The 113,049-nt window shown below is 64.6% G+C and carries 99 protein-coding genes (2 of these 99 only partly in view); 40 read left to right on the top strand and 59 right to left on the bottom strand.

What is annotated here, in order from left to right:
- From ACWKWX_RS00760 to rplU, 5 genes are all read right to left on the bottom strand, one after another.
- Positions 1-137, bottom strand: partial view of a CreA family protein gene (locus ACWKWX_RS00760; protein ID WP_483826814.1) — the 5' end (the start) only. The gene continues 328 nt to the left of window position 1, outside the view; 137 of the gene's 465 nt are visible here — the first part of the coding sequence; the start codon lies at positions 135-137; the stop codon falls past the left edge of the window.
- Positions 138-146: 9 nt separating this feature from the next.
- The gene (gene proB / locus ACWKWX_RS00755; RefSeq protein ID WP_416426962.1) at positions 147-1,265 is read right to left on the bottom strand and encodes a glutamate 5-kinase; all 1,119 of its coding nucleotides are present in this window, start codon (positions 1,263-1,265) and stop codon (positions 147-149) included.
- Positions 1,266-1,402: 137 nt separating this feature from the next.
- Positions 1,403-2,626, bottom strand: a complete 1,224-nt coding sequence (gene cgtA / locus ACWKWX_RS00750) for an Obg family GTPase CgtA (protein WP_416426963.1) — start codon at positions 2,624-2,626, stop codon at positions 1,403-1,405.
- A 185-nt stretch (positions 2,627-2,811) separates the two neighbouring features.
- A complete protein-coding gene (rpmA, locus tag ACWKWX_RS00745; RefSeq protein ID WP_003281574.1) occupies positions 2,812-3,069 on the bottom strand; it encodes a 50S ribosomal protein L27 in 258 nt (85 codons plus the stop codon).
- Between the two features lie 34 nt (positions 3,070-3,103).
- On the bottom strand, positions 3,104-3,418 hold the full coding sequence (gene rplU / locus ACWKWX_RS00740) for a 50S ribosomal protein L21 (protein ID WP_007950961.1): 315 nt from the start codon (positions 3,416-3,418) through the stop codon (positions 3,104-3,106).
- 239 nt (positions 3,419-3,657) lie between these two features.
- Between rplU and ACWKWX_RS00735 the strand changes: the two genes are divergently transcribed.
- The 3 genes from ACWKWX_RS00735 to ACWKWX_RS00725 all read left to right on the top strand — a co-directional run bounded on the left by ACWKWX_RS00735 (position 3,658) and on the right by ACWKWX_RS00725 (position 5,509).
- Positions 3,658-4,626: a polyprenyl synthetase family protein gene (locus ACWKWX_RS00735; RefSeq protein ID WP_416426964.1), complete on the top strand. Its 969-nt coding sequence runs from the start codon at positions 3,658-3,660 to the stop codon at positions 4,624-4,626.
- Positions 4,627-4,785: 159 nt separating this feature from the next.
- Positions 4,786-5,127: a zinc ribbon domain-containing protein YjdM gene (locus tag ACWKWX_RS00730; RefSeq protein WP_483826813.1), complete on the top strand. Its 342-nt coding sequence runs from the start codon at positions 4,786-4,788 to the stop codon at positions 5,125-5,127.
- 139 nt (positions 5,128-5,266) lie between these two features.
- Complete coding sequence (locus ACWKWX_RS00725; protein ID WP_158153825.1) at positions 5,267-5,509, top strand: PA4570 family protein; 243 nt, start codon at positions 5,267-5,269, stop codon at positions 5,507-5,509.
- Between the two features lie 102 nt (positions 5,510-5,611).
- Here ACWKWX_RS00725 and bamJ read toward each other — a convergent pair whose 3' ends face one another.
- The 5 genes from bamJ to ACWKWX_RS00700 all read right to left on the bottom strand — a co-directional run bounded on the left by bamJ (position 5,612) and on the right by ACWKWX_RS00700 (position 10,317).
- Positions 5,612-6,229: a BamJ family beta-barrel-assembly machinery protein gene (bamJ, locus tag ACWKWX_RS00720; RefSeq protein ID WP_416426966.1), complete on the bottom strand. Its 618-nt coding sequence runs from the start codon at positions 6,227-6,229 to the stop codon at positions 5,612-5,614.
- A gap of 122 nt (positions 6,230-6,351) precedes the next feature.
- Positions 6,352-6,657 carry a DUF6482 family protein gene (locus ACWKWX_RS00715; protein ID WP_416426967.1) on the bottom strand — a complete coding sequence of 102 codons (306 nt, stop codon included), beginning with the start codon at positions 6,655-6,657 and terminating at the stop codon, positions 6,352-6,354.
- A gap of 103 nt (positions 6,658-6,760) precedes the next feature.
- Positions 6,761-7,249, bottom strand: coding sequence for a TIGR00645 family protein (locus tag ACWKWX_RS00710; protein ID WP_027981200.1), 489 nt, complete (start codon positions 7,247-7,249; stop codon positions 6,761-6,763).
- Between the two features lie 146 nt (positions 7,250-7,395).
- Positions 7,396-7,716 (bottom strand): PA4575 family protein, encoded by a 321-nt coding sequence (locus ACWKWX_RS00705; RefSeq protein ID WP_416426968.1) that lies wholly within the window; start codon positions 7,714-7,716, stop codon positions 7,396-7,398.
- Between the two features lie 162 nt (positions 7,717-7,878).
- Positions 7,879-10,317 carry a Lon protease family protein gene (locus tag ACWKWX_RS00700; RefSeq protein ID WP_416426969.1) on the bottom strand — a complete coding sequence of 813 codons (2,439 nt, stop codon included), beginning with the start codon at positions 10,315-10,317 and terminating at the stop codon, positions 7,879-7,881.
- Positions 10,318-10,567: 250 nt separating this feature from the next.
- On the opposite strand from ACWKWX_RS00700, the gene ACWKWX_RS00695 reads away from it, so the two are divergent.
- From ACWKWX_RS00695 to ACWKWX_RS00685, 3 genes are all read left to right on the top strand, one after another.
- Positions 10,568-11,056 (top strand): DUF3015 domain-containing protein, encoded by a 489-nt coding sequence (locus ACWKWX_RS00695; RefSeq protein ID WP_416426970.1) that lies wholly within the window; start codon positions 10,568-10,570, stop codon positions 11,054-11,056.
- Positions 11,057-11,137: 81 nt separating this feature from the next.
- Positions 11,138-12,991, top strand: a complete 1,854-nt coding sequence (locus ACWKWX_RS00690) for an Lnb N-terminal periplasmic domain-containing protein (protein WP_483826812.1) — start codon at positions 11,138-11,140, stop codon at positions 12,989-12,991.
- Positions 12,992-13,115: 124 nt separating this feature from the next.
- Complete coding sequence (locus ACWKWX_RS00685) at positions 13,116-13,466, top strand: hypothetical protein (protein WP_416426972.1); 351 nt, start codon at positions 13,116-13,118, stop codon at positions 13,464-13,466.
- Positions 13,467-13,629: 163 nt separating this feature from the next.
- Here the strand turns inward: ACWKWX_RS00685 and ettA are convergent, their stop codons facing one another.
- A complete protein-coding gene (gene ettA / locus ACWKWX_RS00680; protein ID WP_416426973.1) occupies positions 13,630-15,294 on the bottom strand; it encodes an energy-dependent translational throttle protein EttA in 1,665 nt (554 codons plus the stop codon).
- Positions 15,295-15,539: 245 nt separating this feature from the next.
- Between ettA and ACWKWX_RS00675 the strand changes: the two genes are divergently transcribed.
- Both ACWKWX_RS00675 and glyA read left to right on the top strand, forming a co-directional pair.
- Positions 15,540-19,373 (top strand): sensor domain-containing protein, encoded by a 3,834-nt coding sequence (locus ACWKWX_RS00675; protein ID WP_476301131.1) that lies wholly within the window; start codon positions 15,540-15,542, stop codon positions 19,371-19,373.
- 190 nt (positions 19,374-19,563) lie between these two features.
- The gene (glyA, locus tag ACWKWX_RS00670) at positions 19,564-20,817 is read left to right on the top strand and encodes a serine hydroxymethyltransferase (RefSeq protein ID WP_416426975.1); all 1,254 of its coding nucleotides are present in this window, start codon (positions 19,564-19,566) and stop codon (positions 20,815-20,817) included.
- Positions 20,818-20,993: 176 nt separating this feature from the next.
- On the opposite strand, the gene ACWKWX_RS00665 is transcribed toward glyA, so the two are convergent.
- The 4 genes from ACWKWX_RS00665 to ACWKWX_RS00650 form a co-directional block, all read right to left on the bottom strand.
- Positions 20,994-22,217 carry a phospholipase D-like domain-containing protein gene (locus ACWKWX_RS00665; protein ID WP_483826811.1) on the bottom strand — a complete coding sequence of 408 codons (1,224 nt, stop codon included), beginning with the start codon at positions 22,215-22,217 and terminating at the stop codon, positions 20,994-20,996.
- Between the two features lie 63 nt (positions 22,218-22,280).
- Positions 22,281-23,243 carry a GTPase gene (yjiA, locus tag ACWKWX_RS00660; protein ID WP_483826810.1) on the bottom strand — a complete coding sequence of 321 codons (963 nt, stop codon included), beginning with the start codon at positions 23,241-23,243 and terminating at the stop codon, positions 22,281-22,283.
- Positions 23,244-23,378: 135 nt separating this feature from the next.
- Positions 23,379-23,576 carry a YbdD/YjiX family protein gene (locus ACWKWX_RS00655; RefSeq protein WP_416426978.1) on the bottom strand — a complete coding sequence of 66 codons (198 nt, stop codon included), beginning with the start codon at positions 23,574-23,576 and terminating at the stop codon, positions 23,379-23,381.
- Between the two features lie 18 nt (positions 23,577-23,594).
- On the bottom strand, positions 23,595-25,661 hold the full coding sequence (locus ACWKWX_RS00650; RefSeq protein ID WP_416426979.1) for a carbon starvation CstA family protein: 2,067 nt from the start codon (positions 25,659-25,661) through the stop codon (positions 23,595-23,597).
- A 218-nt stretch (positions 25,662-25,879) separates the two neighbouring features.
- Here ACWKWX_RS00650 and ACWKWX_RS00645 point away from each other — a divergent pair, with 218 nt between their 5' ends.
- Together ACWKWX_RS00645 and ACWKWX_RS00640 are read left to right on the top strand one after the other, a co-directional pair.
- Positions 25,880-26,329 carry a methyltransferase family protein gene (locus ACWKWX_RS00645; RefSeq protein WP_483826809.1) on the top strand — a complete coding sequence of 150 codons (450 nt, stop codon included), beginning with the start codon at positions 25,880-25,882 and terminating at the stop codon, positions 26,327-26,329.
- 42 nt (positions 26,330-26,371) lie between these two features.
- The gene (locus ACWKWX_RS00640; protein WP_416426981.1) at positions 26,372-26,740 is read left to right on the top strand and encodes a PilZ domain-containing protein; all 369 of its coding nucleotides are present in this window, start codon (positions 26,372-26,374) and stop codon (positions 26,738-26,740) included.
- Between the two features lie 171 nt (positions 26,741-26,911).
- Here ACWKWX_RS00640 and ACWKWX_RS00635 read toward each other — a convergent pair whose 3' ends face one another.
- Positions 26,912-27,289 carry a hypothetical protein gene (locus ACWKWX_RS00635; RefSeq protein ID WP_483826808.1) on the bottom strand — a complete coding sequence of 126 codons (378 nt, stop codon included), beginning with the start codon at positions 27,287-27,289 and terminating at the stop codon, positions 26,912-26,914.
- A 220-nt stretch (positions 27,290-27,509) separates the two neighbouring features.
- On the opposite strand from ACWKWX_RS00635, the gene ACWKWX_RS00630 reads away from it, so the two are divergent.
- From ACWKWX_RS00630 to ACWKWX_RS00620, 3 genes are all read left to right on the top strand, one after another.
- On the top strand, positions 27,510-28,085 hold the full coding sequence (locus tag ACWKWX_RS00630) for an RNA 2'-phosphotransferase (RefSeq protein ID WP_483826807.1): 576 nt from the start codon (positions 27,510-27,512) through the stop codon (positions 28,083-28,085).
- A 257-nt stretch (positions 28,086-28,342) separates the two neighbouring features.
- Entirely contained in the window at positions 28,343-28,633 is a 291-nt protein-coding gene (locus ACWKWX_RS00625) for a BrnT family toxin (protein WP_483826806.1), read from the top strand.
- Positions 28,611-28,919 carry a BrnA antitoxin family protein gene (locus ACWKWX_RS00620; protein WP_483826805.1) on the top strand — a complete coding sequence of 103 codons (309 nt, stop codon included), beginning with the start codon at positions 28,611-28,613 and terminating at the stop codon, positions 28,917-28,919. Before ACWKWX_RS00625 ends, ACWKWX_RS00620 begins: the two co-directional genes overlap by 23 nt.
- Positions 28,920-29,220: 301 nt before the next feature.
- On the opposite strand, the gene ACWKWX_RS00615 is transcribed toward ACWKWX_RS00620, so the two are convergent.
- The 8 genes from ACWKWX_RS00615 to radA all read right to left on the bottom strand — a co-directional run bounded on the left by ACWKWX_RS00615 (position 29,221) and on the right by radA (position 45,840).
- Positions 29,221-29,532, bottom strand: a complete 312-nt coding sequence (locus ACWKWX_RS00615; RefSeq protein WP_483826804.1) for a DUF3077 domain-containing protein — start codon at positions 29,530-29,532, stop codon at positions 29,221-29,223.
- 637 nt (positions 29,533-30,169) lie between these two features.
- Positions 30,170-30,652, bottom strand: coding sequence for a pentapeptide repeat-containing protein (locus ACWKWX_RS00610; RefSeq protein WP_483826803.1), 483 nt, complete (start codon positions 30,650-30,652; stop codon positions 30,170-30,172).
- A 166-nt stretch (positions 30,653-30,818) separates the two neighbouring features.
- Positions 30,819-31,355, bottom strand: a complete 537-nt coding sequence (locus tag ACWKWX_RS00605) for a hypothetical protein (protein ID WP_483826802.1) — start codon at positions 31,353-31,355, stop codon at positions 30,819-30,821.
- 89 nt (positions 31,356-31,444) lie between these two features.
- Complete coding sequence (locus tag ACWKWX_RS00600) at positions 31,445-31,711, bottom strand: barstar family protein (RefSeq protein WP_483826950.1); 267 nt, start codon at positions 31,709-31,711, stop codon at positions 31,445-31,447.
- Positions 31,712-32,337: 626 nt separating this feature from the next.
- The gene (locus tag ACWKWX_RS00595; protein WP_483826801.1) at positions 32,338-32,796 is read right to left on the bottom strand and encodes an SMI1/KNR4 family protein; all 459 of its coding nucleotides are present in this window, start codon (positions 32,794-32,796) and stop codon (positions 32,338-32,340) included.
- A gap of 4 nt (positions 32,797-32,800) precedes the next feature.
- Entirely contained in the window at positions 32,801-42,409 is a 9,609-nt protein-coding gene (locus ACWKWX_RS00590; RefSeq protein ID WP_483826800.1) for a two-partner secretion domain-containing protein, read from the bottom strand.
- A 24-nt stretch (positions 42,410-42,433) separates the two neighbouring features.
- Positions 42,434-44,146 carry a ShlB/FhaC/HecB family hemolysin secretion/activation protein gene (locus tag ACWKWX_RS00585; protein WP_483826799.1) on the bottom strand — a complete coding sequence of 571 codons (1,713 nt, stop codon included), beginning with the start codon at positions 44,144-44,146 and terminating at the stop codon, positions 42,434-42,436.
- A 326-nt stretch (positions 44,147-44,472) separates the two neighbouring features.
- On the bottom strand, positions 44,473-45,840 hold the full coding sequence (radA, locus tag ACWKWX_RS00580; RefSeq protein ID WP_483826798.1) for a DNA repair protein RadA: 1,368 nt from the start codon (positions 45,838-45,840) through the stop codon (positions 44,473-44,475).
- 165 nt (positions 45,841-46,005) lie between these two features.
- On the opposite strand from radA, the gene mscL reads away from it, so the two are divergent.
- A complete protein-coding gene (gene mscL, locus ACWKWX_RS00575) occupies positions 46,006-46,419 on the top strand; it encodes a large-conductance mechanosensitive channel protein MscL (protein ID WP_416426990.1) in 414 nt (137 codons plus the stop codon).
- Positions 46,420-46,467: 48 nt separating this feature from the next.
- Here mscL and ACWKWX_RS00570 read toward each other — a convergent pair whose 3' ends face one another.
- The gene (locus ACWKWX_RS00570; protein ID WP_483826797.1) at positions 46,468-47,244 is read right to left on the bottom strand and encodes a ferredoxin--NADP reductase; all 777 of its coding nucleotides are present in this window, start codon (positions 47,242-47,244) and stop codon (positions 46,468-46,470) included.
- 207 nt (positions 47,245-47,451) lie between these two features.
- Between ACWKWX_RS00570 and ACWKWX_RS00565 the strand changes: the two genes are divergently transcribed.
- Both ACWKWX_RS00565 and ACWKWX_RS00560 read left to right on the top strand, forming a co-directional pair.
- Positions 47,452-48,153: an autoinducer binding domain-containing protein gene (locus ACWKWX_RS00565; protein WP_483826796.1), complete on the top strand. Its 702-nt coding sequence runs from the start codon at positions 47,452-47,454 to the stop codon at positions 48,151-48,153.
- Between the two features lie 135 nt (positions 48,154-48,288).
- Positions 48,289-49,413, top strand: coding sequence for a methyltransferase (locus ACWKWX_RS00560; protein WP_483826795.1), 1,125 nt, complete (start codon positions 48,289-48,291; stop codon positions 49,411-49,413).
- 107 nt (positions 49,414-49,520) lie between these two features.
- Here the strand turns inward: ACWKWX_RS00560 and ACWKWX_RS00555 are convergent, their stop codons facing one another.
- The 3 genes from ACWKWX_RS00555 to ACWKWX_RS00545 form a co-directional block, all read right to left on the bottom strand.
- Positions 49,521-49,682 carry a DUF2474 domain-containing protein gene (locus ACWKWX_RS00555; RefSeq protein ID WP_416426994.1) on the bottom strand — a complete coding sequence of 54 codons (162 nt, stop codon included), beginning with the start codon at positions 49,680-49,682 and terminating at the stop codon, positions 49,521-49,523.
- A 104-nt stretch (positions 49,683-49,786) separates the two neighbouring features.
- Positions 49,787-50,794 (bottom strand): cytochrome d ubiquinol oxidase subunit II, encoded by a 1,008-nt coding sequence (cydB, locus tag ACWKWX_RS00550; RefSeq protein WP_416426995.1) that lies wholly within the window; start codon positions 50,792-50,794, stop codon positions 49,787-49,789.
- A 3-nt stretch (positions 50,795-50,797) separates the two neighbouring features.
- Entirely contained in the window at positions 50,798-52,237 is a 1,440-nt protein-coding gene (locus ACWKWX_RS00545; RefSeq protein WP_416426996.1) for a cytochrome ubiquinol oxidase subunit I, read from the bottom strand.
- 392 nt (positions 52,238-52,629) lie between these two features.
- Between ACWKWX_RS00545 and ACWKWX_RS00540 the strand changes: the two genes are divergently transcribed.
- The 3 genes from ACWKWX_RS00540 (at position 52,630) to trmA (ending at position 56,399) form a co-directional block, all read left to right on the top strand.
- Entirely contained in the window at positions 52,630-53,862 is a 1,233-nt protein-coding gene (locus tag ACWKWX_RS00540) for an MFS transporter (protein ID WP_473004543.1), read from the top strand.
- A 159-nt stretch (positions 53,863-54,021) separates the two neighbouring features.
- Positions 54,022-55,317 (top strand): NCS2 family permease, encoded by a 1,296-nt coding sequence (locus ACWKWX_RS00535; protein WP_416426998.1) that lies wholly within the window; start codon positions 54,022-54,024, stop codon positions 55,315-55,317.
- Positions 55,314-56,399, top strand: coding sequence for a tRNA (uridine(54)-C5)-methyltransferase TrmA (gene trmA, locus ACWKWX_RS00530; RefSeq protein ID WP_416426999.1), 1,086 nt, complete (start codon positions 55,314-55,316; stop codon positions 56,397-56,399). The genes ACWKWX_RS00535 and trmA overlap by 4 nt, the downstream gene beginning before the upstream one ends.
- 78 nt (positions 56,400-56,477) lie before the next feature.
- Here trmA and ACWKWX_RS00525 read toward each other — a convergent pair whose 3' ends face one another.
- The 3 genes from ACWKWX_RS00525 to ACWKWX_RS00515 form a co-directional block, all read right to left on the bottom strand.
- Positions 56,478-58,328, bottom strand: coding sequence for an amidohydrolase (locus tag ACWKWX_RS00525; protein ID WP_416427000.1), 1,851 nt, complete (start codon positions 58,326-58,328; stop codon positions 56,478-56,480).
- Between the two features lie 34 nt (positions 58,329-58,362).
- Complete coding sequence (locus ACWKWX_RS00520; protein ID WP_483826794.1) at positions 58,363-58,929, bottom strand: antibiotic biosynthesis monooxygenase; 567 nt, start codon at positions 58,927-58,929, stop codon at positions 58,363-58,365.
- Positions 58,930-58,993: 64 nt separating this feature from the next.
- The gene (locus tag ACWKWX_RS00515) at positions 58,994-59,638 is read right to left on the bottom strand and encodes a hydrolase (protein WP_416427002.1); all 645 of its coding nucleotides are present in this window, start codon (positions 59,636-59,638) and stop codon (positions 58,994-58,996) included.
- Between the two features lie 162 nt (positions 59,639-59,800).
- On the opposite strand from ACWKWX_RS00515, the gene ACWKWX_RS00510 reads away from it, so the two are divergent.
- Positions 59,801-60,694, top strand: a complete 894-nt coding sequence (locus ACWKWX_RS00510; RefSeq protein WP_416427003.1) for a LysR family transcriptional regulator — start codon at positions 59,801-59,803, stop codon at positions 60,692-60,694.
- Between the two features lie 89 nt (positions 60,695-60,783).
- Here the strand turns inward: ACWKWX_RS00510 and ACWKWX_RS00505 are convergent, their stop codons facing one another.
- The 8 genes from ACWKWX_RS00505 to ACWKWX_RS00470 all read right to left on the bottom strand — a co-directional run bounded on the left by ACWKWX_RS00505 (position 60,784) and on the right by ACWKWX_RS00470 (position 70,158).
- The gene (locus ACWKWX_RS00505) at positions 60,784-62,091 is read right to left on the bottom strand and encodes a TolC family outer membrane protein (RefSeq protein WP_483826793.1); all 1,308 of its coding nucleotides are present in this window, start codon (positions 62,089-62,091) and stop codon (positions 60,784-60,786) included.
- On the bottom strand, positions 62,091-63,350 hold the full coding sequence (locus ACWKWX_RS00500) for an HlyD family type I secretion periplasmic adaptor subunit (protein ID WP_483826792.1): 1,260 nt from the start codon (positions 63,348-63,350) through the stop codon (positions 62,091-62,093). The genes ACWKWX_RS00505 and ACWKWX_RS00500 overlap by 1 nt, the downstream gene beginning before the upstream one ends.
- Entirely contained in the window at positions 63,347-65,023 is a 1,677-nt protein-coding gene (locus ACWKWX_RS00495) for a type I secretion system permease/ATPase (RefSeq protein WP_483826791.1), read from the bottom strand. The genes ACWKWX_RS00500 and ACWKWX_RS00495 overlap by 4 nt, the downstream gene beginning before the upstream one ends.
- Before the next feature lie 177 nt (positions 65,024-65,200).
- On the bottom strand, positions 65,201-65,812 hold the full coding sequence (locus ACWKWX_RS00490) for a heme acquisition protein HasA (RefSeq protein WP_483826790.1): 612 nt from the start codon (positions 65,810-65,812) through the stop codon (positions 65,201-65,203).
- A 51-nt stretch (positions 65,813-65,863) separates the two neighbouring features.
- Complete coding sequence (locus tag ACWKWX_RS00485) at positions 65,864-66,493, bottom strand: heme acquisition protein HasA (protein ID WP_483826789.1); 630 nt, start codon at positions 66,491-66,493, stop codon at positions 65,864-65,866.
- 80 nt (positions 66,494-66,573) lie between these two features.
- Positions 66,574-69,291 carry a TonB-dependent receptor gene (locus ACWKWX_RS00480; protein WP_483826788.1) on the bottom strand — a complete coding sequence of 906 codons (2,718 nt, stop codon included), beginning with the start codon at positions 69,289-69,291 and terminating at the stop codon, positions 66,574-66,576.
- Positions 69,292-69,397: 106 nt separating this feature from the next.
- Positions 69,398-69,586, bottom strand: coding sequence for a FecR/PupR family sigma factor regulator (locus tag ACWKWX_RS00475; RefSeq protein WP_483826787.1), 189 nt, complete (start codon positions 69,584-69,586; stop codon positions 69,398-69,400).
- A gap of 77 nt (positions 69,587-69,663) precedes the next feature.
- Entirely contained in the window at positions 69,664-70,158 is a 495-nt protein-coding gene (locus ACWKWX_RS00470) for an RNA polymerase sigma factor (RefSeq protein WP_476298755.1), read from the bottom strand.
- 210 nt (positions 70,159-70,368) lie between these two features.
- Here ACWKWX_RS00470 and aroQ point away from each other — a divergent pair, with 210 nt between their 5' ends.
- The gene (gene aroQ, locus ACWKWX_RS00465; protein ID WP_416427011.1) at positions 70,369-70,815 is read left to right on the top strand and encodes a type II 3-dehydroquinate dehydratase; all 447 of its coding nucleotides are present in this window, start codon (positions 70,369-70,371) and stop codon (positions 70,813-70,815) included.
- A gap of 5 nt (positions 70,816-70,820) precedes the next feature.
- Positions 70,821-71,675, top strand: a complete 855-nt coding sequence (locus ACWKWX_RS00460) for a shikimate dehydrogenase (protein ID WP_416427012.1) — start codon at positions 70,821-70,823, stop codon at positions 71,673-71,675.
- A 67-nt stretch (positions 71,676-71,742) separates the two neighbouring features.
- Here the strand turns inward: ACWKWX_RS00460 and ACWKWX_RS00455 are convergent, their stop codons facing one another.
- Positions 71,743-72,510: an IclR family transcriptional regulator domain-containing protein gene (locus tag ACWKWX_RS00455; protein ID WP_476298758.1), complete on the bottom strand. Its 768-nt coding sequence runs from the start codon at positions 72,508-72,510 to the stop codon at positions 71,743-71,745.
- Positions 72,511-72,660: 150 nt separating this feature from the next.
- Here ACWKWX_RS00455 and ACWKWX_RS00450 point away from each other — a divergent pair, with 150 nt between their 5' ends.
- From ACWKWX_RS00450 to ACWKWX_RS00435, 4 genes are read left to right on the top strand one after another with little or no spacing between them, the layout of a single operon-like run.
- Positions 72,661-73,470, top strand: coding sequence for a shikimate dehydrogenase family protein (locus tag ACWKWX_RS00450; protein ID WP_416427014.1), 810 nt, complete (start codon positions 72,661-72,663; stop codon positions 73,468-73,470).
- 10 nt (positions 73,471-73,480) lie between these two features.
- Positions 73,481-75,202 (top strand): FAD-dependent oxidoreductase, encoded by a 1,722-nt coding sequence (locus tag ACWKWX_RS00445; protein WP_416427015.1) that lies wholly within the window; start codon positions 73,481-73,483, stop codon positions 75,200-75,202.
- A 2-nt stretch (positions 75,203-75,204) separates the two neighbouring features.
- The gene (locus ACWKWX_RS00440; protein WP_473004558.1) at positions 75,205-75,525 is read left to right on the top strand and encodes an NIPSNAP family protein; all 321 of its coding nucleotides are present in this window, start codon (positions 75,205-75,207) and stop codon (positions 75,523-75,525) included.
- A 10-nt stretch (positions 75,526-75,535) separates the two neighbouring features.
- A complete protein-coding gene (locus ACWKWX_RS00435; protein WP_483826786.1) occupies positions 75,536-77,263 on the top strand; it encodes an FAD-dependent oxidoreductase in 1,728 nt (575 codons plus the stop codon).
- Here ACWKWX_RS00435 and ACWKWX_RS00430 read toward each other — a convergent pair.
- Both ACWKWX_RS00430 and quiC read right to left on the bottom strand, forming a co-directional pair.
- Complete coding sequence (locus ACWKWX_RS00430) at positions 77,190-77,861, bottom strand: TetR/AcrR family transcriptional regulator (protein WP_416427018.1); 672 nt, start codon at positions 77,859-77,861, stop codon at positions 77,190-77,192. The genes ACWKWX_RS00435 and ACWKWX_RS00430 overlap by 74 nt on opposite strands.
- Before the next feature lie 111 nt (positions 77,862-77,972).
- Complete coding sequence (gene quiC / locus ACWKWX_RS00425; RefSeq protein WP_483826785.1) at positions 77,973-79,883, bottom strand: 3-dehydroshikimate dehydratase QuiC; 1,911 nt, start codon at positions 79,881-79,883, stop codon at positions 77,973-77,975.
- 350 nt (positions 79,884-80,233) lie between these two features.
- Between quiC and ACWKWX_RS00420 the strand changes: the two genes are divergently transcribed.
- Complete coding sequence (locus ACWKWX_RS00420) at positions 80,234-81,550, top strand: MFS transporter (RefSeq protein WP_483826784.1); 1,317 nt, start codon at positions 80,234-80,236, stop codon at positions 81,548-81,550.
- Between the two features lie 133 nt (positions 81,551-81,683).
- Here ACWKWX_RS00420 and ACWKWX_RS00415 read toward each other — a convergent pair whose 3' ends face one another.
- Positions 81,684-82,460: an IclR family transcriptional regulator gene (locus tag ACWKWX_RS00415; protein WP_473004561.1), complete on the bottom strand. Its 777-nt coding sequence runs from the start codon at positions 82,458-82,460 to the stop codon at positions 81,684-81,686.
- 188 nt (positions 82,461-82,648) lie between these two features.
- Between ACWKWX_RS00415 and ACWKWX_RS00410 the strand changes: the two genes are divergently transcribed.
- Positions 82,649-83,470, top strand: a complete 822-nt coding sequence (locus ACWKWX_RS00410) for an aldo/keto reductase (RefSeq protein WP_473004562.1) — start codon at positions 82,649-82,651, stop codon at positions 83,468-83,470.
- Positions 83,471-83,544: 74 nt separating this feature from the next.
- On the opposite strand, the gene pcaG is transcribed toward ACWKWX_RS00410, so the two are convergent.
- Both pcaG and pcaH read right to left on the bottom strand, forming a co-directional pair.
- A complete protein-coding gene (gene pcaG / locus ACWKWX_RS00405; RefSeq protein ID WP_416427023.1) occupies positions 83,545-84,150 on the bottom strand; it encodes a protocatechuate 3,4-dioxygenase subunit alpha in 606 nt (201 codons plus the stop codon).
- 13 nt (positions 84,151-84,163) lie between these two features.
- Positions 84,164-84,883 (bottom strand): protocatechuate 3,4-dioxygenase subunit beta, encoded by a 720-nt coding sequence (pcaH, locus tag ACWKWX_RS00400; RefSeq protein WP_027981145.1) that lies wholly within the window; start codon positions 84,881-84,883, stop codon positions 84,164-84,166.
- Between the two features lie 146 nt (positions 84,884-85,029).
- Between pcaH and ypfJ the strand changes: the two genes are divergently transcribed.
- Positions 85,030-85,929: a KPN_02809 family neutral zinc metallopeptidase gene (gene ypfJ, locus ACWKWX_RS00395; RefSeq protein WP_483826783.1), complete on the top strand. Its 900-nt coding sequence runs from the start codon at positions 85,030-85,032 to the stop codon at positions 85,927-85,929.
- Here the strand turns inward: ypfJ and ACWKWX_RS00390 are convergent, their stop codons facing one another.
- The 4 genes from ACWKWX_RS00390 to ACWKWX_RS00375 form a co-directional block, all read right to left on the bottom strand.
- Entirely contained in the window at positions 85,930-87,216 is a 1,287-nt protein-coding gene (locus ACWKWX_RS00390; protein ID WP_416427025.1) for a carbohydrate porin, read from the bottom strand.
- Positions 87,217-87,538: 322 nt separating this feature from the next.
- Complete coding sequence (locus ACWKWX_RS00385; protein ID WP_483826782.1) at positions 87,539-88,126, bottom strand: HAD family hydrolase; 588 nt, start codon at positions 88,124-88,126, stop codon at positions 87,539-87,541.
- Complete coding sequence (gene tesB / locus ACWKWX_RS00380) at positions 88,123-88,992, bottom strand: acyl-CoA thioesterase II (protein ID WP_483826781.1); 870 nt, start codon at positions 88,990-88,992, stop codon at positions 88,123-88,125. The genes ACWKWX_RS00385 and tesB overlap by 4 nt, the downstream gene beginning before the upstream one ends.
- 99 nt (positions 88,993-89,091) lie before the next feature.
- Positions 89,092-89,661 carry a GNAT family N-acetyltransferase gene (locus ACWKWX_RS00375; RefSeq protein ID WP_473004565.1) on the bottom strand — a complete coding sequence of 190 codons (570 nt, stop codon included), beginning with the start codon at positions 89,659-89,661 and terminating at the stop codon, positions 89,092-89,094.
- 79 nt (positions 89,662-89,740) lie between these two features.
- On the opposite strand from ACWKWX_RS00375, the gene ACWKWX_RS00370 reads away from it, so the two are divergent.
- Positions 89,741-90,658, top strand: coding sequence for a histone deacetylase family protein (locus tag ACWKWX_RS00370; RefSeq protein WP_416427029.1), 918 nt, complete (start codon positions 89,741-89,743; stop codon positions 90,656-90,658).
- A 151-nt stretch (positions 90,659-90,809) separates the two neighbouring features.
- A complete protein-coding gene (locus ACWKWX_RS00365) occupies positions 90,810-92,057 on the top strand; it encodes a TIGR03862 family flavoprotein (RefSeq protein ID WP_483826780.1) in 1,248 nt (415 codons plus the stop codon).
- Between the two features lie 98 nt (positions 92,058-92,155).
- On the opposite strand, the gene rhlE1 is transcribed toward ACWKWX_RS00365, so the two are convergent.
- The 4 genes from rhlE1 to ACWKWX_RS00345 all read right to left on the bottom strand — a co-directional run bounded on the left by rhlE1 (position 92,156) and on the right by ACWKWX_RS00345 (position 95,524).
- A complete protein-coding gene (gene rhlE1 / locus ACWKWX_RS00360; protein ID WP_476298781.1) occupies positions 92,156-93,493 on the bottom strand; it encodes an RNA helicase RhlE1 in 1,338 nt (445 codons plus the stop codon).
- Positions 93,494-93,568: 75 nt separating this feature from the next.
- Positions 93,569-94,177, bottom strand: coding sequence for a 3'-5' exonuclease (locus tag ACWKWX_RS00355; RefSeq protein ID WP_416427032.1), 609 nt, complete (start codon positions 94,175-94,177; stop codon positions 93,569-93,571).
- A gap of 16 nt (positions 94,178-94,193) precedes the next feature.
- A complete protein-coding gene (locus ACWKWX_RS00350) occupies positions 94,194-94,673 on the bottom strand; it encodes a LabA-like NYN domain-containing protein (RefSeq protein WP_416427033.1) in 480 nt (159 codons plus the stop codon).
- Positions 94,674-94,801: 128 nt separating this feature from the next.
- On the bottom strand, positions 94,802-95,524 hold the full coding sequence (locus ACWKWX_RS00345) for a DUF2076 domain-containing protein (protein WP_483826779.1): 723 nt from the start codon (positions 95,522-95,524) through the stop codon (positions 94,802-94,804).
- Between the two features lie 200 nt (positions 95,525-95,724).
- Between ACWKWX_RS00345 and ACWKWX_RS00340 the strand changes: the two genes are divergently transcribed.
- The gene (locus ACWKWX_RS00340) at positions 95,725-96,384 is read left to right on the top strand and encodes a YciC family protein (RefSeq protein ID WP_473004569.1); all 660 of its coding nucleotides are present in this window, start codon (positions 95,725-95,727) and stop codon (positions 96,382-96,384) included.
- A 63-nt stretch (positions 96,385-96,447) separates the two neighbouring features.
- Positions 96,448-97,536, top strand: coding sequence for an endonuclease/exonuclease/phosphatase family protein (locus tag ACWKWX_RS00335; RefSeq protein ID WP_483826778.1), 1,089 nt, complete (start codon positions 96,448-96,450; stop codon positions 97,534-97,536).
- An 84-nt stretch (positions 97,537-97,620) separates the two neighbouring features.
- On the opposite strand, the gene hrpB is transcribed toward ACWKWX_RS00335, so the two are convergent.
- Positions 97,621-100,146 carry an ATP-dependent helicase HrpB gene (gene hrpB / locus ACWKWX_RS00330; RefSeq protein WP_483826777.1) on the bottom strand — a complete coding sequence of 842 codons (2,526 nt, stop codon included), beginning with the start codon at positions 100,144-100,146 and terminating at the stop codon, positions 97,621-97,623.
- 108 nt (positions 100,147-100,254) lie between these two features.
- Between hrpB and ACWKWX_RS00325 the strand changes: the two genes are divergently transcribed.
- Positions 100,255-100,674 carry a polyribonucleotide nucleotidyltransferase gene (locus tag ACWKWX_RS00325; RefSeq protein ID WP_416427038.1) on the top strand — a complete coding sequence of 140 codons (420 nt, stop codon included), beginning with the start codon at positions 100,255-100,257 and terminating at the stop codon, positions 100,672-100,674.
- A 12-nt stretch (positions 100,675-100,686) separates the two neighbouring features.
- Positions 100,687-101,601 (top strand): cation diffusion facilitator family transporter, encoded by a 915-nt coding sequence (locus ACWKWX_RS00320; protein WP_416427039.1) that lies wholly within the window; start codon positions 100,687-100,689, stop codon positions 101,599-101,601.
- Here the strand turns inward: ACWKWX_RS00320 and ACWKWX_RS00315 are convergent.
- Complete coding sequence (locus tag ACWKWX_RS00315; protein ID WP_483826776.1) at positions 101,586-102,671, bottom strand: DUF6515 family protein; 1,086 nt, start codon at positions 102,669-102,671, stop codon at positions 101,586-101,588. The genes ACWKWX_RS00320 and ACWKWX_RS00315 overlap by 16 nt on opposite strands.
- A 455-nt stretch (positions 102,672-103,126) precedes the next feature.
- Between ACWKWX_RS00315 and ACWKWX_RS00310 the strand changes: the two genes are divergently transcribed.
- Entirely contained in the window at positions 103,127-103,606 is a 480-nt protein-coding gene (locus ACWKWX_RS00310) for an Lrp/AsnC family transcriptional regulator (RefSeq protein WP_416427041.1), read from the top strand.
- A gap of 12 nt (positions 103,607-103,618) precedes the next feature.
- Positions 103,619-103,822 (top strand): DUF2788 domain-containing protein, encoded by a 204-nt coding sequence (locus tag ACWKWX_RS00305; RefSeq protein ID WP_416427042.1) that lies wholly within the window; start codon positions 103,619-103,621, stop codon positions 103,820-103,822.
- 34 nt (positions 103,823-103,856) lie between these two features.
- Here ACWKWX_RS00305 and ACWKWX_RS00300 read toward each other — a convergent pair whose 3' ends face one another.
- The 4 genes from ACWKWX_RS00300 to ACWKWX_RS00285 all read right to left on the bottom strand — a co-directional run bounded on the left by ACWKWX_RS00300 (position 103,857) and on the right by ACWKWX_RS00285 (position 110,318).
- On the bottom strand, positions 103,857-104,426 hold the full coding sequence (locus tag ACWKWX_RS00300; protein ID WP_416427473.1) for a pseudouridine synthase: 570 nt from the start codon (positions 104,424-104,426) through the stop codon (positions 103,857-103,859).
- Between the two features lie 139 nt (positions 104,427-104,565).
- The gene (amn, locus tag ACWKWX_RS00295; RefSeq protein WP_416427043.1) at positions 104,566-106,038 is read right to left on the bottom strand and encodes an AMP nucleosidase; all 1,473 of its coding nucleotides are present in this window, start codon (positions 106,036-106,038) and stop codon (positions 104,566-104,568) included.
- Between the two features lie 165 nt (positions 106,039-106,203).
- The gene (locus ACWKWX_RS00290; RefSeq protein WP_416427044.1) at positions 106,204-107,853 is read right to left on the bottom strand and encodes an acyl-CoA dehydrogenase family protein; all 1,650 of its coding nucleotides are present in this window, start codon (positions 107,851-107,853) and stop codon (positions 106,204-106,206) included.
- Between the two features lie 71 nt (positions 107,854-107,924).
- Positions 107,925-110,318 carry a hybrid sensor histidine kinase/response regulator gene (locus ACWKWX_RS00285; protein ID WP_473004601.1) on the bottom strand — a complete coding sequence of 798 codons (2,394 nt, stop codon included), beginning with the start codon at positions 110,316-110,318 and terminating at the stop codon, positions 107,925-107,927.
- Positions 110,319-110,581: 263 nt separating this feature from the next.
- Between ACWKWX_RS00285 and ACWKWX_RS00280 the strand changes: the two genes are divergently transcribed.
- The 3 genes in view from ACWKWX_RS00280 to hemL are tightly spaced (at most 24 nt apart) and all read left to right on the top strand, a layout consistent with a single transcriptional unit that may run on beyond the window.
- Positions 110,582-111,379 carry a hydroxymethylpyrimidine/phosphomethylpyrimidine kinase gene (locus ACWKWX_RS00280; RefSeq protein ID WP_416427046.1) on the top strand — a complete coding sequence of 266 codons (798 nt, stop codon included), beginning with the start codon at positions 110,582-110,584 and terminating at the stop codon, positions 111,377-111,379.
- A gap of 24 nt (positions 111,380-111,403) precedes the next feature.
- Entirely contained in the window at positions 111,404-112,030 is a 627-nt protein-coding gene (gene thiE, locus ACWKWX_RS00275; RefSeq protein ID WP_416427047.1) for a thiamine phosphate synthase, read from the top strand.
- A gap of 17 nt (positions 112,031-112,047) precedes the next feature.
- Positions 112,048-113,049: the 5' portion of a glutamate-1-semialdehyde 2,1-aminomutase gene (hemL, locus tag ACWKWX_RS00270; protein ID WP_416427048.1), read on the top strand. It continues 282 nt past the right edge of the window; 1,002 of the gene's 1,284 nt are visible here — the first part of the coding sequence; the start codon lies at positions 112,048-112,050; the stop codon falls past the right edge of the window.

Here is a 113,049-nt window from a genome sequence, read left to right as displayed (position 1 = left end):
TCAAAGGCCTCGACGACGATACGGTCGTTGGGGCCCACGAACTTGAACACCGTCGACACCTGGCCAATTTCCTCGGCCGAGACAAACAACGGCAATGCCAGCAGCAGCCCGACCGCCGCCTTGTTGATCACGCGCATGAGTATTCCTCAGACCAGGATGAGATTGTCGCGGTGCACCAGCTCCGGCTCGGCGATGTAGCCCAGCAGGCGCTCGATGACCTCGGAGGACTGGCCGATGATCTTCTGCGCCTCGGCAGCGCTGTAGTTGGCCAGGCCGCGGGCGACTTCACGCCCGTCGGGCGCCAGGCACACCACCATCTCGCCACGACGGAAACCACCCTGCACACCCTTGACGCCCACCGGCAGCAGGCTCTTGTGACCTTCCAGCAGGGCCTGCACGGCACCGGCGTCCAGGGTCAGGGTGCCGCGCGTCTGCAGGTGGCCAGCCAGCCACTGCTTGCGCGCCGCCAGCATGCCGCGCTCGGGCGACAGCAGGGTGCCCAGGCGCTCGCCGGCCTTGAGACGGTCCAGCACGCGCTCCAGGCGCCCACCGACGATAATGGTATGGGCACCGGAACGGGCAGCCAGGCGCGCGGCGCGCAGCTTGGTCTGCATGCCGCCACGCCCCAGCGCACCACCGGTACCACCGGCCACCGCGTCCAGCGCCGGGTCATCGGCACGGGCTTCGTAGATCAGCTGGGCATCGGGGTTGTTGCGCGGGTCGGCGTCGAACATGCCGTCACGGTCGGTGAGGATCACCAGCAGGTCAGCCTCCACCAGGTTGGCCACTAGGGCCGCCAGGGTGTCGTTGTCGCCGAAACGGATCTCGTCGGTGACCACTGTGTCGTTTTCGTTGATGACCGGGATCACCCCCAGCTGCACCAGGGTGCGCAGGGTGCTACGGGCGTTCAGGTAGCGCTTGCGGTCGGACAGGTCGTCGTGGGTCAGCAGGATCTGCGCCGTGTGCCGCCCATGCTCGGCAAAGCTCGACTCCCAGGCCTGCACCAGGCCCATCTGGCCGATGGCAGCCGCCGCCTGCAGCTCGTGCATGCCACTGGGTCGCTTGGCCCAGCCCAGGCGGCTCATGCCGGCCGCTACCGCGCCCGACGACACCAGCACCAGCTCCACACCAGCCTCGTGCAACGCCACCATCTGCTCAACCCAGACGCCCATGGCGGCACGGTCCAGACCCTTGCCGTCAGCTGTCAGCAACGCGCTGCCGATTTTCACGACCCAGCGCTGCGCACCCGTCACCTTGCTCCGCATGTTCTTCCAACCTATGCCCGGGAGAATTAATTCGTAGAAACCAAAACGCCGCTCCCTGGGGAGCGGCGCTGTAGTCTACTACGGTCTTGCGAGGTACACACCGTGGCCGCTGCCGCCAGGCTGCGGCCACAGGCGTATCAGTCGCGCACGTAGATGATTTCCGGACCGTCTTCAGCGTCCTCTTCATCCCAGAAGCTGTCGTCCTCGCCAATGTCGTGGACGCTCTTCACGCCGCTGCGGCGCAGGGCACGGGCATCGTCCAGGGCTTGCAGCTGGGCACGCGCCTCGTCTTCGATGCGCTGGTCCAGGTCACGCAGCTCTTCGGCGTAGGCCGGGTCGTTGGCCAGGCGGTCGGCACGGTCTTCCAGGTAGCGCATCAGGTCGCGAGTCAGGCGCTCGGTCCCTTCCTTGGCGATAGCCGAGATCACGTAGACCGGACCTTCCCACTGCAGGCGCTCGACGATTTCCTTGACCCGCGCCTCGTGCTCCTCTTCCAGGATCTGGTCGCACTTGTTCAGCACCAGCCAGCGCTCGCGCTCGGTCAGCGACGGGCTGAACTTGGTCAGCTCGTTGACGATGACTTCAGCGGCATCGGCCGGGCTGGTTTCGTCCAGCGGCGCCATGTCGACCAGGTGCAGCAGCACGCGGGTACGCGCCAGGTGCTTGAGGAAGCGGATACCCAGGCCCGCGCCGTCGGAGGCACCTTCGATCAGGCCGGGAATGTCGGCGATGACGAAGCTCTTCCAGCGGTCGACGCTGACCACGCCCAGGTTCGGCACCAGGGTGGTGAACGGGTAGTCGGCGACTTTCGGCTTGGCGGCCGATACCGAGCGAATGAAGGTGCTCTTGCCGGCGTTCGGCAGGCCCAGCAGGCCGACGTCGGCCAGCACTTTCATTTCCAGCTTCAGGTCACGCTGCTCGCCCGGCTTGCCTGGCGTGGTCTGGCGTGGCGCACGGTTGGTGCTGGACTTGAAACGGGTGTTACCCAGGCCGTGCCAGCCGCCATGGGCAACCAGCAGGCGCTGGCCGGCCTTGACCAGGTCACCGATGATTTCCTGGGTGGCCGCGTCAATCACGGTGGTGCCGACCGGCACGCGCAGCTCCAGGTCTTCACCCTTCTTGCCGGTGCAGTCGGTGCTGCCGCCGTTCGAACCGCGCTCGGCGTCGAAGTGACGGGTGTAGCGGTAGTCCACCAGGGTGTTCAGGTTTTCGTCGGCGATCATGTAGATCGAGCCGCCGTCACCACCATCACCACCGTTGGGGCCACCGTTCTCAATGAACTTTTCCCGGCGGAAGCTCATGCAGCCATTGCCGCCGTCGCCTGCTTTTACCCGGATGGATACTTCATCAACAAATTTCATGAAAAACGCCTCTCGCCTTACGGACGAGCCAAAAAAAGCAAAGACATAAGGCTCTTGCAAAAATGAGCGCGGCGGACCCCATCAACGATACTCGCGCCAGCGGCCCATGCAAACCTTTGCAAGAGACTCACCCCACAAACGAAAAAGCCCCGTCGCGAGACAGGGCTTTCCAAGCGAACTCGCGATTAGGCCGCGACTACGCTCACGTAACGACGACCGAAGGCGCCTTTTACTTCGAACTTGATCACGCCTTCGACTTTAGCGAACAGAGTGTGATCTTTACCCATGCCAACGCCGTAGCCAGCGTGGAATTGGGTGCCGCGCTGACGCACGATGATGTTGCCTGCTTTGATAGCCTGGCCGCCATACATCTTCACGCCAAGGCGTTTGGCTTCTGAGTCGCGACCGTTACGGGTACTACCACCAGCTTTTTTGTGTGCCATGAGTCAATTCTCCTAGTGAGGAATTAGGCTGAAATTAAGCCTGAATACCGGTGATTTTGATCTCGGTGTACCACTGGCGGTGGCCCATGCGCTTCATGTGGTGCTTACGACGACGGAACTTGATGATACGAACCTTGTCGTGACGACCTTGGGAGATCACTTCAGCAACAACGGTAGCGCCAGCAACAACTGGTGCGCCGATGTTGACGTCGTCGCCATTGGCGACCAGCAGAACGCGATCAAAGGTAACGGATTCGCCAGTGGCGACTTCCAGCTTCTCGATCTTCAGGTACTCACCCGGGGCGACTTTGTACTGCTTGCCACCGGTAACAATTACTGCGTAAGACATGGTATTTCTCCGATAATCCTGCTCACCCAGCTCTTTATAAGTAGAGTGTCGGCTGGCATGGCTGCATGGGGTGGAACGACCCAAATGCAATTGCGTAAGGCAGGTGCTGCCCAGGAAGTTCAGGGTGCGCGATTGTACGCAAGCCCCGCCCGCCTTGCAATAGGCCGTCCATCGCGCCTTGACAGGGCCGGACCTGAGACCTAGCATGCCGCGCAACCCTTCTGGAGCACCTGTCGCTGATGCAACCCCAAGCTTTCTACCGCGCGGTGGCGGACGATTTCAACGCCGTCGACGTCATCATCAAGAAGCAACTGACTTCGCGCGTACCGCTGGTGTCGAAAATCGGTGACTACATCACGTCGGCCGGGGGCAAGCGCCTGCGTCCTTTATTGGTGCTGTTGTGCGGCAAGGCCCTGGGGCGCGAAGGCGACCAGTTGCGCCTGCTGGCGGCCACCATCGAATTCCTGCACACCGCCACCCTGCTGCACGACGACGTGGTCGACATGTCCGGCATGCGCCGTGGCCGTTCCACCGCCAACGCCATGTGGGGCAACGCCCCCAGCGTGCTGGTAGGCGACTTCCTGTACTCGCGTTCGTTCGAGATGATGGTCGAGCTGGGCTCGATGCCGGTCATGCGCATCCTGTCCCAGGCCACGCGCGTCATCGCCGAGGGCGAGGTGCTGCAATTATCCAAGGTTCGCGACGCCAGCACCACCGAAGAAGTGTATATGGAAGTTATTCGCGGCAAGACCGCGATGCTCTTCGAAGCGTCCACCCACAGCGCCGCGGCCCTGGCCGAAGCCACGCCAGAGCAGGCCGAGGCGCTGCGCACCTTCGGCGACCACCTGGGCGTGGCTTTCCAACTGGTCGACGACCTGCTGGACTACAAGGGCGACGCCGAGACCTTGGGCAAGAACGTCGGTGACGACCTGGCCGAGGGCAAGCCGACCCTGCCGCTGATCTACACCATGCGCGAAGGCACCGCCGAGCAGGCTGCCCTGGTGCGTCGTGCCATCCAGAAAGGTGGCATCGAAGACCTGGAAAGCATCCGCGCCGCCGTGGAAAGCTCCGGCGCCCTGGCCTACACCGCCAACCTGGCCCGCGACTACGTGAAGCGCGCCATTGCCTGCCTTGATGTGCTGCCGCCCAGCGAATACCGCGACGCGCTGGTCGAGCTGAGCGAGTTCGCCGTAGCTCGTACGCACTGATACCGCGTCGCTCCATTCGCGGGCTTCGCCCGCTCCTACAGGACCGCGTTGCCCTGTTGGAGCAGGCCAGGCCCGCGAATGTATCCCCCGCAGATCCCCCGCCGGATTAAAAACCCTATACAATGCGCGCCTTTATTTTGCCCGCACCGAGGATCCCGCGTGAGCACTCTGCCTGCCTGCCCCAAATGCAACTCCGAATACACCTACGAGGACGGCACCCAGCTGGTGTGCCCGGAATGCGCCCACGAGTGGTCGGCCAGCGGTGAAACCGAGGCGGCTGGCGATGACGCGGTGAAGAAGGACGCGGTAGGCAACGTGCTGCAGGACGGCGACACCATCACCGTGATCAAGGACCTCAAGGTCAAGGGCACTTCGCTGGTGGTCAAGGTCGGCACCAAGGTGAAGAACATCCGCCTGTGCGACGGCGATCACGACATCGACTGCAAGATCGACGGCATCGGCCCGATGAAGCTGAAGTCCGAATTCGTCCGCAAGGTCTGAGCCGACGAATAGTTGCGAGGCTGCCCGCTGCGGCCTCCGCCCACCTCCCCCGCCCCGCCGCGAAAAAATTGACGCGATAGATCCTTGCTATTCTTTGAATAAGAATTATTCTCATTGAACGCTTTCAAGGAGAATCATCATGACCTATCTCATCGACGCCTGGCTGGACCGGCCACACCCTTACCTGCGCATCCTCCATCGGGAGACGGGCGAAGTGTGTGCGGTGCTGGAAGAAGAAGCGCTGGACGAACTGCGCGACCAGGGTGACCTGGACCTGTCGGGCCTGAGTTCCAGCGAGCCGATCGTGCTCAAGGAGCTGGTGCGCAACCTGTTTCTGTTCTGCTATGCCCGAGCGTTGCGCCCGGTAAGCAGCCTGCATTGAACCGCAACCCCGTAGCAGCTGCCGCAGGCTGCGTCCGCCACCACCACGGATCCGTGGCGCCTGGGACGCGGCCTGGTGGCCGCTGCTACGGGTGAGTAGTGCTTACAGTACGTCCAGCAGCTCTACGTCGAACACCAGCACGCTGTGCGGCGGGATGCTGCCAACGCCCTGGGCACCGTAGGCCAGTTCGCTTGGCACGTACAGGCGCCATTTGCTGCCGGCGTTCATCAGTTGCAGCGCCTCGGTCCAGCCTGCGATCACGCCGCTGACCGGGAATTCGGCCGGCTGGCCACGCTCGTAGGAGCTGTCGAACACGGTGCCGTCGATCAGGGTGCCGTGGTAGTGGGTGCGCACGCTGTCATCGCGCGAAGGCTTGGCGCCTTCACCGGCGGTCAGCACTTCGAACTGCAGGCCCGAAGCCAGGGTGGTGATGCCGTCGCGCTTGGCGTTTTCAGCCAGGAACGCCAGGCCAGCGCCAGCGGCCGCTTCGGCCTTGGCAGCCGCTTCGGCTTGCATCACTTCACGAATGACCTTGAAGCTGGCAGACAGGTCTTCCTGGCTGACGCGGCTTGGCAGGCCGTTGAAGGCGTCGGTCAGGCCGGCCAGGATGGCGTCCAGGCTGACACCCGGCGGAGGGTTGTCGCGCAGCTGGTCACCCAGCTGACGGCCAATGCCGTAGCTGACGCGGGTTTCGTCGGTGGACAGGTTTACTTCGGACATCTTCGTGCTCCGCTGCAGGGCCCGGCAGCGGGCAACCATGACGTCGCCTGCCTCCCCGGGCCCAAACCAAAAGGGCAAGCAGACTAGCACACTGAAGTGGCCAGTCCAGCCTGCCCGGGCCGTCAGTGGCGGGAGCGGAAGGAGATGGGCACGCGCAGGTCTTCCTCGGCGCTGTCGCCCAGGCCGCACATCTCGTCGTGCACCGAGCCGTGCACCAGGTGGAACGGCATGGCCGGCAGGGTCTGCAGCAGGTCGCGGGCATGCTCCACCGAGCGCAGGTGCAAGGCGTGGCCGGTGGCGTCGTTGAGCGGGTGGGACTTGCCGTGCATGCGGGCTTCAAGCAGGTAGATGCCGCCTTCGAGCGAGATCAGGTTGAGCTCGTCGATCATGCCGGCATTGGCGTGGGTGGTCAGTTCCTGAAAATTCATGACTGCACCTCAGGTAATTCGAATGGATGTCACCGCTCATTTTTCGTACAGCGGCGCACAAAGCACAAGGCGGCCGCCACGCCGCCCGTCCGATAGCTGTCGGTCAGTGCTTGGTGATCTTGTCCAGGTAACCCATGGCGAACGCGGACACCACGAAGGTCATGTGGATGATCACGTACCACATCAGGTATTGCGGCTCGATGTTGCGCGCGTCCATGAACATGCGCAGCAGGTGGATCGAGGAAATGGCGACGATGGACGCGGCCACCTTCATCTTCAGCGAACTGGAGTCCATCTTGCCCAGCCAGCTGAGCTTCTCCTCGCCTTCGTCGACGTCCAGCTGCGAGACGAAGTTCTCGTAGCCCGAGAGCATCACCATCACCAGCAGGCCACCCACCAGCGCCATGTCGATCATCGACAGCAGCACCAGGATCAGGTCTGCCTCGCCCATGGAGAACACGTTGGGGATGACGTGGAAGACCTCCTGGAAGAACTTCAGGGCCAGCGCCAGCAGCCCCAGGGACAAGCCCACGTAGATCGGCGCCAGCAACCAGCGCGAGGCGTACATGGTTTTTTCGATAAAGCGTTCCATTGAAAACTGCACCTGGGCGGTAAAATCGGGACGCGATTATACCTGCCAAGTGCCCACTCTTGTGGGAGCTGGCTTGCCAGCGAGTTTTTGAAGGCCCTCAAAAACTCGCTGGCAAGCCAGCTCCCACAAATTTCCCACCGCGACATTCAAGACGAACAGCGGTGACAGCGCTCGCCGTTGATCTTGCGCAGCTGCGCCTGCAAGTGCAGCGACCAGATCTGCGGGTCACCCGCCACCTGGTAGCCGTGCAGCGTCAGGCTGTCGACGATGGCCTCCATCACCGACTCGGCCACGGTGGGGCCGGGGAAAGGCCCCTGGGACTTGATGGCGGAGGGTTGTTCGCCGGCCATGCCAGCGGCAAAAAGCAGTGTCCACATCCCGGTATCACCGGCCAGTGGGCGTATGCTGCACTCGATTCGGGTCACCAGACCCAGGCATTGGCGAGTAAGGCTGAGGTTGCGCGGCATGGCGTCGCTCCTCAATAAAGCTTTTGCTTCAACCTTCAAGGGAAGGCTGTTTCAATCCTGCGACCCGTGGCTATCCATGCCCTGAGGATAGAAGAAAACCTGGGCTGGCAATGTGCGACTGCGCAGTCAGGCGCCGAATGGTCATCCGGCGCCCTCCCCGCCTCAGGCTGGCTTGACCTGGGCCAGTTCGGCCTCGGCGTGCTCCTTCTCGGCTTCCTTGAGGTCTTCCTCGCTGATCATCTCGGCAATTTCCCGCAGGCGCTCCACCACCCGCGCGTTGACGCTGCCCTCGGGGAACTCGCCGTTGGCGTCCGGCGAACCGGCGTCCTCGCCCACCAGCAGGCTCAGGGCCTCGTCGGCCTGGCGCACGGCGTAGACGTGGAACTGCCCGGCACGCACGGCCTGCAGCACCTTCTCGTCGAGCATCAGGGTGGCGACGTTGGCGTGAGGGATGATGGCCCCCTGCTCGCCGGTGAGGCCGCGGGCCTCGCACAGGCGGAAGAAGCCTTCGATTTTCTCGTTGACCCCGCCCACCGCCTGCACTTCACCGAACTGGTTGATGGAGCCGGTGATCGCGAAGCATTGCTTGAGCGGCGTGCGCGACAGCGCCGAGATCAGCGTGCAGGCCTCGCCCAGCGAGGCGCTGTCGCCGTCGACGTAGCCGTAGGACTGCTCCAGCGCAATGCTGGCCGAGATCGCCAGGGGGAATTCCTGGGCGTAGCGGCTGCCCAGGTAACCGGTGAGGATCATCACCCCCTTGGAGTGGATCGGCTGGCCCAGGTTGACCTCGCGCTCGATGTCGACGATGCCGCTGCCGCCCGGGTACACCGTGGCGGAGATGCGCGCCGGCACGCCGAACGCCGAGTCACCGACCTCCAGCACCGTCAGGCCGTTGCACTTGCCCACGGCGGCGCCGTCGGTGTCGATCAGGATGATGCCCGCCAGCATGTCGTCGAGGATGCGCGCCGACACCCGTCCGGTACGCGTGGCCTTGGCCTTCAGCGCGCGGTCGATGTGGCCGGCGTCGGTCATCTCGTCATTGGCCAGGTGGCGAATGAAGTCCGCCTCGCTGACCAGCTGGAACAGGTCGCCGATGCGCGCCGACAAGCGCCCCTGGTGCTCGGCCAGGCGCGCGCTGTAGGTGGCCAGGCGCGCCACGGCGTCGGCGGTCAACGGTGCCATGCCCTCTTCCGAGGTGCGGGTCTTGAGCAGCTGGGCGAACTGCTCCAGGCTCTCGTCGACCATGGGAATGTCTTCGTCGAAGTCCACCAGCACCCGGAACATCTCCTGGAAGTCCGGGTCGGCGTCCTGCAGCGCGTAGTACAACTGGCGCGAGCCGATGATGATGACCTTGACCTGCAAGGGGATCATCTGCGGCGTCAGGGTGACGGTGGCCAGGCGGCCGTACTCGCCCAGCGGCGATTCCATCTTCAGCTTGCGCGACTGCAGGGCGCGCTTCAGGGCGTCCCACACGAAAGGCTCGCCGAGCATTTTCTCGGCTTCCAGAATCAGGAAACCGCCATTGGCGCGGTGCAAGGCACCCGGGCGCAGCTGCCGGTAGGTGGTGTACAGCGCGCCCTGGTCGGTGCTGTATTCAATGCGGCCGAACAGGTTGTCGTAGGTAGGGTGCGGCTCGAACACCACCGGCGCGCCGCCATTGCCCGGGTGGCCGACCACCAGGCTGGGGGCGTATTGCTCTTCGAGCAGCTTGCGCGCCTGGGCGTCGGTCTTGCTGTCGTCCACCAGTTGCTCGACCACGGTCTTGAGCAGGTACACCTGCATGGCCTGCAGGTAGGCGCACACCGCGGCGTTCTCGGCGTACTTCTCCGACAACGGCGACAGCAGCGGCTGCAGGGCCAGGGTGATGGTTTCCTCATTCAGCTGGCGCAGCTGGTTGCCCGACTCGCGCTTCCACTGGGGCAGGCTGGCCAGCTCCTCGTTGAGGCGCTCTTCGAGGTCGGAAATGTCCGAATGGAAACGCTCGCGGTCGGCTTCGGGCAGCTGGGCAAACTCGGCCTCGTCCAGCGCCTTGCCGTCGAGCATGGGCGTGAAGGCGATGTTGCTGCTGTCACGGTACAGGGCCACGTCCTTCTCCAGCGACAGGCGCTCGATCACGTCCAGGGCGCGGTCATAACGCTGGTTGAAGGCGCGGTCGATGCCGCTCTTCTTCTGCTGGTAGGAAGGGTGTTCGAACACCGCCGGGAAGGTCGACAGCAGGTTGTCGATCAGCCCGCCGATGTCGGCGATGAAGGCGCTGGCGGTGCCAGGCGGCAGTTCCAGGGCGCGCGGCTCGCGCGGCTCGTCGAAATTGTTGACGTACACCCAGTCCGGCGGGGTCTGCAGGCGCTTGCCTTCGGCCTTCAGGTAGCGTTTGACGAACGAGAAGCGGCCGGTGCCCGGCTCGCCCATGACGAATACGTTGTAGCCGGGGCGGGGCATGGCCACGCCGAATTGCAGCGCCTCCACGGCGCGTTCCTGGCCAAGCACACCGCGAAAGGGCTCCAGATCATTGGTGGTGGAGAAGCTGAACTGTTCAGCGGAAAACGGACGGGTCAGCGCTTCTGGCGCAAGACGCAAGCTGGCAGCAACAGGATCAGGCATCGGGCATCCTTACTTCGGCGGGGCAGATGACGGCATTCTGGCGCCGATAAGCGCCAGCCTGCAAGCGACATGCGCGGTGGATGCGGACGCGGCCTTGCGGCCGCTGCTACGGGGATGGGTGTAAGGCTCAAAAGGCAGTTTTTCAGTTGAACTGTGAATCCCCGCCTAAACTCCAACCTGCGTCCTGGAGCCGTGCCGTCCCAGGCAGTCCTGAACCTTAAGTTTTGCACCTTCAAAAGAGAACAAAGCTATGAAACGGATTCTTCTGGGTACGCTCTTCACTGTTGTCTCGCTGAACGCCATGGCCCAGGCCCCTGGCGGCCCGGACTGCGGTTGGGGGAACATGCTGTTCCAAGGCCAGCGCGGCACCCCCGCCCACTTCCTGGCATCCACCACCAACGGCACCTCGGGCAACGCCACCTTCGGCATGACCTCGGGCACCAACGGCTGCTCCACCAACGCCGCGCTCACCTACGGTGGCAAGTCGTGGATCGCCATGAATGGCATGATGAATGAACTGTCCGAGGACATGGCCAAGGGCCAGGGCGAAGCCCTGACCACCTACGCCGTGGTACTGGGCGTGGCGCCACAGGACCGCGCCTACTTCGAATCCGTCACCCACCAGCACTTCCAGGACATCTTCACCACCGCCAACGTCACCGCCGACGATGTCCACGCCAACACCCTGCACGTGCTGAAAAACGACCCTCGCCTGGCCAAGTACGCAACCGAGGCCTAAGCTCGAACCGCCCGCCCTTCGGGGCGGGATTTCCACGCCACTGCGGCACGCCTTTTCGTCCATCTGACTTAGTTGCCAAAGATGCTCAAACGCCTTGCTTACCTGGCGCTCTGTGTCTGCGCCCCGCTGCATGCCGCACCTCACGTGGATCCATCCCGCATCACCGCCCTGGCAGCCGACCCGTACTGGCTCGCCCTGGGGCACTACACCCCGGCCAAACTGGGCGGCTGGCGCAGCTACGTCGATGACAGGCGCTTCTTCCTGGCCGCCGACGGCGCCCACCACCCGGACCAGGAACTGGCGGCCACGGTCGCGGCGCTGTACGCCCCCGCCAGCCTGGGCAACCAACAGGCCCAGTGCGTGTTTCCCGCGCGCACCCGCTGGTTGCGGCAACAGCTGGACCTGCACGATTTGCCGACGCCCGAGTGCGGCGATTTCCAGCAGTGGTACAAGGAGATCTCCCCGCACCACACCGTGCTGGTGTTCCCGGCGGCCTACCTCAACAGCCCCTCGTCCATGTTCGGCCACACCCTGCTGCGCATCGACCAGGCCGAAGCCAGGCAGGACAAGACCGCGCTGCTGAGCTCGGCGATCAACTTCGGCGCCTACATCGAGGGCAACGACAACAGCATCCTCTACGCCTGGAAGGGCCTGGCGGGCGGCTACCCGGGCATGTTCTCGCTGGTGCCCTACCAGCAGAAACTGGCCGAATACCGCAGCCTGGAGAACCGCGACCTGTGGGAGTACCACCTGGACCTGACGCCCGAGGAAACCGGACGCATGGTGGAGCACGTGTGGGAGCTCAAGCAGATCCGCTTCGACTATTTCTTCTTCGACGAAAACTGCTCGTACCGCCTGCTGGAGCTGCTGCAAGTGGCGCGCCCCAGCCTGCAGCTGACCGGGCAATTCCCGCTGACGGCGATCCCCACCGACACGGTGAAGGCGGTGAAGCAGGCGGGCATCGTCGGCGAGATCGATTACCGGCCTTCCCGCGAACGGGAGCTGCTGGCCCGTGCCAAGCCCCTGGATGCCGATGAGCAACAGTGGGTGCTGAAGGTGGCCGCCGACACCGGGCAGCTGCAGAACCCCGCCTACAGCGCCTTGCCGGCCCCGCGCCGGGCGCTGATCCAGGACGCCGCCTACCGCCTCGAGCGCTACCGCGCCACCGCCCAGGAGCGCGACCCGGCCAGCGCCCAGCGCAGCTTCCAGCTGCTGCGCGCCATCAGCCAGAACCCGCCGCCGGAGCTGCAGGTAGAGCGCCCCGGCCTGCCGGAAGACGGCCACGACTCGCGTACCTGGCAGGTGGCTGCGGGCAACCGCGACGGCAAGAACTTCGCCGAGTATGGCCTGCGCATGGCCTACCACGACCTCAACGACAACAGCGAGGGCTTCCCCCTGGGCGCGCAGATCGAGATCCTCAACACCAGGCTGCGCCAATACGAGGGCAACCGCTGGCAGTTGCAGCGCCTGGACCTGGCCACCATCCGTTCAATGACCCCGCGCAACGAGCTGCTGCAGCCCTTGTCCTGGCAGGTGACCGGCGGCCTGGAACGGGTGCTGGGCAAGCACGGCAGCGAGACCCTGGTCAGCCACGTCAACGGCGGCGCCGGCGGCACCTGGCAACTGGGCGAACACACCCTGGCGTTCGCCCTGGGCACCGCGCGGCTCGAACACAACAACGACTTCTCGGCCATGCTCTCCCCCGCCGCCGGCTTCGACAGCGGCCTGCTGTGGCGCAACCGCCTGGGTAACCTGCGCCTGGAGGCCCAGGGCGATTACTTCCTCAACGGCGAGGTACGCCGCACCCTGAGCCTCAACCAGCAGTGGGAGCTGTCCCGCAACCTGGGCCTGCGCCTCAGCGCCCAGCGCGACTTCAGCGAGCTTGCAGGGCCACGCAACGAGGTGATGCTGGAGCTCAAGTGGTACCACTACTGACAATTCCATCACACGGCGTTGACGGGGCGGCAACCAAATCGAACCTAGACTTGACTCACGGGTCCACCGTTTGACCGTCGCAGTTTCCAGGCGGGAGCGGTGGGCATGAAACGGGAGTCGGATCATGTGGCGCTGTGTGGTGGTTTTGATGGTGGTGGCGCTGGCGGGATGCCAGTCCACCCATGAGCAAATGGTCAGCCAAGGGTACCCGCCGGGTTACGCCGACGGGTTCAAGGATGGCTGCGGCAGTGGCCGGGAAGCGGCAGGCGTCAACGGCTTCTTCCGCAAGGACGTGCCGCGCTACCTCAACGAGAAGGTCTACGCCACCGGCTGGGACGACGGCTTCAGGCAATGCCAGGCCAGCGCCAGCGCGCAGCCGGACCAGAGCGACTGGAGCGTGCAGCACGGCGACGACCGCGAGCGGGCGTGGCAGCAGCAGAAAACCCAGGGCGAAGGCCGCGCGTACCACCCTTGATTGCTGCCGACCAACAAATGCGTAGCCGCTGCCGCCAGGCTGCGCTGGCCAGCGTGAACCCTGAAGATTTCCAGCGAGGCATAGGGCCAGCGCAGCCTGCGGCAGCGGCTACGCGTTTGCGGTACGGCCCATAAAAAACGGGGCCCGAAGGCCCCGTTTCTGTTTACGCCAGTTTCTTGTGGCGTACCCGGTGCGGCTGGGCCGCTGCGTCGCCGAGGCGCTTCTTGCGGTCGGCTTCGTATTCGGTGTAGTTGCCTTCGAAGAACACTGCCTGCGAATCATCCTCGTACGCCAGGATGTGGGTCGCCACGCGGTCCAGGAACCACCGATCGTGAGAGATCACAATGGCGGCGCCAGGGAAGTCCAGCAGCGCTTCTTCCAGCGAACGCAGGGTTTCCACGTCGAGGTCGTTGGATGGTTCGTCGAGCAGCAGGACGTTGCCGCCCTCTTTCAAGGTCAGGGCCAGGTGCAGGCGGCCACGCTCACCACCGGACAGGTCCTTGACGAACTTCTGCTGGTCGCCGCCCTTGAAGTTGAAACGGCCAACGTAGGTGCGCGACGGGATCTCGTAGTTGCCGATGCGGATGTTGTCCGAACCGTCGGAGATCTGCTGGAACACGGTCTTGCTGCCGTCCAGGTCGTCGCGGCTCTGGTCCACGCAGGCCAGCTGCACGGTTTCACCGATCTCGATGCTGCCCGAGTCCGGTTGTTCCTTGCCCATCAGCATGCGGAACAGGGTCGACTTACCGGCACCGTTGCCGCCGATCACGCCGACGATGGCGCCCTTGGGCATGGCGAACGACAGGTTGTCGATCAGCACACGGTCGCCATAGCCCTTGGTGACGTTCTTGAACTCGATGACCTTGTCACCCAGGCGCGGACCGGCCGGGATGTAGATCTCGTTGGTTTCCGAACGCTTCTGGAATTCCTGCGACTGCATTTCCTCGAAGCGCTGCAGACGAGCCTTGGATTTCGACTGGCGGGCCTTGGCGCCCTTGCGCACCCACTCCAGCTCTTCCTTCATGGCCTTTTCATGGGCCGACTGCTGCTTGGATTCCTGGGCCAGACGGTCGGACTTGGCTTCCAGCCAACCCGAGTAGTTGCCCTCGTAAGGAATGCCGGCGCCGCGGTCCAGTTCCAGGATCCAGCCTGCCACGTTGTCCAGGAAGTAACGGTCGTGCGTGATCGCTACCACGGTGCCCGGGAAGTCGTGCAGGAAGTGCTCCAGCCAGGCTACCGAGTCGGCGTCCAGGTGGTTGGTCGGTTCGTCGAGCAGCAGCATGTCAGGGGCCGACAGCAGCAGGCGGCACAGGGCCACGCGGCGCTTTTCACCACCCGACAGGTGTTCTACCTTGGCGTCCCAGGCCGGCAGGCGCAGGGCATCGGCCGCCACTTCCAGCTGGCGCTCCAGGTTGTGGCCGTCGCTGGCCTGGAGGATGGCCTCGAGCTTGGCCTGTTCGGCAGCCAGTTTGTCGAAATCGGCATCCGGATCGGCGTAGGCGGCATACACTTCATCGAGGCGCGCCTGGGCGTCCTTGATGACGCTGACCGCTTCTTCCACCACTTCACGCACGGTCTTGGCCGGGTCAAGTTGTGGCTCCTGCGGCAGATAACCCACGTTGAGCTCGGGCATCGGGCGGGCTTCACCGTCGAATTCCTTGTCGACGCCGGCCATGATTTTCAGCAGGGTGGATTTACCCGAGCCGTTGAGGCCCAGCACGCCGATCTTGGCGCCAGGGAAGAACGACAAGGAAATGTTTTTGAGAATTTCCCGCTTCGGCGGCACAACTTTGCTCAGCCGATGCATGGTGTAGACGTATTGAGCCATGAGAAACCTGGTGACAGTAGACAGATGAAGAATCCGCGAGATGGTCAAAGCTACCGGAATGCGCGAGACAGGGCAAACGACCTGCAAGCACTGGTGGCACATGGCCATAAAACAAGGCATGCTAGCCGCCCTTCGGGCGTCCGGCTTATAGTGCGCGCAGTTTATGGCCAGGGGGCCCTTTGCAGCGGGCTGCAAGCCCTGTTGCCAGCCACTTGCCACAGCCAGCCAGACCGCAGGATCACAGTTTGACCAACCTCAACCAGCCGTCATCCCTGCGCTCCCCGATCAACGCGACCGGCGAGCCGACGCGCGGCACCTTAAAAAGCGCCCTGGCCCTGCTGGCCTTGCTGCTGCTGACCTTGCTGGTGTGGCAACTGCTGGACCAATTCAAGCACAGCGTCGCCGACCAACGGCAGCGTACCCTGGACTACACCACCGTGCTGGGCGAGCACCTGGGGCTGAACATGGCCCTCAAGGGCCAGCAGGCCCTGTACCGCGCCACCAGCGGCGATGCGCAGACGCCCCAGGGCGTGCAGGCGCTGCTGCAGGCGCACCTGCCGGCCCTGCAAAGCGTGGCCCGGCTCGACAGCCAGGGCAACGTGCTGGCCGACAACGGCCATGCCGCCGCCGGCTACGACCTGCCCAGCCTGGTGAAGCGCAGTCTGGGCGAGAGCTTCCACTTCAGCCAGAGCCCCGACGCCCATCAGGTATACCTGCTGCTCAGCGCCAGCGAGCGCCCCGGCGAAGGCTACTGGCTGCTGCGCCTGGACGCCTCAATCTATTCCATCCTCACCCACCGCGTGGACCCCACTGCCCCGCCGCGCTGGCTGCTGGAAAGCCGCGAGCCGGCGCTGGTGCTGCAACGCGACCCGGCCAGCAGCGAGACCGGCCTGGCCCTGAGCGCCCGCGAGCAGGCCCAGAGCGTCACCAGCGTGCCGCTGGCCAACACCGACTGGCAACTGCGCACGCTGTTCGACGAACACGACGCCGAGCTGCAACTGCTGCCCGCTCTGATCGGCAAGTTCCTGCTGCTGGGCGCCTGCTCGCTGCTGCCGCTGCTGGCGCTGTTCAACCTGCGTCGTCGCCAGCGCCAGCTGCATGAAGACCGCCGCCGCTACCAGGACATCTTCGAGGGCACCGGCGTGGCGCTGTGCGTGCTCGACCTGTGCGCCCTGCAAGACTTCCTCGCCGCCAACGGCATCGCCACCCCCGCCGAGCTGGACACCTGGCTGGCGGCCCAGCCGGCCCGCCGCGAGGCGCTGATGCAGCAACTGCGCATCACCGAAGTCAACCAGATGGCCCTGGGCCTGCTCAACGTCGAAGACAGCCAGGGTGCCTGGCAGCGCCTGTTCGGCAGCGACCGGCTGGACAACGCCAGCGTGGGCCGCCAACTGCTGGACACCCTGTTGGGCGAGCAGCGCGAGCTGGAAACCGAAATTCGCATCAACGACCGCCTGGGCCAGCACCAGTACCTGTGGCTGACCCTGCGCCTGCCCCACGCCAGCGGCGACCACGGCTCGGTGATCCTCAGCATCAACGACGTCACCAGCCGCAAGAGCGTCGAGCTGTCGCTGGTGGAGCGCGAAGGCTTCTGGTCGGACGTGGTGCGCACCGTGCCCGACCACCTGTACGTGCAGGACGTGTTGAGCCAGCGCATGATCTATAGCAACCACCACCTGGGCCAGACCCTGGGCTTCAACAAGGCCGAGCTGGTGCAGATGGGCGAATACTTCTGGGAGATCCTGCTGCACCCCGAAGACGCCGGCGACTACCAGCGCATGCGCCTGGCCCGGCGCCAGGACGCCGACCTGCAGCTGCTGCAGTGCCAACTGCGGTTCAAGCACAAGGACGGCCGCTGGCTGCGCTTCGACATCCGCGAACAGGCCCTGGCCCGCGATAGCGAAGGCCGCGCCACGCGCATCATCGGCGTGGCCAAGGACGTCACCGAACAGATCGAGGCCAGCGAGTCCCTGCGTGACAGCGAGCAGCGCTACCGCATGCTGGCCGAAAGCATCAGCGACGTGATCTTCTCCACCGACAGCCAGCTGGCGCTCAACTACGTCAGCCCCTCGGTGCAGGCAGTGCTGGGCTACGACGTGAAGTGGGTGTTCGACAACGGCTGGCAGTCGACCATCGCCAACCCGCAGCAACTGACCGGCATCTACCAGCTGATCGAACGGGTCAGCAAGGTGCTGGACCAACCGGATGAATTGGCCGCCCTGCGCAACCAGCTGACCACCCAGCTGTTCGTGCTCGACTGCCTGCGCGGCGATGGCCGCAAGATCCCCATCGAGCTGCGCCTGGTGCTGGTGTGGGACGACCACGGCACCTTCGAGGGCATCCTCGGCGTGGCCCGCGACATCAGCCAGCAACGCCGCGCCGAGAAAGACCTGCGCATGGCCGCCACGGTATTCGAGCACTCCACCTCAGCCATCCTCATCACCGACCCGGCCGGTTACATCGTGCAGGCCAACGAGGCGTTCAGCCGCGTCAGCGGCTATGAAGTAGCGCAGGTGCTTGACCAACTGCCTACCATGCTCACCGTCGACCAGGAGCAACAGGCGCACCTGAGCTACGTGATCAAGCAGCTGCACACCCGCGGCACCTGGGAAGGCGAGGTGTGGCTCAAGCGCCGCAGTGGCGAACATTACCCGGCCTGGGTGGGCATCACCGCGGTGTTCGACGACGAAGGCGACCTGGCCAGTTACGTGTGCTTCTTCAGCGACATCAGCGAGCGCAAGGCCAGCGAACAGCGCATCCATCGCCTGGCCTATTACGACGCCCTCACTCACCTACCCAACCGCACGCTGTTCCAGGACCGCCTGCACACCGCGCTGCAGCAGGCCGAGCGGCAGAAGTCGTGGGTGGTGCTGATGTTCCTCGACCTCGACCGTTTCAAGCCGATCAACGACTCCCTGGGCCACGCCGCCGGCGACCGCATGCTCAAGGAAATGGCCACGCGCCTGCTGGCCTGCGTGGACGACGAAGACACCGTGGCGCGCATGGGCGGCGACGAGTTCACCCTGCTGCTGCAACCGCGGGCCACCCGCGAGGCGGCGCTGAACCGCGCCATCCACGTGGCCGAGCAGATTCTCACCAGCCTGGTGACGCCGTTCGTGCTGGAGAACCGCGAGTTCTTCGTCACCGCCAGTATCGGCATCGCCCTCAGCCCGCAGGACGGCAGCGAGCTGAGCCAGCTGATGAAGAACGCCGACACGGCCATGTACCACGCCAAGGAACGCGGCAAGAACAACTTCCAGTTCTACCAGGCCGACATGAACGCCAGCGCCCTGGAGCGCCTGGAGTTGGAAAGCGACCTGCGCCACGCCCTGGAGCAGAAAGAATTCGTGCTCTACTACCAGCCGCAGTTCAGCGGCGACGGCAAGCGCCTGACCGGCGCCGAGGCGCTGCTGCGCTGGCGCCACCCACGCCGCGGCCTGGTGCCGCCGGGCGACTTCATCCCGGTGCTCGAAGAGCTGGGCCTGGTGGTGGACGTCGGCGACTGGGTGCTGACCGAGGCCTGCCGCCAGCTGCGCGCCTGGCACCAGGCCAAGGTGCGCGTGCCCAAGGTGTCGGTGAACATCTCGGCACGGCAGTTCTCCGACGGCCAACTGGGCACGCGCATCGCCAACATCCTCAAGGAAACCGGGCTGCCGCCGGCCTGCCTGGAGCTGGAACTGACCGAAAGTATCCTGATGCGCGAAGTCAACGAAGCCATGCAGATCCTCGACAGCCTGAAGTTCCTGGGCCTGAGCATCGCGGTGGACGACTTCGGCACCGGCTACTCGTCGCTCAACTACCTCAAGCAGTTCCCCATCGACGTGCTGAAGATCGACCGCACCTTCGTCGACGGCCTGCCCGAGGGCGAGCAGGACGCGCAGATCGCCCGCGCCATCATCGCCATGGCCCACAGCCTGAACCTGGCGGTGATCGCCGAGGGCGTGGAAACCCACGAGCAGCTGGACTTCCTGCGCGAGCATGGCTGCGACGAGGTGCAGGGCTACCTGTTCGGCCGGCCCATGCAGGCCAGCCGCTTCGAGGCGCAGTTCAGCAACGACGCCCTATTCATGTTCGACTGAACAGTGTGGGAGCTGGCTTGCCAGCGAGCTTGTGGAGCCCCCAAAGAACTCGCTGGCAAGCCAGCTCCCACAGAAGCGTCATGAACACCACTCGTCAAGGCAATGACTGCCTTTCATATGCCAGATAAAACGCGATGGGGTAGAATGCGCGCCTGATCACCTTTTTCCAGCACGATCCTTGAGGACCGCCATGTTCAGCCGTGATTTGACCCTTGCCAAGTTCGACGCCGATCTCTTTGCCGCCATGGAGCAAGAAGCTCAGCGCCAGGAAGAGCACATCGAGCTGATCGCCTCGGAGAACTACACCAGCCCAGCCGTCATGGAAGCCCAAGGCTCGGTGCTGACCAACAAGTACGCCGAAGGCTACCCAGGCAAGCGCTACTACGGCGGTTGCGAGTACGTCGACGTGGTTGAGCAACTGGCCATCGACCGTGCCAAGCAGCTGTTCGGCGCCGACTACGCCAACGTCCAGCCGCACGCTGGCTCCCAGGCCAACGCCGCCGTCTACCTGGCCCTGCTGCAGGCCGGCGACACCATCCTGGGCATGAGCCTGGCCCACGGCGGTCACCTGACCCACGGCGCCAGCGTTTCCTCGTCGGGCAAGCTGTACAACGCGGTCCAGTACGGCATCGACGCCAACGGCCTGATCGACTACGACGAAGTCGAGCGCCTGGCCGTCGAGCACAAGCCGAAGATGGTCGTGGCCGGTTTCTCCGCCTACTCGCAAGTGCTGGACTTCGCCCGCTTCCGCGAAATCGCCGACAAGGTAGGTGCCTACCTGTTCGTCGACATGGCTCACGTGGCCGGTCTGGTCGCCGCTGGCGTCTACCCCAACCCTGTGCCGTTCGCCGACGTGGTCACCACCACTACCCACAAGACCCTGCGCGGTCCACGTGGCGGCCTGATCCTGGCGCGCGCCAACGCAGACATCGAGAAGAAGCTGAACTCCGCCGTGTTCCCAGGCGCCCAGGGCGGCCCGCTGGAGCACGTCATCGCCGCCAAGGCCGTGTGCTTCAAGGAAGCGCTGCAGCCTGAGTTCAAGGCCTACCAGCAACAAGTGGTGAAGAACGCCCAGGCCATGGCCGGCGTGTTCATCGAGCGCGGCTTCGACGTGGTGTCGGGCGGTACTCAGAACCACCTGTTCCTGCTGTCCCTGATCAAGCAGGAAATCTCTGGCAAAGACGCCGACGCCGCCCTGGGCAAGGCGTTCATCACCGTGAACAAGAACTCGGTGCCGAACGACCCACGCTCCCCGTTCGTCACCTCGGGCCTGCGCTTCGGCACCCCGGCCGTGACCACTCGCGGCTTCAAGGAAGCAGAGTGCAAGGAACTGGCCGGCTGGATCTGCGACATCCTGGCGGACCTGAACAACGAAGCGGTGATCGACGCCGTTCGCGAGAAGGTCAAGGCCATCTGCGCCAAGCTGCCGGTCTACGGCAACTGATAGCAGTACCCTGACGCAAAAAAAACCGGCTCATCGAGCCGGTTTTTTTATGCCCGCACAACCCGTAGCAGCGGCCAGAGGCCGCGTCCAGGGCGCCAGACGCAGCCTTCGGCAGCTGCTACGGGGGACCGGCCAAAGGCCGCGTCCAGGGCGCCGGACGCAGCCTGCGGCAGCTGCTACGGGGTGCCGGGGTGGGGGGTTGGGTAGGTTTTGTCCAGTTGCAGCGGGTGCGCGTAGGGGCTATCCCACAGTTGGGCATGCAGCTGGCCTACGCGCGTGGCCATGGCTGGGTTGCGCATCACCACCTCCAGGTTGCGCGACTTGTCCATGTAGCCGCCCAGCCAGTTGCTGGTGCCCACCCAGGCCACCTGGCCGTCGATTTCCATGGTCTTGCTGTGGGTCACCCGCGCGTAGGGGATGAAGCCCGTGGGCGCCTCGGGAATGGTGACGATGCGCACCTGCACGTTAGGCAGCACCGCCAGGCTTTTCAGATAGTCCAACTCTGGCTCGGCAGTGTTCCAGTCGGACACCATCAGCTTCACCAGCACGCCGCGGGCTGCCGCAGCGCGCAGGGCGTTGTCGATGACCGGGTAGTAAGGGCGGGTGTGGTCGGGCCCGTAGGACAGCGGCGCATAGTCCAGCAGTTGCACGCGCACCTCATGTTTGGCCTCGGCCAGCAGCTGCGGCAGCTCCTGTTCCGAGTCGCCCACACCCGGCGGGTTGAAGCGCGCCGGGCTGGCCACCAGGTAATTGCCGGTGCGTAGCGCAGGTGCGCCCGAGGCCGGCTGCGGCACCGGCTGGTGCTGGCTGAGGGCCTGCTCGGCGGCCCAGTCCTGGTTGAAGATGGCCTGCACCTGGGCGGCCATCTGCGCCTCGCTGATCAACACGCCGGTCTCGTGGATATGCTCCATCGAACGCCAATCGAAATTCTGGCTGCCGACGAAGGCCTGCTTGCCGTCCACCACCATGAACTTGGCGTGGATGATGCCGTTGCCGGTCAGCTGCGCGTAGGGCAGCACGGCGAAGCTCAGGTTGGGGATGGCCCGCAGCCGCGCCAGGGTGGCCGGGTCGGAGAGCTTCTGGCCCTTGTCTTCCAGCAGGAAGCGGATCTTCACCCCGCGCTCGCCAGCGGCCTGCAGGTGCTTGATCACCTGCTCCATCACCGAACCTGAGTGGTCCACGGCGTAGAACTGTTCGATGTCGATGCTCTGGCGGGCGTTGTCGAACAGCTGCATCCACACCGGCCCCGGCGCGCGCAGGTCGGGGGTTTGCAGGGTGGTGGCCAGCGGCACCGTGTGCACCAGCTCGAAGCCGGGAATGCTGAAATCGGCGCGTGCCGCCGGCAGTGCCAGCAACAGGGCAAGGGCCAACCATGGCCGTGGGGTATGGCGTGAACGCATCGGTGCTCCGCTGTCAGGGGGTGGGCAGGGGCGCCACGCTAACAGCGAAACATGACCGATCGGTTAAGCCTGCAACGCGGCAAAGCCGGCGCGGATCTTTTCTTCGGGCAGGTCGTCGGCGATGAACACCATCACGCTCTCGCGCGCCTCCCCAGGGGCCCACTCGGTGTCCCAGTCGAAGCCGTACAGTTTGAGCACGCCCTGGAACACCAGGCGGCGGTCTTCGCCGGCGATGTTCAGCACGCCCTTGTAGCGCAGCAGCTGGCGGCCATGGTCTTCCAGCAGCTGGTTCATGAAGTCGCTGAGGCGGTCGATGTCCAGCGGTTGGTCGGTGCGCAGCACCAGGCTGCTGATGCGGTCCAGGCTGCCGGCGGCCACCACCGGGCGCAGATTGAGGCTGGCGTTGAGGTTGAAGCCGCGCACGTCCAGCAGCTCGGCCAGGTCGATCTCGCCGTGCTGCACCACGCGCACCGGGGCGCGGCGGTTGATGCGGGTCAGGCGCTGGCTCAGGGCCTCGAAGGCCTGGGCGCTGACCAGGTCGGTCTTGCTCACCAGCAGGCGGTCGGCAAAGCCCACTTGGGCCTGGGCGATGGTCTGCGCCAGATGCACGTCGGCGTTGCCGGCGTCCACCAGGGTGATGATGCCGTCGAGGATGTAGCGCTCGCGCAGTTCCTCGTCGATGAAAAAGGTCTGCGCCACAGGCGCGGGGTCGGCCAGGCCGGTGCACTCGATCACCAGGCGGTCGAAGGCCAGCTCGCCGCTGTCCAGGCGTTCCAGCAGCAGGAACAGCGCCTTGGTCAGGTCGGTGTGGATGGTGCAGCAGACGCAGCCGTTGGCCAGGGTCATGACCTGCACCGGGGCGTCGCCCAGCAGTTGGGTGTCAATGCCGGCGTCGCTGAATTCGTTCTCGATGACGGCTATTTTCAGGCCGTGCTCGGCCTTGAGCAGGTGGCGCAGCAAGGTGGTCTTGCCGGCGCCCAGGAAGCCGCTGAGGATGGTGACGGGAATGGGGGAAGACAAATGCATACTCCAAGGTAAACCCCGTAGCAGCTGCCGCCAGGCTGCGTCACAGGCGCCGCACATAGCAGACGCAGCCTGCGGCAGCTGCTACGGGGGTGTCACAAAAAAACATGCCCCCAGCAAGTGGGGGCATGGGTCAAATCAACAACACTTCGGCCCGCCCTTGCCACCGTAGCGGGCCTCCTGGCGTTCGCGGAAGAACGCCTCGTAGTCCATCACCGGCTTGTCCGGGTGCTTGGCCTGCATGTGCGCTACGTAGTTGTCGTAGTCGGGCATGCCCACCATCAGGCGCGCGGCCTGCCCCAGGTATTTGCCCAGCCGGCTCAGGTCATTGAACATGTCTGCCTACCTCGTTCATCACGCGTCCGGGACCGCCTGGAAAGGCGATTCCTTGTCGGTGCGCTCGGTCTTGCCCCAGGCCGCGATACCGACCTTGATGGCATAGAACAGGATCGCGAACACCACGAACAGGAACAGCCCGGTCAGCGCCGCGTTGGTGTACGCGTTGAAGATCACGTGCTGCATCTGGTTGATGTCCTTGGCCGGGGCAACGATCTGCCCGGCGTCCAGCGCCGCGCTGTACTTCTTCGCCAGGGCCAGGAAACCGATGGCCGGGTTGGCGTCGAACAGCTTGATGAAGCCTGCGGTAGTGGTGCAGATCAGCAGCCACACAGCGGGAATCAGCGGCACCCAGATGTAGCGCTGGCGCTTCATCTTGATCAGCACCACCACGCCCAGCATCAGCGCGATACCGGCCAGCATCTGGTTGGAGATACCGAACAGCGGCCACAGGGTGTTGATGCCGCCCAGCGGGTCGACCACGCCTTGATACAGCAGGTAACCCCACAGCGCCACGCAACCGGCGGTGCCGATGATGTTGGCGGTCCACGACTCGGTGCGCTTCAGCGCCGGCACGAACGAGCCCAGCAGGTCCTGCAGCATGAAGCGCCCGGCACGGGTGCCGGCGTCCACCGCGGTGAGGATGAACAGCGCCTCGAACAGGATCGCGAAGTGGTACCAGAACGCCATGGTGTTCTCACCCGGCAGCACGTGGTGCAGGATCTGCGCGATACCCACGGCCAGGGTCGGCGCGCCACCGGCACGGGCCAGGATGGTGTTCTCGCCAATGTCATGGGCCACGGCCGTCAGGGCGTCCGGGGTAATGGCAAAGCCCCAGTTGCTGACGGCGGTCGCCACCGCCACCACGTCAGTACCGACCACGGCGGGCGGGCTGTTCATGGCGAAGTACACGCCTGGCTCGATCACCGAGGCAGCCACCATGGCCATGATCGCCACGAAGGACTCCATCAGCATGCCGCCGTAACCGATGTAGCGGGCATTGGTTTCGTTATCCAGCAGCTTGGGCGTGGTGCCCGAGGCAATCAGCGCGTGGAAACCCGACACCGCGCCACAGGCAATGGTAATGAACAGGAACGGGAACAGGCCGCCCTTCCACACCGGGCCGGTGCCGTCGATGAACTGGGTCAGCGCCGGCATTTTCAGCACCGGGGTGGTGATCAGGATGCCGATCGCCAAGGCAATGATGGTGCCGATCTTCAGGAAGGTCGACAGGTAGTCACGTGGCGCCAGCACCAGCCATACCGGCAGCACCGCCGACACCGCGCCGTAGCCGATCAGCATCCAGGTGATCTGGATGCCGGTGAAGCTGAAGATTTTGTTCCACGCCGGATCAGCGGCAATCTGGCCCCCCAGCCAGATCGAGCCCAGCAGCAGCAACACGCCGATGATCGAGATCTCGCCGATGCGGCCCGGGCGGATATAGCGCATGTACACGCCCATGAACATCGCGATCGGGATGGTCGCCATCACCGTGAACATGCCCCATGGGCTGTCGGCCAGGGCCTTGACCACGATCAGCGCCAGCACCGCGAGGATGATGATCATGATCAGGAAGCAGCCAAACAGGGCGATGGTGCCGGGAATGCGGCCCATCTCCTCACGCACCATGTCCCCCAGCGAGCGCCCGTTGCGCCGCGTGGACATGAACAGCACCAGGAAGTCCTGCACCGCGCCGGCCAGCACCACGCCGGCAATCAGCCACAGCGTGCCGGGCAGGTAGCCCATCTGCGCGGCCAGCACCGGGCCCACCAGCGGCCCTGCGCCAGCGATGGCGGCAAAGTGGTGACCAAAGAGGATGTGCTTGTTGGTCGGCACATAGTCCAACCCGTCATTGTTGAGCACCGCCGGCGTGGCCCGACGCGGGTCGAGCTGCATCACGGTGTTGGCGATGAAGAGGCTGTAGTAACGATAGGCAACCAGATAGATAGCCACCGCCGCCACCACAATCCACAGTGCGTTGACCGCTTCGCCGCGGCGCAACGCCACGACGCCGAGGGCGCACGCTCCCAGTACTGCCACGATCAGCCATGGCAGATGGCGGAGCGGACTATTGTTGTTGTTCATTTTTTTTATTCCAACCAAGTGGATACGAAAGTCAGCCCTGCGAGTCTAGCGAGACTGCACGGAAAGACCACCCCTTACGTTGGTCTAGAGCCTTCTTTTACAGGACGACCATCATTTTTATCCGCCCTTGCGTGGCACTTGGCAAGCACCAGCAGACCAGTGAACACCGCGGCCAAACGCCGGTCGCAATAAGTAAGCCCCCGCACAGGAATGCCCCCATGCCCAAGGCTCCGTTTCCACCGCCGCTGCTGTACCTGACCTTCATCGCCGTGGCCATCGCGTTGAGCTACGCCCTGCCCATGCCCGTGCCCGACACCAGTTGGACCCGCGCCACCGGCGTGGCCCTGATAGTGCTGGGCCAGGGCCTGTCGTTCTGGGCCATGCTGCGCTTCAAGCGCCAGGCCACCAGCCCCAGCAACTTCGAACAGCCGGACCAATTGCTGCAGCACGGCCCCTTCGCCGTGTCACGCAACCCGGTGAACCTGGGCGACACCCTGGCCTACGCCGGCATCGGCGTGCTGCTGAGCAGCCTGTGGCCATGGCTGCTGCTGCCCGTCCTGATCGCCATCATGAACCGCGCCGTCATCCGCCCGGACGAGGCGCAGCTGGAGCAACAGTTCGGCGACACCTATCGTCAGTATTGTCGACGGGTTCGAAGATGGCTTTGAGACACTAAGCTATAGTCAGGGGAATCGCAGAGGGCCGCAGCCATGACCGATACCCACGACGAGCGCCGCCGCTTCAAGCGCGTCGCCTTCGACGCCAAGACCCAGATCAGCCAGGGCGACCGCAACTGGTCGGTGAAACTCATCGACCTGTCCCTGCGCGGCGCCCTGATCCAGCGGCCCGACCACTGGGACGTCGACCCGCGCAAGCACTTCCAGATCAACATCCACCTCACCGACCTGATCGAAGTGCGCATGGACGCGGAATTGCGCCATGAAGAGCATGGGCACCTGGGGTTCGCCTGCCTGCACATTGGCCTGGAAGATATTGGCCATTTGCGCCGGATCATCGAGTTGAACCTGGGGGATATGGAGGAGCTGGAGCGGGAGTTGGGGGCGTTGGTGGAGGTTTGAGGGGGAAACTGCTCCCGGGACTGTAGCCGCTGCCGCCAGGCTGCGCTGGCCAGTTGCCTCACCATAGACTCAATCTTCGGCACCGGTTACATCAGCGCTCTCTGCGCCATGCACACCTACCTGCCGGCTGCCTGGAGCGCGAGAATGCCCGAAGCCACTGCAACCGTGCCGCTACACACCAGTCTCATCAAGCTTGCAAAGGACGAACGCACTATCTGAAGAGAAAACACTCAACTCAATGGAATCAAATCTGTTTTTATCAGTGCCTTGTAGTACAAATTCGCTGAGCGAGGCCTTCAAATCGGAGCATATTTCCAAAAAATACTCATCACCTCCTACCACGCTCAACCCGCGATCAAATCCAACCTTGAAAATAGAAACCCAGAAAAACAAAGACATCAAAGTTGAGCCAGGGCCGCCAGAGCAATCCATTTCATCGCTGACAAAATGGAATGCTGCCAGACTGCTATAGTTCCGCTCCGACATAGCGAATTCGTACAGCCCCTTCGCGACTTGCAACGCATCCAGGTACCCATCCCATTTTGTCATTGCTCATCTCTAGTAAATACATTCAGCTGAATGACTGGATTACGGACCATTTCTCGTGGATCTAGTGCGCTGGCGCGTTAACTGAGCCTGCGAACACCTCCAATAGATTCTTCGAAACGCTCATTCCAGCCATCCGAACAAAACCGGAAGCCTCCTACAAACCGTAGGGAAACCTTCCCACTGGATATCCCATCACCCAGCCCCCTAGGCAGGAAGCCCCATGAACAGCACCGCCCTCAACGACCTCAGCAAATTCCTCAGCTACGTCCTACGCCACGAGCCCCAAGCCATCGGCCTTACCCTGGACAGCGAAGGTTGGGCCGACCTCGACCAACTCATCCGCGGCGCAGCCACCCAGGGCCGCACCCTGAACCGAGACCAGATCCAAGCCGTAGTCGACACCAGCGACAAAAAACGCTTCGCCCTGTCCAGCGACGGCCAGCGCATACGCGCCGTGCAAGGCCACTCCACCACCAGCGTCAACCTGCAGCTAGAAGCACAAGAGCCACCAACCGTGCTCTACCACGGCACCGCCACCCGCTTTCTGGACTCCATCCGCGAACAAGGCCTGATCGCGGGCGCGCGCCACCACGTGCACCTGGCTGAAGACATCACTACGGCAGCGGCCGTGGGGCAGCGCTATGGCAAGCCTGTGGTGCTGCGCATCGAGACACAGGCGATGCGGCAGCAGGGCTTCACGTTCTTTCGGGCTGAGAATGGGGTGTGGTTGGTGGAACGCGTGCCTGCGCAATTTCTGAGGCTGGACACGGAAAAGGCGGAACCAAGCCAAGGCTGACGGGTTATGAAAATCCGCCGCCAGTTTCTCCGCGCATCCCCCACCCCAAGCAAGTTCTGTAGCCGCTGCCGCCAGGCTGCGCTGGCCAGCAGTCCCGCAGCCCATGCCAAGCGTGCACCTGCGTCCGGAACAATTAACGCGCTCCCCCATCTTTGCGGCAGGTCTACCTCCCTCCCTCTCACCTTCTGTTTCTAAACGTTTTAGCCTCTTGCGCCCACACCTCGCGACCACGATCATCGCTTGCCGAAATAATTATCGTGGCTACATTAACTGTGCGATTTCCGTACGATCCAGGAAAGAGCGCCCCTAACCTGGCAGAGCGTGAAATATCGTTTGATAGCGCCCAGGAGTTCGACTGGTCAACTGCCCAGGTGCGGCAGGATCTCAGGTTCGACTACGCCGAACCGCGTTACCAGGCAATTGGGTTTATCCACACACGTTTGCACGTGCTGATCTTCACACCGCGCGATAACACGGTGCACGTCATCAGCCTCCGCAAGGCAAACAAACGAGAGGTTCGAGGCTATGCACAAGTCCACCAAATCTGACCAACCGGATGCAGTCAGCCCTGAATGGTCCGACGCCGACTTCGCGCAGGCCAGGCCCGCCAGTGAAGTGCTTCCTGAGCTATTTGGGGCACTGCAAGCACGTGAAATGCTGAAACCCAAGCGCGGTCGGCCGAAAGCCGAGGTGTGCAAAGAGCACGTAAACCTTCGGTTGGATGCGGCTGTGCTGGAGGCATTTCGGGCGTCAGGGCCGGGGTGGCAGACCCGGGTCAATGCCGCGTTGGCAGACTGGCTTACGGATCACTCTCCAGTGGATCTGGTGCGCTGACGCTTTCATCCAATGCAGGAGTGGCCGGAATCAGTGCTTCGAGCGGAATGGAGCGAGAAGCCCTGAAACTTTGATTTGGCTAGCTGTAACTGCAGAGAGAGCGCTCGTTTTGCGTAAGGGCCCACTCATGAACCGAGGAGGGCGACGCTGCCGCGCCCCTCTCTGCTACGGCCCATGAGTGATCTAGGCACCGCTTCAGCTCAATGGGCAGGTCAGGCTTGAAGTATCCAAGCCAATACCCCCGGCCCGGGGTATGCCGGTCGGCCTGTTGACCACGGAAAGCCCGACATGCGCATGAGCATCAGCGGCCTTGAGCTTCAATGCCCTCCGCCACAGCATCCACCAAGGCACGCGCACTCGACATCAGCTCAAGCGTCGCCCACACCAAGCCAGTATCGCCATCACCGTTGTCAGTCAGCTCATAAGCAGTCGCATAGGCACACTTGAGCAGATGGGATGCATGAACCAACGCATCCCCGGCTTGTACGCCAGCGCAGACATTAAACATTGGTCGCTCGAAACCATCGGTCTGCCCAAAGGGTTTCGGGAGCGTGACCGAACCAGCACCGTCGCAGCGTGGCAATGAAGAGAACAGGGTTGTATCGATATCCATCAGTAAAGCTCCATGAGAGAGAGCCTTGATCTGGTCGGCCTGTCAAAACCGGCTACTCCATGGGGAGCGGCGGTGGATAGCGTAGGGATCACCGTCCTCAATCGCAAGCGAATAGGGGCGGGCCTAAGGAAATCGGAAACGTCCTACATCGCCTGTATCAACCTGGAGAAGTCTGCTGGCAAGCCTACCTTCTGCAGATACTCAAGAAAAAAAACTTATGCGCCAAGGGCCGGCTTCATTGCTCGATAGCACGGAGGCACACCTGGCGTACATCGAGTGAACCACTCACGCGGAAGGCTCAAAATTAACACGCCCTGCGACGCCCTGAAAATCAGCAGGCAATAAATGGGTGATTATTTTTTTGGAAAGCAACATGACGAGAACTCAACACAACCCACTGGATAAATCTCCTCCGTACCCTGATCAACGCTATGCACACCTACCCTCCAACTGTCAGGGTCGCCGTAGACTATCCACACCAGCGTTTCGCCATTGTCCGTAACCGCCCAGGGTAGAATACTTTTCTCCTCAGGAAAACGGGATCTAAAGTACCCCCTCCACCCATAGAAGTCAGAAAACCATTAAACTCATCATCACCTCTCAATAATTCCTTAACATAGAAAACCCACCACTATCCTCAACCTATTTTGAGTGCGCCTTGCGATAGCGGACTCAAAGCCGAAGGCCATATTGTTTTATCGTCAAACAAAGCGCCTTGAAATATTGCACCCTCCCACCTAAAAAATCCCAAGTTAGCACCACAAAGATTTGCAAACTCAAAGCTTGCCCCTGCGACATCAGCCCCGGACAAATTGGCGAGTGCTAGATCACTTTCTGAAAAGTCTGCGAATACTGCGATCGCCCCCAAAAAATTGCAATTTTTCAGCTTTGAGTGCCTAAAGCTTGAGTTCATAAGCGCTGTTCCTTGAAAATCAGCCCCTACCAACTCAGCCCGATCAAAGGTCGCATTTCGCAAGTCTGCCTTAGAGAAATTTGCATAACCCGCATCCACCCCTTCAAGAATGGCCCTATGCAAATCAAGGCTTGTAAAATCGGCCTTCCTCACAGACTCACAGGCCAATTCGATACTGGCCCGCCCCTCACGCTCTATAATAATCATTTGTTACCCCAATCAAACGGGTCGATATTTATCTCACCGATAGGACGCGTCCTACCGCTTTGCTAGGCGAGAGTGCTCCCGGCACTTTATCTGGTTCCAGCCCAAGCACCTTTGCTGCGATATAACGATGATTACCATCTACAATCACTTGCTAGCCATCCCAACCTCAAAATGTGACGTAGATCCCCAACGACTTTTCAAGTGCCTCCTGAAGCAACTCATAATAAACTTCCAAAACATTTTCATCCTCTGTCGACATTTCGACATCACTAGCACGGAGCAAGCCCAAGCTTACAGACACGTCACTTGGGCCTTGAAAATAAGAGCCCATTTTTCCAGGATCAAACGGTTCAGTTGCAGCTCCTAGGACACGACCCAAAAACGGGAGCCCTTCAGCATAACCATCATAATCATAAAAATATTTACCCCAGACTTCTCCAGCCCCCCGTTCCTCCAAAGGAGAGTAATATTTAGTCAGCGCAAAATCGCCTAACTGATGCGCGTCCTCATACTCTAAGAGCTGTTCCCACTGGTCATCTAGACGCTCACCTTCATACGGATCCACCAACGATCCCACATTAAGACGGATAAAAGCCCTAAGCTCTTTCAACTCTCCCGTTCGAAGCGCCGCGGTGATTAATGGGGCTAGCTCTTGGGAAAAACTCTTCAAATCAAAAATATATGCCTTGTGGTAAACATTCATTCCCTCACCTATTTCCCTCCACCAATAATTCGAGCGGCGAAAAGCGGCGTTTAAATGCTGCACACTCACCCCATCGATGCTTTAAAAACTTACTTGCATACAAATAGCAGATGAAAAGGTCGATTTGCTTCAAGCCAAAACTCATTCGCCTCCGACCATGACGCCAAGAAACGCCTGAGCGCAAGCGAATTTTCCACGCATGCCCTATTTGCATCTCGAAGAGCTAATACTATCCCAACTGGAGCTAACCATTCCAAATCCGTAAGGCAGTCATCTAAAGCGTCCCAATTACTTCCGAAACATGCAGGAAATCTCAATACCTCAGCGACTATTCCGAAAAGGGCCTGACTACTCACATCCTCTACCAACGTGGCCACGTACAACTGCAATCCGCTTGAGACCAACAAGTCAAATTCTTCGGAACAACAAAAATGCACCGATGTTGCGGAAGGCTTTTCCAACGTATCACGCCACAAAGCTTTCACCTCACCAAAGAATGTATTTTAATACACAGCCAAGCTCCGCTCTCACATACATCCCAACCGCCCTGCCCTGCTGACATCATTTAGACGTTAAATTTCATACTTGGCCCACCACCTTAACCCATTGCAAGCACAAAATCTTTCCAGCCACCGACTGTATGCGACTTCATTAACTCTTACAGCGTATCCACCAATGCTGACGCCTCGTTTTAAGCATCAACACCACACCCAGATTAGCATCTGCAGCACTGGGCTACCTTAGGCCTATACACTTCACTTTAGTCCGCAGCCGCCTGCACCTGATCGAGTCGACGCCATTGGTCGGATATCACACCAGACCGAAGCGTTTTCGTGTGCCAAAACACCAGGGCTCCCGAGAAGCTCACTAAGGGTCGCGGACGCTCCCCCCTTGCTTTGAACTAATCCCAGTGACTTCATCCATTCAACTTTTTAATTCGTCCAGCACAACCCCGTCAAAAAACCCAACTTAGCTCAAACAATCACGATACATGCGCCAAAATTCTTTTGTATAAAAACCCGTAAAAATCAGTCGCATAATGGATTAACTCCCCAGATGGCAGCCGTTGCAGTACTGGGTACTCCCCTTCGAAAACCGAAGAGCAATCAAACATAAACGACTCACCAAAATCGGTTTCACTTACAAGCAGCTTAGACGTGTCCCACCCGGCGTTCCGCCCTATGATGTGGTGATAAACGATGTCCCCCCCACAGACGCCGTCAAACTCCATCCCATATATACTATAAATCTCTTCAGACCCTATCTCTCCCCCACCATAATTTTGTAAAAACCAAAGATAGGATGGAGATAATGGATACCCTAATACACTTTCCGCCCTCTCCACCCAGTCATCGCCGACATAATCATTTTCAGACCCGAAATTGATGATTTCTGGATGTCCGGCGATTAGACATTTAACCTTTTCGGCCATGGCTTCCATATATTTACTCCCTCAATCCGGCAGCACGCTGCTGCCAATAGCTGTCCTTCCACTTATCAAACATGGGCCTATCGATCCCGGAAGGCATGGTATTCGGATTAATGTGGATAACCTTGCTATTAGTCTGATGGAAGGTCTGTGTCATCTCTGCGATGGCCCCCGACTGAGTCTGAGTCATATGATGTAGATTAACCGACTTACCATCCAGCCCAATAGGAGCCCGACCGGTGGCCATACGCTCAATATTGGTTCCAGTCACTACTTTTCCTCGCTCTCGCCAAGACGTTATTAGGTTTGGATCAAAGAGGTCATCCCTTTGGTAAACCCTGTTTCCGTTGAACTCAATGGGGTCTTTAGACCAAAATTTTCTCTGCTGAGCAAATATTGACGTTGCTTCGGACGCAGAACTAACCCCAGTCGAGGCGACGGTATCACTCGCCCCGGCCTCAATCAAACCCTGCCCCCGCTTACCCGCCAACCGCGCCATCACCGCGTCAGCTGCAAGCTTCGCCCCCCTCAACCCCGGAGCAATAACCATCAGCGCATCCAACTCCGGCGCGATGGTGTTGATACCTTTCATCGCAGGCCCTGTCGCCCGCTCAGCCGCTCCTTCTACGAGGCTGGGGTAACTTGAGGCTCCAGACAGCTCACTCGAGTGCGCAGCCGTCTGCGCCTGACCGAACCGACGCCACTGGTCGTATATCGCACCCTGCCCGTAGAGCGTCGTCGCATCAAACAACCCCGAGTCATTGAACTGCTCCTCGGTGGCGCTGAACGCGTACACAGGTTTACCATCTGCGATGATCGGCTGCCCGTTGGCCCAGGTCAGGGGGATGCGCTGCGCTGCCAGGTCGTTGATGACCTTCATCGCTTGATCGAAGTCCGCAAGGAAGTTCAGCGACTCCGGATCGTTGCCGTCGGCCATACGCAGAATGCCCAACAAACGCTGCTGATCCTTGGCATCTACCGCTGCGCCGCCAGCCAATAGCAGCAGATCTTCCCAGCTGACATCCGATTTCAATGCGACGGTAGCTTTGAGCTCTTCAGCTTTCTGCTTGAGTACCGCCACCTCCTGTTGCTGATGTAGCTTGCGGTTGTAGAGGTCTACGCCTGTTGCCGTCTTGGCTCCGACTGCCTGGGCGGCAGTTCCCCCATTCGTTGCGGCTGCTGCGCCGGCGCCTACGCCCGCCGCGATCAGTGTCGTCAACGATGCTCTGTCTGTGGCGGAGTAACCGCTGTCAGCCAACGCCTTGTCTATGACAGGCATCAGCATTTCGGAGGCCGCAGCGCCCGATGCACCTGCCAAGGCGTTACCACTCGACAGCCCTTGCAGTGCCCCCGCCAGCGCGTGCATCAACGCCCGCGCCGATCCACCTTCTGCCCACGCTGCTCGTGTGGTCTCATCCTGAGCAAGACGTGACTGCCTGTCGGCATAATTGCCAATGGCCTGGTAGGTATCAGCCGACGTGGTATTGGCGAGAATACCAACACCTGTTGCACCGCCAGCTCCACCTAATCCAGCGGCAATCAAACCAGTGGCTACATCCGCCAATAGGCGTTTGTCTCCCCCCACAGACCAAGCGTTGGCATCTTCAACAGCGGCGGTAGCTGCCACTTTTTCCGCTTCGGTTGTGGCTTTTTTCCTCTGCTCCTCTGCGTCTTTGCGCTTTGCAGCCGCCACCGTTTCTATCACGCTTTGACCCAGTTGCACGGTGCTCTGGATCAGATCGATACGTTCCAGTAACGCCTTCTCATCCGGGCGATCCAGCTGTTCATTGGCATGGGCCGTGTCACGATTCAAACCAACAAGATCATTGGCGCCTTCCGGGTTCCGGACGACGATCGTGCCTTCGCTGATCGCACTCCGGGTAGCGCTGCTGTCTTTGTCGGAAAGCAACAAGGGGACCGCCCTCCCTACGCCGGAACTCGTCTCGGCGCGGGGAGAATTCTTGCCGAGAAGGCTGTTGCCAGTATTTCCAGCCGTCGGGTCGGCGGGCCCACGGTTGTCACTACCGTTGTAGGAAAGGCTGATCCCAGCCGCAGAGCTTTTGGCTTCGCTCTTGTTCTTGATATCGCTGACAATCAACCGATCAGTATCAAGGCGGTTTTTGTCCGGCGTAGCCTCGCTGGCGATGACAGCACCATCCAGGCGGGTAGTCCCGCCTACATGAATGTCGTAGCCACCCGTGCCAGCGAACAGCCCCGTCTGCTCCGTGACCGCAGCGTAATCAGACTTGGTGTTGCTTGCTGCCAGGTTGCCGCTGGCGGTAACCGTGGCCCCATAGCAGAACGGCGGTACACAGATGCTGCCGCCAAAGCCACCGCTGGTTTGTTTGTTCTTGCTGTCTGACTCGTCCTGGCGAGACGCGATATTGAGGTTGCCGCCAATGTCAGCGTTGATGCTGTCTGCACGTACCTGCGCACCCGCCAGCGTAGTGTCCCGGCCGCTGCGCACTGTCAACTCAGAGGTGTCGACGGTCGTGTTGACCTGGGTTACTTCACTGCCAGTCCCCAAGCCTTTCGCCGCCTGAGCGCCCAGGTCGAGGGTAAAGCCATTCTGCGAGCCTATGTTGAAACTGGCGCCAATGGCCAGCTTGCTGTGGGTGTCGTGATTGCTCCATTCCTGGGTGTTCTGCTGGCTTTCCAGGTTGATGTTGTTCTTGGCCATCAGCAGCGTCTGCTCAGCCTTGAGCTGACTGCCGAGGATGTCGATGTCACCCTTCGCGTCCGCCTGGTCGCCGGTTGCGATGACGGCCAGATTGCCGCCACTGGTCACCGTCGACGATTTGGCCGTCTGGCTTTCGTAATCGCTGGTGCTTTTGCTATGGGTGGACGCCAGTTCAGTGCCGATCTTGATCAGCGAACCGCCACTGTTGGCTGGCCGACCATCGGACTCGTTCGCCGCGCCGGCGCTGGAATTGCCCACGGCGTTATAGAGCGACAGTGCCGCCTGCGCGCCCTTTACTGCGGCCAGGCGCTTGTCGTCAGCCTGGCGAGCAGCCTGAACGTCGTTGCGGATACTCTTGACGGTGTCGATGACCGTACCGCCAATTACCCTGCCCACGGCAAGGCTGCTGGAGGTATCGACGCTGCCTTGCTTGCCGGTCTCCATACCTGCCGCGATCCGCACATCGGCACCGGTCAGGGTCATGTCCTTGGTGCTGACAAGATCGCTGCCAACCACGCTCAGCGTTCGCCCCGCACTGAGGTTGACGTCGCCTGCGCTTGAGCCAATGGTGCTACCGGTCAAGGTGGTTTCGCTGGCGTTGCCGGTATGTTTCTGACTGCCGATGGACAGGTGAAGGTTGCCGGTGATGTCATCGAGCCCGCCCATGTTGGCGGTGGCGATGCCCGTCAGGTCACGGCTTTTTTGCTTGTGATACTCCGTGCGCTGGAAGGTATTTTCGGCGGCGTCCACGGTCAGGTCACGCCCGGCCAGCACGTTGATATCGTCGGTGCTGACCAGCGAGGAACCAGTGATAGCTGCATCCCGTCCGGCCGTCACATTCACCGTGTCGCCAGAGACCAGGCTGCCTGCGGCACTGGTCTGGTGTTCGTTGACCTTGTCCTTGATCTTGCTGGCCCTGAGGCCGCCCCAGCTGCTTTTGCTGCTGCTCTTCTCGTGGCGGGCAGTGGTGGTGTCTTCACCAGCAACGATCGCCACGTCGTTGACCGCTTGCAGGCGTACATCGCCTTTGTCAGCCGACACTTCACTGCCTCTGATCAGCAGGTCTTGCCCGGAAACGACCGTGGTGCCCTGCCCGCTGGTGACGGCGCTGCCAGCGTTGGTGGTGTTGGTGACCAGGTCCAGCTGGCTTTTCTTGCTGGTACGGCTCTTCTTGGTCATGTCGTAAAGGGTGGAAGTGCTGTTCTCCCCCGCCAGTACGCTTACTTGTTTGCCGGCATACAGGTACGCCTCGTCGCCAGCAGTAATCTTGCTGGCAACCAGAGTCATGGTATTGGTGGCTACCGCGACAACGTTACCGCCCGCGCTCAACTCACCCGCTTGCTGCTGGGTCTGGTTGTTTTCCCGGGAGACGCGTTTGTGCCCGCTTTTGCTGAACGAGTGCACGTCCTGGACATCGCCCGCCGACAGCAGATTGATGTCGCGGCTGGCGGTGGCCTGCAGGTCTTTCTCGGCGTTGGCTTTACTGGCGACGACGTTCAGGTCTCGGCCTGCATCCAGGGCCAGGTTGCCTTTGGCGGTCACCGTGGAAGCGAGGTTATCCACAACGTGGGTGATACTGGAATTGTGGCCGCCGTTGTGGGATTCGTGCTTCTCGCTGACGTCCTGTACCGCGCGCAAATTGATATCGCGCCCGGCTTGCAGGTTGGCATTGCCTTCGGAACTGATCGCCCCAAGGTTGGTGAGATCCTGGCCAGCGGTAGCATTCAGGGCATTCCCCGCCGTTATCCGCCCCCCCTCATCCGTAACGGTCCGCATCCCCGCCCCATCACGCACCGCAATCGCCGTGCGGTCATTGACGATGTCGCCCTTGAGCGTGACCAGATCAACCTGCTTGCCACGAATATCCCCCGCCAGCGCATTGCGAATACTGTCCTGCGCCAACAGGCTCAAGCGCTCATTGGCCTCTGCAACCCCGCCGTTGTAGACGCTCCCGCCTACGCTCGCACTGAGGTCATTGCTGGCACTCAGGGTGCCCACGTTGACCAGGTCGGTGCCGGCCAACAGCTTCAGGTCACGGCCCTGGATCAGCGCGCCGCCGTTGACGTTGCGGCTGTCGGCCTGGGCCAGGTACAGCACCGGCACGAGCACGCTCTGGCCGTCGATGACGCGGTTTTCCATCCACACGATGTCGTGGGTCAGGGCCGCGACCTGCTGGGCGCTCAGGCCCACGCCCACGCTGAGGTTGAGCGCGGCCTTGCTGGCCAGGGCGTTGTCCATCAGGTAGCGGTACTGGTCGTAGTCGCTGGTCAGGCTGGCGGCCAGGAAGCGCTGGCCGGTGCGGGCCACCACGGCGTCGCTGATCAGGCGGGTCTCGTAGCGGCCGTCGCCCAGGCGGCGGGCGGCTTCGTCGCTGCTGTAGCCGATCTGGCCCAGCAGGTAGTCCGAGCTCATGAACTTGCTCGGGTCGGTAAGATTGGGGTTGGTCTCGATCAGGTACTGGCTGTGCGGGTTCTGGCTGGGCACGAACAGGCCGTACTGGCCCTGGGGCAGGCGGAAGCTGCTGGAGGCAGTAGGGTCGACGGCGGCGAACGGCACGCCGGTGAAGTCCACCGGAATGTAGCTGACGCGCACCGTGCCGTCGGCGTCAATGCGCTCCACGCGCTGCACGTCCTTGGCTTGCAGCGGCGTGGCGCTGCTGTGCTCGGGGCTGAGCTGGATCTCGACGGCACCGACCCGCTGGGTGGCCTCGCTGTCCAGGTGGCCGGTGAGCTGCGCCTGGGTCTGTTCCAGCAGGGTGCCGTTCTGGATCTGCGTGGTGACGTTCAGCGCCACGCTGCCGCCCGCCTGCAGGGTGCTGGTGTAGTTGTGGCTGGCGTCGGGGTTCCAGGTGGTGACGTCGCTGTCCTGCCGGAAGCGGCTGTCGCTGGAACGGGCGATCAGTTCGTTGAAGCGGGCCAGGTCGAAGTTGCCGGCGGCGACGGCGGCGTTGAACGCCGGCACGTCGATGAATTCCATCTGGTCCCAGTAGCCGGTGCCGATGCGCGCCGGGGTGCTGATGACGATGACCTGGCTGCCGCCACGCGACGAGGCGCCCTGGTTAAGGAGGTTGTCGGCGTTGATGGTGAGGTTGCCGTTGGCGGCCATCAGGCTGTAGCGGTTCTGCACGTCGCTGGCGTTGAGGTTCATGCCTTGGCCAGCCACAAGGCGGGCCATGGGCGAGTCCACCAGTACACTCTCGTCGAGGGTCTTGGTGATGGTGATGGCGCCGCGCTTGAAGGAATCGTGGCCGCCGCAGTGCTGGCCGCATCGCCATTCCAGGCTGCCGCTGGTGACGGCCTTGGCCAGTTCGAACTGGGCCTTGGCGTTCTCGACGCTGACGGCATTGAGATCCATGGCACCCAGGCTTTCGACGCTGCCCGAGAGGTTGCTGAAGGCGCTGGCGCGGCCGCCGTCGTAGCCGGCGAAGCTCAGCGCGCCCTGGCTGTAGAGTTCGCCGTAGGTGTTGCTGAAGCGGTCGCTGCGCAGGGTCATGTCACCGGCGCTGAACAGCAGGGTGTCGGCGCTGTTGCTGATGGCGCCCAGGACCTTGAGGCTGAGCGTGCCATTGGCGCCCAGGGTGCCGTTGTTGGTGATGTTGGCGGCGCTGATGCTCAGGTTGCGGCTGGCGATCAGGCGCCCGTCGTTGGTGAGGTCGCCGCTCAACGTCAGGGTGGTGTCGCCGGCGCTGGCCAGGCGCCCACCCAGTTGCGTGAACGCTTGGGCGCTGGCCCGCAGGTGGCCCTGGCTGGAGATGCGCCCGCGGTTGACCAGGTCGCCGGTCAGGCCCATGGCCAGGTCCAGGTCGCTGGCCAGTTCGCCGGCGTTGTCCAGGCTGGCGACGTTGAGGGTCAATTGGCCGGACGTGGCCAGGCGGTCGCCGGCCAGCAGGGCCAGGGCGCCGCCGCTGGTCACGCTGAGTGCGCCGTCGAACTGGGCGCGGCCGACGCTAAGGATGCTGCGCAGCTGCCAATCGGCGCTGCCGGTGCCGGTGATGCTGCCTTGGCTGCCGTCGAGGCTGGCGGCCTGCAGGCTGAAGGCCTGGCTGTACAGTTGCAGGGTGCCGCTGTTGACCAGCGCGCCGCCGAGGGCGAAGCGGCTTTGCGCGCCACCCAGGGCCCGCAGGCGGCCGCTGTTGTTGAGGTCGCCCGCAGTAAGGTCCAGGCCGCCGGCGGACTCGATCAGGCCCTGGTTGCTGAGTTGGTCGGCGAGCTTGAGGGCGACGGTGGCGCCGCTTATCTCGCCACCGGCGCCGTTGTCCAGGCGCTGGCCATCGAGGCTGAGGTCGCCACTGGCGAACAGCTTGCCGGCGCGGTTGGTGAGCTGGGCAACTGCCAGCTTGAGCTTGCCGGCCAGGCTGGAGAGCATGCCGGCGCGGCTGTCGTCGGCGCTGTTGTCGAGGCTGCCGGCAGTAATGTCCAGGGTGTCGGCCAGCACGCTGCCGCCCTGGTTCTGCAGGGTGCCGTCGCCCAAGGCAAGGGTCAGGGCGCCGCCCTGGGCGCGCAGCAGGCCCTGCTGATTGAGGACGCTGGTGGCGGTGATCAGCAGGCCATCGGCACCGGACAGGATCTGCCCGCCCTGGCGGTTGTCGAGCTGGCTGCCGCTGATCTCCACACGGTTGCCGCCGAGGCTGCCGTTGCGGTTGTCCAGCTGGTTGAAGCCTTGCAGCCACAGGGCCTGGTTGGCGGCGTCGATGACGCCAGTGGCGTTGTCGAGCACACCGTTGATGGTCAGGCGCACGGCGCCGCCGTTGCCCAGCACGGCGCCCTTGGCGCTGTTGTCCAGCTGGTTGGCGACGAGGGTCACGGCCTTGCCGCTGATGACACCGGCATGGTTATCGAGCGTCGGCGCGCTGATGTGCAGGGCGGCGTCGCTCTGGAGGCGCCCGCCGCTGTTGGCGAGGCTGCCCAGGGCCAGGCGGGCGCCGCCGAGGCCGGCGGCGACCAGGCCGGCGTCGCGGTTGTCGAGGTGGCTGGCGGTGAGGTCGAGGGTATCGAACAGCAGGCTGCCGGCGCGGTTGTCGAAACCGGCGCCGGTGTTATCGAGCACCAGGGCCTGGCCTTGCAGTTTGCCGTGGCGGTTGTCCACCGCGCTGGCCTGCAGGCTGAACAGGGTCTTGGCCAGGGCGCGGCCGGCCTGGTTGTCGAAGCGCTGAGCCAGGCGCAGGTCGAGGCTGCCGGCGGTGGCGATAATCTGGCCGCCAGCGCGGTTGTCGAGGCTGTCGGCCGCCACGCTGACGCCGCCACCGCTGAGGGTGCCGGCGCGGTTATCGACGGTGCCGGCGCCTGCGTCCAGGCTTGTGCTGGCCTCGATACGCCCGCCCTGGTTGTCGAGCAGTGTGCTGGCTTGCACCTTGGCGGCGCCCGCGCTGGCCGAGACGATGCCGTTGCGGTTGTCCAGTTGCCCGACGCCGAGGTCGAGGCGGTCGGCCAGCAGGCTGCCGCCGCGGTTGTCGAAGGTGCTGGCCACTACCTTGAACTGCCCGCCCACCACTTCCAAACGGCCGGCGCGGTTGTCCAGGCTTGTAAGGCTGAGGTCGACATTCTGGCCGAAGCCAAAGCGAATCAGGCCGCCCAGGTTGGCGAGTGCCGGGGTGTTGAGGTTGAGGCTGTTTTCCCCGCGCAGGCGCGCGCTGCTGCCGTTGTTGGTGACCTGGGCGCTGTGCAGGCTGACGTCGCGGCCCTGGATTACCCCGCCGTCGTTGCGCAAGCTCTTGGTGCCGCGGGCGTCGAGGGTGCGGCTGGCGATCACGCTGGCGCTGTTGCTGAGCTCGGCGGCGTGCAGGGTCACGTCGCCCTGGCTGTTGCGGGTGTTGTCGGCGTTGACGCCGGCCTCGATCACGCCACTGTTGGTCAGTTTGCCGTCGGCACTGAGGGTGATGCTGTCACGTGCGGTCAGGCTGGTGCGGTTGTCGATTACACCGGCGCTGCGCAGGTCAACGCGGGTGCCGGCGTACACCGGGCCCTGGGCGTCGATGGCGGTGGCCTTGGCCACCACCGCACCGTTGGCGCTGACGTTGGCCAGGGTCAGCTTGCCGTTGGCGTCGATCTGCACGTCGCCGGCGCTGGCCGCCAGGTCGCCGGCCAGGCGCACGCCCACGCCCTTCTCGGTGCCCACCAGCTTTACTGCCCCCACGTACATGCCGCCCAGGGCGCTGCTGTCGATCGCCAATGCCGGTTTGTCCGAGCCATCATCGGCGCGCGGGGTGGCCTGCAGGGTGTCGGCGTTGACGTCGTTGCGGCCGGTGACCACGGCCAGGTTCCTGGCGTACAGCCTGGCGTTGAGCTGGGTGGAGCGGGTGATCAGCTCGAACCGGTCGACGTTGCTAGCGTCGAGGCCGGCGCCTTCGATGCTGATGTCGCCGCCATCGACCTGGAAGCGGTCCAGGCGGCCGCTGCCGTCGAGCACCGGCGTGCCGGTGGTGAGGGTGGCGCGCGGAGTGTTGATGAAGCCGCAGCCGTTGCACGTGACGCCGTAGGGGTTGGCGACGATGACCCGCGCGGCCTGCCCGGCCACTTCCGTATAGCCCTTGAGCTGGCTGCGGTTGTTGCCGGTGACCTCGTTGAGGATGGTACTGGCGGCGTGGCCGTTGAGGTTGCCGTTGCCCAGGATGATGCCGCCCAGCTGGGTGGCCTGGGTGCGGCCGGTGGCGTTGTTGAGGATGACGCCCTGACTGCCGACGTTGTAGTCCTGGAACTGGTTGTGCGACAGGCCGCTGGCGTTGGGCGCGGCGATGTTGACCACCGGCACGCCGTTGCCCGCCGCCCCCACCGTGGTGCCCGCGCCGCTGACCACGATGCCCTCGGCCTGGGCCCACAGCGGCTGCCAGAACATGACGTTGGCCAGCAGGAACGCCAGGGCGCGCTTGGGCAGGCCCCAGAAGCGTTCGCGGGGCTGCAGGGCGGCCGAAGGTTGGCGGGCCAGGAAGGCAAGATGACGGGCGTCCATGTCGGGTACTCGTTGCAGCAAAAATTAGAGAAAAAGGTTCAGGCTGAAGTAGATCGGCGTCTCGCGGTCGGCGACGGCGCCGGGGCGTTCCAGCGAGTGGGCGAAGGTGACGCTGGCGCCCAGGTAGCGGCCGCGGGCAAACAGTTCCACGGCGTTGCCGCTCAGCCGTCCGTGCTGGTCGGTGTCGGTGTGGTCGCGGCTGATCACGCCCTGGTCGTAGGCCAGGGCCAGGCCGTATTCGGTGAGTGCCGGGCGCAGGCGGTCCCAGGCCACGGGGCGGCTCCAGCGCACTTCGTTGCGCCAGTAGCCGCCGCTGTCGCCCATCAGGTATTGGTCCTTGAAGCCGCGCACCGAGGACAGGCCGCCGACGCTGATGCGCTGGTTGCCGAACAGGGGGTCGTTGCTGTGCTGGCCGGTGGCGAGGCTGCTGAAGGTGAAACTTTCACCCAGCAGTTGGAAGGGCAGCAGGTAGCTGGCGGTGGCGGTGTACTTGCGGTAACGCGCGGAGGGCCCACCGTTGCCTGGGTCACCTTGGGCGCCCAGGGCGCCGATGCCCTTCTGGGTGGCCAGGTCGAGGTTGACGAAGGCATTGCCCAGACGGCGGCCGTGGTTGATGCCGTAGCTGAGCTCGGTGAGGGTGTTGCTGCTGCCGCTCAGGTAGGCGCCGTCGTTGTAGTTGCGGGTGGCCAGGCGCGTGAGGCCGACGTTGACCGCGGTCTTGCTCAGGGCATCACGATGGATGACACGCTCGGCGCGCAATTGGTGGCTGCTGCTGTCGCCGCTTTGCAGGAAGCTGCCGTAGCCCTGCGGCGTGACCCTGGAGCGGTAGGCGCTCTGGCTGTAGCTGTAGTTGAAGGTCCACCAGCCCCACGGCAGGTTGTAATTGAGCAGTTCGTTGTGGGAACTGTGGCCCGAGTCGCTGACGGCATCGTGGCCGGCGCGCAGCATCAATTCGTCGGCCAGGCCCAGCGGGCTGTCCCACTCAAGCCCCGTGTTCCACTGCTGCTCGCCGGTGCTGCGCTGGCCATCGTTGCTGCGGCCCAGGGAAGCGCGCCAGGGTTTTTGCGGTGTGTTGGTGACCGTCACCTCGCTGCCACCCACGGCCTGGCCAGGGCTGAGCTCCATGCGCGCCTGGTTGGACGGCAGGCGGTTGAGCTGATCCACCAGTTGTTCGATCTCGCGCAAGTTGAGCACCTGCCCGGCGCGCCCCGGAAAGCTCATGGCCAGTTCGCGCTCGCTGATGCCGCTGCCCGCCCCACCCTTGAGGCGTTCCAGGCGCCCTTCCACCACTTGCACCACCAGCGTGCCGCTGCCCAGGTCCTGGGGCGGCAGGTAGGCACGGCTGGTCACCAGGCCACGCGCCAGGTAGTGGTCGGTGATGGCCTTGAGCACTTCGTTGAGTTGCGCCACGCCCAGGCACTGGCCAAGGAACGGCGCCAGCAAGGGTTCGCGCTCAGTGGCACTCAGGTGGTCGGCGCCCTTGAGCTCGATGTGGCGGATGGTGAAACAGCGGGTGTCAGCCGGGGCTGCGGGGGCGGCTTCAGGGGTTGACTGGCCGGGCAGGCGCTTCAGGTCGTCAAGGCGCCGCTGCTGGTCTTGCAGCAGGCGGTTCTGGCGTTCGCGGATCAGGTCCTGGTCGCCTTGGGGCACGGGGGCAGCGACAACAGCGGCGGGGGCGCAGAAAAGGCTGGCAAACAGCAACAGCCAGGCCGTTTTCCGTGGTCTGGGAGCAGACATTGAATCGATCCTTGAAACGTCAGGGGGCGCGAAAGAGCGGCGATACTAGGGGGAGCGCCTCCCGAGGTCAAATTCACGATACAATTTCGAACAATTCAGAACATTGGCGGCTATGGTGCCGATTGAGTGGCTATTGTCGACAAAATACAGATGAACAGGTAAAAACCAGCACAGATGATTTACCGGCATTACCCCATAATGTCGGAATGCGAAAACCGACAAACGGTCAACCCGTGGCCGCTGCCGCCAGGCTGCGTCCGCCCCCCCCACGCGGCTCACCTGGAAAAAAGCGGACGCGGCCTGGCGGCCGCTGCTACGGGGATGGGTTATTCGAAGAGGGCGTCGAGGGCCTGCTCCAGGCGGGTCACGCCGATGACCTGCAGGCCTGCCGGCGCTTCCTTCGGCGCGTTGCCCTTGGGCACGATGGCGCGCTTGAAGCCGTGCTTGGCGGCTTCCTTGAGACGTTCCTGGCCGCTGGGCACCGGGCGCACCTCGCCGGACAGGCCCACCTCGCCGAACACCAGCAGATCATGCGGCAGCGGCCGGTTGCGCAGGCTGGACATGATGGCCGCCAGCAGCGCCAGGTCGGAGGCGGTTTCCAGCACCTTCACGCCGCCCACCACGTTGAGGAACACGTCCTGGTCGTGGGTGGGAATGCCGCCGTGGCGGTGCAGCACCGCCAGCAGCATCGACAGGCGGTTCTGGTCCAGGCCCAGGGTCACGCGGCGCGGGTTGGCCAGGTGGCTGTCGTCCACCAGCGCCTGCACCTCCACCAGCATCGGCCGGGTGCCTTCCCAGGTGGCCATGACCACGCTGCCCGGCACTTCCTCCTGGGCGCGGGTGAGGAAGATGGCCGAGGGGTTGGACACCTCTTTCAGGCCCTTGTCGGTCATGCCGAACACGCCCAGTTCATTCACCGCGCCGAAGCGGTTCTTCACCGCGCGCAGCAGGCGCAGGCGGCCGTCGGACTCGCCTTCGAAATACAGCACGGTATCGACCATGTGCTCCAGCACGCGCGGGCCGGCCAGGGCGCCTTCCTTGGTGACGTGGCCCACCAGGAAGATGGCGGTGCCGCTCTGCTTGGCGTAGCGCACCAGCAAGGCGGCGCTCTCGCGCACCTGGGAGACGCCGCCGGGGGCGGACTGCAGGGCCTCGGTGAAGATGGTCTGGATGGAGTCGATGACCATCACCTTGGGCTGCTCGACCCGGGCGGTGGCGATGATGGTCTCGATGCAGGTCTCGGTCATGACCCGCAGCTGGTCCTGGGGCAGGCCCAGGCGGCGCGCGCGCATGGCCACCTGCTGTTGCGATTCCTCGCCGGTGACGTACAGCGCCGGCATGCGCGCGGCGATGTTGCACAGGGTCTGCAGCAGGATGGTGGACTTGCCGATGCCCGGGTCACCGCCAATCAGCACCACCGAGCCGTCCACCAGGCCGCCGCCCAGCACGCGGTCGAGCTCGGTGGAGGCGGTGGTGAAGCGGGGAATTTCCTCGACGCTGACCTCGGCCAGGGTCTTGATCTGCGCCTGCTGGCCGGCCCAGCCGGTGCGGCCGCTGGGGGGCGCGGCAGCGCCGGCCTCGATCATGGTTTCGGTCAGGGTGTTCCAGGCGCCGCACTCGCCGCACTGGCCGGCCCATTTCGGGAAGGTGGCGCCGCACTCGGTGCAGCCGTACAAGCGCTTGGCCTTGGCCATGAGGAATTCCCCTGTATATAAAAACAGTCATCATACCGATCCTGGCCGGATTCGGTAAAACTAATAGGGAGAAGCCGGGTCATTGTTACCAGGTAACGAGCACGGCGCGCTTCGCTGTCTTACACTGCCTGCAACCATTCATCTGTAACAAGGGATATCAAAAGCATGGGCGTACTAGCTGAGTTCAAGGCCTTCGCGGTCAAAGGCAACGTGGTCGACATGGCCGTGGGTATCATCATTGGCGCAGCGTTCGGCAAGATCGTCTCGTCGTTCGTGGGTGACGTGGTCATGCCGCCGCTGGGGCTGTTGATTGGCGGCGTGGATTTCAGCGACCTGGCGGTGACCCTCAGGGAAGCCCAGGGCACGGCGCCGGCCGTGGTGCTGGCCTACGGCAAGTTCATCCAGACCATCATCGACTTCCTGATCGTGGCGTTCGCCATCTTCATGGGCGTGAAGGCCATCAACAAGCTCAAGCGTGAAGAAGCCGCCGCCCCTACCCTGCCGCCTACCCCGACCAAGGAAGAGCTGCTGTTGGGTGAGATTCGTGATTTGCTCAAGGAGCAGAATGCGCGGCCGTGACGCAGCCTGCGGCAGCTGCTACGGGGTGCGTGACCGCGCGCCCCGCTATCACCAATAGTTCTCTACCGCTATCTGCCCTGGCTTGCGGGTCAGGGTCAGGCGCATGTCGCGGGCCTTGAGCACCGCGCGGGTGTCGTCGATCATCTGCGGGTTGCCGCAGATCATCACCCGTGAATGCTCCGGCGCCAGCGCACAGCCGGCCGCCGCTTCCAGCTCGCCATTGTCGATCAGCGTGGTGATGCGCCCGCCCAGCGCGCCCGGGTACTGCTCGCGGGTGACGATGGGAATGTACTGGAACTTGTGCGCGTATTCCGCCAGGTACTCACGCCCGGTCAGCTCGGCGATCAGCGGCTGGTACGCCAGCTCGCGGCCTTCGCGGGCGCTGTAGACCAGGATGATGCGCTCGAATTTCTCCCACACTTCGAAATCCTGCAGGATCGACAGGAACGGCGCCACCCCGGTGCCCGTGGCCAGCAGCCACAGGTCGCGGCCGTCGATGAAGCGGTCCGGGGTCAGGTAACCGAACGCCTGGCGATCCACCAGCAGCGTGTCACCCTCGCGCAGGCGGCTCAGCTCGCTGGTGAACTCCCCTCCCGGCACCACGATGGAAAAGAACTCCAGGAACTCGTCATGGGGCGAGGACACCATCGAATAGGCACGCCACGCCACGCTGCCATCAGGCTTGGTCACCCCCAGGCGGGCGAACTGCCCGGCGCGGAAACGAAAGCCGGGGTCGCGGGTGGTCCTCAGGGTGAACAGGCTGGGGGTCAGCGGCTGTACCTCGAGCAGCGTCTGGCGGGTGAAATTCTCGGCGCTGGCGGTCATGACGGTCTCCGTGGGAACAGTGCTTATAGTGTCCAGCAAAGCGGCAACCAGGAACACCCGCAAGTTGTAATGGCTTTTTCATGCAGTAGCCAGACGATAACTACATTTTATCGACGTAATTAACTCGTATCAAAGCATTAATCACCTAGAATGAAGCGACGGGGCAGTACTTGGATCCATATCGGGCAGCTCAACTGGAGTGTCGTCATGAGAATGTGGCATGAAGCGCAACTGCATCACCTGCAAGGCATGGCCGAACGCAAGGATATAGTAGAGAGCGCTTTGGACCTGGCCCGCGACCTGGGCTTCGACTACGCAACCTTCGTCACCGGCCCCGGCCAGGTCATGCCGCACCGCATGGCCCTGAACAATATGCCAGCCGCATGGCGCCAGCGTTATCGGCAGCAGGGCTATGGCGCTACCGACCCCAGCGTCAGGCATTGCCGACACTCGGTGGTGCCGTTGCTGTGGACTGACGGCTTGTTCCGCAGCACCCCCGAGTTCCGCCAGGACGCCTGGAGCCACGGCATTCGCCATGGCCTGAGCCTGGCCATCCACGACAGCGACCACCACGTCAGCATGCTGACCCTGGCCCGCCAGCACCTGCCGGTGAGCGCCGACGAATTCTGCGCCAAGGTGGGCCAGTGCCTGTGGCTGGGCAACCTGCTGCACCAGCGCCTGGGCGCCCGGCAGGCCAGCGCGGACGGGGACAACCACGGCCAGCTGTCCGGCCGCGAGCTGGAGATACTGCGCTGGTCGGCCGAGGGCAAGACCGCCGGCGATATCGCCACCATTCTCAGCCTTTCCGAGCGCACGGTGAACTTTCATATCAGCACGGCCGTAAAGAAAATGGGCATGGGCAACAAGATCTCTGCCGTGGTTCACGCTGCCCAAGCTGGGCTACTGTGAGCCCCACGCCTGCATAATTCTGCAAATGGACGTAGAATTCCCGACCCGGAGCACCCCATGGTGCCTCCCTGCTGCGAGTTTGGTACCGCCGAGACTTGCGTAAATCTACAGCTGCCCACCCCGAGTCTCTGCCCCATGCCCGTGTTGACCACGCCCTTCGCCCAGCTTGACCTGATCCGCCAGCCCGACCAGCCCAACGAACCGCTGCAGGCGTTCGACGCCGCCGACGAATACCTGCTCAACCACCTGGCCGAGCAGCAGTTGCCTGCCAGCACCCGGGTGCTGGTGCTCAACGACAGCTTTGGCGCCCTGGCCATCAGCCTGCAAGGCCAGTTCGAACTGGTCAGCAGCGGTGACTCGTTCCTGGGCAGCCAGGCGCTGGAAAAGAATCTGGTGCGCAACGGTCGGCCCTTCGACGCCATCGGCGTGCTGCCCGCCAGCCAGCGCTGGGACGGCCTGTTCGACCGCGTGCTGATTCGCGTGCCCAAGACCCTGGCGCTGCTGGAAGAGCAGTTGATTCGCCTGCAGGGCCACCTGGCACCCGGCGCCCAGGTGGTGGCCGCCGCCATGGTCAAGCACCTGCCGCGGGCAGCCGGCGACCTGCTGGACCAGTACATCGGCCCGGTCAGCGCTTCGCTGGCAGTGAAAAAGGCCCGGCTGCTGATCGCCACCGCCGAAGCACGCGGCCCGTTCACCTCGCCCTACCCGAGCCGCTACCACCTGGAGCAGCCGGCGCTGGAGTTGCTGAACCATGCCAACGTGTTCTGCCGCGAGGGCCTGGACATCGGCACCCGCGCCTTCCTGCCCCACCTGCCTACCGGGCTGGGCAGCGCCCAGGTCGCCGACCTGGGCTGCGGCAATGGCGTGCTGGGCATCGTCAGCGCCCTGCAGAACCCGCAGGCGCACTACACCCTGGTGGATGAGTCGTACATGGCGGTGCAGTCGGCCGCCGAGAACTGGCAGGCCGCCCTGGGTGAGCGCGAAGTGACCGTGCGCGCCGGCGACGGCCTGGCCGGCCAGGCGCCGCAGTCCCTGGACGTGGTGCTGTGCAACCCGCCGTTCCACCAGGCCCAGGTGGTGGGCGATTTCCTGGCCTGGCGCATGTTCCAGCAGGCGCGCGAGGCGTTGGTGGTGGGCGGCGCGCTGTACATCGTCGGCAACCGCCACCTGGGCTACCACAGCAAGCTGGCGCGGCTGTTCCGCGGCGTCGAGCAGGTGGCAGCCACGCCCAAGTTCGTGATTCTGAAAGCCCGCAAGTAAAGGTGTGGGAGCTGGCTTGCCAGCTTCCACGTACACAAAAAAAAACCCTCCGAAGAGGGTTTGAAAACCGCTGCCTGTGCAAAACAGCGGTGGGATGAGACGGTATTTCAGTGGGACTTCATGCCCGCCGCAGTCATGAACATGCGCAGCAGTTCAGCGACGATGCCCAGGGCCACGATACTTCCCGCCCAGATCACCAGCAGCCAGCCCACGCGTTTCCACCAGGGGCTGTTGGCAGCCGGGTCGGGTTCATGTTCCTTGCTGTTCATCGCATGCTCTCCTGTGTACGTCCGTAGCAGCTGCCGCAGGCTGCGTCCGGCTGCCCCGCGTTGGGGCGCTGGACGCGGCCTGCGGCCGCTGCTACAGGGGGCTGTCAGTGGTAGCCATCTTCAGGTTTCACCTTGCCGCGGAACACGTAGTAGCTCCAGAAGGTGTAAACCAGGATGAACGGGATGATGAACAGCGTGCCCACCAGGATGAAGCCCTGGCTTTGCGGCGGCGACGCTGCGTCCCAGATCGACACGGCCGGCGGGATGATGTTCGGCCACAGGCTGATACCCAGGCCGCTGTAGCCGAGGAAGATCAGGATCAGGGTCATGATGAACGGCATGTAGTGGGCGCGTTGCGACACCGACTTCAGCAGCGCGTACACCGACAGCAGCACCAGCAGCGGCACCGGCATGAACCACAGCAGGTTAGGCATGCTGAACCAGCGGGTGGCGATGTCGGCATGGGTCAGCGGCGTCCAGATGCTGACGATACCAGTCACCACCAGCAAGCCCAGGGTCAGCGGCTTGGCCAGCTTGTGCATGGCCTCCTGCAGGCTGCCTTCGGTCTTCATGATCAGCCAGGTGCAACCCAGCAGGGCGTAGGCCACGATCAGCGCCAGGCCGCAGAACACGGTGAACGGCGTCAGCCAGTCCAGGCCGCCGCCGGCGTAGGCACGGTTGACCACCGGGATGCCATCGATGTAGGCACCCAGGGCCACGCCCTGGGCAAAGGTGGCCAGCAGCGAACCGCCGATGAACGCCTTGTCCCAGATGTGACGCTTGTTGGCGCGGGCCTTGAAGCGGAACTCGAACGCCACGCCACGGAAGATCAGGCCGATGAGCATCAGGATCAGCGGCATGTACAGCGCTTCCAGCACCACCGAGTAGGCCAGCGGGAAGGCGCCGAACAGTGCCGCGCCGCCCAATACCAGCCAGGTTTCGTTGCCGTCCCACACGGGGGCGACGGTGTTCATCATTACGTCACGGTCGGACTCGCCCTTGAGGAACGGGAAGAGAATCCCGATACCCAGGTCGAAACCGTCCATGATCACGTACATCATGACGCCGAAGATAATGATCACGGCCCAGATCAGTGGAAGATCGATACCCATGACTCAGTTCCCCTTGTTCAGGCTGTCGGCGTGGCCTTCTTCGCTGCCTTCGTGGGCGGCGGAGAGAGGACGTGCAGGCGTACGCGTTTGACCAGGGCCACCATGGGTAGCTTCTGCGCCTTCGTGGGTTTTCGGCCCCTTGCGCACCAGGCGCATCATGTAGCCGAAGCCGGTGCCGAACAGCGAGAAGTACACCACCACGAACAGCACCAGGGTGATGCTCATCTGCGTCACGCTGTGGTTGGACACTGCATCGGCGGTGCGCAGCAGGCCATACACGACCCACGGCTGACGGCCGATTTCAGTGGTGAACCAGCCCGCCAGCAGGGCGATCAGGCCCGATGGGCCCATGCACATGGCCAGGGTCAGGAACAGGCGGTTGGTGTACAGGCCACCGCGCCAGCGCAGCCAGGCACTCCACAGGCCCACGGCGATCATCAGCATCCCCAGGCCGGCCATGATGCGGAACGACCAGAACACGATCAGCGAGTTCGGGCGGTCTTCAGGCGGGAACGACTTCAGCGCCGGGATCTGCTTGTCCAGGCTGTGGGTCAGGATCAGGCTGCCCAGGTACGGCACTTCGATGGCGTACTTGGTCTTCTCTTCCTTCATGTCCGGGATGCCGAACAGGATCAGCGGGGTCGGCTCGTTGCCGACGTTTTCCCAGTGGCCCTCGATGGCGGCGATCTTGGCCGGCTGGTGCTCCAGGGTGTTCAGGCCGTGGGCGTCACCGACGAAGGCCTGGATAGGCGCGACGATCAGCGCCATCCACATGGCCATGGAGAACATCTTGCGGATGGCCGGGTTGTCGCGGCCACGCAGCAGGTGCCAGGCCGCCGAGGCGCCGACGAAGAACGCTGTGGCGACGAACGCGGCGATAGCCATGTGCGCCAGGCGGAACGGGAACGAGGGATTGAAGATCACCGCCAGCCAGTCCACCGGAATCACGCGACCGTCGACGATCTCGTAGCCCTGCGGGGTCTGCATCCAGCTGTTGGACGCCAGGATCCAGAAGGTGGAGATCAGCGTGCCCACGGCCACCATGACGGTGGAGAAGTAGTGCAGGCCACGGCCCACACGGTTCCAACCGAACAGCATGACGCCGAGGAAACCGGCTTCCAGGAAGAACGCGGTCAGCACTTCATAGGTCAGCAGCGGCCCGTTGACGGCGCCGGCGAAGTCCGAGAAGCGACTCCAGTTGGTGCCGAACTCGTAGGCCATGACCAGGCCCGAGACCACGCCCATGCCGAAGTTGACGGCGAAAATTTTCGACCAGAAATGGTACAGATCGCGGTAGGTGTCATCCTTGGTCTTGAGCCACAGGCCTTCGAGCACGGCCAGGAAACTGGCCAGGCCGATGGTGATGGCGGGGAACAGGATGTGGAACGAGACCGTAAACGCGAACTGCATTCGGGCGAGATCTAGAGCCTCTAAGCCGAACATATGGTTTCCTCTATCAGATGAATCATCTGCGTGCGTCGGGGGACGCCCCCGTCAACTCGCACCGACAGCCCTCACGGTTAATGAGTGCGGCGCGCGAAATGTGTTCTGAGTATTCAAGTGTGGCAGTGACCAATGGCCTCAACACAACGCGGCTGCAACGTGTTTTGACCAGGATCAATGATCCCTAAAAGAGTAGACCCAATCCGCGCAGTTAACTGCGTGGTCTATTGTCACGCGGCACGTTGCCTCACCCTTCTAAAGCAGGGGGTTCGGCCAATTTCGGGGATCGCGCGAGAGGATTGCGGCGAATGGCAACGAATGCCATTTACGTAACCTGCAGTTACAAACTAGTGATAATCTCGCGCCTCCCGCCCGCGAGGTTGCCCTGCCCCATGTCCAGTTCCGCTGTACTGCTGCTGCGTCATCACCGTCCTTTCATGGCTTTCTGGCTGGCGCGGGTGTGCACCGCCAGTGGCTTCCAGATGCTCACAGTGGCCATTGGCTGGCACCTCTACCAGCTGACCGGCAGCGTGCTCGACCTGGGCCTGGTGGGGCTGGTGGAATTCACCCCGCGGGTGCTGTTCATGCTGCACACCGGGCATGTGGCCGACCGCTATGACCGACGCAAGGTAGCTGCCATCTGCCAGACGGGGCAGGCGCTGGTGGCCCTGGCCCTGGTGATCGGCAGCAGCACCGACAGCGTCAGCCGCGACATGATCTTCGTGCTGGCCTTCCTGCTGGGCAGCGCCCGGGCGTTCGAGATGCCCACCACCCAGGCGCTGCTGCCCAATATCGTGCCCACCGAGTTGTTCCCCCGCGCGGTAGCGGCCTCGGCCTCGGCCATGCAGACCGCCACCATCGTCGCGCCGGCGCTGGGCGGCTTTCTATATGCGTTCGGCAGCGTGTGGGTGTACGGCCCCACCGTGGTGCTCTATGTGCTGGCGCTGTCGCTGATGCTCAGCCTGCCGGCGCGCCAGACCCCGCTGAACAAGGGCAAGGCCACGCTGCAGTCGCTGCTGGCCGGGATCAACTTCATTCGCAGCCGCCCGGACATTCTCGGCGCCATTTCCCTGGACCTGTTCGCCGTGCTGCTGGGCGGCGCCACCGCGCTGCTGCCGGTGTTCGCCCGCGACATCCTGCTGACCGGCCCCTGGGGCCTGGGCCTGCTGCGCTCGGCGCCAGCGGTGGGGGCGCTGCTGATGTCGTTCTGGCTGTCGCGCTTCCCCATCGAGCGCAAGGTGGGCCGCACCATGTTCGCCGGCGTCGGGGTATTTGGCGTGGCAACCATCGCCTTCGGCTTGTCCACCTCGTTCTGGTTCAGCCTGGCGACCCTGGCAGTGCTGGGCGCGGCAGACATGATCAGCATGGTGATCCGCGGCGCATTCGTGCAATTGGAGACGCCGGACGAGATGCGCGGCCGGGTCAGCGCCGTGAACGGCCTGTTCATCGGTGCCTCGAACCAGCTGGGCGAGTTCGAATCGGGCCTGACGGCGCACTGGTTCGGCACGGTGCCGGCAGTGGTGCTGGGCGGCGTCGGCACGCTGGTGGTGACCGGCACCTGGATCAAGCTGTTCCCGACCCTGGCCAAGCGCGATCACATGCTGAACCGCGAGAAACCCCTGTAACCAGCTCCCACATCACGCGGGGTTAAAGCGACACACGCATTCACCCCCAGCCAGCCATGCTGGTATGATGCGCGGCTTTTTTCGGCCCCTCGGCGAGCTTGTGCTTTGCTTGAGGGGTCAATTCATTCACGGCGCCGGGGCGCGCCACGGGGATCAGGCATGCTGGAAAGGCTGTTTCAACTAAAAGCACACAACACCAACGTGCGTACCGAGATACTGGCGGGCATCACCACGTTCCTGGCCATGGCCTACATCCTGTTCGTCAACCCGAGCATCCTCGGCGAGACCGGCATGGACAAGGGCGCGGTGTTCGTCGCCACCTGCCTGGCCGCAGCCATCGGCTCGACCGTGATGGGCCTGATCGCCAACTACCCGATCGCCCTGGCACCGGGCATGGGCCTGAACGCCTTCTTCACCTACACCGTGGTGCTGCACATGGGTTACACCTGGCAGACCGCGCTGGGCTCGGTGTTCATCTCGGCCGTGCTGTTCTTCCTGCTGTCGATCTTTCGCATCCGCGAATGGATCGTCAACAGCATCCCGCTGCCGCTGCGCTCGGCCATTGCCGCGGGTATCGGCCTGTTCCTGGCGCTGATCGCCCTGCACAACGCCGGTATCGTGGTCGGCAACCCGGCCACCCTGGTGGGCCTGGGCGACCTGAAGCAGCCTGCACCGATCCTGGCCACCCTGGGCTTCGTGCTGATCGTGGCCCTGGAAGCCCTGAAAGTGCGCGGCGCCGTGCTGATCGGCATCCTGGCAGTGACCATCGTCTCGATCCTGATGGGCTTCAGCCCGTTCGGCGGCGTCACCTCCATGCCGCCATCGCTGGCCCCGACCTTCCTGCAGCTGGACATCAAGGGCGCGCTGAACGTGGGCCTGGTGAGCGTGATCTTCGCCTTCCTGTTCGTTGACCTGTTCGACAACTCCGGCACCCTGATCGGCGTGGCCAAGCGCGCCGGCCTGATGGGCAAGGACGGCCACATGCCGAAAATGGGCCGTGCCCTGATCGCCGACAGCACCGCAGCCATGGCCGGTTCCCTGCTGGGCACCTCCACCACCACCAGCTACATCGAGTCGGCGGCCGGCGTGAGCGCCGGCGGCCGTACTGGCCTGACCGCCATCGTCGTGGCCCTGCTGTTCATCCTGGCGCTGTTCTTCGCGCCGCTAGCCGGCAGCGTGCCCGCCTTCGCCACCGCCCCTGCCCTGCTGTTCGTGGCCGTGCTGATGATGTCGGGCCTGGCGGAAATCAACTGGGACGACATCACCGAAGCCGCCCCGGTGGTAGTCACCGCCCTGGCCATGCCGTTCACCTACTCGATCGCCAACGGCATTGCCTTCGGCTTCATTTCGTGGACACTGATCAAGCTGCTGTCGGGCCGCACTCGTGACCTGAACCCGGCGCTGATCATTCTGTCGATCCTGTTCGTCATCAAGCTGGGCTGGTTCAACGCATGAGCACGGTAGTGAACCCGGCGGACTACAGCCGCCAACTGGACGAGAAAACCGCGCGCCTGCGCGAGCTGCTGGCGCCGTTCGATGCCCCGGAACCTGCGGTATTCGACTCGCCGCGCGAGCATTACCGCCTGCGCGCCGAGTTCCGCCTGTGGCGCCAGGACGGCCAGCGCCACTACGCCATGTTCGCCCCGGGTGAGAAGCACACGGCTATCCTGATCGAGGAATTCCCGATCGCCAGCCTGCGCATCAACGAACTGATGCCCAAGCTCAAAGCCGCCTGGCAGGCCAACGACGCCCTGAGCAACAAACTGTTCCAGGTGGAGTTCCTCACCACCCTGGCCGGCGACGCCATGGTTACCCTGTGCTACCACCGCCCGCTGGACGAGCACTGGCAGGTGGCCGCCGAGCAACTGGCCGCCGACCTGGGCATCAGCCTGATCGGCCGTTCCAAGGGCAAGCGCGTGGTCATTGGCCGCGACTTCGCCGTGGAAAAACTGGACGTGGCTGGCCGCGTGTTCAGCTACCAGCAGCCTGAAGGCGCGTTCACCCAGCCCAACGGCACGGTGAACCAGAAGATGCTGACCTGGGCCTATGAGGCCCTGGGCCAGCGCGACGACGACCTGCTGGAGCTGTACTGCGGCAACGGCAACTTCACCCTGCCCCTGGCCACGCGGGTGCGCAAGGTGCTGGCCACCGAGATCAGCAAGACCTCGGTGAACGCCGCGCTGAACAACCTGGCCGACAACGCCGTGGACAACGTCACCCTGGTGCGCCTGAGCGCCGAGGAGCTGACCGAGGCGCTGAACGAGGTGCGGCCGTTCCGTCGCCTGCAGGGCGTGGACCTGAAGAGCTACCAGTTCGGCAGCGTGTTCGTCGACCCGCCGCGTGCCGGCATGGACCCGGACACCTGCGAGCTGACCCGTCGTTTCGACAACATCCTGTACATCTCCTGCAACCCGGAGACCCTGGCCGCCAACATCGCCCAGTTGCACGATACCCACCGTATCGAGCGTTGCGCGCTGTTCGACCAGTTCCCGTATACCCACCACATGGAATCGGGTGTGTTGCTGGTTCGTCGTTGATCGCATCGCCCCCATCGCGACCAAGGTCGGCTCCTACGGGTAGGAGCCGACCTTGGTCGCGATACAGGCACCGCGCAATCAAAAGGCGAAACACGAACAGCCAAACGCCCCCCAGAACCCCTGGAAATCACTGACCGGCACGCTCGACTGCCGCGCCCTGTCGTGGCTGTGCGCATGCACCCCGCATGGCCCGCTGCACTGGTGCACCTGTTGCAGCACCGGCGACTGCGGCCGCCAATGGCCCGGGACGATGGCCACTGGCGACCAGTCCGGCGTCACCGGCAGGGTTGGCGGCGCCAGCTTGTCGAATTCGCCCGCCGCGTGCACCACCTTGCCGTCCACCACGGTCAGCAGCGACTCGATCCACTTGATCGCCTCTTCCTCAACGCTGAAATAATCCGCCGACAAGGCCACCAGGTCCGCCAATTGCCCGACCTTGATCTGGCCTTTCTTGCCCTGCTCCGATGAGAACCAGGCGCTGCCATGGGTGTACAGCTCCAGCGCGGTGTCGCGCTCCAGGCCTTGTGGATAAAGCTCCAGGCCGCCCACGGTCTTGCCGCTGACCATCCAGTACAGCGAGGTCCACGGGTTGTAGCTCGACACCCGCGTGGCGTCGGTGCCCGCGCCTACCGGCACGCCCTCGGCGAGCATGCGCTGGATCGGCGGAGTCTGTTCGCCGGCCTTCTTGCCGTAGCGGTCGACGAAGTATTCGCCCTGGAAGGCCATGCGGTCCTGGATGGCGATGCCGCCGCCCAGCGCCTTCACCCGTTCGATGTTCTTCGGCGTGATGGTCTCGGCGTGGTCGAAGAACCACGGCAGGCCGTTGAAGGGAATGTCGCGGTTGACCTTCTCGAACACGTCCAGCATGCGCGAAATCGATTCGTCATAGGTGGCGTGCAGGCGGAACGGCCAGCGCTGCTCCACCAGGTGGCGCACCACCGGTTCCAGGTCCTGCTCCATGGTGGCGGGCAGGTCCGGGCGCGGCTCCAGGAAGTCCTCGAAGTCGGCGGCGGAGAACACCAGCATCTCGCCGGCGCCGTTGTTGCGCAAAAAGTCGTTGCCCTGGCCGTAGCGGGTGCTGGCGGTCCAGTGCTGGAAGTCGGCCAGCTCTTCCTTGGGTTTCTGGGTGAACAGGTTGTAGGCGATGCGCACGGTCAGTTGGTCCTTGGCCGCCAGTTCGTTGATCACCTCGTAGTCATCGGGGAAGTTCTGGAAGCCGCCGCCGGCATCGATGGCACTGGTGACGCCCAGGCGGTTGAGCTCGCGCATGAACTGGCGGGTGGAGTTCACCTGGTACGCCAGCGGCAGCTTCGGCCCTTTGCTCAGGGTGGAATACAGGATCATGGCGTTGGGGCGGGCCACCAGCATGCCGGTGGGGTTGCCCTGGGCGTCGCGCTGGATCTCGCCGCCGGGCGGGTTCGGGGTGTTGCGGTCATAGCCCACCACGCGCAAGGCGGCGCGGTTGAGCAGCGCGCGGTCGTACAGGTGCAGCACGAACACCGGGGTGTCGGGTGCGGCCTTGTTCAACTCGTCCAGGGTGGGCATGCGCTTTTCGGCGAACTGGAATTCGTTCCAGCCGCCCACCACCCGCACCCACTGCGGCGCCGGGGTGCGCAGGGCCTGCTCCTTGAGCATGGCGAGGGCATCGACCAGCGACGGCACGCCTTCCCAGCGCAGTTCCAGGTTGTAGTTGAGGCCACCGCGGATCAGGTGCAGGTGCGAGTCATTGAGCCCGGGGATGACCGTGCGGCCGCGCAAGTCGATGACCTGGGTGGCGCTGCCGCGCAGGGCCATGGCCTCGGCGTCGGTGCCCACGGCGACGAACTTGCCGTCCTTGATGGCCACGGCGCTGGCAGTGGGCTTGGCGCGGTCGACGGTGTGCAGGCGGCCGTTGTGCAGGATCAGATCAGCGATGACGGTGGTGTTCATGACAGGGTTCCTTGTTGTCTGGGGTCAACGGGGGTCAACGGGCTTGCAGCCAACCGCTCAGCCAGAGGGTGGCCCGCGGCATGAACACGTAGACCACCAGCAGCACGACGCTCAGGGTGATGACGGTGTTGGCCGGGGCATAGCCGCCCAGCCAGGGAAACAGTTTGAAAACCGGTGCCCACAACAGCGGCACGATGAAGCTCAGCGGCAGGATGACCATGAAAGTCACGCAGGCCTGCTTCCAGCGCGGCGGCTGGGGCGCGCCGGCGTCCACCGGGGTGAACCAGAATTCGCGGTCGTTGTTGATCTCCAGTTGGTCGCCGTCGGCCAGCATCGGCTTGGCTTCTGCCACCAGGCGCTGGCGGTCGGCGGAGTCCAGCCAACTCTGCAGTTGCTCGGTGCTGGCGAAGCGCAGCACGCTGGTGAACAGTTGCAGGCCGTTGCTGTGGCCGCGCATGACATCGATGCCCAGGTGGCCGGGGTAGCTGCGGGCGATGCCGATGATGCGGCGCAGCCATTCTTCGTAACGCGATTCCTGGCCTTTGCTGATGCGGTGGCGAACCAGCAGGGTGACGACGCCATCGGCCATTTCGATGTTCATGCCTGACTCCTTTCACACAAATGCGGGAAAGCGAACCGGGACCTTGCGGCCCCGGGCGCTGAGCTTAGTTGACCTGGCGTTGTGGGGCCTTGTGCACCATGGTGTAGGCGTAATCCACGCCCATGCCGTAGGCACCGCTGTGCTCGCGCACCAGGCCCATCACCGCGTCGTAGGTGTCCTTGTGCGCCCAGTCGCGCTGGAACTCGAGCAGCACTTGCTGCCAGGTCACCGGTACCGCGCCAGCCTGGATCATGCGCTGCACCGACATGTCGTGGGCTTCCTGGGTGGTGCCGCCGCTGGCGTCGGTGACGATGTACACCTCATAGCCTTCGGCCATGGCTTCCAGCGCCGGGAAGGTCAGGCACACTTCGGTCCACAGCGCGGCAATGATCAGCTTCTTGCGGCCGGTGGCCTTGACCGCTTCCACGAACTTGGCGTCTTCCCAGCTGTTCATCGACGTGCGCTCGATCGGCTTCTGGCCAGGGTTCACCCCCAACAGTTCCGGCCAGATGAAGCCGCTGAAGCTTTCGGTTTCAACCGAGGTGTAGATCGTCGGCACGTTGAAGATCTTGGCCGCCTTGGCCAGGCCCACGGTGTTGTTCTTCAGGGTCTGGCGGTCGATGGACTGCACGCCGAAGGCCATTTGCGGCTGGTGGTCGATCAGGATCAGGGCGGCGTTGGTTGGGTTCAGCAGTTCGCGGATGGACATGGTGTATTCCTTTTCTGATGTCGATAATCGGGTTTGAGTTGGCTGACGCTGTTCCCTTCGTTGGGCGCTGTGTGCGTCTGGCTTGGTGCTAATGTAGGCGCGTGCAATATCCGAGACAATTCCCTAAAATCGAGAATCATTGATTCCATTTTGGGGACACCGATGGACCGTATCGACGCCATGCGCGCGTTTGTCACCACCGTCAACGAGAACGGCTTCGCTGCAGCCGCCCGCGCGATGGACGTGCCGCGCTCGAAAATCAGCAAGCAGATCCAGGCCCTGGAGGAAGACCTGGGCGTGCAATTGCTGCAGCGCACCACCCGCAGCCTGCACATGACCGAGGCCGGCGCCGAGTACTACGAGGCGGTGCGCGAGGTGCTGGCGTCGGTGGATGAAGCCGAGCAGCGCGCGCGCAGCGGCCTGGGCGAGGCCCGTGGGGTGCTGCGGGTGAACGCGCCCATGTCGTTCGGCCTGCGCAAGCTGGGGCCGCTGATTCCGCTGTTCCATGAACAGCACCCACAGATCGAGCTGCAGCTGGTGCTCAGCGACCAGCAGGTGGACCCGGTGCGCGGTGGCTTCGACGTGACCATCCGCATCGCCAGCCTGGGCGATTCGAGCATGGTGGCCAAGCAACTGGCGCCGGCGCCGCGGGTGCTGGTGGCCTCACCCGCCTACCTGGAGCGCCACGGCACGCCGCAGGAACCACGCGACCTCACCAACCACCAGTGCCTGAACTATGGCTACCTGCAAAGCGGCGTCAGCCTGCAGTTGAGCAACGGCCGCGAGACCCAGCGCGTGCACGTCACCGGCCCGCTGCACGCCAACAACGGCGACCTGCTGGCCACCGCAGCCGAAGGCGGCATGGGCATTGCCCTGCTGCCTTCGTTCATCGTCGAGGAAGCGCTGGCGGCAGGCCGCCTGGTAGCCGTGATGTGCGAATGGCAGGCGCCAGCCATCAGCATCAACGCGGTATACCCCACGGCGCGGCGCGTGCCGCAGAAGACCCGCGCGTTCATCGAGTTCATGGTGGCGCACCTGGCCCCCACAACCCCGTAGCAGCAATTGTCTTGTGGGAGCTGGCTTGCCAGCGAGCTTTTATGGCCCCAACAGCTCGCTGGCAAGCCAGCTCCCACAAGAACCCGGGCTTACTCGCGAAAATGGCTGGCCACCTGGCGCATGTCGTCTTCGTCAAGCACCCCCGCCGCAGCCTTCAGCTCTACCGATGCCAGCAACCAGCCATGCTGCGCCTCGTGCAGCTCCATCCGGGCGCGGTACAGCTGTTGCTCGGCGTCCAGCACGTCGAGGTTGATGCGCTCGCCGCCCTGCTGGCTACGCCGCGTGGCATGCAACTGGGCCTCGGCGCTGGCGGCGGCCAGGCGGTAGGCACGCACCCGCGCGGCGCCGCTGCGGGTGGCGTTGTAGTGGCGGCGCAGGTTGTTGAAGGTGGCCAGGGCCTGGCCGTCCAGTTCGTGCTGGGCCTGGGCCAGGCGGCTGGCGGCCTGGCGCGTGGCAGCGCTCACCCCGCCGCCAGCAAACAGCGGCACGTTCAGTTGCAGGCCAACGGTGTTGGTGTCGAACGCTTGTTGATAACTGCTTTCCGAATCCGACTGCGACTGGCGGTTGCTGGCGAACAGGCTCAGCTTGGGCAGGTGCCCGGCGCGCTGGCGCTGCACCTCCTGCTCGGCAACGTCCAGGCCGCGCCGGCGCGCCAACAGCTCGGGGTTGCGGCTGCTCGCCAGCTGCTGCCAGGCCTCGAACGTCGCGGGCTGCAACGCGGGCAGCTGGATGTGCTCCGCCAACGGCTGCAACTGCGTCGGCGCCTGCCCCAGCAACGCCTGCAATTCGCGCGCGGCGCTGTCCTGGGCATCCAGCGCCTCGAGTTCCTCGGCCACGGCCAGGTTCAACCGCGCCTCGGTCTCCAGCACGTCGGTGCGGGTGGCAACGCCGTCCTCGAACAGGCTGCGGTTCAGCGCCAGCCGCTCACCCAGGGCGTGCTTGCGCTCGCGGCTCAGCTGCGTGCGCCGCGCCGCCAGCAGCGCGTTGCTGTACAAACGCACCACCCGCACCCGCAGCGCCTGCTGCTGGCCCTGCCACTGGGCCTGGGCCTGGTGCGCCTGGGCATCGCCTTGGCGCCAGCGCGCCAGGGCGTCGAAATCCAGCAATGGCTGTTGCAGGCTGAGGGTAGCGGCGTGGCTGCGGTAGTCACGGGCCTGGCGTTGGCTGCCCTGGCTGACCTGCGATTGGTTGCGCGAGTGGCTGTAGCCCCAGCTCAACGTCGGCAACAGCGCGGCGCGGCCGATGGCCCGCTGTTCGAGCCCGGCCTCCCGCGCCGCGCCCGCCGCCTGCCAGGCCGGGTCGTTGCGCCGGGCCAGCTGGTAGGCGTCCAGCAGGCCCAGGGCCTGGGCGTTGCCGGCGAAGGCCAGCGAGGCGAGAAGCAGCAGTACAGGTTTCATCACTCCTCCACCAACGCGAGGTGGCTGCGGTCGCGCAGCGGCTTGAGCAGGTAATTGAGCAGCGAGCGCTCGCCGGTGCGCACGAAGGCCTGCACTGGCATGCCCGGTTGCAGGGTCAGCCCGGCCAGCTGCTGGGCGCCGGTGACTTCGGCGCGCAGCAGGTAGTAGGGCTCGCCGTTGCGCTCGTCCTGCTGGCGGTCGGCGCCCACCAGGGTCACCCGCCCAGCCACTCGCGGGGTGGTGCTTTGGTTGAACGCCGGAAACAGCAGTTCCACCGGCAGGCCCGGGCGTACCTTGTCGACCATGTCCACCGGCAACCGCGCTTCCACCTGCAAGGGTTTGCCGGCCGGCACAATCTCCAGCAGCACTTGCCCGGGAGCCACCACCTCGCCCACGGTGCTTACCTGCAAACCGCTGACGCGCCCGGCCGCCGGGGCTATCAAGGTGCTGGCAGCCAGCTCCTGTTCGGCCACCGCCAGGCGATGACGCAGCTCTTCGGCCTGTTGCCGGGTGTCGGCCAGCTGGCTGCCGGCATCACGGCGAAACGCCTGGGTCAGGTGCTGCAGGCGCAGGCGCTGCTCGTCGACCTGCCGCTGCAACAACCCTGCCCGCCCCTCGTCGACGCTGATGACCGCCGTCAGCTGTGCCAACTGGCGCTCGTCGGCCAGCACCCGGTGCCGGCTGACGTGCCCTTCGGCGCCCAGGCGGCGCAAGCTGGCCAGTTGGGTCTCCAGGCTCGCTTGCTGGGCACGCAGGCTGTGCAAGGACGCCTTGAGGCCGCGTAACTGCGCCTCGCTGCCCTGGATGGCGGCCCGCATGGCCGCGCGTTCGCTACCCAGGCTGGCGGCGCGGCTGGCGTGAATCTGGCCCTGTAGCGCTATGGCGTCCTGGCTTGAAGCTTGTGAGAACACTGGCGTTGTTTCCTGCTGTTCGGCCGCCAGGCGCGCGCCTTGTGCCTCGGCGGCCTGCCATTGACTGCGCAGGCTGCGTACCTGGCTGTGCAGCAGCGGCTGGCGCAGGCGCAGCAACGGCTGCCCCGCGGCCACAGACTCGCCGTCGCTGACCAGGATGCTGTCCAGCACCCCGCCACTGGCGTGCTGCACGGTCTGCCGTTGGCCCACCACGGTGAGGTGCCCGGCCACTGCCACGCCCTGGTCCAGCGGCGCCCACATGGCCCAGGCGAAAAAGCCGCCCACGCCCAGCAGCAACACGGTCCAGCCCAAACGCGCCGCTGCGCGATCATCCTTGAGCCTGCTCATGCCGCCACTCCCTGCTCGGCCAGCACCGTGGCAGCGGGGCCGAAGCGGTGCAGGTGGCCCTCGCGCAGGATCAGCAGGTGGTCGACACGGCTGAGCACGTTGGCACGATGAGTCATCAGGATCACCGTGCGCTGCAGCGCCTTCAGGCGGTCGATGGCCGCCAGCAATGCCCGCTCGCCCGCCTCGTCGAGGTTGGCGTTGGGCTCGTCCAGCACGATCAGCGCCGGCAACCCGTACAGCGCCCGCGCCAGGGCGATGCGTTGCTTCTGCCCACCGGACAAGCCGGCGCCGCCCTCGCCCAGGCGGGTGTCGTAGCCCTGGGGCCATTGCAACACCAGCTCGTGCACGCCGGCCAGGGCTGCGGCAGCCAGCACCTTGTCGGCGTTGGCCGGGCCGAAGCGGGCGATGTTTTGCGCCACGGTGCCGGCAAACAGCTGGATGTCCTGGGGCAGGTAGCCAATCTGCGGCCCCAGTTGCCGCAACGGCCAGTGGCCCAGCTCGGCGCTGTCCAGCCGCACCTGGCCGGCCATGGGCGGCCATACCCCTACCAGCACCCGCGCCAGGGTCGACTTGCCGCTGCCGGACGACCCGATCACCCCCAGCAAGCTACCCGCCGGCAGGCTAAACGCCAGCCCGTGCAACGTCGGCGCGCTGCAACCGGGTGGGCCGGCGTCAACGCCTTGCAACGCCAGCGCGCCCTTGGGCGCCGGCAAGCGCTGCGGGTCGGCTGCCGGCGGGTGCTCCCGGAGCAACTGCACCAGGCGCTGACAGGCATCGCGGGCCGGCCCCCATTGCTTCCAGGCGCCGATCAACTGGTCGATGGGGCCCAGCACCCGCCCCATCAGGATCGAACCGGCGATCATCATCCCCGGGCTGATCTGCTGCTGCACCGCCAGCCACGCCCCCAGCCCCAGCACCAGCGACTGCAGCGCCAGGCGGATGCCCTTGGCCCAGGCGCCCACCGCCGCCGAGCGTTCGCTGGCCAGCCCATACAAGTTCAGGAACGCTTGCTGCTGCACCTGCCAGCGCCCCCGCAATGCATCGAGCATGCCCATGGCCTGCACCGCCTCGGCGTTGGCCAGGTGCGCCGTGGCCTGCTGCGTAGCCGCCTGGGCCAACAGCCCTGCACGCGCCTGGAGGCCACCGCACAGGCGCTCGTTGAGCCACGCCAGCAGCACCAGCAGCACCGCGCCGCCCAGCGCCAGCCCACCCAACGCCGGATGGAACACGAACAGCACCCACAGGAACAGCGGAAACCACGGCGCATCAAACAGCGCAAACAGTGCCGTGCCGCTGGCGAATTGCCGCAGGCACGCCAGGTCCGCCAGCGCCTGCCCCGCCGCACCGTGGCCGCTGCGCAACTGCGCGGCGTGGGCGGCATCGTGCACCCGCGCCTGCAAGCCCTGCTCCAGCTGCGCGCCCAGGCGAATCACCAGCACCCCGCGCAGCCAGTCCAGCGTGCACATCAGCGCCAGCAGCCCCAGCACCATCAGGGTCAGCATCAGCAGGGTCATTTCGTTGCCCGAGGCCAGCACCCGGTCATACACCTGCAGCATGTACAAGGCCGGGGCCAGCATCAGCAGGTTGATCGCCGCGGAAAACACGCCGATGTCCACCAGCGAACGCCGGGCAGCCGCCAGCGCACTGCGCAATTCATTGCCAGAGCGGTGCATTCAGAGGGTTCCTTGCAAGATATCCACAGAAGCCCGCCGAGCGGCGTTGACGGCACGCCCGGCGCTCCCCACAATTCAGGAGCGCCATGACCCTGGCCTAGAGAACTCGGGTCACAGCGCTGTGTCAGCGGAGCGGGTGGGAAAGCAATCTTCCACTCGCTTTTTTACGCCTGCGGTTTAGGCGGCGAAGGCCCAGTCCCATTCGCTGCTGCCACCACCCGCCAGAGCCAAAGGCGGTGACGGTATCGCCACTGAGGGAGCGGCTGCCGCAACTTGGTCAAAGGTTGAAGCGGTTGAGAGGTTTAGCGAGTTCAACGTCTTGTTTAGGATATTGTCCAAGAGATCAATCTTACCGGCAGCCAAACTGTTGATTAAGTTGTCAACTGAATTACCCCCACCTTCCACTCGCTCGGCCTTCACATCCAAACCACCGAATGACACGACATTTTCATTCAACAGATAATTCGACCTTCCCTCTAGCCCCTGACCTAGCTTGACAACATCCAGTTCTCCCCAGAAGAAGTCCCTGTATGTGGAGCCAGGTGCCAAATAATAATTTACCTCCCCTTTCAGCCCATTTGGGGTAGCGCTCTCCGCAATAATCGCAAATTCCGTAACCCTACTAACGATTGCATATTGATCGCCAACTAATGGAGTCTCCCGGCCGCTGAACCCCCCATTCACGACACCCCAACCAGAGCTTGTTACATATCCATCCTTCCACTCTTGCAAGTATTCAGCAATGGGCTTTGCCCCGATTTCAGAACCATATTTTATCGATAACGTCATGACCTAAAACTCCTTTAACTTTTTATTCATCATATTCTTGATGTTGACGCATTAAGCCGCGAAAGCCCAGTCCCACCAGGATTGCTCGGCGTTCGCCACGACCAGGTTCGGCAGGGCGACAGGTGCAGCTACCGGTGCCGCGGCAGCTACCTGGTCAAAGGTGGCGGCGGTGGACAGGTTGTACTCCGAGAGCAGTTTGTTGAGGGTTGCCTCCAGCGGGTCGGCGTTGCCGTTCATGAGGCCGTAGACGACTTCGTGGACGGGGTTGCCGGCGCGGCCTGCGCCTTCCGGGGCGGAGAGGTCGAGGCCGTTGAAGGAGACGTTGTTTTTAGCGAGGGAAAAATCGGCGCCTTTGCCACCGGTGAGATCCCGACCCAGTTCGACGTTGTCCAACTTGCCCCACAGGTAGTGATTCAGGTTGGGATCAGATACGCCGAACAACTTGAACACATAGTTCAACCCGCTGGCGGTATCACTTTCGGCAATAACTGCATAGTCAGAGACTTTACTTGGCGTCGCATATTGCTCCCCGGTGAACGAAGGGAGCATACCTGCAGTGTTGAAGCCACCGGTAGCCCCAGCACCGTGCCCTGCTGTCACAAACCCAGTTTCCCAGGTTTGCAGGTAATCGCTGATTTTGGTAGCACCCAACTCAGCCTTATAGCTAACAGAAACGCTCATAAACACACCTCTCAATATCGACGGATATAGCCGCCACTTTCTGCCCTGAAGCGGGCAAACCTTTTACCTCATCAAATTCTTTAGAAGCTGTACTGCAAAGTTCCAGTCAGAGTTCGCCCACGCGCGATTGCAAGATTCTCGAAATCAGCTTTTGGCACAAAGTAAGCCTCATCCGTTGCATTTTCCAACGCAAGAAAAGCGCTGAGCTTTTTTGTCACGGCGTAACTTCCGTATAGATCATAGGCAATGTAGGAAGGCCAAGCTGCCAAATCCCAACGCTGGCGATTCGCGCCTTTATCCAGGTCTTTGCCGTAGCCTGCGCTGTATCTTGCACGGAGCCCGACATCAAGCTTTTTTTCAAAGAACCGGGCACCCAGCGTCACTGAGCCCTTATCTGCCGGTGTATACGTTGCATTACCAACGATAAAGTTACACCTAACCTCCTTATTTGCTTCAGCGTCATTTACGAATAGGTATTTTTCACTATGAGGTGCACTGATCGCCTTCGTCGCACCGCCCATGAAATGCGAGGGACCACAGAAAGTGTTCTGCCCAATCAATCTTGTGTAAGTAAAATTAGCATAAACCCGTTCAAGATCGTAATCAAGCTGATACTCAACCCCACGATAGCGCACTTGTTTCTGATTGTTTACGTTAGCAAGATTTGCAAATCGACCATACGGATCAGTTCTTGGAGGAATCACCTCAAGCATCAAAAACATCATATTATCAATGCGAGTGTCAAAATAATTCACCTTCATTGCAAAGCGATCGCCTGCTACCAACATTGATCGCTTGAATATATTTAAACCCAGTTCCCAATTCGTCGAAGACTCCGGCTCAAGCGTAGGATTTGGGAATAACAGGGCGCTCCCACCACGCGAGTGTGGGCTTCCGGACATGAACATTTCGGTTACGCTAGGTGGCCGCCACCCCCGCCCCCAACTGGCATAAAGCTGCGCCCATTCGACACCAGGCTTGATGCCCAGCCCAAAATTCGGCGACCAACGCCCGCCACTTACATCGACATTGTCACGATGCTCGACCGGACGTTTTCGGTAGTAATGAAATCCAACCGGTGGATACTCATATCGTGTGGAATGCGACTCGCCGTAAGCCCGAAATTGGTCGTAGCGAAATCCCGCATCAGCGGTCAGCCAACCACCGTAGTCGTACTGCCAGCGGTTGAAAATGCTGGCCATGGCGCGATTCCCCTCGGGAGTGGCGCCAATAATCAATGGCGTAGTGTCCTGATTTTTTGCGGGTTTGAAGTCGCTTTGGGGACTGAAGTTGTCATGAAAAACCTCTCCACCCACCGTCCATCGCGATTGCCCGTGGTGACCATGATCGAATCGCGCCACGTTCTGCAGCTGCATGCCCCACGTCGATGTACGGTATAGCGAATCAAACGGCGCAATGGCGTTACCCGAATCTTTCGATGCTTCATGCCCCTTGTTCCAGCGCGCAAGCCGAGTGTCAACGAAGTAGGCCTTGGCCTGAACGTCCACCAGCGGGTTTTCTGGTTGGTAGCTGTAGTCCAGTGCATAGTTCTGGACATTCATCCTATCGCGGTTAATACGGATATATCCTGCGAATGGCTGCCCCAACAACGGCCCGGCAGTCGCACCATCCGCACTGATACGCAGGTAACTCGCTTGAATCCGCTGATCATTAGGTAGATTCAAACCAAACTTAAACATCTGCGAACGATTGGCCCCATCCATGAAATCCACGTCCGACGCCAGCCACTTGCGAAATGTCTCTTCGGATAAGTTTCGACTACCCAACTGTTCCCCCAACCGCCGATCATTATTATTCCCCGCCCGATAATCCCCGAACCGCCGCTCACTCACCCCCAGCAAGATATCCCCACGCTCATCGCCAATCGCCAACACCCCGCTGCCATTGAAGTGCGTGCCATTGCCCAACTTGCCAATCCCGTGCCCCACCCGCACGCGGCCGCCGACGTCCTTGCCGTCCTGCAGGAAATCGCTGGCCTGGAACGTGCGAAACGTCGCGATGCCGCCCAGCACGCCCGCGCCGCCCTGGCCGGCCTGGGTGCCTTTTTCGATGTCGACGCCGGCCACCATCTCCGGGTCCACCAGGATCACGCCGTTGCGCTGCTGGTGGCCGCTGACGTTGAAGTTCTGGCGCATGCCGTCGATGTTCATGTTCACCCGGCCGTAGTCCTGGACGCCGCGGATGTTCACGGACAAGCCGGGGTCGCGCTGGTTGACGGCGGTGTAGACGCCGGTGCTTTCCTCGAGCATGTCGGCGCTGTGGCGCGGCGGACGGTTGTCGATCATGCGGCGGCTGATGTGCGAGACGCCGCGCGGCTCGTGGTACACCCAGTCGCCAGCCTTGGCGGGGGTATCGGAGTCGGCGCTGATATCGATCATGTCCAGTTCCAGCGCACCACCGTCGACGGCGCCGGGGCGCGGCACCAGGCTGAGGTGGCCGTTTTCGCCGTGGCGCAGTATCAGCGGGTGGCCGCTGATGATCTGCTCCAGCGCCGCTTGCGCGGTGTAGCTGCCCTTGAGTGCGGTGCTGCGCAGGCCGGCCAGTAGGCGGTTGTCATACAGCAGCGTGACGCCAGTAAGCTGGACGAATTGCTCGACTGCCTGCTTCAGCGGCTGTTCGGGGATGTCGAAGGCCTGGGTACGCGACTGGGCGCTGGTGCCGCGGCGCTCGTCCGCGTACGCCAGCCCTTCCCCGGCCAGCAGCGTGAACAAGCCCATGTGGATGGCAAGTGCGAGCCGGCAGGTCGCCGGGGTTGCCTTGCGGTGGGTGACAGACATTGAGTTTCCCTTGTTGGCAGTTGCTTGTGATGAGAATGAATCTCGGTAGCAAGACGCTGCAGCGGGGAAAACTCAGTAAATTAATTTGTATCAGCCCTGGCGGGCGTTAATCCAACGCACCTAATGCTGCCCAGGTCTGCCGCGCGAACGCCAAGGCCTGGGCGTGCCGCGGGTCCTGGGCCAGCCATTGGGCGAGTTCGGCCTGCTCGACCGGGCTGAGGTCACCGGCCTGCTGGCGGACCAGCCAGCGGGCGGCGGTTTCAATCAGGTGCGGGGGCAGTGGCGCTGGGTTCACGGCAAGGCTCGGTGGTAGGCGAAGCCCAGACTATGCCACTGTCGGCCTACATTTGTCGTAGGGCATTTCCCACAGTCCTACTGCAAACGCTGCATGATCATGGCGAGTCCTTTTGCCAGATGCTTCTGCACGCAGCTGTCGGAAATTTCCATCCTGCAGGCAACCTCGGTGTGGGTCAGGCCTTCCAGGCGGTTCAGTTGCAGCACCTCGCGGGTGCGCGGCGGCAGGGCTTCAATGGCGTCGCGCAGGGCCTGGCGCTGCTGCTCGAACATGGCGCGGATTTCCACGCAGGCGTCGGGCGCCTCCAGGCTGGCGATCAGCTCGGGCGTCAGCGGCTGGGTGTTGCGCCGTTGCTGCTGGCGCAGGTGGTCCACCAGCAGGTTGCGGGCGGTGCGGTACAGGTAGGCCGGCGCTGGGCACGGCTTGCCCTGGCAGTGTTGCTCCACCAGGCGCAGGTAGGCGTCCTGCACCAGGTCGGCCGCCAATTGCGGGTCGCCCAGGCGCTGGGTGAGGTAGCCGCGCAGGGCCCGGGCATGGCCGAGATAGAGGCCCGAGAGTTCCGTATCCGACAACAACCGATTCCCTGGAGAGTGACGCATGAGGGCGGCATCTTAGGGCGTATCGCAAATGAGGATCAAACGTAACGCCATGTTGAATTGTGTCGGTTTGTCTGACGAGACATTCTCGGGCACAAATTAATTTGACCAAATTAACTGGTTAGTACAATTTATAGGCACCCTGCTTCACCGTCTCACACCAAAAATAACAAGGGAGAGTCCCCCATGAGCCGTACCGTACTGGTGCTCAACGGCCCTAACCTCAATATGCTCGGCACCCGCGAGCCCGCCACCTATGGCCGCGAAACCCTGGCCGACGTCTCTGCCCTGTGTGCCCGCACTGCCCAGGAGCGCGACCTTGTGGTCGAATTCCGCCAGAGCAACCATGAAGGCGAAGCCATCGACTGGATTCACCAGGCCCGCGGCCGCTGCGCAGCGATCGTGATCAACCCGGGTGCCTGGACCCACACCTCCATTGCCATTCGCGATGCCCTGACCGCCAGCGAGCTGCCGGTGATCGAGGTGCACATCAGCAACGTGCACGCACGCGAATCGTTCCGCCACCACAGCTACATCTCCGGCATGGCCGTGGCGGTGCTGTGTGGCTTTGGCACCCATGGCTATCGGTTGGCGCTTGAACACGTCGGCCACCTGTTGAACAACAAGGGTTAACTCGCATGTCCCAGAACAAGAAAACCAGCGTACTGGCCGGCCTGATTGGCGCTGGCATCCAGGCCTCGCGCACCCCTGCCCTGCACGAGCGCGAAGGCGCCGCCCAGGACATCGGCTACCTGTACCGCCTGATCGACCTGGACCAACTGAAGCTCGACACCAGCCACCTGGAAGAACTGCTGACCGCCGCCCAGCGCATGGCCTACACCGGCCTGAACATCACCTTCCCGTGCAAGCAGGCGATCATTCCGCTGCTCGATGACCTGTCGCCCGAGGCCCGTGGCATCGGCGCGGTGAACACCGTGGTGCTCAAGGACGGCAAGCGCGTCGGCCACAACACCGACTGCCTGGGCTTCGCCGAAGGCTTCCGCCGTGGCATGGACGGCGCCGCACGCGAACGCGTGGTGCAGATGGGTGCCGGTGGCGCCGGTGCGGCCGTGGCCCACGCGCTGCTGATCGAGGGCGTGCAGCAGCTGACCATCTTCGACGTGGACGCCAGCCGCGCCCAGGACCTGGCCGACAACCTCAACCAGCACTTCCCGGGCAACCGCGCCCGTGCCGGCAGCGACCTGGCCGCCGCCATGAACGAGGCCGACGGCATGGTCAACACCACGCCCATGGGCATGGCCAAGCTGCCGGGCATGCCGGTGCCGGCCGAGCTGCTGCGCAAGGACCTGTGGGTAGCCGAGATCGTCTACTTCCCGCTGGAAACCGAGCTGCTGCGCACCGCCCGTGCCCTGGGCGCGCGCACCCTGGACGGCGGCACCATGGCGGTGTTCCAGGCGGTGAAGGCGTTCGAGCTGTTCAGCGGCATCGTGCCGGATGCCGATCGCATGACGGCGCATTTCAACAGCATGTAAGCCCCTGACGCGGCCTGCGGCCGCTGCTACGAAATCCCGTATCAGCGGCCGTAGGCCGCGTCCAGCCTCACAACACCGGCCGCAGCAGCGCCTGGGCCTCGTACAGCGCCGGCAGGTAGCGCTGCTGCATGGCCTGGGTGCTCAGCCGGGCCACCTGGGTAGTGATCGACAGGCTCGCCTTCAGCTCCCCCTTGCGGTCGCGCAGCGGCACGCTCAGCACCGCCATCCCCACCTCGTACTCCTGGTCCACGCAGCAGAAACCCTGCTCGCGCACCCGCGCCAACTCTTCCTGCAAGGCCGCGACACTGGTCCGGGTGTAGGGCGTCAGCGCGCGCAATTCCACGCCATCCAGGTAGGCTTGCAGCTCGTCGGGCTCCAGTGTCGCCAACCACACGCGGCCGCTGGCCGTGCAATACAGCGGCAGGCGCGAGCCCGGCCGGATCGACAGCGACGACACATGGCTGTAGCGGCTACGCACCACGTGGATGATGTCATCACCGTCGCGCACGCCCACCGACACGTGTTCCTGGGTAGTACGCGCGACCTGCTCGACGATGGGCCGCAGCATGCGTGGCAGCTGCGCCGAATCGACGTAGGCCTGGCCGATGCGCAAGGCCTTGGCAGTCAGCCAGTAGTGACGGCCATCGGTTTCGACGAAGCGCTCGTGCACCAACGTCAGCAGGAAGCGCCGCGTTGCACTCTGGGTCAGCCCCGACAGGCTGGCCGCCAGCGGCACGGTCAGGCGCGGATGGTCTTCGCTGAACAGCTGCATCAAGGCCAGGCCCTTCTGCAGCCCGGCGATCAGGTCACGGTCATGAATGGTCGGTTGCTTCATCACGGCCCCGGCAGGAATTATCGATCGATAGTGCGATTATCGCAGTGCCCCCGCGATTAACAACTGAAACCGCGTTCTGCCGCGTTGTCGCCCTCTGCCGCCCGCCGCACCATGGCCTGACAACAACAGGCAACGGTCCAGGAGATCGACATGATTCGCGGCTCGACGCAGCTGGTGGCCATTCTCGGCACGCCCATCGCCCAGGTTAAATCCCCGGAAAACTTCAACCGCTGGTTCGCCGACAACGACCGCGACATCGCCATGCTGCCGGTGGACATGGGCGCCGACGCGCTGCCAGCGTTCATCCACACCCTGCGCGGCTGGCACAACCTGCGCGGTTGCGTGGTGACGGTGCCGTACAAGCAGGCCGTGGCACCGCTGCTGGACGCCCTGACCGAACGCGCCGCCGCTTTGGGCATGGCCAATGTGATCCGCCGTGAAGCCGACGGGCGGCTGGTGGGCGACCACCTGGACGGCACCGGTTTCCTCAAGGCCGCCGCCGCCCACGGCTTCCAGGCCGCCGGCAAGCGCGCGCTGGTGGTGGGCGCCGGTGGCGTGGGTGCGGCCATTGCCTATGCGCTGGCCGAAGCCGGCCTTGCGCAGCTGGTGATCGCCGACGTGCGTGCCGCCCAAGTTGACGTACTGCGCGGGATCCTGCTCAAGGCCTTTCCGCGCCTGGACGTGCAAGCCACCTACACTGACCTGAGCGCCTTCGACCTGGTGGTCAACGCCACCCCGGTCGGCATGGGCGACACCGGGCAGATGGCGCTCCCCGCCGAACAGCTGGCCACCTTGCCCAGCGCCGCGCTGGTGGCCGACGTGGTGACATCGCCGCAGATCACCCCGCTGCTGGCCCAGGCCCGCGCCCAGGGCTGCCGCATCCAGACCGGCCCGGAGATGGCCCGCGCGCAGATGGGCAACCTCGGCGCCTTCATGGGCGTGACGCCCGAAGACGCCTGAGGAACCCGCCATGAACGCAGCTGTACAACCCTGGACCCACGCCTTCGACCTGGTGGTGCTGGGCAGCGGTGCCGCCGGTTTCGCCGCCGCCACCACTGCCGCCTGCCGTGGCCTGAGCGTGCTGCTGGTGGAAAAGGCCGAGACCTTCGGCGGCACCTCGGCGATCTCCGGCGGCGCGGTGTGGGTGCACGGCACCGACCAGGCCCGCGCCGCCGGCGTGCAGGACAACGCCGAGGCAGTGCGCACCTACCTCAAACGCACCATCGGCCCCGGCTACCGCGCCGAACTGATCGAGGCCTACATCGAACGCGGCGCCGAAGCCCTGCGCTATCTGGAACAGCACAGCGAACTGCAATACGCCCTGCGACCGTTCTCGCCCGATTACTACCCCGACGAGCCGGGCGCCACCGACACCGGCCGGGCCCTGGAGATGGTGGAATACGATGGCCGCCGCCTGGGCCCGGCGTTCAAGCACCTGCGCAAGCCCACGCCAGGCATGCTGCTGTTCGGCGGCATGATGGTCAACCGCGTGGACATCCAGCACTTCCTGAGTTTCCGCCGCTCGCCGCGCTCGCTGTGGCATTGCTTGAAACTGATGGCGCGCTACGGCCGCGACCGCCTCAGCCATGACCGTGGCACCCGGCTTACCGTGGGCAACGCGCTGATCGCGCGGCTGGCCACCACGGCCTTCGACAAGGGCGTGCAACTGTGGCTCAAGGCCCAGGCCACCCAGCTGGTGACCAACGATGGCGCGGTGACTGGCCTGGTGATTCGCCACAACGGCCAGGACCTGCGGGTGCAGGCCCGTGCCGGCGTGGTGTGCGCGGCGGGTGGCTTTGCCGCGGCCGCCGACGCCGGTCAGCGCCGCCCTGCCACCGGCCCCGGGCACCTGACCATGTCGCCCGCTGGCAACAGCGGCGACAGCCAGGCCCTGGCCACTGCCGTGGGCGCCCGCCTGGGCGAAGGCCTGGCGGCGGACTTCTTCTGGGCGCCGGTGTCGCAGCTGCGCCGCGCCAATGGCGAGACCGAGCGCTTCCCGCACCTGGTCACCGACCGTGCCAAGCCCGGCATCATCGCCGTGAACCGCCACGGGCTGCGCTTCGTCAACGAGGCGAATTCGTACCACAGCTTCGTCCAGGCCATGCAGCAGGACGGCAACGCGCCGTGCTGGCTGATCGCCGATGCCCAGGCCCTGAACGCCTACGGCATGGGCCTGGCACGGCCGCGGCCTGTGGATAACAGCGCCTTGATCGACGCCGGCTACCTGCACCGCGCCGACAGTGCCGAACAGCTGGCACGGCAGATCGGCATCGACCCCGCCGGGCTCGCCGCCACCCTGCGCCAGCACAACGCCGACGCCGTGACCGGCACAGACACTGCGTTCGCCAAGGGCGGCAACAGTTACAACCGTTCCCTGGGCGACCCGCACCACGGCCCCAACCCGTGCCTGGCACCGCTGACCCGCGCGCCCTGGTACGCCATCCGCGTGGAGACCGGCGACCTGGGCTCGGCGCGCGGGCTGGTCACCGACGCCAACGCCAACGTCCTCGACCGCCAGGGCCAGCCCATCGCCGGGCTGTACGCCGCCGGCAATGACATGAACTCGATAATGGACGGCACCTACCCCGGCCCCGGCATCACCATCGGCCCGGGCCTGACCTTCGGCTACATCGCCGCTACCCACGCCGCCGCGCGCCTGCGCGCCGGCCACACTACCCCACTCGAGGCTTGATCATGTTCTACGAACTGCGCACCTACACCCTCAAACCCACCAAGCTGGCCGACTGGCTGGCGCTGTACCAGAGCGACGCGCTCGCGGTGCAGACCGAGCACCTGGGCCAATTGGTGGGGTTCTTCACCACCGAAATCGGCGACGTAAACCAGGTGGTGCACATCTGGGCCTGGGAAAGCCTGGACGACCGCATGGCCCGCCGCACCGCCATGGCCGCCGACAGCCGCTGGATGGAGTTCAGCCGCAAGAACAAGGAGCTGGACGCGGTGGTGAAGCTGGAGTCGCGGATGATGCGGCCGACCGCGTTCTCGCCGCTTAAGTAAAGGGCCTGCCATGAACGCCTCCGACAATTTTGACTGCGACGTACTGGTCATCGGCTCGGGGGCCGCGGGCCTTGCCGCTGCCGTGACCGCCGCCCATGCCGGGCTCAAGGTGATCGTCGCCGAGAAGCACCATCAACTGGGCGGTACCAGCGCCTGGTCCGGCGGCTGGTTGTGGATACCGGGCAACCCGCTGGCCGTGGCCGACGGCCAGGTGGAAGCGCCCGGCGCGGTGGAAACCTACCTGCGCCAGCAATTGCATACCGAGGTGCTGGACGAGCGTCTTCAAGCCTACCTGCGCCATGGGCCGGCGATGGTCGACTTCTTTCAGCGCCACACCCAGGTGCAGTTCTATTCCGGCAGCCGCATGCCCGACATGCACGCCGGCCCCGGCGCTGCCAGTGGCGGGCGCTCGCTGTGCGCGCAGCCCTTCGATGGCCGGCTGCTGGGCGATTGCTTGCCCAGGCTGCGGCCGCCGCTGGGGCTGATCAGCCTGGGCGGCATGGGCATCGCCGGTGGCGCTGACCTGGCGCATTTCTTCAACGCCACGCGCTCGCTGCGCTCGGCCGTCTACGTAGCGGGCCGCTTGCTGCGGCATTGGCGCGACCGCCTGCTGCATGGCCGCGGCCTGCACCTGGTAAACGGCAACGCGCTGGTGGCGCGGCTGCTGCGCAGTGCCCTGGACCTGGGGGTAGAGTTGCGCACCGAAGCGCCCGCGCTCAGCCTGCTATACGACGGCGCGCGGGTAGCGGGTGCGCAGTTGCCCAACGGCCAGTTGCGCGCGCGGCGTGGCGTGGTGCTTGCAGCGGGCGGCTTCGCCCATGACGCCACGCGCATCGCGGCGACGTTCGGGCACGCCAATCACCTGTCGGCCGCGCCTGTGGCAAACACCGGCGACGGTCTGCGCCTGGGCGAACAGGCGGGCGGCGCAGCCCCGCCGCTGGCCCACGCGGCGGCCTGGGCACCGGTGTCGAAAACCGCCAACGGCGCCTTTCCACACCTACTGGACCGCGCCAAGCCCGGCTTCATCGCAGTGCTCGACAACGGCCAGCGCTTCACCAACGAGGCCGATTCCTACCACGACTTCATGCAGGCGCTGTTCGCTCAGGCGCCCCACCCGCGCGCGCCGCGCTGCTGGCTGATCTGCGACCACAAGGCCCAGCGCCGCTACGGCCTGGGCGCGGCGCGGCCGTTCCCGTTCCTCAATCTTCGGCTACGACGCGAAGGGTACCTGCTCAAGGGCCGCACCCTGGCCGAACTGGCCGGGCGCTGTGGCATCGACGCGCAGCAACTGCAGCGCACTGTGGATAACTTCAACGCCGGCGCCCGGGACGGCCGCGACCCTGCCTTCGGGCGCGGCGCGTCGGCCTACAACCGCGCCCAGGGCGAAGCGCTGCACGGCCCCAACCCGTCGCTGGGCGAGCTGGCCCGTGGGCCGTATTATGCGGTAAAGCTGGAACCCGGCAGCCTGGGCACGTTCACGGGCCTGGCCACCGACGCCCGTGCCCGCGTGCTGGGTGCACAAGGGCAGGTCATCGAAGGGCTCTATGCGGTGGGCAACGACATGTCCAGCATCATGGGCGGCCATTACCCCAGTGGCGGCATCACCCTGGGGCCGGCGCTGACCTTCGGCCACATCGCCGGCCTGGACCTGGCCCGGCCGGAGGTCAGGGTTGCAGGTAACGCAGCACCGTCTCCACGATCATCTCGCGATGACGCACCTTGTGCGCTTCCTCGCTGAAGTCGATCTGGAAGATCTCGCCGAAGGTGTGCTTGTTGGACACGCGGTAGAAGCAGAACGAGCTGATCAGCAGGTGCACGTCCAGCGCGGCCAGCCCCTGGCGGAACAGCCCGGCCTTGGCACCGCGTTCCAGCACTTCGTCGAGGGCATGCAGCACGGTCTTGTTCATCGCGCGAATCGCCGAGGATTGCTTGATGTACTCGCCTTTGTGCATGTTTTCGTTACAGACGATGCGGACGAAATCGACGTTGCGGTCGTGGTGGTCGAAGGTGAATTCCACCAGGCGGCGGATACCTTCCTTTGGCTCCAGCTCACCCAGGTGCAGGTCCACCTCGGTGCTGCGGATGTCGCCGTAGAGTTTTTCCAGCACCTCGACGTACAACTGCTCCTTGCTGCCGAAGTAGTAGTAGATCATGCGCTTGGAGGTTTGCGTGCGCTCGGCAATGGCGTCTACCCGTGCACCCGCCAGGCCCTGCTGGACGAACTCGGCGATTGCCGCCTGGAGAATGTTCTCGCGGGTTTTCTCGGGGTTGTTCTTGCGGCTCTTGCGTGGTTGCGCTTCGGCGGTGTCCACGGAGCGTTCTGTCATTGTTGTCATTCTGGGCTCACGGCCATCGTTAAACAGCGGCAATTATGGAGCGGCCAGCGCGGCGAAGGAAGCCTGCAAGCCTTGGTATACAACCAAAGGCTTGCAGTTATCTACAAATGGTTACAGTTTGGCGTGGCGGACACCCTTGTTACGCGCCTTGGCCATGGCAGCCAGGCGCACCGCCACGTTAGCCGCGCCATAGCCGGCATAACCATTGCGACGCTGGATGATTTCGAAGAAGAAGCGGTCTTCGAAGGGTTCGGTGTACACGTGGAACAGCTCGCCGCCGTTGGCGTCACGGTCGTAGAGCACGTTGTAGTAGGCCAGTTCGCTGAGGAACTCGTCATCGAAGTCGAAGCGCGCGGCCAGGTCGTCGTAGTAGTTCAGCGGGATGTCCAGCAGCGCCAGCCCGGCTTCCTTGGCCTTGGTGACGGCGGCGAAAATGTCGTCGCAGTCGAAGGCGATGTGGTGCACGCCCGAGCCACGGTAGGTGGACAGCGCGTGGGAAATGGCCGTGTTGCGGTTTTCCGAGATGTTCAGCGGCAGGCGGATGGAGCTGTCGCGGCTGCGGATGGCGCGGCTTTTCACCAGGCCGTAAGGGTCGGGCAGCACCACTTCGTCGTCGGCGGTGAAGTCCAGCAGGCTCTTGTAGAACAGCGTCCAGTTGTCGAGGTTGTCCGGCGGCAGCGCCATGGCCATGTGGTCGATGCGCTTGAGGCCCAGCGGGCTTGGCTTGACCTCCTGGATGCTGAAGTCGGTGTCGTAGATGGTACGGCCCTGGTCGTCCTGGTCCACCAGGTAGATCAGGCTGCCATCGGGGGCACGCACGGCGGCCAGTTCACGCTCGTTGGGGCCTACCAGGCCCCGGAACGGTTGGCCCTTGTAGGCCACGGCGCGCTCCAGCGCCTTGGCGCTGTCCTTCACGCGGATGGCGGTGGCGCACAGCGACGGGCCGTGGGACTCGAAGAAGTTGTGGGCGAACGAGTACGGCTCGGAGTTGAGGATCAGGTTGATGTCGCCCTGGCGCATCAGGCTCACGGCCTTGGACTTGTGCTGGCCGGCCTTGGCGAAGCCCAGTTGCTCCAGCCAGGTGCCCAGCTTGGCGCCCTGGGCTTCGTCCACCGCGAACTCCAGGAACTCGACGCCATCGTACTGATCGGCCTCGGGCGGCGAGAACAGGATGTCCAGGTTCGGCACCGGGGTGCTTTCCTTTTCCAGCAGTTTGCGGGTCTTCTCTTCAAGGTAAAGCAGCGACCGCAGGCCGTCGGCGGCGTTGGCACGCGGCGGCGCGGCGCGGAACCCGTCGTTGAAGATTTCCAGCGACAGCGGGCCGGTGTAGCCCGACTTGATGATGGGTGCCAGGAAGCCTGGCAGGTCGAACTCGCCCTGGCCCGGGAAGCAGCGGAAGTGGCGGCTCCACTCCAGCACGTCCATGGTCAGGATCGGCGCGTCGGCCATCTGCACGAAGAAGATCTTGTCGCCCGGGATGTCGGCGATGGCCGCCGGGTCGCCCTTCAGCGACAGGGTGTGGAAGCTGTCCAGCAGCACGCCCAGGTTGGGGTGGTCGGCGGTTTTGACGATGTCCCACACCTGCTGGTAGGTGTTGACGTGCTTGCCCCAGGCCAGGGCTTCGTAGCCGATGCGCAGGTCGCGCTTGCCGGCGTGCTCGGCCAGCAGGTGCAGGTCGTCGATCAGGATCTGGCGGTCGCCCACCGAGTCGGCCGAGGCGTTGCTGCACACCAGCACCAGGTCGGTGCCCAGTTCCTGCATCAGGTCGAACTTGCGCTCGGCGCGGTCGAGGTTGCGGGCCAGGCGGTCGCGGCGGCAGCCTTCGAAATCACGGAAGGGTTGGAACAGGGTGATGGCGATGCCCAGATCGGCGCACATCTGGCGGATCTCACGGGGGCTGCCGTCGTAGTACAGGAGGTCGTTTTCGAAGATCTCGACGCCGTCGAAACCCGCCGCGGCGATGGCTTCGAGTTTTTCCGGCAGGGTACCGCTCAGGGAGACGGTGGCAATCGAACGATGCATGGTTCAGCTCCATGGGGCCGCCGACAGGGCACTTCACGGGTGCGCATCTGGGCAGCTGACCGGTGTCCGTCGCGAGCGTCAGGCGCGCCTGCAACGGGTTGAAAGAATTCTTGGAAGCTAATTTATACCGCAAATTTGACGCGTACGAACCAGTTAGTTTTGTGTGCGATTATCGACCGGAAAGCGGCCTCTTCAATTGACGATTTTTCGGCTGATCGCCAACATCCCAACCCCCATTGAAGTCCGTCACGCGGCCAAAAGCCAACCGACAAGTGAAACTGAATGTCTTATACCCACAGACCTTCAGCGCAGCGCTACTCCATAAAAATTTCAAGAATCGGGTAACTCACATGCACGCTGTAAATGCTCTCGTGCCTCGCCATGCCAGCATGGGCGAGAAAATCCGCGGTGCCCTTGCCGTGGGCAAGACCCGCTGGGGCATGCTCGCCCTGGTGTTCTTCGCCACCACCCTGAACTACATCGACCGCGCCGCCCTGGGCGTGATGCAGCCTATCCTGGCCAAGGAAATGAGCTGGACGGCGATGGACTACGCCAACATCAACTTCTGGTTCCAGGTGGGCTACGCCATCGGCTTCGTGCTGCAGGGCCGGCTGATCGACAAGGTCGGGGTCAAGCGCGTGTTCTTCTGCGCGGTGCTGCTGTGGAGCCTGGCAACCGGCCTGCACGGCCTGGCGACCTCCGCCGCCGGCTTCATGGTGTGCCGCTTCATCCTCGGCCTGACCGAGGCCGCCAACTACCCGGCCTGCGTGAAGACCACGCGCCTGTGGTTCCCGGCCGGCGAGCGAGCCGTGGCCACCGGCATCTTCAACGCCGGCACCAACGTCGGCGCGATGATCACCCCGGTGATGCTGCCGTTGATCCTCACCGTGTGGGGCTGGCAGGCGGCGTTCATCTGCATGGCCTGCCTGGGCCTGACCTGGGTGGTGTTCTGGGGCCTGAAATACTACAACCCCGAAGACCACCCGCGGGTGAAGCAGAGCGAGCTTGAGTACGTGCAGGGCGAGCCGGAGCCTGCGCAGCAGGGCGTGCCGTTCCACCGCATCCTGCGCATGCGCGGCACCTGGGCCTTCGCCCTGGCCTACTCGATTACCGCGCCGGTGTTCTGGTTCTACCTGTACTGGCTGCCACCGTTCCTGAACCAGCAATACCAGCTGGGCATCAACGTGACCCAGATGGGCATCCCGCTGATCATCATCTACCTGAGCGCTGACTTCGGCAGCGTCGGCGGCGGCATCCTGTCGTCGTTCCTGATCGGCCGTGGCGTGTCGCCGGTGAAGGCGCGGCTGACCTCGATGCTGATGTTCGCCCTGTGCATCATCGCCGTGGTGGGGGCCGCAGGCACCAGCAACCTGTGGGTGGCGGTGCTGGCAATTTCCCTGGCGATCGCCGCGCACCAGGCCTGGACCGCGAACATCTGGGCGGTGGTGATGGACTACACGCCCAAGCACATGATGAGCACGGTGTTCGGCTTCGGCGGCATGTGCGCCGCGGTGGGCGGCATGTTCATGACCCAGATCGTGGGCTATATCCTGACCGTGACCAACAACAACTACCACGTGTTGTTCATGATCATCCCGGGCATGTATTTCATCGCCCTGACCTGGCTGTACCTGATGGCCCCGCGCAAGGTGCCGGTGGTCGATTGACCCACACCACTGCGTAGCCGCTGCCGCCAGGCTGCGCTGGCCCTATGCCCCGCTGGAGATCTTCAGTGTAATTGAGGGCCAGCGCAGCCTGTCGGCAGCGGCTACGGACCGGCGGCGTGGCAATGATCCAGGTTTAACTGAACAACTCGGACGCCGGGCTGGCGCCGGACAACTCTTCAGCCGCCGCCAACAAGGCAACCGACAGCTCCTGCAAGCGCCCCTCGCTCAACCGCGCCGTCGGCCCGGCCACGCTCAACACCCCCACCACCTGGCCATCCACCGGCCGGCGCACCACGGCGGCAATGGCCGAGGTGCCCACCGCCGAGCTCTCCATCACCAGCGAATACCCCCGCGAACGCGCCTGCTCCAAATGTTGCAGCAACTCAGTGTTGGATTTCGGCGCGTTCGGCCCGAAGTCCGCCGGGTCGGCGATGCCCTGCTGCTCCACCAGCGCCAACGCCTGGGCGTCGCTCATGCTGGCCAGCCAGGCATGGCCGGAGGCGGTGTAAAACAGCGGCGCGTCGCGGCCCATTTCCGGGTCGTAGCGCAGGCCGGACCGCGCGCCCTGGGACTTGGCGATCCAGGTCTGGCGGTCACCGTCGATCACCCCCAGGCGCACCAGCTCGCCGGTGTGCTGCGCCAGCCGGTCGAGAATGGGCTGGACGATGTCGGCGCCGCTGCTGGCCAGGTAGCGGAAGCCCATGGCCACCAGCTTGGTGGACAGGTGATAGCGGCTGTTGTCCGGGTTCTGGCGCACGTAGCCCAGGCGGATCAGCTCGCCGAGCATGCGGTGGGTGGCGCTCTTGGGGATGTCCAGTTGCTCGGCCAGGGTTTGCATGGGCAAGCCGCGAGGGTCGCTGGTGAGGCTTTCCAGAAGGCTGAAAGCGCGTTCGATCTGACTGCCGGCCATGGTCGTGGGTCCTGGTAAAAGTGTGGCGATTCTAGCCACGGGCGGACGAAGCGCAACCATTGTCCGATCTTCGCCCAACTTCGGCGCCGCACCCCTTGGCCTGGCGGGAAACCCGGCCATAGAATGTGGAACTTGATTCCAGAATATTACCTAATCCGTCAGCAAAAACGAATGCAGGGAGATTGCGCATGCAGAGCATCACCAACCGTCACGGGCTGAACATGCCCAAGCTGGGCCTGGGCACCTGGCCCATGGTCGGCGAGGAATGTACCGCCGCCGTGGTGCAGGCGCTGGAGGTGGGCTACCGGCACATCGACACCGCCGCCGGTTACAACAACGAAGACGCGGTGGGCAAGGCCCTGGTGCAGTCTTCGGTGCCCCGCGAGCAGATCCACGTCACCAGCAAGGTGTGGTGGGACAAGCTGGCCCCGGCCGACATGCGCCAATCCTTCGACAACACCCTCAAGGCGCTGCAAAGCGACTACGTCGACCTGTTCATGATTCACTGGCCGACCAAGGACTGGGACCTGGAACGCACCATCGAGACCCTGGTGTCGTTCAAGGAAGACGGCCGCGCACGCAACATCGGCGTGGCCAACTTCCCACTGCCGCTGCTGACCAAGGTGCTGGAAGAACTGGGCGCGCCGCTGTCGGTGCTGCAGGTGGAATACCACGTGACCCTGGACCAGACGCCGCTGCTGCAACTGGCGCGCAAGCACGACATGGCCCTGACCGCCTACAGCCCGATCGTGCGCAACCGCGTCTCGGACATTCCCCAACTGCAGGCCATTGCCGAGAAACACGGCGTGCTGCCGACCCAGGTGGCGCTGAAGTGGCTGCTGGACCAGGACGGCGTGGCCGCCATCCCGAAGGCCGCGAGCAAGGCCAACCAGCTGAGCAACCTGGCGTCGCTGCAGGTGCCGCTGGATGACGAGGACCGCCGGATCATTGCCGCGCTGCCGAAAGACCAGCGCCTGGTGAGCCCGCCGTTCGCCCCGCAGTGGGATTAAACTGCCCCCGCTGCTACGGGGGATGAAATAAAAAAACCGCCTTGAAGGGCGGTTTTTTTTGGCTGCAAACAGGCTTAGAAGTCGAAGAACACCGTCTCGCCTTCACCCTGGATGCGGATGTCGAAGCGGTAGGCGGTCTTGCCGTTCACTTCGCAACGGGTGGCGATCAGGGTTTCGCGACGGGCCGGCTGCTCGATCAGGTTCAGCACCGGGTCCTTGGCGTTGGCCTCGGCTTCGTCGCTGAAGTACAGGCGGGTTTGCAGGTGGATGTTGATGCCACGGGCAAACAGGCTGACGTTGATGTGCGGCGCCATCGGCACGCCGGCGGCGTTGTTGACCACGCCCGGCTTGATGGTGTGCAGGTCCCACTCGCCGCCGTCGAAGGTGGTGGCGGTGCGGCCGAAGCTGTTGAACGGCTTCTCCAGGTTGTAGTCCGTGTCGTAGTGGCCGTTGGCGTCAGCCTGCCAGAACTCCAGGAACGAGTCGCGCACCTTGTGGCCGTTGCCGTCGTAGACGTCGCCCAGCAGGATGATGTGCTCGCCGGGCGCACCGGGCTTGGCCATCTGGTTCCAGATTTCCTCGTCGCGCGGCGGGTTGCCGGCAGCGGACAGGGCCAGGCCGATGTGCACGTACGGGCCAGCGGTCTGCGAAGGTGTTTCCTTGAGCAAGGTAATAGGCATGGTGGCGCTCTCCTCAGCAGTTCTCGAAGTGGGTCTTGCGCTGGCCGCGCAGCACGATGTCGAAGCGGTAAGCCAGGCAATCCATCGGGTTTGCGTGGTTCATGTCGAGCTTGGCGATCAGGCTCTGCACGGCTTCAGGGTCGGCGATCGACTTGACGATCGGGCACATCGGGATCAGCGGGTCGCCTTCGAAGTACAGCTGGGTGATCAGGCGCGTGGAGATCGACGGGCCGCTGACCGACACGTGGATGTGCGCCGGGCGCCAGTCGTTCGGGCCGTTGCGCCATGGGTACGGGCCCGGCTTGATGGTGCGGAAGTTGAAGTAGCCTTCGCTGTCGGTGACCATGCGGCCGACACCACCGAAGTTGGGGTCCAGCGGCGCCAGGTAGCGGTCGTTCTTGTGACGGTAGCGGCCGCCAGCGTTCGCTTGCCAGATTTCCACCAGGGTGTGGGGGATCGGCTTGCCGTACTGGTCGCACACACGGCCGGCGACGATGATGCGCTCGCCGATGGGCAGGCCACCATTGTTGAAGTTCAGCAGCAGGTCGTTGTCGTACTTGCCGAATTTCAGGTGGGAAAAATCAGGGCCGGTAGACTCGCTGGCCGACTGCGGGATGCTCACCAGCGCCTGGCGCGGGGAACGGGCCACGGAGGTCTTGTAGTCGGGGGTCAGGGCCTTGGGGTGCCAATTGCGATCACGGATAACGAAGCGACTGGTGTCTTGGGAAGACATGCCGTTCTCCTATTATTTGATTTATTGGGTCCTGCGGACAGGCTTCGGACTAGTCTCAATGAAAATTCCCACAACGAAAATTGAATATACCAGTCGGATACATATCCAAATGGTTATCTGAATAGCGGTCGTGGAGGGTACTCACCATGCTGTGGAAAAAAGGCCGGCGCAGTGACAACGTGGTGGACGCCCGCGATGACGACCCTGGCGCAGGCGGCGGAGGCGGCGGGCTGCGCATTGGCGGCAAGGGCCTGAGCCTGACCGCGGTGGTGCTGATCGTCGGCTTCGGCCTGCTGACCGGCCAGGACCCCATGCAGATTCTTGGACAACTGACCGGGCAACTGAGCCAGCCGCATACCGCCCCGGTGGACACCCGCAGCCGCCCTGCCCCACCTGCCAACGACCAGCAGGCCGATTTCGTCCGGGCAATACTGGGCGACACCGAGGACACCTGGGGGCAGATCTTCCAGAAGGCCGGCCGCCAGTACCAGGACCCCAAGCTGATTCTGTTCCGCGGCCAGGTCAATTCGGCCTGCGGCTTCGCCACCTCGGCCACCGGCCCGTTCTATTGCCCGGGCGACCGCCAGGTGTACCTGGACATGGATTTCTTCAAGGAAATGGACCAGCGCTTCCACGCCGCCGGCGAGTTTGCCGACGCCTACGTGATCGCCCATGAAGTGGGCCACCACGTGCAGAACCTGCTGGGCATACCGGCGAAGGTGCAGGCCGCGCGCCAGCGTGGCGAACAGATGGAAGGCGCCAATGGCTTGTCGGTAAGGCAGGAATTGCAGGCCGATTGCCTGGCGGGGGTATGGGCGTTCCATGCGCAACAGCGGCTGCACTGGTTGGAGCCCGGCGACGTCGAGTCGGCGCTGAACGCCGCCAATGCCATTGGCGACGATCGCTTGCAGCAGCAGAGCCAGGGACGCGTGGTCCCCGACTCGTTCACCCATGGTACTTCAGCCCAGCGCGTGCGCTGGTTCAAGACCGGTTTCGCCCAGGGTCAGATCAACCAGTGCGATACCTTCGGGACGAAGAACCTGTGATCAGAACGCGGCCTTGACCTGTACGCCAGCCATCAGCGCGTTCTGGGTGTTCACGCCGTAGAAGGCGCCTGGTTCCTTGATGTACTGCACGTCAGGACGCACGGTCAGCCACTTGGTGACTTGCGCGGTGTAGCTCAGCTCGATCAGCTGCTCGCCGCTGTCCAGGTTGTCGATGTCATCAGCTGCGGCAGCAGTGGTGGCAGCGGCGATCTGGTTGTCGCGGGTGCGCTCGTTCAGCACGGCGCGGCCATAGGCCAGGCCGATGGCGTCGTCAGGACGGCTGTCGAACGGTTTGTGCAGCACTACGCCAGCCGAGTACCAGTGACGGAACGGCGAGGTGGCGGCGTCGGTCTGGGTAGCCTGGCCGAACACGTGCAGGTTGCGCTTGGGGTCGGTGGCGGAGCGCCACACGGCTTGGTCAGCCAGCACGTAGGAGCCCGAACGCCCGGCCGCGGTGCCGTTGCCGGCGATGCGCGCGGTGTCGGAGGTGTCGTAGTACCAGCCGAACTTGTACTGGCCGTCGTAGGTGCCGCCACGGGTGTAGATGGCTTCGATCGGCATGATGGTGCCGGTGTAGTGGTCCGGGCTCATGCGCAGCGCGTACTTGGACTCGCTGTTGGTGATCGGGTTGACCTCGAACGCGGCGGTCTGGATAGCCCACTCGTCGTTGATCTTGTACTTCAGCATGCCGCCCCAGTGGCCGGTCGGGGCGTTGGTCCAGCCGCTGCCACCGGACATCGACAACGGGTGGGCGCAGAAGCCGGCGTTGACGAAGTTGGTGAGGATGCTCATGCCGCCGAAGTCGTTACCCATGGGCATGAAGCCCACTTTCATGTCCAGGTTCGGGGTGAAGATGGTGCGCTCGTAGCTGACCTCGCTGATGCGGGTGTACTGGCCGCCGTAGATTTCCTGCACCGGCAGGCGGTTGCCCACCAGGTCGGCCGAGGCGCTGTTGCCGCGACGGTCGGTGACCATGACCTGCACGACGCCGCCATTGTCGATACCCAGGATCTTGCTCAGGTCGAAACGCGCGCCAATACGCAGCTGCTGGGCGTAGCGAGCACCGTGGCTCTCGCCGCCGTGCACGGTGCCGAACGTTTCGGAAACGTAGTCGCTGGTGATCTTGATGCCTTCGTTCTCGAGGCGGGTACGCTCGCCACCCCAGTTACCGGTCATGGTCGAGTCGTCAGCCAGGGCCATGCCCGGGGCCGCAACCACCAGGGAGCCCAGCGACAGGCCGGCCACCAGGCCCGAAGTCTTAATGCAACGCGAGGATTTGATCAGCATGATTCTCTACGATTTGAATTGGTTCTGGGGTGTATCGGCAGGCAATGCAGTTCTAGCCTAGTGCGAGGGGTGCATCATAATGACGCACCCTGCAAGGATTAAGACCAATGGTAGCAAAAAACTATTTCAAAATTTAAGAAAATGATCGGAATAGTTAGTTTAGTTTCATCTGCTGGTGTGCGAAGGTCCGCCGGGGGCAACCCTATCCCCAGTTGCTGCTACATCCTGTGGGAGCTGGCTTGCCAGCGAGCTGTAGGGGCCTTAAAAGCTCGCTGGCAAGCCAGCTCCCACAAGAAAGAAGTGCGCGAATGGCCGGGAAGGTTCAGGCGAGGTTGAGCAGGTCGGTGCAGGTGGGGGCGTGCCAGTCGGCCAGTTCGGGCCAGGGGTTGTCGGGCAGGTTGACCAGTACGGTGTGGGTGCCCGCTGCGCGGCCGCAGTCGAGGTCGAAGCGGTAGTCGCCGACCATCACCATCTGCGCCGGCGCCACGCCCCAGGCCCGGGCCAGCTTGAACAGGCCGTCGGGGTTGGGCTTGGGCAGCGCGTCGTCACGGCCCAGCACGTCTGCAACGGCAAAACAGTCGGCGATGCCGATGGCTTCCAGGGTGATGTGCGCCAGCTCCCGCGCGTTGCGCGTCAGGATGCCCAGGGTATGCCCGCGTGCTGCCAGGCTGCGCACCAGCGCAACCGCGCCATCGGCGGCGCGGGAGGCCACCGCCAGCTCGCGCTCGTGTTCCAGCAGCCAGGCGTGCTTGGCCGCCGCCACCTCGGCCGGCAAGGCGGCCAGGTGGGTGAGGATGTCGTCCTCGGGCGGAATCTCCAGGGCCACGCGAATGGCCGCGAAGTCATGCACCGCCACGGTCAGGGTGCCGTCCATGTCGAACACCCAGTGGCGGATATCCCGCAGGCTCATGCCCAGTCCTTGCGCTGGCGGATCAGGCCTTCCTGGGCCGCGGACGCCACCAACTGGCCGGCGCGGTTGTACACGCTGCCACGGCAGAAACCGCGGGCGTTGGCGGCCCAGGGGCTGTCCATGGCGTACAGCAGCCAGTCATCGGCGCGAAGGTCGCCGTGGAACCAGAGGGCGTGGTCGAGGCTGGCCAGTTGCATGTCCTTGTGCCACACCGACTTGCCGTGGGGCAGCAGCGAGGTGGTCAGCAGGCCGAAGTCCGAGGCGTAGGCCATGATGTATTTGTGCAGCGCCGGGATGTCCGGCAGGGTGCCGTCGGCGCGGAACCACACGTACTTCACCGGGTCGCCAGGCACCGGGTTGTAGGGATCGCGCTCGGTCACCGGGCGCACTTCGATGGGCTTGGGGCACAGCAGCTTGTCGCGGATGTGCTCGGGCAGCAGGTGCGCGTTCTTCTGCGTCAGCTCAAGCTCGGTGGGCAGGTTTTCCGGGCCCATCACGTTGGGCATCGAGGCCTGGTGCTCGTAGCCTTCCTCGTCGTACTGGAAGGAGGCGCTGCAGGTGAAGATCTGCTGGCCCTTCTGCACCGCGGTCACCCGGCGGGTGCTGAAGCTGCCGCCGTCGCGCACCTTGTCGACCATGTACACCACCGGCAGCTGGGCGTCGCCCGGGCGCAGGAAATAGCCATGCAGCGAGTGCACGTGGCGGGCGTCTTCCACGGTCTGGCTGGCCGCCGACAGCGACTGGCCCAGTACCTGGCCGCCGAACAGCTGGCGGAAACCCAGGTCCTGGCTGCGCCCGCGAAACAGGTTTTCCTCGATGGGTTCCAGGGTCAACAGGTCGACCAGGTCGTCCAACACATGGCTCATACGAACTCTCCAAAAAACGCTGACAGTGCCCGTGAAACGAGCCAACCGGGGAAATGATACAGGCTTTACAGGGGCAAACCCCACCGTCGCGACGTTGGTCTAGCCGTGCAGGGTGTGGCGCCACTCGTCGCGGTCGATGCGGTACAGCAGGTGGCGCTGCAGCTCATGGCCGGCAGGCAGGCGCGGGTGATCGAAATCGCCCCTGGGGTCGCGCTGCATGCCGATGGCCTGCATCACCTTCTCCGAGGGCAGGTTGCACTGGGCGGTGAACGACACCACTTCCTCCAGGCCCAGCTGCCCGAACGCCACGCGCAGGCTGGTCCAGGCCGCCTCGCTGGCGAACCCCAGGCCCCAGTGGCGGCGCGCCAGGCGCCAGCCGATTTCCACCGCCGGGGTGAACGGTGCCTCGAAGTTGACGTGGCTGAGGCCGGTGAAGCCGATGAAGGCACCGGTGTCCTTGCGCTCCAGCGCCCACAGGCCGAAGCCGTACTCATTGAAATGGCCGCGCACGCGGCCAATCAGGGCGGCGCTTTCCAGGCGTGTGAGCAAGGCCGGGAAGTAGCGCATCACCTGCGGGTCGGCCGACATGGCGGCGAACTCCGGCAGGTCCTCGTCGCGCCACTGGCGCAGCACCAGGCGCGCGCTTTCCAGCTGCAAAATCGGCTTCATCGGTGCATTCCCCCGTGCAGTCCTTGAAGTTTATCGTGAGCGTGGCAAGAATCGGACATCCATCTGCCGCGAATTGCTCATGCCGCTGCCACTGATTTATCACGACGACTACAGCCCGCCCTTCCCGCCCGAACACCGGTTCCCCATGGACAAGTTCCGCCTGCTGCGTGACCACCTGGTGACCAGCGGCCTGGTGCAGGACGCGGACTTGCTGCGCCCGGAATTGTGCCCCAACGACGTGCTGGCGCTGGCCCATGACCGCGACTACATCGAGCGCTTCATGAGCGGCGAGCTGGCCCGCGAAGACCAGCGCCGCCTGGGCCTGCCCTGGAGCGAGGCCCTTGCGCGGCGCACCGTGCGCGCCGTGGGCGGCTCGCTGCTGGCCGCCGAGCAGGCGTTGCAGCACGGCCTGGCCTGCCACCTGGCCGGCGGCACCCACCATGCTCATTATGACCACCCTGCCGGGTTCTGCATTTTCAACGACCTGGCCATCATCAGCCACGCCCTGCTGGGCAGCGGCCGGGTGAGCCGGGTGCTGATCTTCGACTGCGACGTGCACCAGGGCGACGGCACCGCGCGAATTCTCGCCGACACCCCGGACGCCATCACTGTTTCCCTGCACTGCGAGAAGAACTTTCCCGCACGCAAGGCTGACAGCGACTGGGACATTCCGCTGCCCATGGGCATGGGCGACGCCGATTACCTGGCAGTGGTGCACGACACGCTCAATTACCTGCTGCCGCTGTACCAGCCCGACCTGGTGCTGTACGACGCCGGCGTGGACGTGCACAAGGACGACGCCCTGGGCTACCTGCAACTGACCGACGCCGGGGTGTCGGCCCGCGACGAGGCGGTGCTGCGGCACTGCCTGGGCCGCGACATTCCAGTCATGGGCGTGATCGGCGGCGGCTACAGCAAGGACCGCCAGGCCCTGGCCCGCCGCCACGGCCTGCTGCACCACAGCGCCCAGCGAGTATGGACGGACCTGGGGCTGTAACTTACCCACATCGGCTGTGGAGCCGCCTGTGGATAACCTGCGGGCAAGCTCTGCGACGCCAGTATCCACGCGGCCTGCAGCCCGCTGTACGTTTTTTATCCACCGGTGATGAGCTACAATGGTCGGCTTATTTCGCACCCGATGGCCGCCCATGTCTCACTCCCTACCCGCCCCTGTCCACCACGTCGCCATCATCGGTGGCGGCCCTGCCGGGTTGATGGCAGCGGAAGTCCTGAGCCAGGCCGGCGTGCGCGTCGAGGTGTTCGACGCCATGCCGTCGGTGGGGCGCAAGTTCCTGCTGGCCGGCGTGGGTGGCATGAACATCACCCATTCCGAACCCTATGCGGCCTTTGTCGGCCGCTACGCCGAACGCCGCGACGAAGTGGCCGCGCTGCTGCAAGGCTTCAACGCCGAGCACCTGTGCCAATGGATTCATGGCCTGGGCATCGAGACCTTCGTCGGCACCTCTGGCCGCGTATTCCCCACCGACATGAAGGCCGCGCCGTTGCTGCGCGCCTGGCTCAAGCGCCTGCGCGAGCAGGGCGTGGTTATCCACACCCGGCACCGCTGGCACGGCTGGCGCGCGGACGGCAGCCTGTGCATAACCCATCCTGAGGGTGAATTGACCCTGCGCCCCGACGCCACGCTGCTGGCGCTGGGGGGCGCCAGTTGGGCGCGACTGGGGTCGGATGGCGCCTGGCTGCCGTGGTTGCAGGCCCGGGGCGTTGCGACCGCGCCGTTGCAGGCGGCGAACTGCGGCTTTGAGGTGACGGGCTGGAGTAAGCTGCTGCGCGAGAAATTCGCCGGTGCGCCGCTGAAGAACGTCGCGATGTACCTGGCCGGGGAAACGCCACGCCTGGGCGAGGCCATCGTTACCGCCGGCGGTATCGAGGGCAGCCTGGTGTACGCGCTGTCGGCGCAGGTGCGCGAGCAGATCAACGCCAATGGCCAGGCGACGCTGTACCTCGACCTGCTGCCGAACAAGGCTGTGGATAAAGTGGCTGCCGCCCTGGCCCGGCCGCGCGGCTCACGTTCCATGGCCAAGCATTTGCACAGCGTGCTTGGCCTGGATGGCGTGAAGGCGGCCCTGCTGCGCGAGCTGACCGACAAGGCCACCTTTGATGTCCCGCAGGCGTTGGCCCGGGCGATCAAGGCGCTGCCGATCGTGCTGGTGCGGCCACGGCCGTTGGATGAAGCCATCAGCACCGCCGGTGGCGTGCGGTTCGAAGCGCTGGACGCGGGGTTGATGCTGCAGGCGCTGCCTGGGGTGTTCTGCGCGGGGGAAATGCTCGACTGGGAAGCGCCGACCGGCGGTTACCTGCTGACCGCGTGCTTCGCCAGCGGCCGCCGCGCCGCCGAGGGCGCCCTTACCTGGCTGAACACCCCACATACCCCGTAGCAGCGGCCGCCAGGCCGCGTCCAGGAGCAACGCGGGATGGCCACGGGACGCAGCCTTCGGCAGCTGCTACGCAGAGAGGCCGAAGGCGCTGCGATAGGTCAGGGCTTGCGCTTGCGCGGGCCGGTGTTGAACGCGGGCACCTTGCGCACCGGTTTGGCCGCCGGGGCGACGTTTTCGGTGGGGGTGTCGCCGCTGTCCAGCCATTTGCCCAGGGTGCGCTTGCCGCCGGTGACCTTCGGTTTCTTTGGCTTTTTCGGTTTCTTCAGCACTTCGCCGCTGGCGTTGGTTTCCGGCACCCGGTGATCAGGCTCGAAACCCTGCTCTTCGGTGCGCTTGAGGGTCTGGCGGGTCAGCACTTCGATGGCCGACAGCAGCTGCACTTCGTCGGCGCACACCAGCGAGATCGCCTCGCCCGTCAGGCCGGCACGGCCGGTGCGGCCGATGCGGTGCACGTAGTCTTCGGCGACGATGGGCAGGTCGAAGTTGACCACGGTAGGCAGGTCATCGATGTCCAGGCCGCGGGCAGCCACGTCGGTGGCCACCAGAATCTGCACTTCATTGGCCTTGAAGCGGTCCAGGGCGCGCTGGCGCGTTGCCTGGGGCTTGTCGCCGTGGATGCCGTCGGCATTGATACCCAGGCCCTGCAGGCGTTCCACCAACGCGTCGACACCGTTGCGGGTCTTGGCGAACACCAGGGTCTGCTTCCACTTCAGGCGCTTGAGCAGGTGGATGAACAGCTCGGGCTTGCGCTTCTTGTCCACGGTCACCACCCACTGCTTCACGGAAGCGGCGGCGACGTTGCGCGGGCTGACTTCGATGCTCAGCGGGTTGTTGAGCATCTGCCCGGCGAGCAGGCGGATGGCGTCGGAGAAGGTGGCGGAGAACAGCAGGGTCTGGCGCTTTTTCGGCAGGGCGGCGTAGATGTCACGCAGCTCTTCGGCGAACCCCAGGTCGAGCATGCGGTCGGCCTCGTCCAGCACCAGGGTTTCCAGCTGGCTGAACTTGACCGCGTTCTGGCGGTACAGGTCGAGCAGGCGGCCCGGGGTGGCCACCAGCAGGTCGACGCCCTTGCGCAGTTTCATCATCTGCGGGTTGATGCTGACGCCGCCGTACACCGCGTAGGTGCTCAGCGGCAGGTGCTGGCCGTATTCCTGGATGTTGGCGTGCACCTGCTCGGCCAGCTCGCGGGTCGGCACCAGCACCAGCGCGCGCACCGAGTTGCTGGCCACTTTCGGGCCTTCCATGGTCAGGCGCTGCAGCATCGGCAGGGCGAAGCCGGCGGTCTTGCCGGTGCCGGTCTGGGCCGCGGCCATCAGGTCGCGGCCGGCCAGCACGGCCGGAATGGCCTGGGCCTGTACTGGCGTCGGGGTCTGGTAGCCGAGGGTTTCCAGGGCGCGCAGCAGGGGTTCGATCAGGCCAAGGGTGGCGAATGTCATCAGGGGTACCGTAAGGTCAAGTTCTGCAATGGTGCGCAGTTTACCTTGTCGGCGCCTGTTGCGGTTCGCCGGCGTTCAACCGCGCTGCTTGCGCAGGGCCTCGCCGATCTTAGCCGCGGGGATCTTCTGCAAGGTGCAGAACAGGTCGTGGCCGACGTTGCTCAGGCCGTGGGTGCTGCGAAGCTCGCCGGCCAGGTGCTGGATCAGGTTGGCGGCCATCTCGGCGTCGGCCATGGCCCGGTGGGCGGTGCCGGTGTTCGGCAGGCCGGCCCACTGGGTCAGGGTGCCGAGCTTGTGGTTCGGCGCCGCCGGCATCAGGCGGCGGGCCAGCAGCATCGAGCAGGCGAAGCGCTGGCGGCGCTCGCGGCGCAGCAGGCCCAGTTCGAAGTCCCAGAACCGTTGGTCGAATGAGGCGTTGTGCGCCAACAGCGGCGTGTCACCGACGAAATCCGCCACCTCGTTCATCACCTGGGCCACTGGCGGCGCGCTGCGCACCATGGCGGTGGTGATGCCGGTCAGGCTGGCGACGAAGCCCGGCACCGCGACGCCGGCGTTCATCAGGCTCTGGTAACGGTCCACGATCTGCCCGCCCTCGAGCATTACCACGGCGATTTCGGTGGCGCGGCAGTAGGCGTTCGGCGAGATGCCGGTGGTTTCAAAGTCGATGACGGCAATACGTTCCAAAAACAACTCCAGGGGTTCAGTTCTTGAGCAGCAACGCGCCTTCGATGGGCACGTAGCGGCTGGCAGCGCGGATCAGTGAATTGGCGGTGAGCCCCGGCACGCCGTAGGCCACGGCGGTGACGCCGTGCTTGCTGATGATGCGTTCGAGCAGCAGGTCGAAGTCGCCGTCGCCGGAGGCCAGCACCACTTCGTCGACGCGGTCGGCGGCGTCCATGATATCGATGGTGATGCCCACGTCCCAGTCGCCCTTGGCCGAACCATCGCTGCGCTGGATGTACGGCTTGAGTTTTACCGTGAAGCCCAGGTTGCGCAGGATCTGCTGGAACTGCTGCTGTTTGCTGTCACCACGGTCGATGGCATAGGCGTAGGCCTCGACGATCTGCCCGCCCTTGCTGATGTCAGCCCACAGGGCGGCATAGTTGAAGTGGCAACCATACGCCTGACGAACGGTGTAGTAGAGGTTTTGTACATCGGCGAACACCGCGATTCTTTTCACCGCACATCCTCGTGGCGCCAAAGCGCTCGACCTTGATCAGGCCGTCAGTATGCCAGTTGCAACGCGGGTGCTGGGAATTGTCTGGCGAAACGGCCCGCCAGGGGGTGGCGGGCCGCCTGCCGAGGGGGTCAGACGAAGGTGTCGTCGTCGTCGAAGAAGCTGCCGCCGCTGTCGTCGTTGAAGTCGGAGTCAGCGAAGCCGCCGCCGTTGTCGCCGCCCCACGAATCGTTGTTGGCGAAGCGCTCGGACTCGTTGCCCCAGCCGCCCTGGTCCTGCATCGGCACTGGCTCTTGCAGCACTTCGACGATTTCCTGGGGCTGGTTGTTCTGGTGGAACAGGCTGCTGATGCCTTCGGCCAGCATCACGCCACCGGCCACGCCGGCTGCGGTCTGCAGGGCGCCACGCATGAAGCCGCCAGCGGCTGGAGCCGCCTGTTGTGGCGGCGGTGGCGGCGCGTACTGCGGCTGTTGCGGCGGTTGCTGGTACTGCTGGTTGCCAGGTTCGCGCCAGCCGCCGGAGGACTGCGGGGCCGGGGCGGATTCACGGGAACCGCCACCGAAAATGCTCGACAGGAAACCGCCGCTCTGTTGCGGCTGTTGCTGGGCGGCAGCGGCCTGGGCCTGGGCTTGCGCCAGGTCGGCCTGCAGTTTCTTCACCTGCTCGTCCATGCGCTTGAGGGCCGCTTCCTGTACCAGGATGGCCTGGGCCATGTAATAAGGTACTGCCGGTTGCGCGGCCACATGTTCCTTGATCCGCTCGAACGCCTGGGCGTCGCGTGGGGCTGCTCCCGTTTCGGCTTGCTTGAGCCGGGTAAACAGACCATCGATCAGGGTTTGCTCTTCGCTGTTCATGGCGACCTCGTTAGATTGCCGGTAAAAATTCGGCCCGGCCCGGTATGGGCGGCCTGCGTACAAAATGGGGCACGTGCATGACGGTTTCAATGGTAGCGCCCCATGAAACTTCCTTCAGGCAGCGACACGCCAGCGCGGTTGGAGCCACCTGGCGCATGGGCTAAAGTGTCGGCCTGCTTTGACTACTGCGATACCGACTGATGAACCCCTTGAGCGTACTGCGCGATTCCCTGTATTTCTTCCGCCGCAACCTGCTGGCCATTGCCCAGCTGTGCCTGCCACTGGTGGTGCTGGAAGCCCTGGCCACCCAGATGGTGCAGCACACGGTGGGCGAAGACGCCTCTCCCATGTATGACATCATCGTGGGCCTGCTGTTCTACCCGCTGTACACCGGCGCGCTGATTCTGTTCCTCGACGCCCGCAGCAAGGGCCTGCAGCCGCTCAAGCGAAACCTGCTGGCCGTAACCCTGCGCCTGTGGCCATTCTTCGCCGTGCTGGCGGCGAGCAGCACCGTGCTGATCATGCTCGGCCTGTCGCTGTTCGTGCTGCCGGGCGTCTACGTCATGATCCGGCTGGTGTTCGCCGAATACTTGCTGGTGTTGCGCGGCCTGACGCCCATGGCGGCCATGCGCGACAGCTTCCAGCTGACCCAGGGGCATTTCGTGCGCATTTTGATCTGCGTGTTCGGCGCGCTGATACCGTTATGGGCCATCGACCTGGTCAGCAATTCGGTGTGGCCCGAGCCCAGCAACTGGCAGGCGCTGCTGCTGGATAGCGTCAACGGCTTCCTGCAACTGTTCACCAGCGTGGTGCTGTACCGCCTGTTCATGCTGCGCGTGGGCGACACGACCCAGCCCTGAGGCTTGGGCGCGGCGCCTGGCTCGGTTATGCTCCGGTGATACCGCGAAGCCAAAGCCGAGCCCATGACCCGACTCCTGCGCAACACCCTGCTGGTACTGGTGGCCCTGGCGCTGCTGCTGGGCATCCTGGCCTACACCCTGACCTGGCACCCGCCCCAGCGCGAGAAGCTCGCCAACATGTGCCGCGGGCCGGCGCCGCAACTGGTGCCGGGCCAGGCCGTGAAGGTGATGACCTGGAACGTGCAGCACCTGGCGGGCAAGCAGTACGTGTTCTGGAACGACCTGCCCGATGGCAGCGGCCCGGACGACCGCGCCACCGCCGAGGACCTGGCCTACAACCTCGATGAGGTGGCACGGGTGATTCGCGATGAACAGCCCGACCTGGTGCTGCTGCAGGAGCTGGACGACGGCGCCAAGGCCAGCGACTACCAGGACCAGCTGACCCTGCTGCGCGCACGCATCGTCGACCTGTACCCGTGCAGCGTCGAGGCCTTCGACTGGAAGGCCGACTTCATCCCCAACCCGCATATCCTCGGCAGCGTCGGGCGCAAGCTGGCGACCCTGAGCCGCTTCCAGATCGTGCAGGCCGAGCGCCAGCAACTGCCCCAGGCCGAAGGCCATTGGCTGACCGTGCCCTTTACCCCGCGCCGCGCGCTGCTGACCAGCTACCTGCCGATCCAGGACGGCGGCCAGCTGGCGGTGCTCAACACCAACCTGGATGGCCCTGTACCGGGCGAGGATACCCAGGGGCGACAGATGCAGGCCATTCTCAAGCGCATCGACCGCATGGAAAGCCACGGCACGCCGTGGCTGCTGGGCGGCGACTTCAACGCCCTGCCCCTGGGCCAGGCGTTGCGCCTGCCGCTCGCGCAGCGCAATGCGTATCCGGCAGACAGCCCCCTGCATCTGCTGTGGGACCGCTATCCGATGATCCCGGCCAACACCGAAGCCAGCGGCGAGGACCGCAGCGACTGGTTCACCCACTACCCCAACGACCCGGCGATACCGGCGCCCGACCGCACCCTGGACTACCTGTTCCACAGCCCCAAGCTCAAGCGCATCGAGGCGCGGGTGCGGCAGGATGACACCGAGGAGATCTCGGATCACCTGCCGCTGACGGCGCGCCTGTTGCTGCCGCCACCAGCCCCCTGACGATCGACACCCGTGTGGGAGCTGGCTTGCCAGCGAGCTTTTATGGCCTCAACAACTCGCTGGCAAGCCAGCTCCCACAAGGGGTTATTTGCGCGGTTTGATGCGGGCGGTGGCTTCGGCGATCAGCGGGTCGTCCGGCCAGTAGTGCTTGGGGTAGCGGCCCTTGAGGTCTTTCTTCACCTCGGCGTAGGTGCTGCGCCAGAAGTTGGCCAGGTCCTGGGTCACCTGCACCGGCCGCCGCGCCGGCGACAACAGGTGCAACAGCACCTGCTGGCGGCCGTTGGCGATGCGCGGGGTTTCGGCCAGGCCGAACAGTTCCTGCAGGCGCACCGCCAGGATCGGCGGCACTTTGCTGTAGTCCAGCCGCACGTTGCTGCCCGACGGCACGGTCAGATGCTGCGGCGCCAGCTCGTCCAGGCGCTGGGGCAGCGGCCACGGCAAGGCGTTGCGCAGGATCGAGGACAGGTCCAGGTTGCCGAAGTGGCTCAGGCGCGTGACCTTGCCCAGGTAGGGTTCCAGCCAGGCTTCGAGGGTGGCCAGCAACGCCACGTCGCTGACGTCCGGCCATTCGCTGCTGCCGCTGCCGGCCAGGTCCAGCTGGCGCAGCAGGTTCACCCGCGCCTGCCACTGGCGCAGCTCCGGGGTCCACGGCAACAGCTCCAGGCCCTTGCGCCGCACCAGGCCCACCAGCGCCCTGGCCCGCGCGGCGTCGTCCAGGCCCGGCAACGGCTCGCGGCTGAGCACCAGCTCACCGACCTTGCGCTGGCGCTCGGCGCGCAGCACACCCTCGCGCTCGTCCCACTCCAGCTGGTCGACCTGGCGCACCTGCTCGGCGAGCACGCCGTCGAGCAGCCCGGCGTCGAAGTCGGTGGCCAGGTAGATGCGCTCTTCGCGCTGGCCCTGGCGGCTGCCCAGGTCGGCGATGACAATCCACTCGTGCTTCATCAGCGCATCCGGCTCGCCGAACTGCGCGGCGCGGCCGTTGGCCAGGCGGTATTCGCCACCACCGGCACGTCGTTGTTGCGCCACGCGGTCGGGATAGGCCAGCGCCAACAGCGCGCCCAGCCAGCGCGGGTGATCGGGATCGGCCACAGGCGCGCTGGCGTTGCCGCGCAGGTAGCCACGGTATTGCCGTGCCAGCTGGCGCACTCGCTGCACCCCGCCCTGGCTGCCGCGCGCGCCGCGCTGCTCGCCGGACACCAGGCCCAGGCGGCTGTGCAGGTCGGCGCCGGCGCCACGCAGGATGTCGCGCTCGCCCAGCAGCGCCGCCACATCGCACGCCAAGCCAGCCAAGCCCAAGGCCTGCCCACGCAGCAGCAGATGGGCGATGCGCGGGTGGGCCGGCAGTTGCGCCATGGCCTCGCCGTGTCTGGTCAGCGCCGTGGCGCCCGGTTCGGCCAGCGCCCCCAGGCGCACCAGCAGGTCCAGCGCCTGGCCGTAGGCCGCCGCCGGTGGCAGGTCGAGCCAGCTCAGCTGCTCCGGGGTCACGCCCCAGCGGCTCAGTTGCAGCGCTAGCCCGGCCAGGTCGGCCTGGAGGATCTCGGCCGCGCCATAGGCCGCCAGTTGTTCATGCTGGGCCTCGGACCACAGCCGGTAGCACACGCCCGGCTCCAGGCGCCCGGCCCGGCCGGCGCGCTGGGTGGCGCTGGCGCGGGAGATGCGCTGGGTGTCCAGGCGGGTCATGCCGCTGCCAGGGTCGAAGCGCGGCACCCGCGCCAGGCCGGCATCCACCACCACGCGCACGCCGTTGATGGTCAGGCTGGTCTCGGCGATGTTGGTGGCCAGCACCACCTTGCGCTTGCCCGCCGGCGCCGGGTCGATAGCCGCGCGCTGGGCGTTGAGGTCCAACTCGCCGTGCAAGGGGCACAGCAACACGTTGCCGTCTTCACCCAGGGCGTCGGCCAGCTGCTGGTGCACGCGACGGATCTCGGCCTGGCCGGGCAGGAACACCAGCAGGCTGCCGCTCTCGTCGTTGAGCGCTTCCAGCACGGTGTTGACCACCCGCGGCTCGATGAACTCGCCCGGCTGGAACGGCCGCCCCCAGCGCATGGCCACCGGGAACATGCGCCCTTCGCTGCGCACCACCGGCGCATCGTCGAGCATGGCCGCCAGGCGCTCGCCTTCCAGGGTTGCCGACATCAGCAAAATCTTCAGCGGCGGCTCGTCGCGCAGCAGCGCGCGGCCGTTGAGGCTCAGGGCCAGGGCCAGGTCGGCGTCGAGGCTGCGTTCATGAAATTCGTCGAAGATCACCAGGCCAACGCCTTCCAGCGCTGGATCCTCCTGCAGGCGGCGGGTGAGAATGCCCTCGGTCACCACCTCGATGCGCGTGTTGGGCCCCACCCGGCTGTCCAGGCGAATGCGGTAGCCCACGGTCTCCCCGACCTTCTCGCCCAGCTCGCTGGCCAGCCGCTCGGCCGCAGCACGTGCGGCCAGGCGCCGGGGTTCGAGCATGAGGATGGTCTGCCCGGCCAGCCATGGCTCGCCCAGCAACGCCAGCGGCACGCGGGTGGTTTTACCGGCGCCGGGCGGGGCTTCGAGGACAGCTTCGTGGCGCGCCGCAAGCGCCTGGCGCAGGTCGGGCAGAACGGCATCAATCGGCAATGAAATCATGGTGGCTCCCAGGCAAGCCGGCAAGTATAACGGCGAACTAGAGCCTTATAATCATGGTCTTAGTATCAGCACCCCTGTAGGGTTGCATTCACCATTTCGGAGATTCCCATGCGTATTCCTTCGCGTTTGATTGGCGGTGTGCTGGTGGGCGCCCTGCTCACCCAGGTTACGGCCTGCGGCAGCCTGTTCTACCCTGAGCGTCGCGGCCAGATCGAAGGCCGCATCGACCCGGTCATTGCCGTGGCCGACGCCGTCGGGCTGCTGTTCTACATTATCCCGGGCCTGATCGCGTTCGGTGTCGACTTCGCCACCGGCGCCATCTACTTCCCCCATGGCAAGACCGCCCAGGTAGCGCCGGAAAAACTGCACGAGGCGGTAAGCGCCGACGGCAAGGTGGACCGCGCGAAACTGGAGGCTATCCTGCAGAACGAACTGGGCCGCACCCTGCCCCTGAACGACCCGCGCCTGATCGAAAGCCGTGGCAGCGCGGAACAACTGGCCATGTACGGCCTCAAGCCCGCCGCTTAAGCACAGGCCGCCATGACCACATCCGCTCACCACATCAAGCTGCTGCGCCTGGCCACACGTGCTTCCCTGGCCACGGCGGCCATCCTGATCGTCGCCAAGGCCATCGCCTGGTGGTTGAGCGGTTCGGTCAGCCTGCTGGCCGGCCTCACCGACTCGGTGCTGGACGGCGCCACCTCGTTCCTCAACCTGCTGGCGGTGCACTATGCGCTGCGCCCGGCCGATGAAGACCACCGCTATGGCCACGGCAAGGCCGAGGCCATGGCGGGCATGGCCCAGGCGTTGTTCATCGGTTTCAGTGCGGTGCTCATCGCCTACCAGGCGGTGGAACGGCTGCAGAACCCGCAGCCGCTGGGGCAGGCCGGCATCGGCATCGCCGTGATGGTGCTGTCGTTGGTACTGACCGCAGGGCTGCTGGCCATCCAGTACAAGGTCATTCGCGAAACCGGCTCCACGGCCATTCGCGCAGACTCGCTGCACTACCGCTCGGACATGATGCTCAACGGCAGCATCTTGGTGGCCTTGCTGCTGGCGCAGTTCGGCTTCGGGCAGATGGACGCTTTCTTCGGCCTGGGTATTTCCCTGTACATCCTCTGGAGCGCCTACCAGATCGCCCGCGAAAGCGTGGCCATCCTCATGGACGAGGAACTGCCCACCGACGTCAGCGCGCAGATGCTGGCGCTGGCCTGCGCGGTGCCCGGCGTGCTGGGTGCCCACGACCTGCGCACGCGGGTGTCGGGCAACCACTGGTTCGTGCAATTGCACCTTGAGCTGCCCGGCACCTTGAGCCTGACTGCCGCCCACGCCCTGTGCGAGCAGGCGGAAGCGGCGATCATGGCGCAGTACCCCAAGGCCGAAGTGCTGGTGCACGCCGACCCGGAGGAAGTGGTGCAGGCCGGCAAGGCCCACACCCCTCAGTTCACCCTGTAGCCCCGGGTGCTCAGGCAGGACGCCATGGCATTGCGGTAGCTGTAGACCACCGCCGGGTCAGGCTGGTAGGTGGCGTTGGCGGGGTCGAAACCGGTCTGCTGCACGGCGGTGCGATAGCACTCGTACTTGTCCTGCTGGATCTGTTCCGGGCTCTGGCCGTAGGCCGGGTACACCGCCACGTCATAAGGGTCGGCGGCGGGCTGGGGCTGCGGCTCTGGCTCAGGCGGCGGTTGGATCTGTTCCTGGGCCACCGGCGGGTTCACCACCACGTAGTCCTGGCTGTCGTCCGCCCACTGGTAATAGCTGCCGGCGGCCATGAAGAACAGCGCGCCACCAATCCAGACTTCGCTGGCGTAGTCGGGCAGGTAGCGGGTACGGATGCCGTAGGGCGGCCGTACGACCACGTAGCGCGGGCCATCCGGGCGGTACCAGTAGCCATTGGAGAAGAAGTAGTCACCGCCGCGGTACGGCACGCGGTAGGACTGCCCTGGGAAGCGATCGACATACTGCCCCGGCCGGTACTGCGGGCCCGAGCCCCAGCCGTTGCCGTAGCCACCCGGGCGGCCCGGCCAGCGGTGGTCGTCGTGGCGGTCGCGGTTGGGCATGTCGGCGTAGTTGCCACGGATAGGCGGCTGGGTCTGGCGCACTTCATCCGGATGCGGGCGAATCGACGGCTGCTCGACCTGCTGCTGGCGCGGCTCCTGGTGGAACTGGTATTGGCCGCTCTGCTGCGGCGCACGTTGCTGTTCCTGGTGGAACTGCGTGGGCGTGTCCTGCTGCTGATGGAACTGCGGCTGCGCGTTCTGCGGCCGGGCATTGCCGGGCTGCTCGCGGTTGAAGTTCTGTTGATGAAACTGGTACTGGCCGCTTTGTTGCGGGGCACGCTGTTGCTGTTGCGGCGGTTGTTGTGGCTGCTGTTGTGGATGGTTCTGTTGCTGGCCCCCCCCGTGCTGCTGCCCTTGCGGGCCGTGCTGCTCCTGCTGCGAGTTAGGCCCTTCGGCCAGGGTTGGAGCGCTGACGCTCACACAGAGCAGACCAACACCTGCCATGTGCCAGATGCGCGACTTCATGCTTTTCCTCACGGGGGGATGGTTGGGGCGTATAGATAAGACTGGAAAAACCGCCTTCGGTTCTTCAAGTTTATCAGCCTGTATGCGAAGGGTATCGGCGGGGACATGTTTTTCATGCGCGGCGTTTTTCGCGCACAAATAAAGAAGGGAGGCCCGTCGGCCTCCCTTGAGTGTCTTCTGTCCTGCTCGACGCTTGTGGCGCCGGCTCACCTCACGCCGCCTTCTGGGCAGTGTGCAACCCGGGGGCCAGCACAGCCCCTGTGGGGGTGGTGGCCGCAACCTGCCTGCTTGGGTCTGGTTGCAGTGGACTCGTGTCCGGGTAGTGATTCTGGGTAAAAGAATACGGCGAACGCGGCGGCAGAGGATTGCTAAGATTGCTGACGAAAACATCACTTGCGCAATTTTTGCCTTCAGATGGATAATTTGCAGCAATATTAAAGATCAAGGGCAGATCCATGAGCAAGCTGGACCGATATGACCTGAGCATTCTGGCTGAATTGCAGCGCGATGCTCGTATTTCCAACCAGGAACTGGCCGAGCGTATCGGCCTGTCGCCCTCGCCGTGCTCGCGCCGGGTCAAGCAGTTGGAGGACGACGGCTACATCACCCGCCAGGTCGCCCTGCTGGACCGCAAGATGCTGGGCCTGAGCCTCACCGCCTACGTGCACATCGGCATGGACCGCCACACCCCCGAGCGTTTCGAGAACTTCGAGGCCGCGGTGCGCGCCCTGCCCCAGGTGCTGGAATGCAGCCTGGTGACCGGGATGGAAGCCGACTACCAGTTGAAGGTGGTGGTGCCGGACATGGACCACTACCAGAAACTGCTGCTGGGCCACCTGACCCGTATCGACGGTGTCACCAGCGTGCGTTCCAGCTTTGTGCTGAACCAGGTACTGGCCAGCACCGAGCTGCCCCTCACCCACCTGCGCACCTGACGGAGGCTGCCCATGGACCCGGCGGTATTCGAAGAATGGATGATGACGATACTGGTGACCGTGCTGATCGGGTTCATGGGGTTTATCGTCTGGGACCTGGCGAAGAAGTCCAAGGCCGGACGGTTTGGCACCCTTATCCTGTTTGCGGTGTTGGGCCTGGGGATCCTCGCGTTCGTGATCAAGAGCGTGGTGATTGCGGTGATTGAGGCCCATTGATCGCGGCGCGCCGGGACGCGGCCGGTGGCCGCTGCTACGGGCGGGGAGCCGGGACTTCGCGGTATTTGCCTTGCTCCAGGCCATCCAGTGCCCAGTCGCCGATGCGCACGCGCACCAGGCGCAAGGTGGGCAGGCCCACGGCGGCGGTCATGCGCCGTACCTGGCGGTTGCGACCTTCCTTGATGATCAGTTCCAGCCAGTGGGTGGGCACGCTCTTGCGGAAGCGCACCGGTGGGTCGCGTGGCCACAGGTCTGGCTCTTCCAACAGGCGGGCCTGGGCCGGCAGGGTCATGCCATCGTTGAGTTCGACGCCCTGGCGCAGGCGCTGCAAGTGCTCTTCGGTGGGTTCGCCTTCCACTTGAACCCAATAAGTTTTCGCCAGCTTGTGCCTGGGGTCGGCGATGCGCGCCTGCAACTGGCCGTCGTTGGTCAGCAGCAGCAAACCTTCGCTGTCACGGTCCAGGCGCCCGGCCGGGTAGATGCCGGGGATGTCGATGAAATCCTTGAGCGTCGCGCGGCCTTCGCCGTCGCTGAACTGGGTCAGCACGTCGAACGGCTTGTTGAACAGGATCAACCGCGGCTCGGCCGGCGGCGCCTTGGCCACGCGCCGTGGCTGCCCGGGTTTGGCAAAGGGTTTGGCGCCCGGGCGGCGGGCGTTGGTGCGGGGTGGCAAAGGCATGGGGGCAAGGTTTCAAGGCAGCTGGGCCGACTATGCTAGTGGGCCCGGCGCCTTTGGGCAAACCTCAGCGGAACGGCGGCTCGTCGAAGCTGCGCAGTTTGCGCGAGTGCAGCGAGGTCAGCTCGGTGCGCAGCAGGTCCAGGGCGGCGATGCCGATCTTCAGGTGCTGGCTGACCGCGCGGTTGTAGAACGCGTTGGCCGAGCCCGGCAGCTTGATTTCACTGTGCAGCGGCTTGTCGGACACGCACAGCAAGGTGCCGTACGGCACGCGCAGGCGGTAACCCTGGGCGGCGATGGTGCCGCTTTCCATGTCCACGGCCACGGCGCGCGACAGGTTGATCAGCGGCCGTTCCTGGGCCCAGCGCAGCTCCCAGTTGCGGTCGTCGTAGGTCAGCACGGTGCCGGTGCGCAGGCGTTTTTTCAGCTCGTCGCCACGCTCGCCGGTGATCTGCGCGGCCGCTTCCTGCAAGGCCATCTGCACCTCGGCCAGGGCCGGGATCGGGATGTTCGGCGGCAGCACGCGGTCGAGGATGCCGTCCTGGCGCATGTAGGCGTGGGCCAGCACGTAGTCGCCGATGGTCTGCGACTGCCGCAGGCCGCCGCAGTGGCCGATCATCAGCCAGCAGTGGGGGCGCAGCACGGCCAGGTGGTCGGTGATGTTCTTGGCGTTGGAAGGGCCCACGCCGATGTTGACCAGGGTCACGCCGTCGCCATCGGCAGCAATCAGGTGGTACGCCGGCATCTGGTAGCGGTGCCACACCACGCTGTCCACCAGGGCCTGGGCCTGCTCGCTGGCCATGCCCTTCTCGATCACCACGTTGCCAGGCATGACCATGCGCACGAAGCGCGGGTCGCTCTGCAATTGCTCCAGGCCATGGCTGACGAACTGGTCGACGTAGCGGTGGTAGTTGGTCAGCAGGATCCACGGCTGTACGTGGCGCCAGTCGCTGCCGGTGTAGTGGATCAGGCGGCGCAGGGAGAAGTCGACGCGGGCGGCGTCGAACAGCGCCAGCGGCATCGGGTCGGCAGTGGCCCAGTCGTACAGGCCGTCGGCCACGCCATCGGTGGCAGCGGACAGGTCGGTGCTGGGGAACACGCGGGCCAGGGCGGCGGCGGTGACACCGCTGCCGGCCAGCTCATCGCCCTGCTCGACCACGTAGGGGTACGGGATGTTCTGCTCGCTGACGCCCACTTCGACAGTGACGGAGAAGTCGCGCATCAGCGGCTTGAGCTGGTCCAGCAGGTAGGTGCGGAACGCGGCCGGCTGGGTGACGGTGACCGAATAGGTGCCCGGCGACTGTACCTTGGCGTAGGCGCGGGTGATGGGCGGGACTTCGCCGCTGTAGGTGTAGGTGACGCGCAGTTCCGGGTAGTGGAACAGCGCGCGCTGGGCCGCGTCGGGTTCGCTGCGGTCCTTGAGGTATTGCTTGAGCGCCTGGCTCAGGGCCTTGGTACCCCGCTCGTGCAGTTCAGCCAGACGATCGACGGCTTGTTCGGCGGTTTCGACAACAACAAAGGCTTCGGCAGTTCGAGTCACGGTGCGCTTCCTGTCTGATCTTGCAGACCTCCATCTTGCCTGTAACAACACATAAAGGCACGTGTTGCCCGTGACGCGGCCAGGCGCCCGATCTGCGTAGCAGCTGCCGAAGGCTGCGTCCGGCGAAGGACCTGCGTTGCCTGGGGACGCGGCCTGCGGCCGCTGCTACGGGAGGTGGGGGGTTGAGCGTTGGACCAGTGCCTGGACGTCGAGGCCGCGCGGCAGCGCGCCGTAGGCGCGGCCGCCGCCGCTCAGGCGGCTGGCGATGAAGGCGTCGCTGACCAGCGCATTGCCTGCCTCCAGCAACAGCTTGGCCTGCACCGCCAGGGCGATGTCCTCGGTGAGCTGGCGGGCGCGGTACTGGATGTCGCTGGTGTCCTGGAACGCCGCTTTCAACCCGCCGATGTGCGCCGCCAGGCGACGGTCGCCATGGCCATCACCCAGCTCGGCGAACAGGGCATCGAGCACGCCCGGTTCCTTGGACAGGGCGCGCAGCACGTCCAGGCACTGGACATTGCCCGAGCCTTCCCAGGTGGAGTTGACCGGCGCCTCGCGGTACAGCCGCGGCAGGATGCTGTCCTCGACATAGCCGGCGCCGCCCATGCACTCGGCGGCCTCGTTGATCATGGCCGGGGCGCGCTTGCAGATCCAATACTTGCCCACTGCCGTCATCAGCCGGGCGAAGCGTGCCTGGTGGCCGTCATCCAGATGGTCCAGGGCCTGGCCCATGCGCAGGCTCAGCGCCAGCGCCGCCTCGCTTTCCAGCGCCAGGTCGGCCAGCACGTTCTGCATCAACGGCTGCTCGGCCAGCACTCGGCCGCCCACCTGGCGATGGGCGCAATGGTGCGCGGCCTGGGTCAGCGCCTGGCGCATCAGCGCGCTGGAGCCGACCATGCAATCGAAGCGGGTCATGGCCACCATCTCGATGATGGTCGGCACGCCGCGGCCCTCCTCGCCCACCATCCAGGCCAGGGCGCCACGGAACTCGACTTCGCTGGAGGCGTTGGAGCAGTTGCCCAGCTTGTTCTTCAGGCGCTGGATGTAGAACTCGTTGCGGGTGTCATCCGGGCGGTGGCGCGGCAGCAGGAAGCAGGTCAGGCCCTTGTCGGTCTGGGCCAGGGTCAGGAAGGCGTCGCACATGGGCGCCGAGCAGAACCACTTGTGCCCCACCAGTTCATAGGCCTGGCCCGGCCCCGGGGCGCCCACGGGGAAGGCGCGGGTGGTGTTGGCGCGCACGTCGGTGCCGCCCTGTTTCTCGGTCATGGCCATGCCCAGGGTGACCCCGGCCTTGTGCGCCATGCCGACGTTGCGCGGGTCGTACTCGGTGGCCAGCACCTTGGGCAGCCACTGCTCGGCCAGGCCCGGTTGCAGGCGCAGCGCCGGCACGCTGGCGAAGGTCATGGTCAGCGGGCAGCCACTGCCGGCCTCGGCCTGGGTGTGCAGGTAGGTCATGGCGGCGCGCGCCACGTGGGCGCCGGGGCGCGGATCGGTCCAGGGCAGGGACGGCAAGCCGTGCTCGACGGCCGCGCGCATCAGCTCGTGATAAGCGGGATGGAATTCCACCAGGTCGATACGGTGGCCGTAGCGGTCGTGGCTGCTGAACACCGGCTTGTTCTGGTTCGCCAGGAACCCCGCCGCCATCAGCGGCCCACCGGCCAGGGCACCGTAGGCGTCGATGCGCGCCTCGGCCCAGCCGCCACCGAAGCGCTTGGCCCAGGCCTGCAGCGGCAGGTCGATGCGCCACAGGTTGGCGCCATCCAGGGGCGGCGGCTGGTTGCTGACTTCGTGGGTTTCGGCGAACTGGTGCAGGTTCATGGCGGGCTCCTGGGGCAGGTTCATACCCCAGTGAATCACGCTACCCGCCCCTGTCAAAGCGACATATCGGCCTAAATGTCGGCGCTTTCGCCCTGCACCTTGACCAGCAACCAGCGGTGCAAGGTGGCTTGCAGCTCTTCGAAACGCACCGGCCGGTTCAGGCAATCGCTCATCCCAGCCTCCAGGCAACGCTCCCGTTCCTGGCGCTGGCCCACCACCGCCAGCACCGGCAGGCGTGCGCAACCGGGCAGTTCGCGCAGGCGCCGGCAGGTAGCGAAGGCGTCGGTGAGCGGCGTCTGGCAGTCCAGCAGCACGGCGTCGAACCGCTCGCGGTGCAACAGCTCCAGCGCGGTAATGCCATCGTCGGCCGTGCGCACGCGGTAGCCCAGCTTGAGCAGCATGCCGCGGATCACCAGCTGGTTGATGCTGTTGTCATCCACCAGCAGCACCGTGCAGTCGTGGGGCGAGCGCTGGGTGCGCTGGTGCTCGGTACGCGGCCCGGCCGGGGTTGGCCCCAGGTCGTCCACCAGGCCCAACTGCACGTGCAGCTCGAACCAGCTGCCGCGCCCCGGTTCGGAGTGATGGCTGAGTTCGCCGCCCATCAGGTCGGCCAGTTGCCGGCAGATCGCCAGGCCAATGCCCAGGCCGCCGTATTCACGGGTCATGGAGCCGTCGACCTGGAAGAACCGCTGGTACAGGGTAGCATCGGCCAGTTGGCTGAAGCCGATGCCGGTGTCGCTGACCTTGAAGCTCAGCGCCAGGCCGTCCGCCGTGCGCTCGCCCACGCGCACCCGCAGCCCCACCGAGCCCTGGCGGGTGAATTTGACGGCGTTGTCCAGCAGGCAACCCAGGCACAGCGCCAGCTTCTTCGAGTCGCCCTGCAGGCGCTCGGGCAGGTCGCTGTCGGTTTCCACCGAGAACGCCAGGTGCTTGGCCTGGGCGGCCCGGCCGAATTGCATCTGCAGGCCGTCGAGCAGGGCCTGCACACCGAACGGTTCGTGGCGCGGGTAAAGCTTGCCGGCCTGCAGTTCGGTGAGGATGAGGATGTCGTCGACCATGCGCATCATGTCCCGCGCCGAGCCGGCCGCGGTCTGCTGGTACTGCTCGAGTTCGGTGTCCATGGGCACGGTCTGCATCAGCTCCAGCGAGCCGATCACACCGTTCATGGGCGTGCGCAGCTCGTGGGTGACAGTGGCCAGGAACTCGTCCTTGAGGCGGTTGCTGTTGGCCAGTTGCTGGTTGAGCAGTTCCAGCTTCTGCCCCGCTTCCAGCAGCACTCGCGCCTGTTGCTCGCGCATGGAGTTGATGCGGTCGGCCAGGGCCAGGGACAGCAGCCCCACCTCCAGCGCCGAGCCGATCTGGCTGGCGTACATGGTGATGAAGACGTTGGGCAGGTAGCCCAGCACCATCAGGGTGTTGACGATGCCGCCGGCCAGGAACGCGGTCCAGGCAATGATGAAATAGCGCGCCAGGCGCAGGCCGCGCCACCAGGCGATCAGGCCGGCGCTGAAGATCACCACGGTGAACACCAGCGCCAGCGCCGTGGCCAGGCGCAAGGCCATGCCGTAGGTGGCGGTCAGCGACAGCATCATCGTCACCACGCCCACGCCCATCAGCACCATCAGCAGGCGGTCGAGCCAGCGGCTGTGTTCGGCGGTCTGCAGGAAGCTGCGGGCGAACTGGCTGCCGAACAGCGCGGCCGAGCCGATCAGGAACGGCGTGGCGGCGTTGGCCCACCAGGGGTTCTCGGGCCAGAAATACTGCACCCCGGCACCGTTCACCGACACCTGGTACAGGCCGAAGGAGGCGATATAGAGGATGTAGTAGAGGTAGCTGCGGTCGCGCACGCTCAGGTAGATGAACAGGTTGTAGACCAGCATCCCCAGCAGCACACCGTAGATCAGGCCCAGCACATACAGACGGGTGGGCTGATCTTCAAGGTAAGCGGTATAGGACCACAGGTTCAGCGGCGCCTGCACCGAGCCTTCGCTGTGAATGCGCAGGTAGGCGGTGGTGGTCTGGTTGGCCGGGAACGGAATGGCGAACACGTAGTTGTTCTGCTTGATCTCGCGCACCGAGTACGGCAGCTCGTCGCCCGTGCTCTGGGTCAGGCGGAACTTGCCGTTGGGGTCGGCCAGGAACAGTTCGATGCTGTCCATGGGCGGGTAGGCCAGCTCCAGCAGCCAGTTGCCCACGGCCTCGGGGTCCTTGGGCACGTAGCGCAGGTCCACGCGCAGCCAGAACACCGAGCGCGAGTAGCCGGCGTTGAGCACGGCTTCGCTTTGCCGATGAAAACGATCGGCAAAGGCCGCGGACGAAACCTGCTCGATGCTGGCCGAGCCATCAACATCTTCATAGACTTGCATCACGTGCCCCAGGGGAAGGGTGCGCGTGGACTCGTCAAAATCGAGCGCGCAGGCCAGCAGCGGTAGCCAGCCCACCAGTAGAATCAGGAAATAGCGCATACAGCCCCAGCGTAGCCTGTCCGAGCGCGTCAGGAAGCCCCCATTCCCTTTGAGACGACGTCGTCCGGCAGTGCCTGTTATCGGTTTCGAAGCACTCTAGCATAGCTTCTTGCCACTAGCGCAGCGGCTGTAAAAAATTGTATCGAAGGCTCTAGGTCGGCGCTTTCAGCCAACACCAGGAAAAACTGCCTGACTATTGCGACAAAAAAACAGCCGATGCCGCCCGGTCCCGGCAAAAGCGTTTGGTGGTAAGCTCGCGCACCATGAATATCTATAGCTCCCGCCCCGTTGTCCTCTGTCTCTCCGGCCACGACCCCAGTGGCGGCGCCGGCCTGCAGGCAGATATCGAAGCCCTGATCGCCCAAGGTTGCCACGCCGCCCCGGCCGTGACCGCCCTGACCGTGCAGGACACTGTCAATGTCACCGACTTCCGCGTGCTCGACCGCGAGTGGGTACTGGCCCAGGCCAATGCCGTGCTCAACGACTCCGAGGTGGCCGCGGTCAAGCTGGGCATGCTCGGCTCGCTGGAAATGGTCGACACCGTGGTCGAGCTGCTCAGCCAGCACCCGCACCTGCCGATGGTCTGCGATCCGGTGTTGCGCGCCGGTGGCGGCGGCCGCCTGGGCAAGGACGAGGTCGGCTACGCCATGCGCGAGCGCCTGTTGCCCCTGGCCATCATCGCTACCCCTAACCTCCCCGAAGCTCGCATCCTGGCCGAACTGCCCGAAGGCAGCGCCGACGAATGCGCGGAAAAACTGCTGCCCTACGTGCGCCACCTGCTGATCACCGGCGGCCACGGTGACGAAACCGAAATCCACAACCGCCTGTACAGCCGTGACGGCCGCCGCCAGACCTTCATCTGCCAGCGCCTGCCCGGCAGCTATCATGGTTCGGGCTGCACCCTGGCCAGCGCCCTGGCCGGCCGCCTGGCCCTGGGCGAGCAACTGGAGAGCGCCGTGCAGTCGGCCCTCGATTACACCTGGCGCACCCTGCGTGACGCCGAGCAGCTCGGCAAGGGCCAGTACGTGCCCCGCCGCCTGCCACTGGATTTCTGCTCGTAACGCCGCGCCATAGAGGTAAGTGTGATGAAACTACGTGGCCTTTACGCCATTACCGACAGCAAGCTGCTGGCCGGCCGTTTCCTTGACTACGTCAAGGCGGCCCTGGACGGCGGCGTGCTGCTGCTGCAATACCGCGACAAGAGCACCGACGAGGCCCGCCGCCTGCGCGAGGCCGAGGCGCTGCGCAAGCTGTGCGAACCGTACAAGACCCAGCTGATCATCAACGATGACGCCGAGCTGGCCGCCCGCCTGGGCGTGGGCGTGCACCTTGGCCAGACCGACGGCCCGCTGACCCCGGCGCGTGCGCTGCTGGGCCGCAACGCCATCATCGGTTCCACCTGCCATGGCCGCCTCGACCTGGCTGAACAAGCTGCCCGCGAAGGCGCCAGCTACGTGGCCTTCGGCGCCTTCTTCGACTCCAGCACCAAGCCCGACGCCGGCCTGGTGCCCCTGGACACCCTCAGCCAGGCCCGCGCCCAGTTCAAGCTGCCGATCTGCGCGATCGGCGGCATCACCCTGGCCAACGCCCCGCAACTTCTGGAACAGGGCGCCGACCTGCTGGCCGTGGTCAATGCCCTGTTTGGCGCCGACACCGCCCAGGAAGTGACCGCTCGCGCCCGCGCGTTCAACGCCCTGTTCGAATCCGCCTGATTAACGAGACCCTGATTATGTCCCGCTCCGAAACGCTGTTTGCCAACGCCCAGAAACACATCCCCGGTGGCGTCAACTCGCCCGTGCGTGCCTTCAAGAGCGTGGGCGGCACGCCGCTGTTCTTCAAGCACGCCGCCGGCGCCTACGTCACCGACGAAGACGACAAGCGCTACGTGGACTACGTGGGCTCCTGGGGCCCGATGATCCTGGGCCACAGCCACCCCGACGTGCTGGACGCGGTGCGCAAGCAGCTGGAGCACGGCCTGTCGTACGGCGCGCCGACCGAGATGGAAACCCAGATGGCCGACCTGGTCTGCTCGCTGGTGCCGTCCATGGAAATGGTGCGCATGGTCAGCTCGGGCACCGAGGCCACCATGAGCGCCATTCGCCTGGCCCGTGGCTTCACCGGCCGCGACAGCATCATCAAGTTCGAAGGCTGCTACCACGGCCACTCCGACAGCCTGCTGGTAAAAGCCGGCTCCGGCGCCCTGACCCTGGGCGTGCCAAGCTCGCCGGGCGTGCCCGCGGCCTTCGCCAAGCACACCCTGACCCTGCCGTTCAACAACCTGCAGGCCGTGGCCGAAATGCTGGCTGAAGTGGGCGAGGAAGTGGCGTGCATCATCGTCGAGCCGGTGGCCGGCAACATGAACTGCGTGCCGCCTGCGCCAGGCTACCTGCAAGGCCTGCGCGAGCTGTGCACCCAGCACGGCGTGGTGCTGATCTTCGACGAAGTGATGACCGGCTTCCGCGTGGCCCTGGGCGGCGCCCAGGCTTACTACGGCGTCACCCCGGACCTGAGCACCTTCGGCAAGATCATTGGCGGCGGCATGCCCGTGGGCTGCTTCGGCGGCAAGCGCGAGATCATGTCGCACATCGCACCGCTGGGCCCGGTGTACCAGGCTGGCACCCTGTCGGGCAACCCGCTGGCCATGGCCGCAGGCCTGACCACCCTGAATCTGATCAGCCGCCCCGGCTTCCATGACGAGCTGAGCGACTACACCACCCGCCTGCTCGACGGC

Source organism: Pseudomonas imperatae (assembly GCF_057128625.1).
The sequence above is the reverse complement of the archived record's forward strand: the minus strand, read 5'-3'. Positions and strand labels throughout refer to the sequence as shown.

What these genes read in the sequence shown, in the direction of transcription:
- proB (WP_416426962.1), bottom strand. Translation starts at nt 1,265, where the DNA reads ATGCGGAGCAAGGTGACGGGTGCGCAGCGCTGGGTCGTGAAAATCGGC.
- cgtA (WP_416426963.1), bottom strand. Translation starts at nt 2,626, where the DNA reads ATGAAATTTGTTGATGAAGTATCCATCCGGGTAAAAGCAGGCGACGGC.
- rpmA (WP_003281574.1), bottom strand. Translation starts at nt 3,069, where the DNA reads ATGGCACACAAAAAAGCTGGTGGTAGTACCCGTAACGGTCGCGACTCA.
- rplU (WP_007950961.1), bottom strand. Translation starts at nt 3,418, where the DNA reads ATGTCTTACGCAGTAATTGTTACCGGTGGCAAGCAGTACAAAGTCGCC.
- ACWKWX_RS00735 (WP_416426964.1), top strand. Translation starts at nt 3,658, where the DNA reads ATGCAACCCCAAGCTTTCTACCGCGCGGTGGCGGACGATTTCAACGCC.
- ACWKWX_RS00725 (WP_158153825.1), top strand. Translation starts at nt 5,267, where the DNA reads ATGACCTATCTCATCGACGCCTGGCTGGACCGGCCACACCCTTACCTG.
- bamJ (WP_416426966.1), bottom strand. Translation starts at nt 6,229, where the DNA reads ATGTCCGAAGTAAACCTGTCCACCGACGAAACCCGCGTCAGCTACGGC.
- ACWKWX_RS00715 (WP_416426967.1), bottom strand. Translation starts at nt 6,657, where the DNA reads ATGAATTTTCAGGAACTGACCACCCACGCCAATGCCGGCATGATCGAC.
- ACWKWX_RS00710 (WP_027981200.1), bottom strand. Translation starts at nt 7,249, where the DNA reads ATGGAACGCTTTATCGAAAAAACCATGTACGCCTCGCGCTGGTTGCTG.
- ACWKWX_RS00705 (WP_416426968.1), bottom strand. Translation starts at nt 7,716, where the DNA reads ATGCCGCGCAACCTCAGCCTTACTCGCCAATGCCTGGGTCTGGTGACC.
- ACWKWX_RS00700 (WP_416426969.1), bottom strand. Translation starts at nt 10,317, where the DNA reads ATGCCTGATCCTGTTGCTGCCAGCTTGCGTCTTGCGCCAGAAGCGCTG.
- ACWKWX_RS00695 (WP_416426970.1), top strand. Translation starts at nt 10,568, where the DNA reads ATGAAACGGATTCTTCTGGGTACGCTCTTCACTGTTGTCTCGCTGAAC.
- ACWKWX_RS00690 (WP_483826812.1), top strand. Translation starts at nt 11,138, where the DNA reads ATGCTCAAACGCCTTGCTTACCTGGCGCTCTGTGTCTGCGCCCCGCTG.
- ACWKWX_RS00685 (WP_416426972.1), top strand. Translation starts at nt 13,116, where the DNA reads ATGTGGCGCTGTGTGGTGGTTTTGATGGTGGTGGCGCTGGCGGGATGC.
- ettA (WP_416426973.1), bottom strand. Translation starts at nt 15,294, where the DNA reads ATGGCTCAATACGTCTACACCATGCATCGGCTGAGCAAAGTTGTGCCG.
- glyA (WP_416426975.1), top strand. Translation starts at nt 19,564, where the DNA reads ATGTTCAGCCGTGATTTGACCCTTGCCAAGTTCGACGCCGATCTCTTT.
- ACWKWX_RS00665 (WP_483826811.1), bottom strand. Translation starts at nt 22,217, where the DNA reads ATGCGTTCACGCCATACCCCACGGCCATGGTTGGCCCTTGCCCTGTTG.
- yjiA (WP_483826810.1), bottom strand. Translation starts at nt 23,243, where the DNA reads ATGCATTTGTCTTCCCCCATTCCCGTCACCATCCTCAGCGGCTTCCTG.
- ACWKWX_RS00655 (WP_416426978.1), bottom strand. Translation starts at nt 23,576, where the DNA reads ATGTTCAATGACCTGAGCCGGCTGGGCAAATACCTGGGGCAGGCCGCG.
- ACWKWX_RS00650 (WP_416426979.1), bottom strand. Translation starts at nt 25,661, where the DNA reads ATGAACAACAACAATAGTCCGCTCCGCCATCTGCCATGGCTGATCGTG.
- ACWKWX_RS00645 (WP_483826809.1), top strand. Translation starts at nt 25,880, where the DNA reads ATGCCCAAGGCTCCGTTTCCACCGCCGCTGCTGTACCTGACCTTCATC.
- ACWKWX_RS00640 (WP_416426981.1), top strand. Translation starts at nt 26,372, where the DNA reads ATGACCGATACCCACGACGAGCGCCGCCGCTTCAAGCGCGTCGCCTTC.
- ACWKWX_RS00635 (WP_483826808.1), bottom strand. Translation starts at nt 27,289, where the DNA reads ATGACAAAATGGGATGGGTACCTGGATGCGTTGCAAGTCGCGAAGGGG.
- ACWKWX_RS00630 (WP_483826807.1), top strand. Translation starts at nt 27,510, where the DNA reads ATGAACAGCACCGCCCTCAACGACCTCAGCAAATTCCTCAGCTACGTC.
- ACWKWX_RS00620 (WP_483826805.1), top strand. Translation starts at nt 28,611, where the DNA reads ATGCACAAGTCCACCAAATCTGACCAACCGGATGCAGTCAGCCCTGAA.
- ACWKWX_RS00615 (WP_483826804.1), bottom strand. Translation starts at nt 29,532, where the DNA reads ATGGATATCGATACAACCCTGTTCTCTTCATTGCCACGCTGCGACGGT.
- ACWKWX_RS00610 (WP_483826803.1), bottom strand. Translation starts at nt 30,652, where the DNA reads ATGATTATTATAGAGCGTGAGGGGCGGGCCAGTATCGAATTGGCCTGT.
- ACWKWX_RS00605 (WP_483826802.1), bottom strand. Translation starts at nt 31,355, where the DNA reads ATGAATGTTTACCACAAGGCATATATTTTTGATTTGAAGAGTTTTTCC.
- ACWKWX_RS00595 (WP_483826801.1), bottom strand. Translation starts at nt 32,796, where the DNA reads ATGGAAGCCATGGCCGAAAAGGTTAAATGTCTAATCGCCGGACATCCA.
- ACWKWX_RS00590 (WP_483826800.1), bottom strand. Translation starts at nt 42,409, where the DNA reads ATGGACGCCCGTCATCTTGCCTTCCTGGCCCGCCAACCTTCGGCCGCC.
- ACWKWX_RS00585 (WP_483826799.1), bottom strand. Translation starts at nt 44,146, where the DNA reads ATGTCTGCTCCCAGACCACGGAAAACGGCCTGGCTGTTGCTGTTTGCC.
- radA (WP_483826798.1), bottom strand. Translation starts at nt 45,840, where the DNA reads ATGGCCAAGGCCAAGCGCTTGTACGGCTGCACCGAGTGCGGCGCCACC.
- mscL (WP_416426990.1), top strand. Translation starts at nt 46,006, where the DNA reads ATGGGCGTACTAGCTGAGTTCAAGGCCTTCGCGGTCAAAGGCAACGTG.
- ACWKWX_RS00570 (WP_483826797.1), bottom strand. Translation starts at nt 47,244, where the DNA reads ATGACCGCCAGCGCCGAGAATTTCACCCGCCAGACGCTGCTCGAGGTA.
- ACWKWX_RS00565 (WP_483826796.1), top strand. Translation starts at nt 47,452, where the DNA reads ATGAGAATGTGGCATGAAGCGCAACTGCATCACCTGCAAGGCATGGCC.
- ACWKWX_RS00560 (WP_483826795.1), top strand. Translation starts at nt 48,289, where the DNA reads ATGCCCGTGTTGACCACGCCCTTCGCCCAGCTTGACCTGATCCGCCAG.
- ACWKWX_RS00555 (WP_416426994.1), bottom strand. Translation starts at nt 49,682, where the DNA reads ATGAACAGCAAGGAACATGAACCCGACCCGGCTGCCAACAGCCCCTGG.
- cydB (WP_416426995.1), bottom strand. Translation starts at nt 50,794, where the DNA reads ATGGGTATCGATCTTCCACTGATCTGGGCCGTGATCATTATCTTCGGC.
- ACWKWX_RS00545 (WP_416426996.1), bottom strand. Translation starts at nt 52,237, where the DNA reads ATGTTCGGCTTAGAGGCTCTAGATCTCGCCCGAATGCAGTTCGCGTTT.
- ACWKWX_RS00540 (WP_473004543.1), top strand. Translation starts at nt 52,630, where the DNA reads ATGTCCAGTTCCGCTGTACTGCTGCTGCGTCATCACCGTCCTTTCATG.
- ACWKWX_RS00535 (WP_416426998.1), top strand. Translation starts at nt 54,022, where the DNA reads ATGCTGGAAAGGCTGTTTCAACTAAAAGCACACAACACCAACGTGCGT.
- trmA (WP_416426999.1), top strand. Translation starts at nt 55,314, where the DNA reads ATGAGCACGGTAGTGAACCCGGCGGACTACAGCCGCCAACTGGACGAG.
- ACWKWX_RS00525 (WP_416427000.1), bottom strand. Translation starts at nt 58,328, where the DNA reads ATGAACACCACCGTCATCGCTGATCTGATCCTGCACAACGGCCGCCTG.
- ACWKWX_RS00520 (WP_483826794.1), bottom strand. Translation starts at nt 58,929, where the DNA reads ATGAACATCGAAATGGCCGATGGCGTCGTCACCCTGCTGGTTCGCCAC.
- ACWKWX_RS00515 (WP_416427002.1), bottom strand. Translation starts at nt 59,638, where the DNA reads ATGTCCATCCGCGAACTGCTGAACCCAACCAACGCCGCCCTGATCCTG.
- ACWKWX_RS00510 (WP_416427003.1), top strand. Translation starts at nt 59,801, where the DNA reads ATGGACCGTATCGACGCCATGCGCGCGTTTGTCACCACCGTCAACGAG.
- ACWKWX_RS00505 (WP_483826793.1), bottom strand. Translation starts at nt 62,091, where the DNA reads ATGAAACCTGTACTGCTGCTTCTCGCCTCGCTGGCCTTCGCCGGCAAC.
- ACWKWX_RS00500 (WP_483826792.1), bottom strand. Translation starts at nt 63,350, where the DNA reads ATGAGCAGGCTCAAGGATGATCGCGCAGCGGCGCGTTTGGGCTGGACC.
- ACWKWX_RS00495 (WP_483826791.1), bottom strand. Translation starts at nt 65,023, where the DNA reads ATGCACCGCTCTGGCAATGAATTGCGCAGTGCGCTGGCGGCTGCCCGG.
- ACWKWX_RS00490 (WP_483826790.1), bottom strand. Translation starts at nt 65,812, where the DNA reads ATGACGTTATCGATAAAATATGGTTCTGAAATCGGGGCAAAGCCCATT.
- ACWKWX_RS00485 (WP_483826789.1), bottom strand. Translation starts at nt 66,493, where the DNA reads ATGAGCGTTTCTGTTAGCTATAAGGCTGAGTTGGGTGCTACCAAAATC.
- ACWKWX_RS00480 (WP_483826788.1), bottom strand. Translation starts at nt 69,291, where the DNA reads ATGTCTGTCACCCACCGCAAGGCAACCCCGGCGACCTGCCGGCTCGCA.
- aroQ (WP_416427011.1), top strand. Translation starts at nt 70,369, where the DNA reads ATGAGCCGTACCGTACTGGTGCTCAACGGCCCTAACCTCAATATGCTC.
- ACWKWX_RS00460 (WP_416427012.1), top strand. Translation starts at nt 70,821, where the DNA reads ATGTCCCAGAACAAGAAAACCAGCGTACTGGCCGGCCTGATTGGCGCT.
- ACWKWX_RS00455 (WP_476298758.1), bottom strand. Translation starts at nt 72,510, where the DNA reads ATGAAGCAACCGACCATTCATGACCGTGACCTGATCGCCGGGCTGCAG.
- ACWKWX_RS00450 (WP_416427014.1), top strand. Translation starts at nt 72,661, where the DNA reads ATGATTCGCGGCTCGACGCAGCTGGTGGCCATTCTCGGCACGCCCATC.
- ACWKWX_RS00445 (WP_416427015.1), top strand. Translation starts at nt 73,481, where the DNA reads ATGAACGCAGCTGTACAACCCTGGACCCACGCCTTCGACCTGGTGGTG.
- ACWKWX_RS00440 (WP_473004558.1), top strand. Translation starts at nt 75,205, where the DNA reads ATGTTCTACGAACTGCGCACCTACACCCTCAAACCCACCAAGCTGGCC.
- ACWKWX_RS00435 (WP_483826786.1), top strand. Translation starts at nt 75,536, where the DNA reads ATGAACGCCTCCGACAATTTTGACTGCGACGTACTGGTCATCGGCTCG.
- ACWKWX_RS00430 (WP_416427018.1), bottom strand. Translation starts at nt 77,861, where the DNA reads ATGACAACAATGACAGAACGCTCCGTGGACACCGCCGAAGCGCAACCA.
- quiC (WP_483826785.1), bottom strand. Translation starts at nt 79,883, where the DNA reads ATGCATCGTTCGATTGCCACCGTCTCCCTGAGCGGTACCCTGCCGGAA.
- ACWKWX_RS00420 (WP_483826784.1), top strand. Translation starts at nt 80,234, where the DNA reads ATGCACGCTGTAAATGCTCTCGTGCCTCGCCATGCCAGCATGGGCGAG.
- ACWKWX_RS00415 (WP_473004561.1), bottom strand. Translation starts at nt 82,460, where the DNA reads ATGGCCGGCAGTCAGATCGAACGCGCTTTCAGCCTTCTGGAAAGCCTC.
- ACWKWX_RS00410 (WP_473004562.1), top strand. Translation starts at nt 82,649, where the DNA reads ATGCAGAGCATCACCAACCGTCACGGGCTGAACATGCCCAAGCTGGGC.
- pcaG (WP_416427023.1), bottom strand. Translation starts at nt 84,150, where the DNA reads ATGCCTATTACCTTGCTCAAGGAAACACCTTCGCAGACCGCTGGCCCG.
- pcaH (WP_027981145.1), bottom strand. Translation starts at nt 84,883, where the DNA reads ATGTCTTCCCAAGACACCAGTCGCTTCGTTATCCGTGATCGCAATTGG.
- ypfJ (WP_483826783.1), top strand. Translation starts at nt 85,030, where the DNA reads ATGCTGTGGAAAAAAGGCCGGCGCAGTGACAACGTGGTGGACGCCCGC.
- ACWKWX_RS00390 (WP_416427025.1), bottom strand. Translation starts at nt 87,216, where the DNA reads ATGCTGATCAAATCCTCGCGTTGCATTAAGACTTCGGGCCTGGTGGCC.
- ACWKWX_RS00385 (WP_483826782.1), bottom strand. Translation starts at nt 88,126, where the DNA reads ATGAGCCTGCGGGATATCCGCCACTGGGTGTTCGACATGGACGGCACC.
- tesB (WP_483826781.1), bottom strand. Translation starts at nt 88,992, where the DNA reads ATGAGCCATGTGTTGGACGACCTGGTCGACCTGTTGACCCTGGAACCC.
- ACWKWX_RS00375 (WP_473004565.1), bottom strand. Translation starts at nt 89,661, where the DNA reads ATGAAGCCGATTTTGCAGCTGGAAAGCGCGCGCCTGGTGCTGCGCCAG.
- ACWKWX_RS00370 (WP_416427029.1), top strand. Translation starts at nt 89,741, where the DNA reads ATGCCGCTGCCACTGATTTATCACGACGACTACAGCCCGCCCTTCCCG.
- ACWKWX_RS00365 (WP_483826780.1), top strand. Translation starts at nt 90,810, where the DNA reads ATGTCTCACTCCCTACCCGCCCCTGTCCACCACGTCGCCATCATCGGT.
- rhlE1 (WP_476298781.1), bottom strand. Translation starts at nt 93,493, where the DNA reads ATGACATTCGCCACCCTTGGCCTGATCGAACCCCTGCTGCGCGCCCTG.
- ACWKWX_RS00345 (WP_483826779.1), bottom strand. Translation starts at nt 95,524, where the DNA reads ATGAACAGCGAAGAGCAAACCCTGATCGATGGTCTGTTTACCCGGCTC.
- ACWKWX_RS00340 (WP_473004569.1), top strand. Translation starts at nt 95,725, where the DNA reads ATGAACCCCTTGAGCGTACTGCGCGATTCCCTGTATTTCTTCCGCCGC.
- ACWKWX_RS00335 (WP_483826778.1), top strand. Translation starts at nt 96,448, where the DNA reads ATGACCCGACTCCTGCGCAACACCCTGCTGGTACTGGTGGCCCTGGCG.
- hrpB (WP_483826777.1), bottom strand. Translation starts at nt 100,146, where the DNA reads ATGATTTCATTGCCGATTGATGCCGTTCTGCCCGACCTGCGCCAGGCG.
- ACWKWX_RS00325 (WP_416427038.1), top strand. Translation starts at nt 100,255, where the DNA reads ATGCGTATTCCTTCGCGTTTGATTGGCGGTGTGCTGGTGGGCGCCCTG.
- ACWKWX_RS00320 (WP_416427039.1), top strand. Translation starts at nt 100,687, where the DNA reads ATGACCACATCCGCTCACCACATCAAGCTGCTGCGCCTGGCCACACGT.
- ACWKWX_RS00315 (WP_483826776.1), bottom strand. Translation starts at nt 102,671, where the DNA reads ATGAAGTCGCGCATCTGGCACATGGCAGGTGTTGGTCTGCTCTGTGTG.
- ACWKWX_RS00310 (WP_416427041.1), top strand. Translation starts at nt 103,127, where the DNA reads ATGAGCAAGCTGGACCGATATGACCTGAGCATTCTGGCTGAATTGCAG.
- ACWKWX_RS00305 (WP_416427042.1), top strand. Translation starts at nt 103,619, where the DNA reads ATGGACCCGGCGGTATTCGAAGAATGGATGATGACGATACTGGTGACC.
- ACWKWX_RS00290 (WP_416427044.1), bottom strand. Translation starts at nt 107,853, where the DNA reads ATGAACCTGCACCAGTTCGCCGAAACCCACGAAGTCAGCAACCAGCCG.
- ACWKWX_RS00285 (WP_473004601.1), bottom strand. Translation starts at nt 110,318, where the DNA reads ATGCGCTATTTCCTGATTCTACTGGTGGGCTGGCTACCGCTGCTGGCC.
- ACWKWX_RS00280 (WP_416427046.1), top strand. Translation starts at nt 110,582, where the DNA reads ATGAATATCTATAGCTCCCGCCCCGTTGTCCTCTGTCTCTCCGGCCAC.
- thiE (WP_416427047.1), top strand. Translation starts at nt 111,404, where the DNA reads ATGAAACTACGTGGCCTTTACGCCATTACCGACAGCAAGCTGCTGGCC.